Source organism: Pseudoalteromonas sp. C8 (assembly GCF_011378685.1).
Taxonomy (GTDB): Bacteria; Pseudomonadota; Gammaproteobacteria; order Enterobacterales; family Alteromonadaceae; genus Pseudoalteromonas; species Pseudoalteromonas arctica.
Genome location: NZ_WTKT01000002.1, coordinates 288,358 through 383,520, shown reverse-complemented (window position 1 = coordinate 383,520; position 95,163 = coordinate 288,358). Strand labels below are relative to the sequence as shown.

At 39.3% G+C, this 95,163-nt stretch carries 87 protein-coding genes, 22 tRNA genes and 1 pseudogene (1 of these 110 only partly in view); 54 read left to right on the top strand and 56 right to left on the bottom strand.

Translation table 11 applies throughout. The features are described from left to right. Positions 1-55 precede the first annotated feature (55 nt). A tRNA-Ala gene (locus tag GQR39_RS03760) sits at positions 56-131 on the bottom strand. 1,258 nt (positions 132-1,389) lie between these two features. On the opposite strand from GQR39_RS03760, the gene GQR39_RS03755 reads away from it, so the two are divergent. From GQR39_RS03755 to GQR39_RS03715, 9 genes are all read left to right on the top strand, one after another. Beyond that, positions 1,390-1,465: transfer RNA gene (locus GQR39_RS03755), tRNA-Val, on the top strand. 153 nt (positions 1,466-1,618) lie between these two features. Further along, positions 1,619-1,694: transfer RNA gene (locus GQR39_RS03750), tRNA-Val, on the top strand. A 49-nt stretch (positions 1,695-1,743) separates the two neighbouring features. Continuing rightward, positions 1,744-1,819: transfer RNA gene (locus tag GQR39_RS03745), tRNA-Val, on the top strand. Positions 1,820-1,972: 153 nt separating this feature from the next. Next, a tRNA-Val gene (locus GQR39_RS03740) sits at positions 1,973-2,048 on the top strand. Positions 2,049-2,201: 153 nt separating this feature from the next. After that, a tRNA-Val gene (locus GQR39_RS03735) sits at positions 2,202-2,277 on the top strand. 48 nt (positions 2,278-2,325) lie between these two features. Further along, positions 2,326-2,401 (top strand) — tRNA-Val (locus tag GQR39_RS03730). Positions 2,402-2,434: 33 nt separating this feature from the next. Further along, a tRNA-Val gene (locus tag GQR39_RS03725) sits at positions 2,435-2,510 on the top strand. Positions 2,511-2,571: 61 nt separating this feature from the next. Continuing rightward, positions 2,572-2,647, top strand: a tRNA-Val gene (locus GQR39_RS03720). A 521-nt stretch (positions 2,648-3,168) separates the two neighbouring features. Further along, a complete protein-coding gene (locus GQR39_RS03715) occupies positions 3,169-4,815 on the top strand; it encodes a tetratricopeptide repeat-containing response regulator (protein WP_165734828.1) in 1,647 nt (548 codons plus the stop codon). A 4-nt stretch (positions 4,816-4,819) separates the two neighbouring features. Here the strand turns inward: GQR39_RS03715 and msrB are convergent, their stop codons facing one another. The 10 genes from msrB to GQR39_RS03665 all read right to left on the bottom strand — a co-directional run bounded on the left by msrB (position 4,820) and on the right by GQR39_RS03665 (position 16,713). Further along, positions 4,820-5,260, bottom strand: coding sequence for a peptide-methionine (R)-S-oxide reductase MsrB (gene msrB / locus GQR39_RS03710; RefSeq protein WP_007584021.1), 441 nt, complete (start codon positions 5,258-5,260; stop codon positions 4,820-4,822). Between the two features lie 147 nt (positions 5,261-5,407). Beyond that, positions 5,408-5,848, bottom strand: coding sequence for a hypothetical protein (locus tag GQR39_RS03705; protein WP_007584019.1), 441 nt, complete (start codon positions 5,846-5,848; stop codon positions 5,408-5,410). Positions 5,849-5,850: 2 nt separating this feature from the next. Next, complete coding sequence (locus tag GQR39_RS03700) at positions 5,851-6,369, bottom strand: DUF2919 domain-containing protein (protein ID WP_024607692.1); 519 nt, start codon at positions 6,367-6,369, stop codon at positions 5,851-5,853. A 10-nt stretch (positions 6,370-6,379) separates the two neighbouring features. After that, positions 6,380-8,398, bottom strand: coding sequence for an NAD-dependent DNA ligase LigA (gene ligA, locus GQR39_RS03695; RefSeq protein WP_165734827.1), 2,019 nt, complete (start codon positions 8,396-8,398; stop codon positions 6,380-6,382). An 80-nt stretch (positions 8,399-8,478) separates the two neighbouring features. Beyond that, positions 8,479-9,246 carry a cell division protein ZipA gene (zipA, locus tag GQR39_RS03690; RefSeq protein WP_007584012.1) on the bottom strand — a complete coding sequence of 256 codons (768 nt, stop codon included), beginning with the start codon at positions 9,244-9,246 and terminating at the stop codon, positions 8,479-8,481. A 73-nt stretch (positions 9,247-9,319) separates the two neighbouring features. Then, positions 9,320-12,721, bottom strand: a complete 3,402-nt coding sequence (locus tag GQR39_RS03685) for an AAA family ATPase (protein ID WP_165734826.1) — start codon at positions 12,719-12,721, stop codon at positions 9,320-9,322. Between the two features lie 68 nt (positions 12,722-12,789). Next, positions 12,790-13,521: an RNA methyltransferase gene (locus tag GQR39_RS03680; RefSeq protein ID WP_024591598.1), complete on the bottom strand. Its 732-nt coding sequence runs from the start codon at positions 13,519-13,521 to the stop codon at positions 12,790-12,792. A gap of 75 nt (positions 13,522-13,596) precedes the next feature. Next, positions 13,597-15,633 carry an FUSC family protein gene (locus GQR39_RS03675; RefSeq protein WP_165734825.1) on the bottom strand — a complete coding sequence of 679 codons (2,037 nt, stop codon included), beginning with the start codon at positions 15,631-15,633 and terminating at the stop codon, positions 13,597-13,599. Between the two features lie 10 nt (positions 15,634-15,643). Beyond that, on the bottom strand, positions 15,644-16,504 hold the full coding sequence (locus tag GQR39_RS03670) for an HlyD family secretion protein (RefSeq protein WP_165721408.1): 861 nt from the start codon (positions 16,502-16,504) through the stop codon (positions 15,644-15,646). A gap of 5 nt (positions 16,505-16,509) precedes the next feature. Then, positions 16,510-16,713 (bottom strand): DUF1656 domain-containing protein, encoded by a 204-nt coding sequence (locus GQR39_RS03665; RefSeq protein WP_008171772.1) that lies wholly within the window; start codon positions 16,711-16,713, stop codon positions 16,510-16,512. Between the two features lie 394 nt (positions 16,714-17,107). Here GQR39_RS03665 and GQR39_RS03660 point away from each other — a divergent pair, with 394 nt between their 5' ends. From GQR39_RS03660 to GQR39_RS03650, 3 genes are read left to right on the top strand one after another with little or no spacing between them, the layout of a single operon-like run. After that, positions 17,108-18,217: a YjgN family protein gene (locus GQR39_RS03660; RefSeq protein ID WP_165734824.1), complete on the top strand. Its 1,110-nt coding sequence runs from the start codon at positions 17,108-17,110 to the stop codon at positions 18,215-18,217. Between the two features lie 9 nt (positions 18,218-18,226). Further along, the gene (locus GQR39_RS03655) at positions 18,227-19,249 is read left to right on the top strand and encodes a M48 family metallopeptidase (RefSeq protein WP_010555376.1); all 1,023 of its coding nucleotides are present in this window, start codon (positions 18,227-18,229) and stop codon (positions 19,247-19,249) included. Beyond that, positions 19,236-19,634 carry a DoxX-like family protein gene (locus tag GQR39_RS03650; protein ID WP_165734823.1) on the top strand — a complete coding sequence of 133 codons (399 nt, stop codon included), beginning with the start codon at positions 19,236-19,238 and terminating at the stop codon, positions 19,632-19,634. Before GQR39_RS03655 ends, GQR39_RS03650 begins: the two co-directional genes overlap by 14 nt. A gap of 54 nt (positions 19,635-19,688) precedes the next feature. On the opposite strand, the gene speB is transcribed toward GQR39_RS03650, so the two are convergent. The 6 genes from speB to GQR39_RS03620 all read right to left on the bottom strand — a co-directional run bounded on the left by speB (position 19,689) and on the right by GQR39_RS03620 (position 27,779). Next, positions 19,689-20,612 carry an agmatinase gene (speB, locus tag GQR39_RS03645; protein ID WP_007583987.1) on the bottom strand — a complete coding sequence of 308 codons (924 nt, stop codon included), beginning with the start codon at positions 20,610-20,612 and terminating at the stop codon, positions 19,689-19,691. Positions 20,613-20,615: 3 nt separating this feature from the next. Beyond that, complete coding sequence (gene speA / locus GQR39_RS03640; RefSeq protein WP_165734822.1) at positions 20,616-22,529, bottom strand: biosynthetic arginine decarboxylase; 1,914 nt, start codon at positions 22,527-22,529, stop codon at positions 20,616-20,618. Positions 22,530-23,205: 676 nt separating this feature from the next. After that, complete coding sequence (locus GQR39_RS03635) at positions 23,206-23,538, bottom strand: YnfA family protein (RefSeq protein WP_007378102.1); 333 nt, start codon at positions 23,536-23,538, stop codon at positions 23,206-23,208. A 77-nt stretch (positions 23,539-23,615) separates the two neighbouring features. Continuing rightward, positions 23,616-24,485, bottom strand: a complete 870-nt coding sequence (locus GQR39_RS03630; RefSeq protein ID WP_024591604.1) for an MYG1 family protein — start codon at positions 24,483-24,485, stop codon at positions 23,616-23,618. A 233-nt stretch (positions 24,486-24,718) separates the two neighbouring features. Next, positions 24,719-25,180 carry a GNAT family N-acetyltransferase gene (locus tag GQR39_RS03625; RefSeq protein WP_024591605.1) on the bottom strand — a complete coding sequence of 154 codons (462 nt, stop codon included), beginning with the start codon at positions 25,178-25,180 and terminating at the stop codon, positions 24,719-24,721. Between the two features lie 346 nt (positions 25,181-25,526). Then, a complete protein-coding gene (locus GQR39_RS03620) occupies positions 25,527-27,779 on the bottom strand; it encodes an EAL domain-containing protein (RefSeq protein WP_165734835.1) in 2,253 nt (750 codons plus the stop codon). Between the two features lie 294 nt (positions 27,780-28,073). Here GQR39_RS03620 and cysZ point away from each other — a divergent pair, with 294 nt between their 5' ends. Beyond that, positions 28,074-28,802: a sulfate transporter CysZ gene (cysZ, locus tag GQR39_RS03615; protein ID WP_101164106.1), complete on the top strand. Its 729-nt coding sequence runs from the start codon at positions 28,074-28,076 to the stop codon at positions 28,800-28,802. Between the two features lie 73 nt (positions 28,803-28,875). Here cysZ and GQR39_RS03610 read toward each other — a convergent pair whose 3' ends face one another. The 14 genes from GQR39_RS03610 to hemA form a co-directional block, all read right to left on the bottom strand. Beyond that, positions 28,876-29,397 carry a hypothetical protein gene (locus GQR39_RS03610; protein ID WP_165734821.1) on the bottom strand — a complete coding sequence of 174 codons (522 nt, stop codon included), beginning with the start codon at positions 29,395-29,397 and terminating at the stop codon, positions 28,876-28,878. Position 29,398: 1 nt separating this feature from the next. Continuing rightward, complete coding sequence (locus GQR39_RS03605; RefSeq protein ID WP_165734820.1) at positions 29,399-32,707, bottom strand: hypothetical protein; 3,309 nt, start codon at positions 32,705-32,707, stop codon at positions 29,399-29,401. A 16-nt stretch (positions 32,708-32,723) separates the two neighbouring features. Beyond that, a complete protein-coding gene (gene rlmM / locus GQR39_RS03600) occupies positions 32,724-33,809 on the bottom strand; it encodes a 23S rRNA (cytidine(2498)-2'-O)-methyltransferase RlmM (protein WP_007583974.1) in 1,086 nt (361 codons plus the stop codon). A gap of 17 nt (positions 33,810-33,826) precedes the next feature. Beyond that, positions 33,827-34,195: a DUF423 domain-containing protein gene (locus GQR39_RS03595; protein WP_007583972.1), complete on the bottom strand. Its 369-nt coding sequence runs from the start codon at positions 34,193-34,195 to the stop codon at positions 33,827-33,829. A gap of 19 nt (positions 34,196-34,214) precedes the next feature. Beyond that, a complete protein-coding gene (locus GQR39_RS03590; RefSeq protein ID WP_024593861.1) occupies positions 34,215-34,850 on the bottom strand; it encodes an alpha/beta family hydrolase in 636 nt (211 codons plus the stop codon). A 2-nt stretch (positions 34,851-34,852) separates the two neighbouring features. Further along, a complete protein-coding gene (locus tag GQR39_RS03585; RefSeq protein ID WP_002958561.1) occupies positions 34,853-35,755 on the bottom strand; it encodes a transcriptional regulator GcvA in 903 nt (300 codons plus the stop codon). A gap of 121 nt (positions 35,756-35,876) precedes the next feature. Next, complete coding sequence (gene kdsA, locus GQR39_RS03580; protein ID WP_007583968.1) at positions 35,877-36,731, bottom strand: 3-deoxy-8-phosphooctulonate synthase; 855 nt, start codon at positions 36,729-36,731, stop codon at positions 35,877-35,879. A gap of 9 nt (positions 36,732-36,740) precedes the next feature. Further along, positions 36,741-37,994 carry a DUF819 family protein gene (locus GQR39_RS03575; RefSeq protein WP_165734819.1) on the bottom strand — a complete coding sequence of 418 codons (1,254 nt, stop codon included), beginning with the start codon at positions 37,992-37,994 and terminating at the stop codon, positions 36,741-36,743. A gap of 14 nt (positions 37,995-38,008) precedes the next feature. Then, on the bottom strand, positions 38,009-38,836 hold the full coding sequence (locus GQR39_RS03570; RefSeq protein ID WP_165734818.1) for a tetratricopeptide repeat protein: 828 nt from the start codon (positions 38,834-38,836) through the stop codon (positions 38,009-38,011). 149 nt (positions 38,837-38,985) lie between these two features. After that, complete coding sequence (locus tag GQR39_RS03565; RefSeq protein ID WP_007583965.1) at positions 38,986-39,360, bottom strand: SirB2 family protein; 375 nt, start codon at positions 39,358-39,360, stop codon at positions 38,986-38,988. Between the two features lie 29 nt (positions 39,361-39,389). Beyond that, entirely contained in the window at positions 39,390-40,934 is a 1,545-nt protein-coding gene (locus GQR39_RS03560; protein ID WP_007583964.1) for a response regulator, read from the bottom strand. A gap of 54 nt (positions 40,935-40,988) precedes the next feature. After that, positions 40,989-41,828 carry a peptide chain release factor N(5)-glutamine methyltransferase gene (gene prmC / locus GQR39_RS03555; protein ID WP_010554719.1) on the bottom strand — a complete coding sequence of 280 codons (840 nt, stop codon included), beginning with the start codon at positions 41,826-41,828 and terminating at the stop codon, positions 40,989-40,991. Positions 41,829-41,830: 2 nt separating this feature from the next. Beyond that, positions 41,831-42,916, bottom strand: coding sequence for a peptide chain release factor 1 (gene prfA, locus GQR39_RS03550; protein WP_007583962.1), 1,086 nt, complete (start codon positions 42,914-42,916; stop codon positions 41,831-41,833). Positions 42,917-42,923: 7 nt separating this feature from the next. Continuing rightward, entirely contained in the window at positions 42,924-44,180 is a 1,257-nt protein-coding gene (gene hemA, locus GQR39_RS03545; RefSeq protein ID WP_010554718.1) for a glutamyl-tRNA reductase, read from the bottom strand. Between the two features lie 83 nt (positions 44,181-44,263). Between hemA and lolB the strand changes: the two genes are divergently transcribed. The 19 genes from lolB (at position 44,264) to GQR39_RS03450 (ending at position 51,247) form a co-directional block, all read left to right on the top strand. Further along, positions 44,264-44,851 carry a lipoprotein insertase outer membrane protein LolB gene (lolB, locus tag GQR39_RS03540; protein WP_165734817.1) on the top strand — a complete coding sequence of 196 codons (588 nt, stop codon included), beginning with the start codon at positions 44,264-44,266 and terminating at the stop codon, positions 44,849-44,851. Positions 44,852-44,853: 2 nt separating this feature from the next. Continuing rightward, on the top strand, positions 44,854-45,711 hold the full coding sequence (gene ispE / locus GQR39_RS03535; RefSeq protein ID WP_010554716.1) for a 4-(cytidine 5'-diphospho)-2-C-methyl-D-erythritol kinase: 858 nt from the start codon (positions 44,854-44,856) through the stop codon (positions 45,709-45,711). A gap of 88 nt (positions 45,712-45,799) precedes the next feature. Beyond that, entirely contained in the window at positions 45,800-46,747 is a 948-nt protein-coding gene (locus GQR39_RS03530) for a ribose-phosphate pyrophosphokinase (protein ID WP_007583957.1), read from the top strand. Between the two features lie 149 nt (positions 46,748-46,896). Next, positions 46,897-47,508: a 50S ribosomal protein L25/general stress protein Ctc gene (locus tag GQR39_RS03525; protein ID WP_008171830.1), complete on the top strand. Its 612-nt coding sequence runs from the start codon at positions 46,897-46,899 to the stop codon at positions 47,506-47,508. 19 nt (positions 47,509-47,527) lie between these two features. Next, a complete protein-coding gene (pth, locus tag GQR39_RS03520) occupies positions 47,528-48,112 on the top strand; it encodes an aminoacyl-tRNA hydrolase (protein WP_007583954.1) in 585 nt (194 codons plus the stop codon). A gap of 53 nt (positions 48,113-48,165) precedes the next feature. Then, a complete protein-coding gene (gene ychF, locus GQR39_RS03515) occupies positions 48,166-49,257 on the top strand; it encodes a redox-regulated ATPase YchF (RefSeq protein WP_007583951.1) in 1,092 nt (363 codons plus the stop codon). Between the two features lie 332 nt (positions 49,258-49,589). Then, positions 49,590-49,666: transfer RNA gene (locus GQR39_RS03510), tRNA-Met, on the top strand. A gap of 47 nt (positions 49,667-49,713) precedes the next feature. Further along, positions 49,714-49,798, top strand: a tRNA-Leu gene (locus tag GQR39_RS03505). 39 nt (positions 49,799-49,837) lie between these two features. Next, positions 49,838-49,912: transfer RNA gene (locus GQR39_RS03500), tRNA-Gln, on the top strand. A gap of 5 nt (positions 49,913-49,917) precedes the next feature. Continuing rightward, positions 49,918-49,994: transfer RNA gene (locus GQR39_RS03495), tRNA-Met, on the top strand. 90 nt (positions 49,995-50,084) lie between these two features. Next, positions 50,085-50,169 (top strand) — tRNA-Leu (locus GQR39_RS03490). A gap of 38 nt (positions 50,170-50,207) precedes the next feature. Continuing rightward, positions 50,208-50,282: transfer RNA gene (locus GQR39_RS03485), tRNA-Gln, on the top strand. Positions 50,283-50,287: 5 nt separating this feature from the next. Further along, positions 50,288-50,364: transfer RNA gene (locus tag GQR39_RS03480), tRNA-Met, on the top strand. Between the two features lie 90 nt (positions 50,365-50,454). Next, positions 50,455-50,539, top strand: a tRNA-Leu gene (locus tag GQR39_RS03475). A 38-nt stretch (positions 50,540-50,577) separates the two neighbouring features. Then, positions 50,578-50,652 (top strand) — tRNA-Gln (locus GQR39_RS03470). Between the two features lie 71 nt (positions 50,653-50,723). Beyond that, positions 50,724-50,808: transfer RNA gene (locus GQR39_RS03465), tRNA-Leu, on the top strand. Positions 50,809-50,902: 94 nt separating this feature from the next. After that, a tRNA-Gln gene (locus tag GQR39_RS03460) sits at positions 50,903-50,977 on the top strand. Positions 50,978-51,048: 71 nt separating this feature from the next. After that, positions 51,049-51,133 (top strand) — tRNA-Leu (locus GQR39_RS03455). 39 nt (positions 51,134-51,172) lie between these two features. Beyond that, positions 51,173-51,247 (top strand) — tRNA-Gln (locus GQR39_RS03450). A gap of 41 nt (positions 51,248-51,288) precedes the next feature. Here GQR39_RS03450 and GQR39_RS03445 read toward each other — a convergent pair. Both GQR39_RS03445 and GQR39_RS03440 read right to left on the bottom strand, forming a co-directional pair. Next, the gene (locus GQR39_RS03445) at positions 51,289-52,872 is read right to left on the bottom strand and encodes a bifunctional diguanylate cyclase/phosphodiesterase (protein ID WP_165734816.1); all 1,584 of its coding nucleotides are present in this window, start codon (positions 52,870-52,872) and stop codon (positions 51,289-51,291) included. 154 nt (positions 52,873-53,026) lie between these two features. Beyond that, complete coding sequence (locus GQR39_RS03440; RefSeq protein WP_101216149.1) at positions 53,027-54,283, bottom strand: FAD-dependent monooxygenase; 1,257 nt, start codon at positions 54,281-54,283, stop codon at positions 53,027-53,029. A gap of 169 nt (positions 54,284-54,452) precedes the next feature. Between GQR39_RS03440 and miaB the strand changes: the two genes are divergently transcribed. The 5 genes from miaB to lnt are packed head-to-tail and all read left to right on the top strand — an operon-like array spanning position 54,453 to position 59,911. Further along, positions 54,453-55,901 (top strand): tRNA (N6-isopentenyl adenosine(37)-C2)-methylthiotransferase MiaB, encoded by a 1,449-nt coding sequence (miaB, locus tag GQR39_RS03435; RefSeq protein ID WP_010554713.1) that lies wholly within the window; start codon positions 54,453-54,455, stop codon positions 55,899-55,901. A gap of 50 nt (positions 55,902-55,951) precedes the next feature. Further along, positions 55,952-57,010: a PhoH family protein gene (locus GQR39_RS03430; protein WP_165734815.1), complete on the top strand. Its 1,059-nt coding sequence runs from the start codon at positions 55,952-55,954 to the stop codon at positions 57,008-57,010. A 4-nt stretch (positions 57,011-57,014) separates the two neighbouring features. Then, positions 57,015-57,473, top strand: coding sequence for an rRNA maturation RNase YbeY (gene ybeY, locus GQR39_RS03425; protein ID WP_002958542.1), 459 nt, complete (start codon positions 57,015-57,017; stop codon positions 57,471-57,473). Positions 57,474-57,495: 22 nt separating this feature from the next. Beyond that, positions 57,496-58,380: a CNNM family magnesium/cobalt transport protein CorC gene (corC, locus tag GQR39_RS03420; RefSeq protein ID WP_007585597.1), complete on the top strand. Its 885-nt coding sequence runs from the start codon at positions 57,496-57,498 to the stop codon at positions 58,378-58,380. Beyond that, positions 58,361-59,911, top strand: coding sequence for an apolipoprotein N-acyltransferase (gene lnt / locus GQR39_RS03415; protein ID WP_346774485.1), 1,551 nt, complete (start codon positions 58,361-58,363; stop codon positions 59,909-59,911). Before corC ends, lnt begins: the two co-directional genes overlap by 20 nt. Positions 59,912-59,999: 88 nt before the next feature. Here the strand turns inward: lnt and GQR39_RS03410 are convergent, their stop codons facing one another. From GQR39_RS03410 to GQR39_RS03395, 4 genes are all read right to left on the bottom strand, one after another. After that, a complete protein-coding gene (locus GQR39_RS03410; RefSeq protein WP_165734813.1) occupies positions 60,000-60,767 on the bottom strand; it encodes a hypothetical protein in 768 nt (255 codons plus the stop codon). Between the two features lie 22 nt (positions 60,768-60,789). Beyond that, positions 60,790-61,662 (bottom strand): alpha/beta hydrolase-fold protein, encoded by an 873-nt coding sequence (locus GQR39_RS03405; RefSeq protein WP_165734812.1) that lies wholly within the window; start codon positions 61,660-61,662, stop codon positions 60,790-60,792. Between the two features lie 29 nt (positions 61,663-61,691). After that, the gene (locus tag GQR39_RS03400) at positions 61,692-62,702 is read right to left on the bottom strand and encodes an RDD family protein (RefSeq protein ID WP_165734811.1); all 1,011 of its coding nucleotides are present in this window, start codon (positions 62,700-62,702) and stop codon (positions 61,692-61,694) included. Between the two features lie 152 nt (positions 62,703-62,854). After that, the gene (locus GQR39_RS03395) at positions 62,855-63,940 is read right to left on the bottom strand and encodes an alkene reductase (protein WP_165734810.1); all 1,086 of its coding nucleotides are present in this window, start codon (positions 63,938-63,940) and stop codon (positions 62,855-62,857) included. A 180-nt stretch (positions 63,941-64,120) separates the two neighbouring features. Here GQR39_RS03395 and GQR39_RS03390 point away from each other — a divergent pair, with 180 nt between their 5' ends. Further along, positions 64,121-64,888: a hypothetical protein gene (locus GQR39_RS03390; RefSeq protein ID WP_165734809.1), complete on the top strand. Its 768-nt coding sequence runs from the start codon at positions 64,121-64,123 to the stop codon at positions 64,886-64,888. A gap of 82 nt (positions 64,889-64,970) precedes the next feature. Then, positions 64,971-65,495, top strand: a complete 525-nt coding sequence (locus tag GQR39_RS03385; protein WP_165734808.1) for a CIA30 family protein — start codon at positions 64,971-64,973, stop codon at positions 65,493-65,495. A 21-nt stretch (positions 65,496-65,516) separates the two neighbouring features. Here the strand turns inward: GQR39_RS03385 and GQR39_RS03380 are convergent, their stop codons facing one another. From GQR39_RS03380 to GQR39_RS03360, 5 genes are all read right to left on the bottom strand, one after another. After that, positions 65,517-66,053 carry a hypothetical protein gene (locus GQR39_RS03380; RefSeq protein ID WP_165734807.1) on the bottom strand — a complete coding sequence of 179 codons (537 nt, stop codon included), beginning with the start codon at positions 66,051-66,053 and terminating at the stop codon, positions 65,517-65,519. Between the two features lie 146 nt (positions 66,054-66,199). Next, a complete protein-coding gene (locus GQR39_RS03375; protein WP_002958531.1) occupies positions 66,200-66,454 on the bottom strand; it encodes a hypothetical protein in 255 nt (84 codons plus the stop codon). A gap of 25 nt (positions 66,455-66,479) precedes the next feature. Next, a complete protein-coding gene (locus tag GQR39_RS03370) occupies positions 66,480-66,956 on the bottom strand; it encodes an FKBP-type peptidyl-prolyl cis-trans isomerase (RefSeq protein ID WP_033012432.1) in 477 nt (158 codons plus the stop codon). Continuing rightward, positions 66,956-69,379, bottom strand: coding sequence for an AAA family ATPase (locus GQR39_RS03365; RefSeq protein WP_231614036.1), 2,424 nt, complete (start codon positions 69,377-69,379; stop codon positions 66,956-66,958). The genes GQR39_RS03370 and GQR39_RS03365 overlap by 1 nt, the downstream gene beginning before the upstream one ends. A 77-nt stretch (positions 69,380-69,456) precedes the next feature. Continuing rightward, a complete protein-coding gene (locus GQR39_RS03360; RefSeq protein ID WP_007585575.1) occupies positions 69,457-69,915 on the bottom strand; it encodes a zinc ribbon-containing protein in 459 nt (152 codons plus the stop codon). Positions 69,916-70,111: 196 nt separating this feature from the next. Between GQR39_RS03360 and leuS the strand changes: the two genes are divergently transcribed. The 13 genes from leuS (at position 70,112) to lipA (ending at position 82,865) form a co-directional block, all read left to right on the top strand. Further along, positions 70,112-72,700 carry a leucine--tRNA ligase gene (leuS, locus tag GQR39_RS03355; protein ID WP_007585573.1) on the top strand — a complete coding sequence of 863 codons (2,589 nt, stop codon included), beginning with the start codon at positions 70,112-70,114 and terminating at the stop codon, positions 72,698-72,700. Position 72,701: 1 nt separating this feature from the next. Next, entirely contained in the window at positions 72,702-73,193 is a 492-nt protein-coding gene (lptE, locus tag GQR39_RS03350; RefSeq protein ID WP_010554703.1) for an LPS assembly lipoprotein LptE, read from the top strand. Next, positions 73,193-74,230: a DNA polymerase III subunit delta gene (gene holA / locus GQR39_RS03345; RefSeq protein ID WP_010554702.1), complete on the top strand. Its 1,038-nt coding sequence runs from the start codon at positions 73,193-73,195 to the stop codon at positions 74,228-74,230. The genes lptE and holA overlap by 1 nt, the downstream gene beginning before the upstream one ends. 21 nt (positions 74,231-74,251) lie before the next feature. Continuing rightward, complete coding sequence (gene nadD / locus GQR39_RS03340; protein ID WP_165734805.1) at positions 74,252-74,887, top strand: nicotinate-nucleotide adenylyltransferase; 636 nt, start codon at positions 74,252-74,254, stop codon at positions 74,885-74,887. A gap of 55 nt (positions 74,888-74,942) precedes the next feature. After that, a complete protein-coding gene (rsfS, locus tag GQR39_RS03335) occupies positions 74,943-75,260 on the top strand; it encodes a ribosome silencing factor (RefSeq protein ID WP_007585564.1) in 318 nt (105 codons plus the stop codon). 37 nt (positions 75,261-75,297) lie between these two features. Next, a complete protein-coding gene (gene rlmH, locus GQR39_RS03330) occupies positions 75,298-75,768 on the top strand; it encodes a 23S rRNA (pseudouridine(1915)-N(3))-methyltransferase RlmH (protein WP_007585562.1) in 471 nt (156 codons plus the stop codon). Positions 75,769-75,777: 9 nt separating this feature from the next. Beyond that, positions 75,778-77,646, top strand: a complete 1,869-nt coding sequence (gene mrdA / locus GQR39_RS03325; RefSeq protein WP_033012431.1) for a penicillin-binding protein 2 — start codon at positions 75,778-75,780, stop codon at positions 77,644-77,646. Next, the gene (gene rodA, locus GQR39_RS03320; protein ID WP_007585558.1) at positions 77,643-78,749 is read left to right on the top strand and encodes a rod shape-determining protein RodA; all 1,107 of its coding nucleotides are present in this window, start codon (positions 77,643-77,645) and stop codon (positions 78,747-78,749) included. Before mrdA ends, rodA begins: the two co-directional genes overlap by 4 nt. Next, entirely contained in the window at positions 78,749-79,513 is a 765-nt protein-coding gene (locus tag GQR39_RS03315) for a septal ring lytic transglycosylase RlpA family protein (RefSeq protein ID WP_010554698.1), read from the top strand. The genes rodA and GQR39_RS03315 overlap by 1 nt, the downstream gene beginning before the upstream one ends. A gap of 99 nt (positions 79,514-79,612) precedes the next feature. Then, the gene (locus tag GQR39_RS03310) at positions 79,613-80,776 is read left to right on the top strand and encodes a serine hydrolase (protein WP_010554697.1); all 1,164 of its coding nucleotides are present in this window, start codon (positions 79,613-79,615) and stop codon (positions 80,774-80,776) included. 175 nt (positions 80,777-80,951) lie between these two features. Next, entirely contained in the window at positions 80,952-81,230 is a 279-nt protein-coding gene (gene ybeD, locus GQR39_RS03305; RefSeq protein WP_002958517.1) for a DUF493 family protein YbeD, read from the top strand. Between the two features lie 19 nt (positions 81,231-81,249). Next, positions 81,250-81,903 carry a lipoyl(octanoyl) transferase LipB gene (gene lipB / locus GQR39_RS03300; RefSeq protein ID WP_010554695.1) on the top strand — a complete coding sequence of 218 codons (654 nt, stop codon included), beginning with the start codon at positions 81,250-81,252 and terminating at the stop codon, positions 81,901-81,903. Then, a complete protein-coding gene (gene lipA, locus GQR39_RS03295) occupies positions 81,900-82,865 on the top strand; it encodes a lipoyl synthase (RefSeq protein WP_002958515.1) in 966 nt (321 codons plus the stop codon). Before lipB ends, lipA begins: the two co-directional genes overlap by 4 nt. Before the next feature lie 80 nt (positions 82,866-82,945). Here lipA and GQR39_RS03290 read toward each other — a convergent pair whose 3' ends face one another. Next, complete coding sequence (locus GQR39_RS03290) at positions 82,946-84,232, bottom strand: VCBS domain-containing protein (RefSeq protein WP_165734804.1); 1,287 nt, start codon at positions 84,230-84,232, stop codon at positions 82,946-82,948. Positions 84,233-84,488: 256 nt separating this feature from the next. Here GQR39_RS03290 and GQR39_RS03285 point away from each other — a divergent pair, with 256 nt between their 5' ends. Next, on the top strand, positions 84,489-84,728 hold the full coding sequence (locus tag GQR39_RS03285) for an RNA-binding protein (RefSeq protein ID WP_007585551.1): 240 nt from the start codon (positions 84,489-84,491) through the stop codon (positions 84,726-84,728). A 106-nt stretch (positions 84,729-84,834) separates the two neighbouring features. On the opposite strand, the gene GQR39_RS03280 is transcribed toward GQR39_RS03285, so the two are convergent. Beyond that, positions 84,835-84,984, bottom strand: coding sequence for a hypothetical protein (locus GQR39_RS03280; RefSeq protein ID WP_007585545.1), 150 nt, complete (start codon positions 84,982-84,984; stop codon positions 84,835-84,837). 142 nt (positions 84,985-85,126) lie between these two features. Between GQR39_RS03280 and GQR39_RS03275 the strand changes: the two genes are divergently transcribed. Then, positions 85,127-86,746, top strand: coding sequence for a M28 family metallopeptidase (locus GQR39_RS03275; RefSeq protein WP_165734803.1), 1,620 nt, complete (start codon positions 85,127-85,129; stop codon positions 86,744-86,746). 35 nt (positions 86,747-86,781) lie between these two features. Here the strand turns inward: GQR39_RS03275 and GQR39_RS03270 are convergent, their stop codons facing one another. The 12 genes and pseudogenes from GQR39_RS03270 to GQR39_RS03215 all read right to left on the bottom strand — a co-directional run. Further along, entirely contained in the window at positions 86,782-87,729 is a 948-nt protein-coding gene (locus GQR39_RS03270; RefSeq protein WP_024591129.1) for a PDC sensor domain-containing protein, read from the bottom strand. Between the two features lie 233 nt (positions 87,730-87,962). Beyond that, positions 87,963-88,151 (bottom strand): annotated as a pseudogene (locus GQR39_RS03265) (EF-hand domain-containing protein); the annotation flags it as partial. 388 nt (positions 88,152-88,539) lie between these two features. Next, positions 88,540-88,746, bottom strand: coding sequence for a hypothetical protein (locus GQR39_RS03260; protein ID WP_024593886.1), 207 nt, complete (start codon positions 88,744-88,746; stop codon positions 88,540-88,542). Positions 88,747-88,915: 169 nt separating this feature from the next. Then, the gene (locus GQR39_RS03255) at positions 88,916-89,128 is read right to left on the bottom strand and encodes a calmodulin (RefSeq protein ID WP_007585535.1); all 213 of its coding nucleotides are present in this window, start codon (positions 89,126-89,128) and stop codon (positions 88,916-88,918) included. Positions 89,129-89,743: 615 nt separating this feature from the next. Further along, positions 89,744-89,959, bottom strand: a complete 216-nt coding sequence (locus GQR39_RS03250; protein ID WP_007585532.1) for a TIGR02450 family Trp-rich protein — start codon at positions 89,957-89,959, stop codon at positions 89,744-89,746. A 70-nt stretch (positions 89,960-90,029) separates the two neighbouring features. After that, a complete protein-coding gene (locus tag GQR39_RS03245) occupies positions 90,030-90,383 on the bottom strand; it encodes a cupredoxin domain-containing protein (RefSeq protein WP_007378488.1) in 354 nt (117 codons plus the stop codon). A gap of 20 nt (positions 90,384-90,403) precedes the next feature. Continuing rightward, positions 90,404-92,650 (bottom strand): heavy metal translocating P-type ATPase, encoded by a 2,247-nt coding sequence (locus tag GQR39_RS03240; RefSeq protein ID WP_165734802.1) that lies wholly within the window; start codon positions 92,648-92,650, stop codon positions 90,404-90,406. Further along, entirely contained in the window at positions 92,640-93,083 is a 444-nt protein-coding gene (locus GQR39_RS03235; RefSeq protein ID WP_010554688.1) for a MerR family transcriptional regulator, read from the bottom strand. The genes GQR39_RS03240 and GQR39_RS03235 overlap by 11 nt, the downstream gene beginning before the upstream one ends. A gap of 509 nt (positions 93,084-93,592) precedes the next feature. After that, positions 93,593-94,090: a DUF2059 domain-containing protein gene (locus GQR39_RS03230; RefSeq protein ID WP_010554687.1), complete on the bottom strand. Its 498-nt coding sequence runs from the start codon at positions 94,088-94,090 to the stop codon at positions 93,593-93,595. A 130-nt stretch (positions 94,091-94,220) separates the two neighbouring features. Further along, positions 94,221-94,553: a Na+/H+ antiporter subunit G gene (locus GQR39_RS03225; protein WP_007585525.1), complete on the bottom strand. Its 333-nt coding sequence runs from the start codon at positions 94,551-94,553 to the stop codon at positions 94,221-94,223. Positions 94,554-94,562: 9 nt separating this feature from the next. Beyond that, positions 94,563-94,832 (bottom strand): K+/H+ antiporter subunit F, encoded by a 270-nt coding sequence (locus tag GQR39_RS03220; RefSeq protein WP_007378493.1) that lies wholly within the window; start codon positions 94,830-94,832, stop codon positions 94,563-94,565. Beyond that, on the bottom strand, positions 94,826-95,163 hold the 3' portion of the coding sequence (locus tag GQR39_RS03215; protein WP_007585523.1) for a Na+/H+ antiporter subunit E. 199 nt of this gene lie beyond the right edge of the window; 338 of the gene's 537 nt are visible here — the last part of the coding sequence; its start codon lies beyond the right edge, outside the window; its stop codon occupies positions 94,826-94,828. The genes GQR39_RS03220 and GQR39_RS03215 overlap by 7 nt, the downstream gene beginning before the upstream one ends.

Genomic DNA, 95,163 nt, shown 5'->3' with positions numbered 1-95,163 from the left:
CCTCTAGACGATGGGGACACAGAAAACTGCTACCCTAGGACGAAACACTAATTTTTGGTGGAGCCATGCGGGATCGAACCGCAGACCTCTTCACTGCCAGCGAAGCGCTCTCCCAGCTGAGCTATGGCCCCAACTTAATCAATACCCGTCGTGATAAACACATCGTGTATCGCTTAGTGCGGGGCGCATTCTATGCACCACCCAAAATAAAGTCAACAGTTTTTTACCTAGCTTTATTTAAATGGTTTAATTTTCAACAAACTGGCTATCAAGCGTGCTAAAAAATACAATTTGAATAATATTCTAGCCCTACTGCTTATAATAACATCACTATATCGCAGCGAATACTCAACAACACCCTACTCCCCCTAATTAATGCAACAAAACTACATCAAAGCAAAGGTATACATTTATATGCAAATTGAATTTATCTAAAAACTACCAATTAAGGCCTCGCCAATAGCCTTAACCTTTTAAAAGTTATAATTACTTATAATAACCAAAGTTTAAATGTGGGTTTGAGAGTACCCACAGCCTTCACTCGCTTAATAACCAGCGTAGCTCGTACTGAGAAAAGTCGATTATTGTGTGAAGAACATTTTTTAAAGAGCATTGTAGCTTCGTAATTCTATGTACAAAACTTTAGCTATGTGTGATTTATTTAGGGCATGTTGACCTTTGTGGATTGAAATTTGTTCAATCTAGGGGCGATTAAATCGCGGCGCGAGGTTTGTAACCTAGTGGGCTAACTAAAAACCGAGCAACAAAGAGTAATTCCCCCTGGGCAGAACCCTTCGGGCAGCCATGTCTGGTCTTTATTCTGCGTCATCGCCTATTTATCGGGAATAACCACACGAATAGGCTCTGCCTTGCCTAAACACCTAACATACTGCTGCAAATTTAACCTCGATAGATCAACACGCCCTAGTCTTAACCCGAAAAGCTGTTAGTGAGGAGTGCGTCTTTCGAATTGGCTAGGTTGGCTTATAAAAAATAAAACAAGTACAAAAATAAAGTTTAGAGTATTGTAAGTATCATTCGTTTGGGGAAGTTTAAATTAAATTCATTTTTAAAGGCCAACTCTATTAGCTAAATAACTCGCCCTAATATTAATCCATCTGGATTATAATCATAAAAACGACTCCAATAAAAAAACAATGAGTATCGTAAAACTAAATTTAAGATTAATAGAGTTATAATTCCTGCTCACTTTTAGGTGCTTAATTGAACTGCCACCTTGAATTTGATGATAAAATAGACTTCCAAAGTATCCTATTGTTTATAAAAGCTTCACTCAGTACATTTTTATCATTCAAGTGTTGACACATTTCCAACTCTATCTATAATAGCGCCCCACAACAACGCAGCAATGTGATGTTGTTTAGATGTGGGTGATTAGCTCAGTTGGGAGAGCATCGCCCTTACAAGGCGAGGGTCACTGGTTCAAGTCCAGTATCACCCACCACTTTTTAATTAAAGTGTTCACATCTAAATTCTATATGGGTCGTTAGCTCAGTTAGAAAAAAGAGAGCATCACCGCTACTTACAAGCAACGGCGAAGTTCACTGGTTAAAATCCAGTACTATTTATTTTAATAGTAGCGTTTTAATTTATATGTGGGTGATTAGCTCAGTTGGGAGAGCATCGCCCTTACAAGGCGAGGGTCACTGGTTCAAGTCCAGTATCACCCACCACATATAAAACCTATTATTATTTAATAGTCGCGTTATAAAATTGTAATATGGGTCGTTAGCTCAGTTGGGAGAGCATCGCCCTTACAAGGCGAGGGTCACTGGTTCAAGTCCAGTACGACCCACCATTTTTTTAAAATGGTGTATATTACAAAAATCTAAATGGGTGATTAGCTCAGTTAGAAAAAAGAGAGCATCACCGCTATTTACAAGTAACGGCGAGGTTCACTGGTTAAAGTCCAGTACTATTTATTTTAATAGTAGCGTTTTAATTTATATGTGGGTGATTAGCTCAGTTGGGAGAGCATCGCCCTTACAAGGCGAGGGTCACTGGTTCAAGTCCAGTATCACCCACCACTTTTTAATTAAAGTGTTCACATCTAAATTCTATATGGGTCGTTAGCTCAGTTAGAAAAAAGAGAGCATCACCGCTACTTACAAGCAACGGCGAGGTTCACTGGTTAAAATCCAGTACTATTTATTTTAATAGTAGCGTTTTAATTTATATGTGGGTGATTAGCTCAGTTGGGAGAGCATCGCCCTTACAAGGCGAGGGTCACTGGTTCAAGTCCAGTATCACCCACCACATATAAACCTATTATTATATCAATAGTCGCGTTTTAAAATTTAATATGGGTCGTTAGCTCAGTTGGGAGAGCATCGCCCTTACAAGGCGAGGGTCACTGGTTCAAGTCCAGTACGACCCACCACTATTTACAGTGGTGCATATTAAAATGTAATTTGGGTGATTAGCTCAGTTGGGAGAGCATCGCCCTTACAAGGCGAGGGTCACTGGTTCAAGTCCAGTATCACCCACCAAATTACATTAAGCGGTTAATTGATAACAAAGAATTAAATAACAGGCATACCTATTATATGTGGGTGATTAGCTCAGTTGGGAGAGCATCGCCCTTACAAGGCGAGGGTCACTGGTTCAAGTCCAGTATCACCCACCACATATAAATACCATCAGACAACTCTTTATATGATAACTTCTCTAGTAATAAATCCTCTTTCCTATGTTAAAAGTATTTAATAACTTTATAAAAACTCAATATATAAATCGTATGTAATTAACTTAGCCTTAAGAAAAAGAGCATCGCCACCCTTTACAAGTAATGGCGAGGGTCACTGGTTCAAGTCCAGCATCACCCACCACATATAAGCACCATCAGATAATTTCTCTAATAACTCCTTTAATGATAACTTCTCTAGTAATAACTCTTTCTACCCATATTAAATACATTTCATATTTTTATTAAAATCTAAATTTCTATATCAAAGCACTCATCAAATTAGAGTTATCCATTTTGCTTATGTAGTTTTTAATTATGTTCTTCGGCTCAGTACTTTCGTAGTTAGATAAACGTATTAGGCAAAGTTAAGTACCTAATAAATACAGCTATCATTTAAATTCCCTTGTAAGCAGTTAAACTGTTGATTATAGTCTGTGTTAAATACAATTACGCTTAAGCCAATGCCAACTAAGATTTATTCAAAAGCCAAAATACTTATAGTCGAGGAGCAACCACTTGCCCAAAGCTATATGAAACAATCGTTAGAAAGGCTTGGCTTTCGGCAGTTGCGCTTTGCCGATCATGCAAACTCTGCAAAAGATCAGTGTTTAAGTGAAGAATTTGATCTAATCGTTTGTTCATTTAATTTAAATAAACACCAAGATGGCTACCAACTTTATGAAGAGCTACGTGTAAAACATCTTATAAAAAGCTCGACTGGCTTTATCTTCATCTCAGCAGAAACAAGTGGTTCACTAGTTCATAGTGTTCTTGAACTCCAACCTGATGACTTTTTAGTTAAACCTTTTACAGTGCAAGAGCTCAAAACACGCATTGAACGAATTTTAAAGCGTAAGCACGACTTACAAACAGTGTATTCATTAATTGATGATGGTAACGATTCAAAAGCTATTAAATTTATTGATACCGCTCTAGATAAAAAAAACAATAATTACAGCCCTATATTACTTCGCCTAAAAGGTGATGCCTTACTTCGTTTAAAACGAGCTCAGGATGCAAAAGACTTTTTTAAGTCTGTTCTCGACATTCAAAAATTTGCTTGGGCAAAAGTAGGCTTAGTAGAGGCACTTATAGCGAACAACGAACATATTTTGGCGCAGCGAATGCTCAAAACAATGTTAGAGCGCCAAGAAACTCGTTTAGTAGCCTTGGATTTGTTGGGCCGATTAGAAATAAAGCTAAATCAGTTTGAGCTAGCACAAGAGTTTTTGAGCCAAGCCGCGGAAATTGCACCGCGAAATATCACACGTCAAAAATCGCTAAGTAATGTCTCGCTAATTAATCACGACTATGAAAAAAGCTATTTAACTCAAAAAGATATTGCCACCTTCGCAAAGCACTCCATACACGACCACCCCGATGTATATTTAAATGCAGCACGTGCAGGTATCGACTTTGCGCTAACGACTGATCAAACCGATCAAATTCAACGAATTTCTAGGCAAACTAATCAATACATTAATGATTTAAAAAAACAGTTTCCTAATAATACAAACCAAGCTCAAATTGATGTACTTAATGCACGGCTTCATTATTTAAAAGATGAGCACCAAAAAGCGAAAAAGCTAATTGAACAGCTTGATGATGACGATACTCATATCCGATCGGTTGATGGCGCACTTGATAAGGCAAAAGCATTTCATGAACTGGGGTTTCATCAAAAGGCGCAAACCTTATTCACACAAATAATTAGCCACTGTGAAAGACATCCCGCAGTTAGCGACACAACTTACTTGCGTTATATTCAGCAGCAACAAAGTGAGCGACGCGATATTAAAATGGGTCCAAAAGAGCTTAATAACCATGCCGTTAGTCAATTTAATAAAGGCCAATTAAATACTGCGTTGGAAGCTTTTACACAAGCGTTTAGAGTCATGCCTCGTAATCAAAGTATCGCACTTAATTTATTACAGTGCCTATTTGATTCAACTAAGCAATCTGGCAGCTCATTTAATATGGATCTTGCTAGAAGGTGCTACGCCCTTCTTGATAAAACTAAATTACAAGCAGATCAGACGCAGCGTTTAGATAAGATTTTGCACATAGCAAAAGAAATGAATTTAGATATTCAAAGCGCTAGTAAATAAAATATTAGAGCTTTTTCATTGATGCGGCATTAACGCAATAACGTAAACCCGTTGGTAATGGGCCATCTGGAAAAATATGACCTAAGTGCGAATCGCACACGTTACAAACCACCTCTATGCGCTCCATACCATGACTTGTATCGCTTACATAGCCAATCGCTTCAATTGTCGCAGGTTGCGTAAATGACGGCCAACCAGTACCACTATCAAACTTCTCATCAGCATCAAACAATAGATTATCACAACAAATACACACATACTTGCCAGGTTCGAGTAATGTACAACTACCCGAGCTACCTGGGCGCTCTGTTCCCTTTTTACGTGTTACGTAATATTCATCTTCTGATAGTTGCATCCGCCACTGCTCGTCAGTTTTGACTACTTTTTTACTTGGGGTAGGATTGCCATTGGTGGCAAAGTTAATAACATCATTCCACTTCAACATAATAGCCTCATTGAATAGTTGATTAGCTATACTTTATAAAGTCATAAAAAGTACGGCTAATTATTACGTTATTTAATACACTAAAGATCAGCTAAGGAGTGTTGACCGTTTAAGACTAAAACTCGTTCAATCTTAAAGGTAATTTTCTTAGCTAAAGGTAATATTTTGTTTTTCTGAGTCGGTAAGTATTCGTTTAATAAAACTATCTAGCTCTGCTTTTTTTACAGGTAAACTAACACTCATTTGGCGCTCGTTATTACTGTAAATTATTAGCTCATCATCCTTTGTCGTTATACGTTCAATACTCTCAATAACTAACCAATCTGGACCGTGCTTTTTATCAAAAAATCCCATCAAACTAAAAAGTAATAAGTGTTGGGCATCTCGCTGAATAAAATCCTCTAACCTGTTTCTTGATTTAAATAAAGGCGTTAACCTATAAACGCTTGAGCAAAAAACAAATACCCATAACCCAAATAACGCTTTAAACCACATAAACTCTAAAAGCTCAGTGCTAATCATTAAAATAATAAGCACAAAGCCTATTATCGATATAGCTATCGCTATTTTTTTATTTACGGCGTCCACAACTAATCCCTTTTAAGTCGCTTTTTTTCTTCTGGTGCCTTTTCTGTCGGCTCAGGCCAATCATTAAAGAAAACAGTTAAATAGCGGCTTTTCACCAAATACCATAATACCCATAAAACAATCATCATTTGTACTGCTAAAAATGATGAAAATCGATAATGGCTATGCGCTGCTTGAACACTTAACCATGTTAAATCAACAACTGCACATAAAATAAGAGGCCAGCGCATATGTCGCCATATTCTTGCTAACCTGTTGCTTGCACTGTGTGAATCTCGTGGTCTGCGTAAACAAAATAAAATAGTCGGTATTATTGCAATACTTCCAATCGTTATTGCGATAAAAAAATCATTTTTATTTTTAAAAAATAACGACATTAAATCTAGTTCAGGCCTGCGGCTTAAAGCCGCAATAACCCAAATAAAATAACTGCGTAATAGCACAAGCACACTTAAATGAAATGCAATAGGCGTACGGTAACTTCCGTACTTATCCCAGTATTCTGGCCCATATCGGCTCATTGTCATTTTCCTAACCGTTATGCTTTATAAGCAACTCAATTAATTCATCTTCAGTTAGTATGTCTATGCCTAGGTCTTGTGCTTTTGTTAGTTTTGAACCTGCTTTTTCACCCGCCACTAACGCATCTGTTTTAGCCGATACGCTACCAGACACCTTGGCACCAAGTTGTTGTAATCGTGCTTTTGCATCATTGCGATTAAGTGTATTAAGCGTACCTGTAAGTACATATGTAAGCCCAGCGAGCGGCTGTTCTTCCTCAGAAGGTGCGCTCAACGCTGGCCAGTTTACACCTTGATCTATCAGCGCGTTAACAACTGCTAAATTATGCTCTTCATCAAAAAAGCCACGAACATGAGCAGCTACTATTTCGCCTACATCACTTACTTGCGTTAAACTATCAATGCTGGCATTTATTACATTTTCAAGGGTTAGAAAGTGATTAGCTAAATTTTGTGCTGTCGCCTCCCCTGCTTCTCGAATACCTAATGAATATAAAAACTTAGCAAGCGTAGTGCCTTTAGCCTCTTCAAGTGCTGTTACTAAGTTTTTAGCTGACTTAGGTCCCATACGTTCAAGTGACTCAAAATGCCCCTGTTTTAAAATAAACAAATCAGCAGGCGTTTTTATAAGTTCTCTATCGACTAACTGATCAACAATCTTATCGCCAAGACCATCTATATCCAGCGCTTTGCGCGAAGCAAAGTGCTTAATAGCTTGCTTACGCTGTGCAGGACATACAAGTCCACCCGTACAACGGGCTACAGCTTCGCCTTCAACCTTTTCAACATGAGAATCACAGATTGGGCAAGTCGTCGGGAATTCGATATCTCTGGCATCATCAGGTCTGCGTTCAAGTACAACTTGTGTTATTTGTGGGATTACGTCTCCAGCACGGCGAATAATAACTGTATCGCCTACTTTTACGCCTAAACGTGCAACTTCATCACTGTTATGAAGCGTTGCATTTGATACGGTAACGCCACCCACAAAAACAGGCTTCAAACGTGCAACCGGTGTAATGGCGCCAGTACGACCGACTTGAAAATCAACATCAAGTAGTTGGGTTATTTCCTCTTGCGCCGGAAACTTATACGCAATAGCCCAACGAGGAGCACGTGCCACAAAGCCTAAACGCTCTTGTAAGGTCTTTTTATTTATTTTTATTACCACGCCATCAATTTCATATTTAAGCTCACCACGGCGCGTTAAAATATCGCTGTAGTACTCGAGCGCGGCTTTTGGACCTTCAACTAATTTTGTTTCTGGGCACAAAGGTAGCCCCCAATCAGTCAGCTTTTCTAATTGCTGATAGTGATCCTCAGGAATGCTGCCATCAGCAACAAGCCCGGTGCTGTACGCATAAAACATGAGTGGGCGTTTAGCGGTAATTTTAGAGTCGAGTTGACGCAAACTCCCCGCTGCTGCATTACGCGGGTTAACAAATACTTTTTCACCGCGTTTTTGCGCTTCAGTATTCAATTTATCAAAGCCAGCGCTGTCCATAAATACTTCGCCGCGAACTTCAAGCTCTTTTGGGTAATCACCACGTAGCTTGAGCGGTACATTACGAATGGTTTTAACATTTTGAGTAATGTTTTCACCGGTAAAACCATCACCTCGAGTAGCCGCTTGTACAAGCACACCATCGCGATAAATAATTGATACAGCTAAACCATCAAGTTTTGGCTCACAACAAAAAGTAAGCTCATCAGTACTCATTAAACGCTCTTTTATACGGCGATTAAACGCAGTGAATTCTTCTTCACTAAAGGCGTTATCAAGTGAGAGCATGGGTACTTGGTGCGCTACTTGTTCAAATTTACTAAGTGCTGCACCGCCTACTTTTTGTGTAGGTGAGTCGGCGGTTAAAAATTCAGGATGCTCGGTTTCAAGTGCGCTTAGTTCGCGTAATAACCTATCGTATTCAGAATCAGGAATACTGGGGGTGTCGAGCACATAATAATTATAGTTGTGTTGCTCTAATGTAGTACGAAGATGATTAACTTGCTCACTAATGCTGCTAGACATTTAAACCTCAATAAACATAAAAAAAGCCACTTTGACGATTCACCGTCCAGTGGCTTATAAAAATATAATGTATGCGTTATTTACGCTGAAAAAGAACGAACCTGCTCAACATATTGTCTTACGCGATCTACTGTCATTTCATTTCGCTCAGCATCTAAAATTTGTGCACCAAATTCATCCGCTAACTTTTTAGCTGCGCTGTGCAACATATTAAATGCAGCTAGACCATCGCCGTCGCACGGTAACGTCATAAATAAGCTTACCCCAGCGGTACTAAACTGTTCCATATTATCAATATCAAACGTACCTGGGTTGTACATATTTACTAATCTAAATAAAACAGGGCCTTGACCAGCCGGATCTAAATGGCGATTAAAAAAGCCTTCCTCAGAATATTTAAAACCTAAAGTGTTAACTGCTGGCAATAATTTACTGCCCTGCATACTAAGCTCTTCCGGCATTTGAATATGTACAATAACAAAGTCAGACATTTGGGCAGGTGCTTCTTCAGCGCTTTGCTCTTTTGCTTCTAGGTCATCAACTATTTCTAGGTCATCTTCAATCGGCACTTCTGGCACGCTTGTATCTATTTGCGGCTCATTTGCATCAAAGTTAAGCTCACCAAACTGTGGCTCATCACGTTCGTTTTGCATTGGCTCTTTTGGTTCAGCCTCAGTTCGAAACGGTTTAGATGAAGCTGATGCGCTTTCTTGTAATGGTTCAACCCGCTCGTTATCAGATACTTCTGGGCGGTCTTTTTTTCTCACAGACCACAATCCATGTATTAATAAACCACCAATGACAACTACACTGATAATGATTAAAACCCATCTTAATTGTTCGGCCATCCCCTCACCTTTTATTATTTGATATGCCTAAAACCTGTATATTAATTAAAAATAATACACTTGTTATAAAAATTTATGCATGTGCAAGTTGCACAGCCTGCTCTATATCTACAGCAACCATACGCGATACGCCAGGTTCTGCCATAGTAACACCTGTTAATCTACCAGCCATTTCCATCGCAATTTTATTATGACTAATATAAATAAACTGCACTGATTGTGACATTTCTTCAACCAAACGGCAAAAACGCACAACGTTGGCATCATCCAATGGTGCATCTACTTCGTCCAGCATACAGAAAGGAGCTGGATTGAGCCTGAATATAGAAAACACTAATGATAATGCGGTCAGCGCTTTTTCTCCACCACTTAACAAATGAATTGTTGAATTTTTCTTACCCGGTGGCCGTGCCATTATACTAACACCACTTTCGAGTAAATCGTCACTGGTTAATTCTAAATACGCACTACCACCACCAAAAACTTTAGGAAATAGCTCTGCAAAGTCTTCGTTAACTTGATCGAACGTCGCTTTAAAGCGTGTTTTGGTCTCACTATCAATTTTACGAATTGCACCTTCAAGGGTACTTAACGCTTTTGTTAAATCATCTAATTGATTATCAAGATAGTCACTACGAGCTTTAGCTAAATCAAACTCTTCTATTGCCGCTAAGTTTACTGCACCTAATTTATCTAACTGATTAGTAAATCCGGTTAACTGATTTTGCGCTACACTTAAATTCAATGAATCAGGTAATTCATCAAGTATTGCTTTTAAGCTTTGCTTTAGCTCTTCTAATGGTTCGAGCGCAACTTGCGCTTTTATTAGTAAGCTTTGCTCTTCAATTGTTAGCTTTTGATGCTGCTCTTGCAAGCCCACCAGCTCACCTTGTGAGTTTTTAAGACTTGCTTGCTTGGTGTTTAAACTTTCTTTAGCGTGAGATAATTCTTTTTGTAGCACTACCAGTGCCTGCTCGCCTTTTTGATGCTGCGCTAAAAACTGCGTTATTTTATCGCTAAGCTCTTGCTCTGGGATCAGCAGCTCTTCTATTTCATTGAGTAGTTCTTGCGCACCTTCAGATGCACTAACGTGCTCCTGCTCTGCATGGCTCAATTTGGTTTGGCTTAACTGCCATTCACTGCGTGCCTTTTGCTCTGAGAGCGTTGCCTTATGCGCTTGCGTTTTATATTGCTCAAGCATGCTTAATGCTTCGCTATAACTTTTATCACTTTGTGAGCGCAGGCTATTTGCAGCGTCTACCTCATCCGCTAAGTTAAGTTGCTGCTCATTTAACACTTCAAATTGCTCTGTTTGCTCATCAAGCACGTTATTTAATTGCAAAAGCGCAGTGGTTAATTGCTGTTTTTGTTGCTGTAGCTTTTCTAGTTGAAGCTTAAAGTGCGCTACTTGCTGTTTGAGCATATCGCTGCGTGTACCGGCTACTGCTATATTTTGCGCAAGCTCATGTATGGCTTCTTTTAGCTCGCTTTGCTCGTTAATTAACTTTACTTGCTCGGCTGTATGTTCATCACGAGTGTGTGTTACTTGTTTTAGCTCATCCTCGGCATCAATTAACTGCTGAGCTTTATCCTGCAATTGCTTATGTTTTAAAAGTAATGAGTTTTCGGCATTTCGATCGGCACTTACATGCCAGTTACGACCATATAAAGCACCGTTTTTATCCATAACGGCTGTATAATAAGCATCTTTTAACAGCGTTAGATCACCGCTCTCGCTATAAGCAATGCGCGTTAAATGATCTGGGTACACGCCGCTTGTTATGAATGCCGCTAAGCTATTTTCAGCAATGTGCTTACCACTAATTGGCCACACACTATTATCAGCTTGTTGCTCACTTACATTTAAGTGCTCTAGCGATTTAAGTGCTTGCTCTATTAAGGGCTCAAAGCCTTCTTTAACACTTAGCTGATTAAACAAACCATTAGTACTTTCACTTTCTTCATCAAACCCTAATGTACTTTTAAGCCCCGTTATACTGGCTTTTAACTCATTTATTGTTTGAGTAAGCGTCGAATATTGCTTTTGTGAGTTATTAACACGCTCATTTTGCACTTCAAGCTGAGCACTGCACTGCGTGTGCGCTGTTTGTTTAGCAGCAAGTTCTTGGGTTAATGTTTGTGTTTGCTGTGTTTGCTGCGTTAATTGTTGTTCTACATCGCTACTTTGTAAGTCAGTAAGCTGCGTATTTAACTGATCAATTTGCTCGTTAACGTGGCTTATTTGCTGCTGAGTTTGTTTAATGTGACTGCTATGCAGTTGCGCACTATTATTAAGTTGTTGCTGTTGCTCACACAAAGTTTGCCAGTGTGTATTGTGGCGCTGCTTCAGTGCTAATAATTCCTCAAGCTCATGCGTTAACTTCCTAACTTGCTCTTCGCACATTAACGCGTTTTCACTTGCCTCTTGCAGGGCTTCATTTAGTTGCTCGCACACAATTTGCTGCTGCGTTTTAACTTCAGTGCTATGGGTTTGGCGTTGCTGTAATTTAATTAAATTTTGTTTAAGCGTTTGAGTTTGTTGCTTTACATTTATTTGCTGTTGCTCAGCGCGGGTAAGCTCGGTGTGTATTACATGTTGCTGATGTTGTGCATCGCTTAGTTTATCTTGCTGAGCTTGTACTTGCCCTTCTAAGCTTGCAAGTACATCGTCATGCCCTGAGTTAGCAGTTTTAAAAAACGAAATTTGATCGTTCAGCTTTTTAATTAGAGTACTTTTTTCAAGTTGCTGCTGATGTAACTTTTGCCATTTTAAAACCGCAATTTGCCCTTTTAATGTGCGTTCTTGCGCTTTTAATTCTCGGTATTTTTTTGCATCAACCGACTGCACAGCCAATTTATCTAACTGGCTTTGCAGCTCTTTACGCACATCTAACAAACGTTCAAGGTTTTCGCGGGTGCTTTTTATACGAGTTTGTGTTTCGCGGCGGCGCTCTTTGTACTTAGAAACGCCAGCGGCTTCTTCTAAAAATACGCGTAATTCTTGTGGTTTACTTTCTATTAAGCGCGAGATCATCCCTTGCTCAATAATTGCGTAACTACGCGGACCAAGACCTGTACCTAAAAATATATCGGTAATATCACGCTTACGGCATTTACTGCCATTTAAAAAGTACAGCGATAGCCCGTCGCGCGTTACTAAGCGTTTAATTGCAATTTGGTTTCGATCGGCAAATGTGTTTGAAGGACTACCTTTATCGTTATCAAAAACAAGCTCTACAGAAGCTTGTGATATGGCTTTACGATTAGTTGAGCCATTAAAAATAACGTCGGTCATGGCATCGCCACGCAGGTTTTTAGCAGAGCTTTCACCTAGCACCCATCGTACTGCATCAATAACGTTAGATTTGCCACAGCCATTAGGGCCTACAACACATGTCATTTGATCAGGAAATGGAATTTTAGTGGGCTCTACAAACGATTTAAAGCCCGCTAATTTAATAGTGCTTAAGCGCATCTTATTGTTATTACCAATTTATTATTGTTATTTGTCATAAACAATTTAACCCATAATTTACTAATAGATTAAGCTTGTCGTTTAAAGTTATCTAAAATGATACCGGTCGCCATTGCAACATTAAGTGACTCTGCTCCACCAAAAGCGGGAATGGTTATTTTATTGGTCACTAACTTTGCACATGTCTCGCGTATACCATGCGACTCACTGCCCATTAGTAAAACGCCTGAGCCCGTAAATTGGGTTTTATGTACACTTTGTCCATCTAAAAAAGCACCGTAAACAGGTAAATTTAAAGACTGTAAGTAATCAGGTAAATCTACTTGGCTTACCGATACCCTTACAAACGAGCCCATTGTGGCGCTAATTGTTTTAGGGTTGTAAGCGTCTGCGCTGTCGGTGCTAGTTACTATATGTTTAATACCGTACCAATCGGCTACTCTAATTATAGTGCCTAAATTACCAGGGTCTGATACGCCATCAAGCGCGAGTATTAAGCCATTTGCTTGTGGTAAAGCCGCCTTTGGCATATCAACAATAGCAATGGCTGCATTATTGCTAACTAATGTGCTCGCTTTAGTGAGGGTTTCTTCATCCGCTTCAATAAAATTAGCGTGCTGATACTCACTTTGGTACGCATTTATAAATTCGTTTGTAGCAAAAATATTAACCGCATTTAATGGGCTGTTTAATAACTCAAGTACGTTTTTTTCACCTTGTACAAGGTATTGATTATATTGCTTTCGGTACTTTTTTTGGCCAAGTTGGCGAATAAGTTTGAGTTGGTTTTTTGAAATCATAACAGCCCCATAAAATTATCCATCAAGTATAACAGATTTCGTTATAACATCTGAACTCGAAAGCAGCGAATGGGGTTAATTTATCTTGCTGGCACTTCTTTCAAAGGTCAGATTAATGCGAATAAACATCCCTTTTATCGCTTCTAATTGATTTGAATCACCAACAGATGCGGCTAATTCGTTATAAAGATTATCAGACGCTTGCTTAAAGTTTTCATCAAACTTACCTTTGGTAGCCAGCATAAATGCATCAGCCAACGTGCGTTGCCACTCATTTAAGTATTTTAGCTTTGTGTCACCAGCAAGGTTTTCGCAAATTGAGTTTAATCGCACTGAAGCATGCCCTAAGTTTAGACCGGTAAGAGCCATATCGGTAACAGCGCGTGAGTGTGAACCCTGATCGTAATTAGTTAAACGGATTAACCTATCTGCCATGCGGCGGTTGTACCAAATACTCGGAGTTTGATGGGTATTTATTTCGAGTAAATCTTTATAGGTAGCCTTAAAAACACGATGAACAAGTAACTGAACACTTGGTCCTGTAAATAACTGAAAAATCCAAAATAAAATACTCACGCCAGCAAAAATAGCGATTGCAGAACTAAGTGTATAATCAATTGAAAACGCTAGGCTCATATCTGTGCTGGGTCTAACCAAAATAGTAAATGGAATACAAAACCCTAAGCCGTATGGCAGCGTTTGTTGATCAGCGAGTAACAGCAAACCCAAAAAGTACGGACCAGCTAATACAAGCAATAATATTTCTAATTGCCCTCCACTTTGCGACAGTAAATTTAACGCATAAAAAATAGTTACAAAAGTAGCAACAATTATACCTGCCAATAAACGTTTAATTACAACCTGCAAAATAGCCAAGGGTATTCGCGCCAGCATTATCGAAAATATGACCGGTAAAATCATAATTAATAATGCAGCTGAAGAACCTGTATTAATCCAAATAAATGCGCCGATAGAAAACACCAAAGCAGTTCTAAATCCAACAATAATGCCAGCTAATGGGTCGCGATATGTAAGCATACTGGGTGCATTTAATAATGTTTTATCGCGTTGTTCTAAAGCTCTGTATGCCCGTAGTAAAATTGTTAAGTCGGCTGCTACTTCTAAGCTTACATTGAGCATGTGAGATTCAAATGGCGAATCACACACCGTATTTGCTCTATAGTCGGTTAGCTCTTTACGCAGTGTTTTAACTTGTTCGGCGCAGTAATCAAAATCGTCAGATTCTTTAATTTGCGCGAATACGTGTTTAAGTTTACTTATTAATTTGTCTAATGTGGGAGTAATAAGGTCTGAGTGGTTTCGTTGCAGGCGACCAATTATTTGAATTGAAGCCAGTAAAGAAAGTACTTTTTGCGACAATTGATTTGCAGCACGTGAGCGCCCTGGACCTTTTGGCCCTTCGTACCTTACTGCGCTGGAGTCTTCGTTTATTGATCCTAATGTTGCCATAATGCCATCTATTTGCTGATGGCGATTTTCGTGCGAGCCTTTAGAATCAAGCTCAGTTACTAAATAATCTAACGTTTGGTTTATAACCGACCGCGCTTGTACTTGCAGTAAGTGTTTAACTTTTACAGGCCAAAACAAATGGCTCACAAGGCCTGCACATATCGAGCCTATTACTATTTCACTCACGCGCGCTTGTGCAATATCAAATATGCTTTGGCTGCTCACCATTGCCGGAGTAACCATGACTAAAAGTACAATAATAGCGGCTGTTACACCTGCCATAGCAAACGCATAAACAAAGTTTGCTTGGCGTACCATTGCCGATAACGCAGAGTTTACCCCCAACCATAATGCCAATGCACCGAGCGCTAAATAAGGGTAGAGAATTAACTGAGTTAAAAGCAATATGCCAAATAAACCACCCACTATAGTGCCTATTATTTGGCAAATTGCTTTTTCAATAACCAATCCGCTTTGCGGGCGTAATTGCAAAAATATAGCCGAGACTAACGCCCAATAAGGTCTTTCAAGATTAAGCCACATAGCAATAGTAAGCGCCATTACCATGGCTATAACGCCCTTAGTCGCAAAAATAATTGCCTGTTTTTTAGGAAAAAACAAATTTTGTAATACAACGCCCACTGTCTTCCCCTTAACGTGTAGCGAGATGTATTGTGGCGGTCATTCCTGCGCTTAACTGTGTATCTTCGGGCAATGAATCTAACTTAATATCAACAGGAATACGTTGCGATAAACGTACCCAATTAAATGTTTGTTGTACTTGTGGTAAAAGCTGCCCGTTACTTTGTGTATTCGTATTTGCAATTGCTTTACCTACACTCACTACATGCCCCGTTAATTGCTTACCACCGCTTAAAAGCGCTATTTTAGCTTTTTGATCAGGATAAATAAGCGGTATTTTACTCTCTTCAAAGTAACCCGTTACGTAAAATGAATCTGACTGCACGATAGCAAACACAGGTGTGCCTTGAGCTACATAGTTACCTTGGCGTAAATTCAGATTAATTATTTGCCCCGATGCAGGCGCAACAATTTTAGTTCTATCAACATTTAATTGCGCAATTGTTTGCTCTGTTTTAGCTAGGTTATAATTTGCCTCAGCAATTTTAGTATTGATACGTGTTGATTCTAGCGTTTCTTCACTTATTGCCTGTTGAGTGTTTAGCTCAACACGTCTTTCGTATTTATGTTTAGCAAGCTCCCATGTATATAGCGTATTTTCTGTATTGGCTTTACTTTTATCAAGCGCTGCTTGGTAACGCTTTTGATCAACATTAAAAAGTACTTCGCCTTTTTGTACGTTTTGACCATCTTTAATGTTTAAAGCAGTCACCCAACCCGACACGTCTGGAGCAATTGTAACTATGTCTGCTCGAATGCGACCGTCGCGCGTCCAAGGAGTATGCATGTAGTCAGTCCATACCCAACGCCCAGCAAAAACCGCAGCTATAACAACCAATATAGTAAAAGTAATACGCAGATATTTAATCATTCAATTTATCTTCCACTTAGTAAATAGACGGCCAGTGCCAAGTAACAAACAAATAGTGACACTTCAAACCAAGCCACTTTCCAAATACGGTCATGCCAATCTAGTCGATGCAAAGCAAAACGAGTCAGCGCTGTTAAAATAAACGCAATTGGGAAGTAAACAATCAGCGGGCTAAACTCTAATCCCCCTAACACGACTGCTTGAAACATAATAAATATCCTAATGTTATTTAAAGCGGTGATAAAAGCTGTAAAACCTAAATAAATTTACATCCCCACTACTCTTACAATCTATTATTTTGGCATATAAATCAATTAGCTTAATTGTACGTAGGTGTGCTTAATACATAATTAATGCCATTACATTTAAGCAGCATTAACTATGTATAGTAGCTAAATCGCATATTAAAAAGCTAAAGATCCCAGTTACCAGCCAAATAAATAAAACCAGCGAGGTTTATTTATAAAAAAGTATTAGAGTATTTAACTCAATACTTAAAACGCCTATTTATAGCTGTTTACAGAAGGGTGAGATAATTATAAACATTGAATTTTGCACTAAAAATGGGTAAATTAACAAAAAAACAACATGGATATAATTTTAATGGAATCAATACACCCTACCCCATCTGAAACAACCCCACCAATAAATGAGCCTGCTGAACCAATTTTTAGCGGAAAAGTGCAGTTTAGTGGTAAAGGCGGTGAGTTTTTTGGAATTTGGATTGTAAATATATTACTTAGCGTTATTACGCTTGGCATATACTCAGCGTGGGCTAAAGTACGTACGCATCGCTATTTTTACGGCCACACCCGTATAGATGGTCATAGCTTTGACTACCTAGCAACGCCAATACAAATTTTAAAAGGTCGGATTTTAGCGGTTATTGTATTTTTTATTTATACATTTTCTATTAGCTTTATGCCTATTTTAGGCCTGTTTATTGCTCTTGGTTTTATTTTTTTAATGCCATGGATTATTAACCAAGGTTTACGTTTTAATCTGCGTATGACCCGCCATCGTAATGTTCACTTTGCTTTTAAAGGCAATTATGGCGAAGCCTTTGTTAACTTTATACTATTACCTATTGCCAGCATATTTACGCTTTATTTATTAATGCCTTACGTTATAAAACGTATTGATAGCTATATCCATAGCAATATTAGTTATGGCGACAAACCGCTTACTGTAAATCTAAAAGGCGAAACCTATTACTTAACAGCGCTTATTTGCTTTGTAGTGAGCTCTATCACCATGGTGGTATTTATGGGGATTTTAGGGTTATTTGGCCTCAACTTAGTAGATATTGAAAACCAACAAAATTTAGAAAACTCTGCAGCTATGGTTATGCTTCCTATCTTTATGATGATTGCCTATGTGCTAATGATTGCCATTGTTTCTGCTGTATGGCACGCCGCTATTAGAAATCACATTTTTGATAACAGCTATTTTGAAGGCGTTGCTACATTTAAATCAGAGCTAAAACCAATTCCTTTCGCTGTTTTACTATTAACTAATATGTTGGCTATTGTATTTTCTTTAGGCCTTGCATACCCATGGACAAAAGTACGTACATCAAAAATGCTCGCTGATGTAACTAACGTCACTATTTATCCTGGTGCATTAAACCTAATTGATACCGCGCAAGAACAGCAATCATCATTTGCTGAAGAAGCTGCAAACGTATTTGATATTGACCTTTCTCTAACTTAAGAGCTCACTATGCATGTAAAGGGACATTTTTTCCCCATCGCATCGAGTAACTATCAAGTGTGTGTTGCAACTATTAGCGACACACACATTGAAGTTATCAACGATGAACACGTTATAGCTCGCCACGCAATCTCAAGTCTAAAATTAAGTTCGGGGATGGCAGGACTTGCCGACGAACTAAACTTTGAAGATGGCAGTCGTTTTATTCCTCAAGATGTAAGTTACAGATGGCCATTTAAAGAAAATAACCATCACATAATGGAGCGCCTTGAAAAAAGTAAATGGGCAATTTTAGCCGCAGTCATATTTACGCCACTTTTTATGTGGTTAGTACTTTATAAAGCGGTACCGGCTATTGCTGTTTACAGTGTTGATACCCTGCCACGTAATGTTGTGGAACAAATGGGGGAGCAAAGCTTTACACTTATTAAAAAGATTGCGCTTGACCCAAGTGAGCTGCCCGCAGAGCAGCAAACTAAAGTACAAGCACATTTTACAAATATGCTTAATGCGTTATCGCTTGATCAATCGGTTTATAGATTATCGTTTTATAAATCAGACAGCTTTGGTGCTAACGCGTTTGCACTACCCCATGGCCGTATCGTGGTCACAGATGATTTAGCAAATTTACTTGCCGATAAACCCAATGCACTAAAAGCGGTATTGCTACACGAAATGGGCCATGTAGTCCACCAGCATAGCGTACGTATTACAGCACAATCTGCCGCAAGTACGATTGTGCTAGCGGTTGTATTTGGTGATTTAGAAGGGGTTGCAGAGGTTGCATTAGGTACGGGTGCATCGTTTGCTCAGCAAGGGTTTTCACGAGATATGGAACGCGAGGCAGATACCTTTGCACTCACTCAATTAGAGTCGCTTGGGTATTCGAGTAATGACTTTGCTGATGCAATAGAAGCCCTACAAGAAAGCCATACCAGCGAAAACGAGCACCTCGAAAAAGTAAATGACTTTTTAGAGTACTTATCTAGCCACCCAAGTGCACAAGAGCGTATTGACAATGCTAGGAAATAATCGCGGTTATATTCAACTTGCTCGCTACATAGTGAGTTTAAGTTGGATATATCATGGCTTTTTTCCAAAGCTTTATCATATTGCACCACTTGAAAAATTAATGACTGGCAGTGCTGGTTTTTCAGCAGAAGTGTCTGACTTAATTACAAGTTCGGCGGGTGTTGGCGAAATTATATTTGGATTGTGTTTATTTGTGTTTTATAAAAATAAACACCTAGTAATTTTAAATATTTTAGCATTAATTGGCCTTTTACTCGCTGTAGTTGCAATGCAGCCACAATTACTTATTGAAGCATTTAACCCTGTTACTACTAACCTGCCTCTTATTGGGCTAAGCGTTATTTGGTTAAAGGAAATTAAGCTGCAGAATAATCGATACCTCTAACTAAAAAAGGGTATGCAAGCGCATACCCTTTTTTGTAGTACAAAATTTGTAAAGTTAGTACTTATTTTTATGCGTCCACAAATGCAATAATTCGCTCGCAATGGTTGCTGCGGCAATAGCGGTAAGCTCACTTTGGTCGTACGAAGGTGATACTTCTACCACATCCATACCTACCATGTTTATGCCTTTTAGCGCACGCAGTACTTTAAGTACTTTATCTGACGTTAAACCACCGCACACAGGAGTGCCTGTACCAGGCGCAAACGCAGGGTCTAAACAATCTATATCAAACGTTAAGTAAACAGGTAGGTCACCTACTCGTTCAAGTATTTGCGCTGCAATATCATTTGCATGTAAATCGTTGGCTTGCATTGCATCAATCACAGCAAACTCATGTTTGCTTTGATCAAAGTCGGTACGAATACCTATTTGTATACTGTGCTCAACATCAATTAGCCCTTCCATTGGCGCATGATAAAACATAGTGCCGTGATCAAATCGCGAGCCGTTGCTATAGGTATCTGTGTGCGCATCAAAGTGCACTAACGCCATTTTGCCATGTATTTTTGCATGAGCACGTAATAGCGGAAGCGTCACAAAGTGATCGCCCCCTAAACCTAATAGCGTTTTACCTTGGCGAAGTATTTGCTCAGCAGCCATTTCTAGTTGCGCAGTAAAATACTCAGGATCGCCAACGGGGTAAGTAAAGTCCCCTGCGTCTGCCACTTTTAAGCGCTCAAACAACGGGAACGTCCACGGGTACTTAGTGTCTTCCCATGCTAAATGAACCGACGCACGACGAATCGCATCAGGACCTAAACGTGCACCAGGGCGACCCGATGTCGCTAAATCAAACGGTAAGCCTAAAACGACTACGTCTGCATCAATTGCATTAATATTTTGCACCATAGGACGACGTAAAAACGTCATCCCATTTGAGTACAATGAGTGATCTGCGTGACCAAACAAAGTCGACATTGCTTATAACTCTTCTAAATAAGTGTAGCCATCAAGGCCGCTTTGCAACTCGTCTAAAACGCTTTGCTGTTCGTGTTTTTCAATTTTAGTGCTTACTAACTGCTCGTATGATTGCTGAAAACTTTCAACATCTAAATGTACATAGCGCATCATATCGGCAACAGTGTCACCTTGGTTTATCTCGGTAATACTTGCAACGCCTTGCTCATCCATATTAACAATTGCGCTGTGCGTATCGCCAAACAAGTTATGCATGTCACCTAAAATTTCTTGATAAGCACCCACCAAGAAAAAGCCCATTAAATAAGGTTTATCGGCACTAAATTCTGGCACTGGTAATGTGCTTTCAATACCTTGTCCATCTACGTAATGCTCAAGTGCGCCATCTGAATCACAGGTTATATCAAGTAATACAGCACGTTTTTTGGGTGCTTCAGTTAAGCCACTTAATGGCAATACCGGAAACACTTGATCAATGCCCCATGCATCTGGAAGCGATTGAAATAACGAAAAGTTTACAAAAAACTTATCGGCTAAACGAACGTTTAACTCGTCAATAATAGGACGATGAAAACGGTTTTTATTATCCATGTGTTTGTTAAGTTCATAACAAATACGAATATTAATTTGTTCAGCCCACGCACGCTGCGATAAGTCTAATAAACCGAGTGCAAATTGGTTATGCGCTTCAGCTAAATCACCTTGACTGTCGTGATAAATTTCAATTAATGCACGGTCATCCGTTAAATCAGTTAACTGTACAAACGATGCCCACATATTTTTTAATAACAGGGGTGCATCTACTGCTGGCGCTACTAACTCTTCTGGCGTGTAACTTTCAGTACCAATAACATTAGAAATAAGCACAGCATGATGCGCCGTAAGCGCACGACCCGACTCAGAAATAATAGTCGGCATTGGTTGCTCATATTGCTTACATATATCACCAATGGTGTACACAATGTTATTTGCATATTCAGCTAAGCTGTAATTCATAGAGTTATGCGACTGGCTACGTGTGCCGTCGTAATCAACAGCCAAACCGCCACCTACATCAAGGCAATCAATTTCTGCGCCTAATTTACGTAGCTCACAGTAAAAACGCGCAGCTTCGCTTACACCTAAACGTACGTCACGAATGTTCGCCATTTGTGAGCCTAAGTGAAAATGTACTAGCTGAAGTAAATCAAGCTGGTTTGCGTCTTTTAAACGATTAACTACATGCAAAACTTGCGATGCAGATAAACCAAATTTTGATTTTTCGCCGCCACTCGCTTGCCATTTACCTTTACCTTGCGACGCTAAACGTACACGAATACCAATGCGTGGTTTTACGTTAAGCTCTTTTGCTTGGCTAAGCACCATGTCTAGCTCAGAAAGCTTTTCAAGTACGATATACACTTTATGACCTAGCTTTTCGCCAATAAGTGCTAAACGTACGTATTCTTTATCTTTGTAGCCATTACATACAATAACGGCGCTGGTTTTTTCAGCCAATGCTAATACTGTAAGTAGTTCAGGCTTGCTGCCTGCTTCTAAACCAAGTTGCTTTTTTTCTACTTGTGCTTGGCTTGCTACTATTTCCTCAACCACTTCACGCTGTTGGTTTACTTTTATTGGGTAAACTAATAGGTAGTCTTTAGGGTAACCATAGTTTTCAATCGCAGTATTAAATGCGCCGCATAAGCTGTGTACACGATGGTGTAAAATTTGCGGAAAACGAACTAAAGCAGGTAAGCTTAAACCTTTATCTTGTAGTTGCTTTGCGATATCTGTTAATGCAATGGTTTGCTCTGGGGCATGAGCCTTGGGCGCAACATACACATCACCTTGATCATTAATACCAAAAAAACCTTGGCTCCAATGACGAACATTGTAGCTCGTACGAGCTTGTTCTAGTGATGTTGTTTCTTTCATTTATCTTTCTCTTTTATTTAATTAATTAGTGCCAACTCGGCTAGTGCCGCGCATTAAAAGAAAAATAGAGATCTAAGTCCAACAAGTATTTTTACTCGTAACGAGTGATTTCTAATATTAACAAAACAACCAATCACGCATTGCCCTCCAGCGTATATAAAATAGGACTTTGATGATTATTAAAGATAAGAAAAGCTGTAAAAAATGGCTGTTTTTAAATGACTCTTTATAAATTTTATTAGCAAAAATGAGTTACCCTATTCAATAAAACTAATCTGGAATTACTTTGGTAATAGAATCTGCTTTTGAAGAATTAGAACCGAGTGTTCTACACGCTTCATATTACTCATAGTTTAGCCAACGTGTTGTGTTTAAGTAATACCTATGCATTTTTAAAATTGAATATAATCTGCACTTCTAAAACGCTCAGCATAACATCCACCAGCTTCAATAGTTGCTTAGCGCATATGTAGCGTTAGGTATTGCCTGTCGTATTGAAGTTGTTATATTTTATTGGCAGTTTGAAAATAATCGAGATAGGACTTTAAATAGCACTAGGGTGTGTTTATCTTTGGAGGTAGAAATTGCAGCTGTGCATTTGGTTTTTAGCCAAGACAGGGCCTATATGTGTTTTCCCCTATAAATAGGCGCTTTTTATTTATTGAGTATGAGCCAGCTATGCACTTTTTGGTGCGAACATAATTATAGCCATACCTAGCAGTGCAACTAAACCACCAATAATATCCCACATAGTAAGCTTTACGCCATCAACAACCCATAACCATAATAGCGCAACACAAATATATACGCCGCCATAAGCTGCATACACGCGCCCTGCTGCAGTAGGATGTAAAGATAGCAACCATGCAAATAGTGCCAAACTTAAAGCCGCAGGAATTAAAAGTAAAATGCTTTTATCTTGCTTAAGCCAAAGGTAAGGCAAATAACAACCCACTATTTCTGCTAAGGCTGTAATAGTAAAAAGTGCGATTGTTTTTAGTTCAAACATAATGCTCCACGCTAATATAACAAGCATAACAATCTATATAAATTGTTATGCTTAGTATTCGTTATGAATCTGCGTTGTTATTCGCTAAGCGCCATGGTGGCAAGTTTCATTGTGCTTTCAAACGACTTAGTGCCCGCTATAAATAAGCCATTGTGACAGAACACAGCGTCGTCAATACCGGTTTCATCTATAAACGCTTGATCAGATAAACCTGACCATGCTTTAGGAAGCGGTTTTCTATCTTCAAACGAGCCAGGCTCAACGGGTACTGTTTGTAATATCCATTGCCCAGAATGCGATGGGTAAACCATGTATAGCGCATCGCTTGATAAAATATGCACTGTTTTTTTCCACGGTGTGTATTTTTCAAGCACTATAACTCTGGCATCTTCTGCATTTTCAATTGCTTTAGCAACAATCGCTTTTGCATTTACACTACCGTGAGCTGAGGCGATAAAACGAATGAGCATGCGAGCTGCAAATTCAACAGCTTCATCAAAACAGGTATCAAAGTTACTCTCTTCTTCCCACGTAGGGTTAAACATTGAGATTGTTTGGCTCAAGCTTATTCCTTTTGATACACCTTCAACATGACCACAATCAATGGCATCAATGGTTGAAACTAAGCCTGAATCCACTCTATCAGCCACGGCTTGGTTATCATCACACAGCGCTAAGCCGTATTTTTTCCACACTAAACCAAATGATGAAAAAGGAATGCCATTTTCTCGCTCGCCTGCACCACCGCGTTGATGATGATCAAAGCGATTAGTTTCAGGATCGTATTCGCCACCTACATCAATTACAAAGTCGGCACTTTCTATAAGCGCTTTATCGCGAGTACGTACCAGTTTAAACGTTGGCAAAACATGTTTAAGTACCGCAATACTAAAAACGTCATCTGCATGAAAATTACCATTGTGGGTTACTACTGTTATTTCGCTCATTTGTTTATTGCTACTTTTAGAAAAGATAAAAATTCTCGCTTTGTAAGTTAGTCACTAATTATCGAGGCAGATTTTATACGAAGACAGGTGTTAAAAACAGTGAAGTATTTTTTGCATCACTATAAAAGCTGCTTTTATAGTTAATAGTTTGAGTATGACTTTTATTACAAGGTAATAATGAGGCCAGATATTTACGACACATTAAGCTTTAACATGTCGTAGCGTTAATAAGCTTATTGGCTAAGCCCTAACTCCATAAATACACTTTGTGGATTATCTACATATGAGCCAAAACTGCTACAGCGTTTAAAGCCTAAATTTTCATATAAATTGATTGATTTTATTTGCTTTGGACCTGTTTCTAAACGTATTAACGGGATTTTCTTTTCGCCAGCTTGATGTAATAAAATCTGCATAATACGTCTTGATAGCCCTTTACCACGATGACTTGGTTTTACATATAAACGTCTTATTTCGCCATAAGGCTGAGTATCAAATTTCTCTACAATCGCACCACAAGCGATAATACCTTCTTCAGTTTTTAAACCAATAGCATACACATTAGGTAAGGTTAATTCGTTTAACTCCAAAGACTGCGCTGTAGCAACAGGGTATAAAGAATTTATAAGTCGGTCTATATCGTCAAATACATTTACTACATCGGGATCATTAGGGTTCAAATCGACTAACTGCATAAAGCTTCCATTCATTGTTATAAGTTTATTAAGCTTTAAATAATATATTCAAGCGGGCATAGCTTAGCATTGTTTAACCAAAAAATCTTTAGTCCTTATTTAGCATATAGTTTGGGGAATTTTAGGAGCTAGAAAAAGTAAAAGTGACCTAGCATATGGGAAGTCTCTGTTAGGTTATTCCCAATTATTAAACATTGGCCTTTAAGTAATTAAGCTCTGAGAGCATTTCCGTACCAAATTTGCTTAATTAAGTGATCTATTTTGAGATAAGAAAACCGTGTCGATAACAAGGCAGAATTTTTTAACACAGTTACCGCCAGATTTAATCCCTCTAATTGATTAAGTATTATTGCGGATTGCTATTAGCACTATGCCATTTTAAATAACGTTCTTTATCCATCGGCTTTGCAACTAAGTAGCCTTGCATAGTGTCAATATTCATTTTTTTAAGTAAGTCATACTGCTCTGTTGTTTCTACGCCTTCTGCAACGACCACTAAGTTTAAGCTTTTTCCTAAACTGATAATTGTTTGCGCGATATTAAAGCCAATCTCATTATCTAAAATTTTATCAATAAAGCTTTTATCTATTTTTAATTCTTTAACAGGAAACGCACTTAAGTAAGCTAAGCAAGAGTATCCAGTTCCAAAATCATCAATCGAAAATAAAAAGCCAGCCGCAATGAGCTCTTTCATTTGCCTAATTGTATAATCTATATCACTAGAGAGCATTGACTCGGTTATTTCTAACTTAATTTGTGATGCTCGAATATCAAATTCATTGATAGTGTTGAACAGCTCACCTTTTAAATTTGATGAATTGAACTGACTTTGACTAATATTAATTGAAACACTAAACGAGTCGTCAATGATAGCGCTTGCTTTAAGCTCGTTAATTAAAATACATATATCATGCAAAACAATATTTTGTAGTTTTTGAATAAGTCCGTATTGCTCTGCAATAGGTATAAATTCGTTTGCTGTTATCAGCCCTCTTTGAGGATGGTTCCATCTAATAAGTGCTTCAGCACCAACAACATCACCCTGCGTATTAACTTGTGGCTGAAAGTAAGCACAAAACTCATTAGATGCAATTGCTCTCACTATGTCGGTTTCTAGCTCTGTTTGCTTTTCAAGTAGTGTTTGCAAGGCTGGATCGTAAAAGCTGCTGCTATTACCCCCTTTATTTTTAGAACGATACATAGCAGTATCTGCAAATTTTAATATATTGTCAGCCTGTGCATTTACGCTATCAATTAGGCAAATACCTATGCTACAACTTACTTGAAATGCAAGGTTGCCCACTTCAAACTTATCATGAAAAGCTCTTTGAATTTCTTTAGCAACGGCTTTACATTCTAGGATTGCTTGCTTTGTATCTTGCCCTATGTGTTTGAGTAAAATAATAAATTCATCACCACCCGCTCTGGCCAGTGTATCTGAGCCTTTTATTATTGCGCTTAACCTTTTTGATAACTCTACAAGTACTTCATCACCCGCACTGTGCCCTAACGAGTCATTAATACGCTTAAAGTTATCTAGGTCTAAAAATAATAATGCCCCTATATTTTTATTACGCTTAACACTCTCTACACACGCGCTTAATCTGTCGCTAAGCATTCTTCTATTTGGAAGATTAGTTAATGGATCGTAAAAGGCGAGTTTATGAACTTCTTGCTCAGCCTTTTTCTTTATTGAAATATCTCTGGCCATCCATACTACATGTCTTTTTGTAGGACTATTGGGGTTGTAATGATCTAAAGCGGCAGCTCGTCCCTCAAAAACTATACTTCCTTTTGGCACATCTAATTCATATTCAAAAATTTGCATCTCGTTAGTCGAGAGTGTTGTTTCAATGACGTCCATTATCATCTTCGCATCTTTTTGAGGAAGTAGGTCTTTAACATTTTCGCCAATAAGATCCGTGGTCGAATCAAGCAGTAACTCATTAGAGGTACCATAAACATCGGTATATGTGCCATCTTCACTTAAAATGAGGATGAGATCGGGCATTACTTTGGTGAAGGCTTTAAATTTTTCATTACTATGCTGTAAATTAACGACAAGCTGTTTTGCCTTCTCAAATTCGTTACTTTTCTCAAGAGCGATACTTGAAAAGTGCACAAAAAAATCTATTAATTCTAAATCTTGCTCTGATGGGGTTTTAGGTGTGCTGTGATAGATAGCAAACGTGCCTAACAAATCAGCTTGAGTTGAAAAAATAGGTGTTGACCAACACGACCTAAGATCAAACTTTAGCGCTAAATCTTTAAAGTCCTCCCATAGCGGTGAGATTTCAATATTTTCTACAATTATGCGCGATTTCGAAAATGCAGCAGTACCACAAGAGCCCACTTTTGGCCCTATGTGAACCCCATTAAGCAAACTACAGTACTCTGGGTGAATATTAGGGGCTGCGCAATGAAAAAGCTGCTGGCCTTTAACTGATAAAATGGAACACCTAGCAGATTCATTATCAATAATCTGCTCTATTGATAAACAAATTTCAGTAAGCACCTCATTTAAAGGTACCCCTAATGCAATTTTAGATAAAATGCCTTGCTGGTGAGATAATAACTTTTTTAACCTATCCGTACCCATTTTCACTTGCTCGCATTATTTATACATATTGATACAACAAAAAGCCTCTGGTAGATGCTTTTTTTCTACGTAGTAAAGTTCAGTATAGTCATGATTAGTAAGTTCATTCTTTTATTAATAAAAAACTAATCTGGTCTACATTGATTAATCATAATTGCATATTACTAAACACCTGTAGTTACTATATAACCAAAACCGCAACATTAAAGCTAACACTTTGTTACTTAAAATTACTGTTCAAAATTATTAAGCTATTTATACTATAACTAATGGTAAATATTTTTTGAGGTTACAGTGCAGATCACACAAGGTATGGAATATTTTTTTTCGGGATTTAAATTAATTAGCCAAAAAGGGTTAAAGCGCTTTGTACTTATCCCGCTTTTAATTAATGTTCTGCTATTTGGTAGTTCGTTGTTTTTCTTATTTGGATGGCTAAGTGATAGCTTTAGCTACATCAGTAACATGCTACCAGAATGGTTAAGCTGGCTTGAATGGCTAATGTGGCCAATTGCTGTATTAGTCGTATTATTTAGCTACAGTATGCTATTTACTATAATCACTAATTTTATTGCAGCCCCATTCAATGCTTTATTAAGCGAAAAAGTTGAGCTTTATTTAACGGGTCAAAAAATTAACGATGATGGTTTTTCCGAATTAGTTAAAGATGTACCTAGAATGCTTGCCCGTGAGTGGACAAAGCTGTGCTATTACCTTCCTCGCGCTATTGGTTTTTTCATACTACTTTGGGTTTTACCTGTCATTGGCCAAATACTATGGGTTTTGTTTACCTGTTGGATGTACGCAGTACAATACGAAGACTATGCGTTCGATAACCATAAAATTGGCTTTAAACAGATGAAAGACGATTTAAAATCTAAGCAAGGTTTATCATACGGGTTTGGTTTTGCTGTTATGTTATTAACGGCTATACCCTTTATAAACTTAATAGTTATGCCTGTAGCTGTGTGTGGTGCAACACGTTTGTGGGTCGATAATTATCGACCAAAATACCGTAGTTAATTAAGAGGTTGCTGACTTTTTAATATCCGAAGGACACCGCACCCGAGATAAAAAAGCACCTAAGGTGCTTTTTTTAATCTATTTTTAAAACAATAAACTCAAGCGATGCACGCCTTGGTAATGCGACGCTTTGTTTATCTACTTCTTCAAATTTTTTAATCAAAATACTAAAGCGCTGATTGTTAAAATTAACGGCTGTAACTTCACCAATTTTTATACTGTAGTTTTGCTGCTGATCAAACAGCTTTAGTGTTCGCCCTTTTATACGCTCTACGAATAAGTAAGGTGTTTGGTCTGGCATCTTTAAACGAATAACATTGATTTTACTTAACTCATGTACCGCCACCCAATTTTGACTCTGCATTAACGTATTATAACTACTAATGCCTTCAGGCTGATAAACAACATCTTGGCTTATAACGCATGTCTTACAGCCCTTTACTGATTCAACTCGCCAGTCAATAGCTGTATTTTTGTAATATAAATTGTCGTTTTTTAGTAACCATTCACGTGCATTGTTAGTATCGCTACACGCTATTAGTAAGCTTAAAAAACTACTACAAACAATAAACTTAATACTTAACCCTAGTTTCATATTAATGCTCTTTAATTGCTTTTAACTCAGCAATAATTGCACTACTTGGCTGCGCTTCTTTTATATAACTGGGCAGCGTTTCAATATTAGTAGGTGAGCTTTGTAAATTATACACCTTACTATTATTAGTATTTGGCACGCCAAATCGATTACCTGCACTTTGCATATAAAACTGCAAATTAAGCATGCTCCACTCATCTACATCACTAAGTATTGATATTGTATTATCTTGGTTAGTATCAAAGCTGGTTAGGCTTTCGGTGTTAATTGCATTACAGTTAAAATCAACAGGTAGTGAGCCATTTCGATTTAGCCCCTGTGCTTCAAGTATTGTGCTCTCATTTAAATCTGCTGAACTACCACTTGAATAATCAATAATAAAATCATCTGTAGAGCCTAAATGACTATTAGTATTTGGTGTAATATCGCAGCTAGCATTGCCGGGATAAAAACGCTCATAATAACGATCGCCTTCGTTATTACCTATTGTTGATAAACCCGCTAATTGATATAAATAATTCATAGAGCTTAAATGATTAGGCTTAAAGTTAACCTCTTCATCGCCACCATGGTATAAGCCTAAGTTATGGCCTAGCTCATGAAAGATAGTTGATGCTTGATAATTATAAGTTACATTGGTTGCTATTTGCGTATCGAGCGTTAAGCCCCAGCCGCCCATAGTTACCATTAAATCATTACCGCTGATCTCAGCAATACCCGACCCACTAATACTGCCATCTTCATTTCCACTACTTGCCATTAATAAGTAATGAAAGATGGGTCTGCGGGTTATATCGGTATATTCCATTTTATAAGCAAACAAATTAGGGCTACTTAAATCGTACTCAAACGGAGTATAACTATTAAAAGGGACAACATTTCCGCCACCTAAATCAAAGTTTTGCGGCGCAATATCGCTATTTTGATCAAATAAGTCACCTACATCAAAATGAACGGTATAGCCTTTACTTACAAATACACTAACAATTTTTTCAAGTGCAGTTCGATGAGGCGTTATTCCAACATCACTACTATCCATATAATCTATTTCAATAAATATATCTTTTTGTGAAGTACGCGCCCCCCATTCATACAAAGGCAGCCCACCAAATGTTGCTCCCTCTACCTCTGCGCAATCTGGAATACCGTCTTCATCATCATCTATTGAGCAAGTTATATCGTTAGGCCCTGCCGGAGTATTGAATACTGAGTAGTTCCAGTCTATATTTTGGTTGGTATCGGTTGCGCCGAGCGTACGCTTTAAGCTGGCGCCCTGCTCTGGCAGTATTTGTGCAGCATTTTCGCCTTGCCACTGCGAGGCTGTTACAGGCTCTTGGGTTGAATTTCCAAACTTAACAAAGTCGATAGTTTGTGTACCCGCACTATTAAGTAATTCTGCAAAACCATTTATGTACCAATAAGGCCTAATTTGATCATTCGCGCTACCAACAAGTACAAGCTTAGTGTTATTTAATGACGCACTTGCTAAAAAATCATCGCCAAAGCGGCTTTGTAAAATAATATAGGCGCCATTTAAAAGCTCTTTATTAGGCAGCGCAAATACTTGCTCATCACTCAACGTACTATCAGACATATTAATACTGCGAGCTTTAAGAGAGTAGTCTTGTAAATTTACTGTCGCACCGGTGCCGTTATAAAGTTCAATCCAAGGTAAGTCATTACTAAATTGCACAGATGAAAGCTCTGTTATTTTTATATCTTGGCTAGAAGTTGTAAACGAGGTGGCAGTTTGCGCCAAAATAGTTGTGCTATCAAAATTAGCTAAATCAGCTGTAACACGAACAATATATTGAGTGTCTTCATCAAAGCTTGCGCTTAAATTTACAGTATGAAAATAAGTACTTGTGTCGCTGGTAGTACCCGACAAACTTTCAATAGTTAAGGCCAAGCAAGTAGTAAAATTATCTGCTGATACTTGTACGCTTCCAGTACAAGTACCACTACTAGAGTTAACGGCTAAAGTACTCACGAGCATAATATCTGAAAATGTAATGCTAACAGGGCTATCTACAAATACTGGTTCATTACTATTTTGGGGCGTTACATTACTAATTGTAGCGGGCGTTGAATCAACAACGGTAACATTCAATACAAATTCAGTTGTGTCTTTTGTATCAGTCGCCGTTAACGTATAGCTTTGTGGAGTGATACTGTTTGCAGGAGGTGTGTAACTAAAACGTAAGGCTTGGTCATCAATAACACTGATTTGCGCTCCATTTAAATCATCACCAAAGTCAATCTGTACGCTATCGTTATCTGCGTCGCTAACCACTAAGCTAAATTCTGTGGCTTGGTTATATTGCACATTTATATTTACATCATCGGCAGTCGGTGGGTTATTTGGGGCTAATATTAAAACTATTTTCTGGGCGTTATTTGTAGCGTTATCGTCATCGGTAACAGTTACTACAAACGTTACATTGGTATTTTGCGCAACAGTGGGCGCATTAAAGCTAATACTTGTTTCTGTTTGGGTAAGTTCAACTACAGGGCCACTTGTTTGCTGCCAGGTTATGCTATTAATACTGCCATCGCTGTCCTGTGCATCTGCAACTAGGGTTACACTGTCATCTTTTTCAGCTTCATCTGGGCCTGTAACAATGACTGTTGGTGCGCTATTTACTTGATTAATTAAAACCGTTTTACTCGCTTGAGCGCTTTTACCGGCATTATCTGTTACGGTTACGCTAAAGCCTAGCGTTGTATTTTCAGATACATTAGGGGCAGTAAAACTAAGTACACCATCTGATTGGCTAAAATCAACATTATCTCCCGCAGACTGAATCCAACTAATAGTGCTTATGGTTCCATCTGTATCTTGAGCGTTAGCAACTAAGCTTACTTGTGTGTTAGCAAGTGCACTACTTGGGCCTGTAATATTAGCTGTAGGTGCATTATTTTGAGAAGTGATAGTGCCTGAAAATACTTGTTGTGCAGTAGCACCTGAATTATCAGTAACAGTAACTGAAAAACTAAAGGTCGTGTCAGTGGTTACACTCGGTGCAGTAGCTGTAAGCGTATTGCCATTAACAATAAATGTAAATTCAGGACCACTAAGTTGTTGCCATTGATAATTGGCTATTTGCCCGTCACTATCACTTGCAAGCGCAGTAATAGTAAACGATTGGTTAGAGACAATAACGTTACTACTAACAGAGAGCGTAACACTGGGCGCAGCGTTACCATAGGGCGTAGTTGAATCACTACCTTCTCCGCCGCCGCCACAACCTGTGATTAAAAGTGATAAAAAAAGTAAACTTAGCCATTTATTAATATTGTTTTTTACCACTTTTAGCCTCTACATATTAACTATACAAATTTTGTGGCACCTTAGTAACGTTTAAATGAACGGTTATTTCCTCACGATCATGATAGAGATGTTTAGCTTGTAACTCGTAATTAATGCTATGTTTCTCAAGCTCTTTTCTTATCATCGAAAGACATTCATAAACACTATCAAAGCGTTTTTTCATAGGTAGTTTTAAGTTAAATATAAACTCTTTTGCGTATGCATTTACTGCCCAGTCAATCATTAGCGTAGTCACTTTGGTTGGTTTTTCCACCATATCGCACACTAACCAAGTAATATTTCTTTTTTCTGGGCGATATTTAAAACCATCTGCTCTAAAATGTTTAACTTGACCCGTTTGCATTAAATCGTCATTCATTGGGCCGTTATCAATAGCACTTACAAACATACCTCGGCGTACAAGCTGATAAGTCCAACCACCCGGGCATGCACCTAAATCAACACTGCGCATACCTGCTGCCACGCGTGATTCACGTTGTTGCTCAGGAATAAATACATTAAACGCTTCGTCGAGTTTTAACGTTGAACGACTCGGTGCATCGCTTGGCATACGAAGGCGTAAAATACCCATGAAAAATGGAGAATTATTAAAGCTATACGAGTAACCAACATAAGCCGTATTGTTTGTTAAAAACATGACATGCATTACTGGGCGGTTTGCTTTTGGCTCACGCAGTACTGTATTTTGTTTTTCGAGGGCTTTTTTAAGCGGCGTTGATATTTTTTTACAGAACGTTAAAAGCTCTTTGCCTTCATTTGTATCTGGCGTTTCTACGCGCAGTTCTGAGCACAATGTAAAATCTTTAGCAGCTTCAACTACTGCACTTACACGGTCCTCTACTGGCATGTTTTCAAGTAATGTACCGGCAAACCATTGGCGTGCAAACACCATATTTTTAAAATCGACTTTTTTGATTATTTCGTCGCTGTGATGCGCTTCAAAACATTCGTAAACAACATAACCTGTATTTGGCTTTGCTTTTACATACCCTGCAAAACCCTGCTCTGCAGCATGAAACGTTATTTCAGCAGCGGCATCGCTTTCAAAACCACTACGACAATAAATCACAACACTAGACATATTAACCCTTAAACTCTTTAAAACTTAAATCGTGCGACTTGCACTAAAATAACAATCCAACCAATAATAAAGCACAATCCACCAAGCGGTGTTATCGGCCCTAGCCACTTCATATCTGTTAGAGCGAGTAAATATAAACTGCCACTAAAAAGTAGTGTGCCCGTTATAAAAAAGCCACCAGCCCAACTCAGGTTTATGCCCCATTTAATTAAAATAGCCACCGCAATAAGTGCAAGGCCATGCACCATTTGATACTCAGCAGCTGTTTTAAAAACCCCTAATGAATACTCCGATAAACGGCTTTTTAAACCATGGGCAGCAAATGCACCTAACATAACCGAGAGCATACAAAAAATACTGCCGGCCATTAAAAATAATTTAATCATCTAATCCCCTAATCGAGTCTTAACACATCTCTACTTGTTGCTTAATAAATTCAACGGCACTTAACGCTGCTGTTTCTCTATTTTGCAGTTCAGTTACGCCACTTTTTTTACGTGGTTTTAATGAATGATCGCCATCAGTCAGCCATGTGAGTAAAGGCTGTTTTGGCATTTCCATAGTAAGCAGTTCTTCACGTGTACCAAATGTATCTCGCTCGCCCTGTAATACTAAAAAAGGGCAAACAATATCAGCAAAATGATCGGTGCGTAACTTTTCTGGCTTACCCGGCGGATGAAATGGATAACCAAATACAATAACACCCGAAAGTCTTTGCTCTGTGCTGCACGCAAGCATTGATGCCATGCGTCCGCCCATCGATTTACCGCCTATAAATAACGGTAAATCTGGCTGCGCCTGACCAAGCACTTGCTCATAATAAATAAGTAGCTTTGGCGCTCGCTCAGGAGGCCTACGTTTATTAGTTTGTTTAGCAATTTGCATATATTCAAAATCAAATAAACCAACATCAACACCTTGCTCGCTTATTAATTTTGCCATATGTTGCATAAAGTCAGAATCGCTACCGGCACCTGCACCATGCGCAAATATAAACTGTGCAATTGCAGGTTGTGCGGTGCTTTTAAACCATTCAATCATTATTAATACTCATGTTCTTGCTCATGCTCTACTAAGCTCAGCATCCACTCTTTAAACGAAACTATTTTACCAAGCTCGGTTTGCGATTCGCGAAGCACTAAGTAATATGCATTTTTACTTTCTAGACTGTGATTAAACGGAATAACCAAACGCCCTGCATCTATGTCGGGTTTAGCTAATACACTATTACCGATTGCCACACCTTGCCCATGTACTGCAGCTTGTAACACCATTGATGAGTGACTAAATATAGGTCCTTGATTTACCTGAATGTTACGCACACCTGCAGTTTTCATCCACGTTTTCCAGTTTTTACGTGTGGTGTCATGCAATAAGGTGTGATGCGCTAAATCACTAGGTTGATCAAGCGGCTTTAATCCGCTTAATAACATAGGACTACAAAGTGGTACTAAATACTCGGTATGAAGTTTGTACGCTTGTACGCCATTCCAATGACCTCTTCCATAGTAAATAGCAATATCTACGTCATCAGTCAGTGAGTTTTCATCTTGATCTTGTGCTTTTATTCGCACGTCTATCTCTGGGTGTAACTCATTAAACAAACTCAAACGAGGCACTAACCACTGAATAGCAAAACTTGGTGTTAGACTAACTGTTAATGAGCCCTTAGCACCACGGGCTAATAGCTTTTCAGTTGCATCAATAAGCTGAGTAAAAATCTCTTTTATATCTAAAAAATAGCCTTGGCCTTCTTCAGTTAATAATAATGAGCGGTTTTTACGTAAAAACAACTTTAAACCTAAATGCTCTTCAAGTGTTTTTATTTGATGACTTACTGCCGCCTGCGTTACATAGAGCTCTTCTGCAGCCTTAGTAAAACTTAAATGACGCGCAGCCGCTTCAAAGGCTTTTAATGCGTTTAATGGAGGTACCCGTCTTGACATAATAACCAAGCTTAGAATTAGTTTTTCTTATGCGTGAGATTATATACATCATATAAGTTTGTGTATATTAAAGGCATAAAAAAAGCGACCTGAGTCGCTTTTTAATAAACATCATGCTTAATTATAAATCGCTTGCACTTGTATCAAGTGGGGCAAAGCTTTTAATTAAATCATCAACCGCTTTCATTTGCGTTAAGTATCCTTCTAACTTACTAAGCGCTAGCGCACATGGGCCATCACATTTAGCTTCATTAGGGTTTGGATGCGCCTCAATAAATAAACCTGCAATACCTAGCGCCATACCGCTGCGTGCAAGCTCTGCTGCTTGTGCACGACGACCATCAGCAGAATCAGCTCGGCCACCAGGGCGCTGAAGTGCATGTGTTGCATCAAAAATAACAGGCGCCATTGCTTTCATGTCATCCATACCCAGCATATCAACCACTAGGTTGTTGTAACCAAAGCTAGAACCACGCTCACAAAGTGCGATGTTATTATTACCCGCTTCATTAAATTTAGTAATGATGTGGCGCATTTCATGTGGCGCTAAAAACTGTGGTTTTTTCACGTTAATAATTGCACCTGTTTTAGCCATCGCCACAACTAAATCTGTTTGACGTGCTAAAAAGGCTGGTAACTGAATTACATCAACAACTTCAGCAACAGGTGCTGCTTGATGCGGTTCATGTACATCAGTAATAAGCGGTATGTTGAAAGTCTTTTTAATCTCTTCAAATATTTTTAAACCTTCTTCCATACCAGGACCACGGTACGAATTGATTGAAGAACGGTTAGCCTTATCAAATGACGCTTTAAATACATAAGGAATATTGAGTTTCGTCGTAACTTCTACGTAATGCTCTGCAACACGCATAGCTAAATCGCGAGATTCTAATACGTTAATACCACCAAACAATACAAACGGTTTGTTGTTTGCTAGTTCAATTTCATTAATTTTAATAATTTGGTCTTTCATTTAAATTCCTTACGGTGCAACTGCTTGCATCATTAATCCACAAATATAAGCCATATAAGTACCCACACCATAGCCCAGTACAGCTAACAGGACACCAACAGGCGCAAGCGAAGGGTGAAATGCTGATGCTACAACAGGTGCAGACGCTGCACCGCCCACATTAGCCTGCGAGCCCACTGCCATATAAAATAACGGTGCTTTAATTAGTTTAGCTACTACTAACATTATGCTTGCATGCACTAGCATCCAAATTGCGCCAACTAAAAATAACCCAGGGTTATTAAAAATAGCGGTTACATTCATGTGCAAACCAATTGATGCGACTAAAATATATAAAAAGCTAGAGGCTACCTTTGAAGCGCCAAACGCTTCTATTTGTCTAACTTTAGTAAACGATAAGCCTATGCCAATCGTTGTTGATATAACAATTAGCCAAAAGAATTTACTGTTTAAGCTGTATTCTTTTGCCCACTCATAAGTCGTGCCAAAGTACGGACCTAAAAAGTCAGAACAAAAATGCGCTAAACCGGTTATACCAAATGCAATTGCAAGCAGTGTCATGTAATCGTTAAGAGTAGGAATACGGGCATGTTCAGCGTGATAGGCTTCAACACGTTTTTTTAAATCTTCAATTGCGCTTGTATCAGCACCCGTAGCTGCATCAATCTTTTTATGGTTTGCTGCCATTAACAATAAAACAGCCATCCAAATATTCGCGACTATTACATCTACTGTAATCATTACAGAAAATATATCACCACCAACTTCAAACATCTCTTTCATTGATGCTTGGTTAGCACCACCGCCAATCCAGCTACCCGCAACGGTTGTCATACCGCGCCATACTGCATCGGGCCCATGACCACCAACAATACTTGGGTCAAATGCACTCACGACTAAAATAGCTAATGGCCCACCAATAACAATACCTAATGTACCCACTAAAAACATAATGAGCGCTTTAGGGCCTAAGTTAATAATAGCTTTTAAATCAATACTAATGGTAAGCAGTATTAAACAAGCAGGCAGTAAGTAGCGCGAAGCCACATAATAAACATTGGATTTATTACCATCTACAATACCAAAGGTATTTAATAACGAAGGTAAAAAGTAACACAGTAGTAAAGCAGGTACGTATTTATAAAATCGTTTTAAAGCTGGACGCTCACTGTTTGAGGTTTTAAAAATAAACCCCAAAATAATAGCAAGCAAACCAAGCACAACGGCATCATTTGTAATTAATGCGCTTTGAGTTTCAACCATAATTATTCCTATTCTTAATGGTGCGTTTTATTATTATCTTCTAGTTCTTCTATTTGGTGTTGAATAATCTCTATTGCAGGATCGTCCGGACACTCATCGACAAAAAACTGTAAATCATCACGTGCCATTTTAGGGCAACCGAGCTGATTTAATAAGTAACCTCTGTCGCGTCTCTCATACGGGTCATCGCCTATTAGCTCCATTAGCATCTCTACACAGGTCAAAGCATGACCAAATTTGTTTTCGCTAATGAAAGACCATTTTTGCTGAGCTAAAAATAGCTTATATACTTCGTCATCAAAAATTAACTCTAAAGGTTCTTGTTCTTGCCCATCATCTTCATCTGCGTTTTCAGGGATGATATACCAGCTTTGTTGCCCGCTGCTTGGCTCAATTATGTAGCCCTCTTCATCACTTATCGCCACATGAACACCAACATCACCCAGCGTAAGACTAAGATTTGCATCAAAGTTAGCTTGTTGTAAAAAGTGACAAAGTATAATTGCAAGCGTTGTTGGTGAGCCACTACGCATAGAAAGCGTATAGCTTAATGTATTTAATTTGTATTCTGGCACTTTTAAGCCTGAGGCACTAAATAGCCAATCGCTGTAAAACATATCTAATAATTTTTCGAAGCAATCGTGCTCATCACTCACTTTTAAACACAGCGCTGAAATTTGCTGTTCAAAGTCAGTTAAAGTTTCATAACATGGTGTTAAATCTATCTGAGGGTCCCATTTTGACTCTGCTTTAATACAGCGGTAAATCGCTGGAGGTGTAAATTCATCGTAAGCATCATCAAGATAAGATTCATCGTGTTCGTCAAACCCGAGGGTAGTCATTAATACTGCAACATTTTAGAAAACGAAGGCGTAGTTTACCTAACTTTAAAGCTATATACCAATATAGAGATTTTTTTGAATATTTTCTGAGAGGGAGTCGTATTTGAGCTTTATAAAACAACTATAAAGCTCAAATAGTCAGGTATTACTTAAAGCAAAAAAGCTGATTTAGACGTCGCTAAATAACCTATCGCTAAAATAACAGCAGTGTTAACTAAAACGTAAGCAACTTTAGCCGTCATTTTAGTTTGTCTGGCGCTTTTAGCCCCAATACCAATATATATAACCACTAAAACTATTTTTTCTAATAGCCAATATTGTTCAAACGGGTTAATTTTAGCCATAAATATAAGCGTAAGTGCAGACACTAATAACAAAGTATCTATACTATGACTACCAATCATTACCGCTTTATTTTTTGCTAATTTACCACTGCCCATTCGCGAAAATGCGCGAACATAAAATAAAATCACACTCAACATCGCAATTGCCATGTGTGAATGCTTTACTGCTAAATAATCCATATGCCCCTGTACTTCTGTTTTATAAAAATTTAATCAGGAAAACGGTTAAGAACCGCTTCTAACTCATCAAGCTTCTCGTTAAATACTTCAACCAATTTTGGTTCAAAGTGTGTGCCTTTTTGAGCGTTAATTTCATCAACTACGTTTTGCAGTGTCCAAGGTTCTTTATAGCATCGTTTATGGCGAAGTGCATCGTATACATCAGCAAGTGCAACTATACGACCAAATACATTAATTGCGTTTCCGCTTAAACCTTGTGGGTAACCAGAGCCATCCCATTTTTCATGATGCTCTTTTGCAATAATTGCGCCTGCACTAACAATCTCATGCGGCGAGTCTTTTAAAATAGTATAGCCTTTATCAGTATGGGTTTTCATCACTTCCCATTCTTGGGCGTCTAACTTTGCTGGTTTATTTAATACCGCATCAGGAATGCCCACTTTGCCTACATCATGAAGAGGCGACGCCAACCTTACTAAATCAGCATCATGCTTAGATAAGCCATACCCTTGTGCCAATATATGACAAATATGTGCTACACGCTTAACATGATTACCCGTTTCTGTTGAGCGTTGCTCTACCGCTTCACTTAACCTGTAAACAAGCTCTTGTTGCGTTGCTTCTATTTCAGACTGAAGTTGTACATTTTCAAACGCAAGTTGCACGTTTTGAGAGAAAATCTTAATTAAATGGCGCTGAGTATCCGTTAAATCCTTTGGAATACCTGATATAAATAGCATCGAATTATGATTGTACTCACTGCTACAATACGCAAATAAGTAGTTATCTTTATAAATAATGCTTTTTTCATTAAGCGCCTGATGACATGCACTTAACTGTTCAGCTTGTAATACCTCATCGAGCTCTTTACCTTCACTTTTTTCAAAGTCACCGGTACCCGAGCAAACAATTAATTTTTTATTATTTTGTGCTTCAGGATTTTGCGCAACTAAAGTAGTTGCATACATAGCTTGATCAGCAATACCGAGTAAAGAAGTTAACTGCTGCATAACGCCTTCAATAAAGTGCTCTATTGAATGCGCAGAAAAAATATCACGGGACGCTATAATTATTTTCTCAAGCCCTTCGCGTGACTGCTCAATCGAAATAATATCCCGATACGAGCGCAGGCTCGACATAATAACAGTAAATAACTTTTGAGCCGTTAGCTCCGTTTTAGATTTGTAATCGTTAATATCATAATTAATAATTACTTGTCGTTCAGGTGCTTGACCAGGTTGACCCGTTCTTAAAATAATTCGAATATGATTATTTTTAGCTTCTTCACGAATAAACTTAGCAACTTGCAAACCGGCATCATCGGTCTCCATTACTACATCAAGTAGTACAATGGCTGCATCTGGATGCTCTTTCACAAGCTCTTTTGCTTCAGCACCTGAGTACGCACTAATAAATTCTAAGCGTTTATTTTGAAACTCAAAATCACTCAACGCTAGTTTTGTAACAGCATGAACTTCAGGTTCATCATCAACGATTAATACTTTCCAGGTACCGAGTTCAATCTCATTGATTGCTTCTTCTGGCTCATCTGAAAATAAAAAATCACCCATCATAGTCGAAATTCCTTCATGGCATTATTTAACGCACTAGCAAGCAATTATTATTCTTTAGGGCCACTGTGCAAACGTTACACGGTCATTATCACCAAAGTCTTTTACTGTTTTAATATTCACAAATGCCATTTTTTTGAAAAAATGACGAACAGCTTCACCTTGCTCAAAACCGTGTTCTATTAAAAGATAGCCACTAGATAACAAATAGTCACGTGATTGTGTAATTATTTGTTTAATATCAGACATTCCACAATCATCAGCCACTAATGCCGACAAAGGCTCAAAGCGCACATCGCCCTGATTTAAATGTATATCACTGCTTTCAATATAAGGCGGGTTGGTAACAATTAGGTTGAATTTCTCACCATGTAACTCGCTAAACCAGTTGCTTTGCTTAACGTGTACATTATTAATTGCCAATCGCTGCTGGTTACGTGTAGCCAGTGCAACTGCATCGCTTACTCTATCTACTGCAATAATTTGCCAATTAGGCATTTCGCTACCCAATGCCAGCGCTATTGCACCAGTACCCGTGCCTAAATCAAGCACTTTAGCTGTAGCAGGTACAGCCACTTCAAGCGCTTGTTCTACTAACGTTTCGGTATCTGGTCGAGGTATTAAAGTTGTTGCGTTAACTTCAAGCGATAAGCTCCAAAATTCACGTTGCCCCGTAATATGTGCAACAGGTTCACCGTTTAAACGTCTTTGGCAAAAGGTATTAAATTGCTGTTGTTGTTCGGCATTAAGCGCATGCTCTGGCCAAGTAAAAAGGTAACTGTGAGGTTTTTGAAGAATATGTAGAAGTAAAACTTGTGCGTCTAATTTAGCACTTTCGCTGCTAGGTGCTAATAAATTAGCGCCTGCAGCAATAGCTTGTTCAAGAGTTTGGCTCACGATTACTCGTCGCCCATAGCCGCTAATAAGTCAGCTTGATGTTCTTGCATTAATGGGTCAATAACGCAGCTTAAATCACCCGCTACCACTTCATTCAAACGATAAAGTGTTAAGTTAATACGGTGATCGGTAATACGACCTTGTGGGTAGTTATAAGTACGGATACGTTCAGAACGATCGCCACTACCTACTAAGTCACGACGTTCAGATGCTTCTGCCGCATGGCGCTTTTCATCTTCAGCCTGTTGCAAACGTGCTGCAAGTACTGACATCGCTTTAGCACGGTTTTTATGCTGTGAACGTTGATCCTGACACTCAACCACAACACCGGTAGGTATATGTGTAAGTCGAATAGCAGAATCTGTTTTATTAACGTGCTGACCACCTGCGCCTGATGCACGAAATGTATCAACTTTTAAATCTGCGGTATTAATTTGTATCGCTTCTGCCTCTGGTACTTCCGCCATTACCGCAACAGTACACGCAGAGGTATGAACTCGCCCTTGTGACTCAGTTTCTGGCACACGTTGTACGCGGTGTACACCTGATTCAAACTTTAATTGACCGTAAACGCCTTCGCCACTAATATTTGCAATAACTTCTTTGTAACCACCGTGCTCACCTTCATTGGTGCTCACAACTTCTACTTTCCATTTTTTAGTTTCTGCATAGCGGCTGTACATACGGAATAAGTCGCCAGCAAAAATAGCCGCTTCATCACCGCCTGTTCCAGCGCGTACTTCAACAAACACGTTGTTATTATCTCGCGGATCTTTTGGCAACATTAATACTTGAATTTGATCTTCAATTACCAAAATTTGTGCTTTAGCTTCTTTATATTCTTCTTGCGCCATTTCACGCATTTCAGGGTCAGAATCTTTAAGCATTTCTTCTGCACTGGCTAAATCATCTTGCGTTTCTTTGTAAGTTAAAAACGTTTTTACAATCTCTTCAAGCTCAGAGTATTCTTTTGAAAGCCCACGAAAACGATTTTGATCACTAATGACCGACGGGTCGCTTAGTAGCGCTTGTACTTCTTCGTAACGCTCTACTAAGGTTTCTAATTTATTATAAACAGACTCTTTCATTTAACGGTTATTCCTGATCAATACCTAACATTTTTTTCAACTGGTTTAGCTGCGCCACTTCACCTTTTTTCGCTGCGTCTTGTATTGCACGGGTAGGCGCGTGCATTAAGCGATTGGTTAATTTATTGGCGAGCTCTAATATAATTTTTTCTGCATCTTTACCTGTATTTAGCTGACTAACAGCACGCTCTACAAGTTCTGACTTAATTGTTTGTACATCATTTCGATAATGGCGGATTAAATCTACCGAATCGAGTGAGCGCATCCACATTGCAAATTCTTTGGTGCGTTCAGTAATAATTATTTGCGCTTGCTGTGCAGCTTGCTCACGCGCTGCCATATTCTCGCTTACAATGGTTTGTAAGTCATCAACGGAATATAAATAGGCAGCATCTAGCTCACCTACTTGGCTTTCTATATCGCGCGGAACCGCAATATCTATAAATAGCATAGGCTTGTGACGGCGCTGCTTAAGCGCTTGCTCAACCACCCCTTTACCAATAATAGGTAAAGTACTGGCGGTAGAACTAATGACTATATCGGCTTCATGTAAACGTTCTGGTAACTGTGCAAGTGCGATAACATCTGCCGACACTTCATCAGCAAGGCTGCGAGCACGTTCAATTGTTCTATTAGCTACCGTTATTTTTTTAGGCTCATTTTGATATAAATGTTTAGCAACCAGTTCAATGGTTTCACCAGCACCAATCAATAACACATTGGTTTGATCAAGCTTGCCATAAATATGTTTTGCTAAATTAACAGCCGCAAATGCAACCGACACGGCACTTGCGCCTATATTTGTTTCAGTGCGAACTTGTTTTGCTACCGAAAAGGTTTTTTGAAACAACCTATCAAAAGTAACCCCTATTGCATCGTGGGTTTTAGCACTAAAAAACGATTGCTTTATTTGCCCTAAAATTTGCGGCTCGCCTAACACAAGAGAATCCAACCCACACGCTACGCGCATTAAGTGGTTAATGGCGTCATTACCTTCATGGCAGTATATATTGCTGCTCAGTTCATGTTCATCCAAACCATGGAAACTGGCAAGCCACGTTAACAGTGTTTGGGAATTTTGCTGAGCGAGGCTACAATAGATCTCGGTTCGATTACAGGTAGACACAATAACCGCTTCATTAAAGTCGGCATGGCCACTTAATTGTTGCAACGCCTCTGAAATTTGCTCAGGCGAAAAAGCCACTTTTTCACGTAATTCTACGGATGCGGTTTTGTGATTTATACCTAGTGCTATTATGGTCATATTTGCCAAATATTGCTGAGCCCTACTTCAAAGGCGGTAATTTTACCAAAAATCAGCGGAATATGGAAAGTAAGGAACAACATTTGATTCGACAATATTTGATTTTATTCATGTTTTTTTTATTATTAGGTGGCTGTGCCCATCAAATTGATACAAAAACAACACTTTATGATGATTGGAAACCACGTTTAGCTGCTCAAAAAACTTGGCAGGTCGAGGGTAAACTCGCGTTTATAAGCCCAGAAGAGCGTCAATCTGCAAACTTAAATTGGCAGCAAACAACAAATTCCAATAATTTAATACTGACTACTTTTATTGGTACTCGTATTTTGTCGCTTAAACAAACAGCAAATGGTGCTGAATTAGAGTTTGACGGCGATGAGTACTTTGATACTAATGCTGCAGAGCTTTTAAAGCGTTTAACGGGTTTTACACTCCCTGTTGATAACGCCGATAACTGGCTTAAGGGCACCATTGACGATCAAAGTTTAGTCGTTGATGAACTAGGCCGTACAAAGCAAGTATTATGGTTTGATAATACAGGCAAGAAATGGCAAATAGATTACGGCACTTACGTACAAAACGCAGGTTACTGGTTACCAACTAAACTGACGTTAAAGCATCAACAAATAAAAATAAAAATTCAACTCTACGATTGGCAGTTTAAATAAGTATGAATAACAAAACCTCTTTTTCACTTATTGCCCCGGCAAAACTCAATTTATTTTTACATATTAATGCTCGCCGAGAAGATGGCTATCATGAACTAGAAACCTTATTTACTTTTTTAAATTTTGGTGATGAGTTGCATTTTGAGCTAACAACAGACGGTGGTATTTCTGTCGGTGGTGATACTAAAGACATACCCCTAAATGATAATCTCATCTATAAAGCGGCTTTATTATTACAAACACACTGTAAAACCTCTTTGGGTGTAAAAATAAATTTAATTAAACGCTTACCGATGGGCGGAGGTGTTGGAGGTGGTTCATCCGACGCTGCAAGTACTTTATTAGCCCTAAATAAATTATGGAAATTAGAACTAAATTTAGAAATTCTAGCCCAATTAGGACTTAAATTAGGGGCTGATGTTCCGGTGTTCATACAAGGGCAAAGCGCCATAGCGCATGGTATTGGTGAGAAATTACACCAGGTAAAACTTGAACAAAAATGGTACTGCGTTGTACACCCAAACCAACATGTAAGTACCGCAAAAATATTTACACATCCAGATTTAAAACGCGACACACCAAAAATAATAGGCGATTGGAAACACCATACTTTAACCAACGATTGTGAGCCTTTAGTTAAAAAGCTTTGCCCCGAGGTTGAAAAAACCCTCCAGTGGTTGCTAAAATACGCACCGTCGAAGATGACCGGAACAGGTTCATGTTGTTTTGTCGAATTTGCTAGTCAAGTTCAAGCACAAGATGTACTTGAAAATCTCCCCCATACTTGGCAGGGTTTTGTGGCTTCAAGCGCAAATGTCTCACCTGCTCATACGGAGTTAACCGCCATATTCGATCAATGAAGTAACGTACAAGTAATCATAAGTTAACTCGCAGTGGTATTTATCATTGCCCGTTAGTCCAAATATTCAGTGCCTGAGGAACCCTACCGTGCCTGACATGAAGCTCTTCGCTGGTAACGCAACACCTGAGTTAGCTCAAAAAGTTGCAAAACGTTTATATATTGAATTAGGCGATGCTGTTGTTGGCCGTTTTAGCGACGGTGAGATCAGTGTTCAAATAAATGAAAATGTTCGTGGCTCGGACGTTTTTATCTTGCAATCAACCTGTGCCCCTACAAACGATAACCTAATGGAACTTATCGTTATGGTTGATGCTCTACGTCGTGCATCTGCAGGTCGTATTACTGCCGTCATTCCTTATTTTGGTTATGCGCGCCAAGACCGTCGTGTACGTTCTGCTCGTGTTCCAATTACCGCTAAAGTTGTTGCCGATTTCTTATCAAGTGTGGGTGTTGACCGTGTTCTTACGGTTGATTTACACGCTGAACAAATCCAAGGCTTCTTTGATGTACCAGTAGACAACGTATTTGGCAGCCCTGTATTACTTGAAGATATGAAAGAACGCGACTTTGAAGACGTCGTTGTTGTATCTCCAGATATTGGTGGTGTTGTACGCGCACGTGCAATTGCAAAACTACTAAACGATACCGATTTAGCAATCATTGATAAACGCCGCCCTCAAGCAAACGTTTCTCAAGTAATGCACATTATTGGTGACGTTGAAGGTCGTGATTGTATTATCGTAGATGATATGATTGATACCGGTGGTACGTTATGTAAAGCCGCAGAAGCACTTAAAGAACATGGCGCTAAGCGCGTATTTGCATACGCAACGCACCCTATTCTTTCAGGTAAAGCAGCAGAAAACTTACGTGACTCGATGATTGACGAAGTAATTGTAACTGACTCAATTCCGCTATCTGACGAGCTTAAAGCCCTTGATAAAATTAAGGTACTTACGCTTGCTGACATGTTAGCTGAGACTATTCGTCGTATTAGTAACGAAGAATCTATCTCAGCGATGTTTGAACACTAAAATTAAACATTCCTGAGTATAAAAGCGCCTTTTGGCGCTTTTTTTGTAAGCGATGTTTATTTTGTCTGGGCGTGGTGGTATGATAGCGCGCCTTTTGGCTAGGGACCTTGGTCGCAAAGGCCCTACACATTTTAATAACTGGAGACATTATGTCTAACAAAACTTATACATATAACGCTGAACTTCGCGTAGAAACTGGTACTGGTGCGAGCCGCCGCCTACGTCGCGAAGACAAAGTTCCTGCAATCCTTTACGGAGCTGACAAAGAAGCTTTATCTCTTACTTTTGCTCATAAAGATATGATCAAAGCACAAGAAGACGAAGGTTTTTACACGCATATCCTTACGCTTAACGTAGATGGCGAAGCTGTTGAAGTAATCTTAAAAGATATCCAACGTCACCCATTCAAGCCTAAGCTTACTCACCTTGATTTCCAACGTGTAGATGCTACTCATAAATTTCAAACTAAAGTTCCTCTTCACTTCATCGGTGAAGATATTGTAACTAAAGCTGGCGCAACTGTTGTTCACCAGTTAACTGAAGTTGAAATTACGTGTCTTCCAAAAGCACTTCCAGAATTCATTGAAGTAGATGTTTCTAAGTTTGTTGTTGGCGATTCTGTTCATATTTCTGACCTTACTTTCCCTAAAGGCGTTAGCTCTGTAGATTTAGGTAAAGGCGAAGGCCATGATCAGTCTATCCTGACTATCAAAGCAAACAAAGCAGCTCCAGTTGAAGACGACGCTGCAGCAGCAGAATAATTTTTAAGGTCTCGCAACCTTGAATTCTATTCAAATGCTTGTGGGCCTGGCTAATCCAGGCCCCGAATACGCAAACACACGCCACAATGCAGGTGCTTGGTTCATCGAGCAAATCGCTGCACGCTACAACTGCACCCTAAAATACGATCCTAAATATCACGGCCTTACAGGCAAAGTGATCATTCAAGGCCAAGAATTCAAATTATTGATCCCCACTACTTACATGAATTTAAGTGGTAAAGCGGTCGGTAGTTTAGCTAATTTTTTCAAAATTCCTGTCGAGGACATTTTAGTTGCCCATGACGAATTGGATTTAGACCCAGGCGTTGCCAAGTTAAAAAAAGGCGGCGGGCATGGCGGTCATAATGGTTTAAAAGACATTATTGCAAAAATGGCAAATCAAAAAGACTTTATGCGCTTGCGCATTGGTGTAGGTCATCCGGGGCATCGTGAAATGGTTACTGGTTGGGTGCTTGGAAAAGCGGCCAAAGCAGACCAAGAAAAAATGGATGCTGCTGTTGATGAAGCAGTTCGTTGCATGGAAATACTTGCAAAAGATGGTGTGTTAAAAGCACAAAACAGACTACATTCGTTTAAACCCTAGTAACTTGGGTCCAAGTACACCGTTTAAACGAATTCTAAACAAGGTATCTTACTATGGGTTTTAAATGTGGCATCGTTGGCTTGCCTAACGTTGGTAAATCAACGCTTTTCAATGCACTAACTAAAGCGGGTATTGAAGCCGCTAACTTTCCTTTTTGTACCATTGAGCCTAATACAGGTGTGGTACCTGTGCCAGATCCTCGTCTAGACGAACTTGCTAAAATTGTTAATCCTCAACGAGTTCTTACCACCAGTATGGAATTTGTAGACATTGCTGGCTTAGTAAAAGGCGCATCTAAAGGTGAAGGCCTTGGTAACCAGTTTTTAGCTAACATTCGTGAAACCGATGCAATTGGCCACGTAGTTCGCTGTTTTGAAGATGAAAACATCATCCACGTAGCAGGCACTATTGACCCTGCTGACGATATTGACGTAATCAACACTGAGTTAGTACTTGCTGATATGGATAGCGCCGAAAAAGCCCTTTTCCGTAATTCAAAAAAAGCAAAAGGTGGCGATAAAGACGCTAAAGAGCAAAATGCTGTACTTGAAAAAGTAAAAGTGCATCTTGACGAAGGCTTAACTTTACGTGGTCTAGCACTAACTAAAGAAGAAAAAGCAGCAATCAGCTCTATTAACTTCTTAACGATTAAACCAACAATGTATATTGCAAACGTTGCTGAAGATGGTTTTGAAAATAACCCATACCTTGACCGCGTACGCGCTATTGCCGCAGCTGAAGATGCGATTGTTGTTCCTGTATGTGCCGCTATCGAGTCTGAGCTTTCAGAACTAGATGACGAAGACAAGCTAGAGTTTATGGCTGATCTTGGTCTAGAAGAGCCAGGTCTTAACCTTGTTATTCGCGGTGGTTATGAATTACTACAATTACAAACTTATTTCACAGCTGGCGTAAAAGAAGTACGCGCATGGACAATCCCTGTAGGTGCAACAGCACCACAAGCAGCGGGTAAAATCCATACCGACTTCGAGCGTGGCTTTATCCGTGCGCAAACTATTGCTTTTGACGACTTTGTTGCCTTTAAAGGTGAGAGTGGCGCAAAAGAAGCAGGTAAGATGCGTCAAGAAGGTAAAGAGTACATTGTTAAAGATGGCGATGTAATGAACTTCTTGTTCAACGTATAAGTACAAATTAAACCAATTTCACTTGGTAATAATTTTTAAAGGCTCGTTTTTACGAGCCTTTTTTGTATTTAAGCATTATAAAAATAATAATTAGCCTCAACTAGTCTATCTTTGTAATATCGCTTAATTAAAGAAGTACAGGGTTAATTAAGATTCCGCGCCTTAAAGGCAGCTAAAAAAACAGCATTTTTATTAAATTTTAGCCTGTTAGCTTAATTTTCCTGCAAACAAACACAGTTAAGTGTTTTTTTGCAAAAAAGGTGTTGACGAATTTGGGTCATATCAGCATAATACGCCCCGCACTCAGCGATGAAGTGCTAACAAAAAAAGATGGCTAAGTAGCTCAGCTGGTTAGAGCACATCACTCATAATGATGGGGTCACAGGTTCAAATCCCGTCTTAGCCACCATTATTTTTTTGTTGCTCAATGAAGAGTTTAAAATAACTACCTTGTGTGCGGGAGTGGCGGAATTGGTAGACGCGCTGGATTTAGGTTCCAGTATCTTAGGATGTGAGAGTTCAAGTCTCTCCTTCCGCACCATAATTCTTGATAAGAATTAAAACTATCAATTGTTATTGTTGGGATATCGCCAAGCGGTAAGGCACCAGGTTTTGATCCTGGCATTCCCAGGTTCAAATCCTGGTATCCCAGCCAACAATGGCTAAGTAGCTCAGCTGGTTAGAGCACATCACTCATAATGATGGGGTCACAGGTTCAAATCCCGTCTTAGCCACCATTTCTTCTTTTAGAAATGGCTCTGCAAGAGTTAAATTGCAGCTCAATGAAGAGTTTAAAATAACTACCTGTACTTTATTGTACAAACGATGCGGGAGTGGCGGAATTGGTAGACGCGCTGGATTTAGGTTCCAGTAACTTCGGTTGTGAGAGTTCAAGTCTCTCTTTCCGCACCATTTCTTGATAAGAAATAAAATTATCATTAATTCTTTGTTGGGATATCGCCAAGCGGTAAGGCACCAGGTTTTGATCCTGGCATTCCCAGGTTCAAATCCTGGTATCCCAGCCAACAATGGCTAAGTAGCTCAGCTGGTTAGAGCACATCACTCATAATGATGGGGTCACAGGTTCAAATCCCGTCTTAGCCACCATTTCTTCTTTTAGAAATGGCTCTGCAAGAGTTAAATTGCAGCTCAATGAAGAGTTTAAAATAACTACCTGTACTTTATTGTACAAATGATGCGGGAGTGGCGGAATTGGTAGACGCGCTGGATTTAGGTTCCAGTAACTTCGGTTGTGAGAGTTCAAGTCTCTCTTTCCGCACCATTTCTTGATAAGAAATAAAATTATAATTAATTCTTTGTTGGGATATCGCCAAGCGGTAAGGCACCAGGTTTTGATCCTGGCATTCCCAGGTTCAAATCCTGGTATCCCAGCCAACTTCTTCTACCAAGGAAAGTTGGATAAAAGAATTGCTCTAGCTTAGAGTTTAAATTGGCAAATTGTTGATGCGGGAGTGGCGGAATTGGTAGACGCGCTGGATTTAGGTTCCAGTAACTTCGGTTGTGAGAGTTCAAGTCTCTCTTTCCGCACCATGTTCTTATAAGAACTAAAATTATAAAGNAGAGTTCAAGTCTCTCTTTCCGCACCATTTCTTGATAAGAAATAAAATTATCATTAATTCTTTGTTGGGATATCGCCAAGCGGTAAGGCACCAGGTTTTGATCCTGGCATTCCCAGGTTCAAATCCTGGTATCCCAGCCAACTTCTTCTACCAAGGAAAGTTGGATAAAAGAATTGCTCTAGCTTAGAGTTTAAATTAGCAACTTAGTGATGCGGGAGTGGCGGAATTGGTAGACGCGCTGGATTTAGGTTCCAGTAACTTAGGTTGTGAGAGTTCAAGTCTCTCCTTCCGCACCATGTTCTTATTAAGAACTAAAACTAATTCAAATTTATAGTTGGGATATCGCCAAGCGGTAAGGCACCAGGTTTTGATCCTGGCATTCCCAGGTTCAAATCCTGGTATCCCAGCCAATTTGACTCCCCTGTCTAAAACTTCTCAATACTCATTAAATTCAACTTACTTTTTCTGCACTTAAATAAACATTTATAAATTCATCTATATTTATTGGTTTGCTATATAAATACCCTTGTAAATAATCACAGTTAAGACTCAACAACGCCTGTTCTACCTCTTTAGTTTCTATTCCTTCAGCAACTACATCGCAATTTAATCGACTCGCTAAAAACAATGTAGATTCTACAATGGCGTAATCAGGCGAGTTAGTAAGCATATCTTTGACAAACGACTGATCAATTTTTATTTGATTAATTGGCAGCTCTCTTAATAATGACAGTGACGAAAAGCCAGTACCAAAGTCATCAACACTAAATTTAAACCCGCGCATACTCAACTGTTGCATCATTTTTCTAGCAGCCGGTATATTTGTCATCATTGCACCTTCTGTAATTTCAAAAATTAACAAGTCGCTTAATGTAGGGTCGGTTGCGAGTAAACTAATTATAAAATCGTAAAACTCGCTGCTTTCAATATCTTTAGTCGATAAGTTGACATGTATAGTACCGGTGAAACCAAATAGCTTGAGCTTTCTAATATGATTAACGGCTTCTTGTACAACCCATTTCGATAAAGGAAAAATAAGCCCTGTACGCTCAGCTACGGTTATAAACTTTTCTGGACTAATAAAGCTACCATCATCTTGCGGCCATCGGATAAGCGCTTCTAGGCCATGTAATTGCAGATCTTTAGAGTCCATTATGGGTTGTAAATAAAGCTCAAACTCATCTTTATGTAATGCCACTTTAATTTTGGCTGATAGATCAAAAAAGTCCTCAGCTCGTTTACCTATTGCAGATGAGTAATTTACCAAAGGTTGAAATGTTTTTTTAGCTTCATGCAGTGCCAAGTCAGCTTTTTTTAATAGCTGATCGGGCAATCGGCTATCATCAGGAAAACGGCTTATGCCTATACTTAATTGTATTTTAACCATTTGCTCATTCGTACAAAACGGACTTTTGACGGCTGAGTTTATAATGTTTACACAATAATTCATGCTTTCATCTGTATCGGTATGCAATAAAAAAGCAAACTCATCGCCACCTATTCGATATAACTTAGCAATGCCGCATAATTCTTTATTTAGTTTATTGGCAAATGCAGCCAAGAGTTGGTCACCACACTGATGCCCAAACGCATCATTAATTTGTTTAAAGTTATTTAAGTCGATATAAAATAGTGAAAATGGGGAAGGATATTCAACTTGTTTACTTAAAGATTTAAAAAATTTATCGCGGTTAGGTAGAGTTGTTAAGTTATCGTGCTCAGTTTGATATTTTTGATACTGCGTTGCTTGCTCTATTTTAAGAATACTTTTTAAGCTCAGTTTAATAACTAAAAAAACAAACCCACCACCGCCAAGTAACAACATAGCCACCATATTCATAACGACGGGTGCAATGTCGTGGTTTGAAAAATAATAAAGTATCCACCAATACCCTATAATAAAAAAAATAATAGCGCATAGCAGTACACTCCATGCTCTTTGCGATGTTTTTTTGCAAACTTTAACGGTTGTTTTTAAGCTAGCAACAAGCAGTAGCGCACCTAAAATAATTATTACTGTAAAAAAATTATCCACACACAGGCTCTTTAAAGTTATTAAATTGCGATTTAGTGATGTAACACCAGTTAAATTAAAACCGTGTTCAATATAGCAGAGTCACTATTTGCTGACTTAAAAACAGACATAAAAAAAGGCTCATAAATGAGCCTTTCTAATATCTACTTTAAATTTAGCCTAAATCACCACTAATTGCGTATTTTAAAACCCAGTTTTTTATTGGCCCCGTATTATTAGCCATTTTTAAAAACTGGCTGCGTGCCCATTTAAGTGGCGTAATTTGATTAGAAAACCCAAAGTAACACGCGTCCATCATGCTCATCATTAATAAATTAGCCCTGCGGCGAGCTCGCTCGTATTCTTTAAGTTTTAGTGGGCAACCTATATCTCCTGCTTCGTTTAAAACCTCAGCAAGTGCCACTACGTCCTGAAAACCTAAATTAACGCCCTGCCCTGCAAGTGGGTTAATTGTATGTGCAGCGTCGCCCACTAAAACCAAGCGCCCTTGCGAATAATTATTAGCGTGTTGGCGAGTAAGCGGAAATACTGCATGGGTTTGTACTTCAAAGTCTCCAGCAAGTTCTGGGAATTTATTCAGTATGTGCGTTTTTAACTGAGTTGGGCTTAGCCCTTTAAATGCTTGCAATGTATTTGCATCGTCGTACCAAATTAAATTAGCGTACGGTGCCTGCATTGGTAAAAATGCTAACGGCCCACTTGGTGTAAACTGTTGCCATGTTTTAATTTGTTGCGGTGCATCGAGTTTAATTAATACCCCCATGCAATGCTGTTGGTACTGCCAACCCGTAATACCAATATTAGCTTTAGCACGCAGCTGCGATTGCCCACCATCGGCGGCAATTACTAAATCAGCTGTATAGGTTTGATCACCATACACAAGCGTAATTAAATCATCCGTTTGCTCTATTTTAGTTACCGGCAATGATTGCTCAATAACCTCAATCTTATAATGCCCAAATTGCTGCCACAAACTTGCTTGAATTAAACTATTTTCAATCAAGTGGCCTAAATGTGTCGTGTTTATGTCGGCGCAATCAAATAATAAATTGTCACCACCGCGCTCAAAAGCCTCTAATTGTTGATAAGGTGCTATGCGGTTTTGCCTTAAAAGAGGCATTGCCCCTAATTCATCAAGTAAATTTTCTGAAAAACGATTAATAGCAGACACTCTAATATCCACCTTATCGCTACTAAGAATGTGCGATGGGTCTATTAGGTGTTTTTCAATTATGCGCACGCCAAAGCCTTGCTGAGCCAGCTTTATCGCCATAGCCGCGCCAACCATGCCCCCGCCAACCACTATCACATTATTTTTGGTCATGTTTTTCATCATTTTATTATTACTTGAGTCTGTTTTGATTGTATCAAAATTAATTTGTTTTATACCAGAGGATATCCCTAACAGCACATTAAACTCGCCCTGTATTGATTTGAGATCACAAACATGAAAACTATACTTGGATCTGGGCGGGTATCCAGCTAAAATACGCCTCCTTTAAGTGAGCATGCTTGCTCCTTAATCCTGTTTCTAGCACATTTTTGTGCCACTATCGAATTGAACACGAGGCAATATTTCAATGAGCAAAAAGCTGCATATTAAAACCTGGGGTTGTCAGATGAACGAATACGACTCTCAGAAAATGGCTGAACTTTTAGATGCCACCAACGGCTACCAGCTAACTGATGATGCAACAGATGCCGACGTAATCTTACTTAACACCTGTTCAATTCGTGAAAAAGCACAAGAAAAAGTATTTCACCAGTTAGGTCGTTGGAAGTTGTTAAAAGACGACAAGCCAGACTTAATAATTGGTGTAGGTGGTTGTGTTGCCTCACAAGAAGGTGACTCTATTCGCCAACGCGCACCATTTGTAGATGTTATTTTTGGCCCGCAAACATTGCACCGTTTACCAGAAATGATTAAACAAGTGCAAGGCAACAAAGGCTCATCGGTTGTTGATATTTCATTCCCAGAGATTGAAAAGTTTGACCGCCTGCCAGAGCCAAAAGCAGATGGCCCATCTGCGTTTGTATCAATTATGGAAGGCTGTTCTAAATACTGTACTTTTTGTGTTGTACCGTATACTCGCGGCGAAGAAGTTAGCCGCCCAGTAGATGACGTACTACTTGAAATTGCACAACTTGCTGAGCAAAACGTACGTGAAGTAAACCTACTAGGCCAAAACGTAAACGCATACCGCGGGGACACGCACGATGGCGAAATATGTTACTTCTCAGATTTAATTCGTCTTATTGCTGCTATTGATGGTATTGATCGTATTCGTTACACCACATCGCACCCGGTAGAATTTACGCCAGACATCATTGACGTTTACGCTGATGTACCAGAGCTTGTAGATCACTTACACCTACCAGTACAAAGTGGTTCAGACCGTATATTAAACTTAATGAAACGTGGCCATACGGCAATTGAATACAAATCGACAATTCGTAAGTTACGCAAAATTCGTCCTAACTTAAGCATGTCGTCAGATTTCATTATTGGTTTCCCAGGCGAAAGTAAAGAAGACTTTGAAGCAACCATGAAGCTTATTAGCGACATTGGTTTTGATATGAGCTTTAGCTTTATTTACAGTGCACGCCCAGGTACGCCAGCGGCAGATTTGCCAGATGACGTAACAGAGCAAGAGAAAAAAGAACGCTTATACTTACTACAAAACCGTATTACACAAATGGCGCAGCAAATTAGCCGTCAAATGTTCGATACAGAGCAACGTATACTTGTTGAAGGTCCTTCTAAAAAGAACCCAATGGAATTGCGTGGCCGTACCGAAAATAACCGTGTAGTAAATTTTGTTGGCCCGCACACAGTGATCGGACAGTTTGTTGACGTACGTATTACCGAAGCACTACCTAACTCTTTACGTGGTGACTTAATTCGTACAGAATCAGAAATGAACTTACGACGTGAAATCGCTCCTTCAGCTATTTTAACTAAAGCTGCAGCTGCAGAGCCAAAACCAGACACTGTTAACGAAATTGGCGTAGCTACTTTCGTTCCTTAGTCACACTATTAGCGCCAGTTAACGCTGGCGCAGTACTATAGGAAGCAATTTTGAGTAATCAGTTAAAAACATTAGAGATTTATTTAGAACCTGCCGATAACAAACGCCTTTCTTCTTTATGTGGCCCGTTTGACGAAAACATCAAACAAATTGAACGCCACCTGGCTGTTGAAATAATTCACCGCGACAACTTTTTTAAAGTAACCGGTAAACTACACAATTGCGCCGGCGCTGTAGAAATCTTAAAAAACCTATATGTTGATACTCAGCCAGTTCGTGGTATTTTAGGCGAAATAGAACCCGAAGCCGTTCATTTAGCTATTACCGAATCAAAAGCCCTAGAGCAAGACGCATCAAGCAGCGCTTACGGCAAAGAAATGGTGATTAAAACGCGCCGTGGTGTGATTAAACCACGTAACGATAACCAAGGTGTTTATGTGGCTAATATTTTAAACCACGACATTACCTTTGGTATTGGCCCTGCTGGTACTGGTAAAACCTACCTTGCAGTTGCTGCCGCCGTTGACGCCCTTGAGCGCCAAGAAATACGCCGTATATTATTAACGCGTCCTGCTGTAGAAGCGGGCGAAAAGCTTGGTTTTTTACCCGGTGATTTAAGTCAAAAAATAGACCCATACCTGCGCCCTCTTTACGATGCTCTTTTTGAAATGCTAGGTTTTGAAAAAGTAGAAAAACTCATCGAAAAAAATATCATTGAAGTCGCTCCGCTTGCTTACATGCGCGGACGCACTTTAAACGATGCCTTTATTATTTTAGATGAAAGCCAAAATACCACCGCTGAGCAAATGAAAATGTTTTTAACCCGTATAGGGTTTAACTCAAAAACGGTTATTACAGGCGATATAACACAGGTCGATTTACCTCGTGGAACACGTTCAGGCCTTCGCCATGCAATGGAAGTACTTGATGGCGTAAACGAAATTAGCTTTAACTACTTTAAAGCCCAAGACGTAGTACGCCACCCTGTTGTAGCACGCATAGTTGAAGCCTACGAGCAAAACGACGAAAGCGAGCGACTAAAGCGCATTGAAAAGCAAAATGCAAAAGACGCACTCGCTGCTCTTCAACAGCCTACTACTAAAGAGTAATACTTTGACAACCGAACTTGATTTACAAATAGCCTGTGAGTTTGACAACCTCCCAAGCGAAGAGCAATTTGCACTGTGGGCTGACAAAGCCCTTAGCCAATACCGTGACGAGTCAGAACTCAGTATCGTTATTAGCGACGAAGCGCAATCGCAACAACTTAATAACGACTATCGCGGTAAAAATAAACCGACCAACGTACTGTCGTTCGAATTTGAAGCACCACCAGGAATAGATATTCCCTTGGTTGGTGATTTAATTATTTGCCCAGCCATTGTATTAGCTGAAGCAATTGAGCAAGAGAAGTCATTTCATGACCACTTTGCTCACATGGTTATTCACGGATGCTTGCATTTGCTTGGATTTGACCATATAAAGAGTGACGATGCTTTAGAGATGGAAAGCATCGAAAAGCAATTACTTGCAGAGCTAAACATAGCAGACCCATACCGGGACGATATTTAAATTAACGGAGCAATTAGACGCAATGAGCGACGGTAACTCGCAATCTAGCCAGGGTTCTTCTGGCAAAACGTGGTTGGGCAGAATAGCCCAAATGTTGCAAGGGGAACCCCAGAATAGAGAAGAGCTGGTCGAAGTTATTGCCGATGCGCAAGAACGAGACGTAATCGATCCTGAAACAAAAGAGATGATAGAAGGTGTGCTTGGCGTGTCTGAGCTTAAAGTGCGAGACATAATGGTTCCGCGCTCACAAATGATCACTCTTGAGATCGACAGCCCGCTTGAAGAGCTAATTCCAATGATGGTTGACTCAACTCACTCACGTTTTCCAGTGGTGATTGAAGACAAAGACCATGTAGAAGGTTTTTTACTCGCTAAAGATTTATTGCCACTGATCTTAAATAAAGACGAGCATTTACCATCAATACGCGATTATTTACGCCCAGCAATGGTAGTACCTGAGAGCAAACGTGTTGATACATTGCTAAACGAATTCCGTCAGCAACGCTACCATATGGCTGTTGTTATTGACGAATACGGCGGCGTATCGGGCTTGGTAACGATTGAAGATATTCTTGAAATAATTGTTGGCGAAATCGAAGATGAGCACGACGAAGAAGAAGAACATCAAGATATTCGTCGACTTGCTAAACATGTTCACGTAGTGCAAGCACTCACACCTGTAGATGACTTTAACGAGCATTTTAAAACAGGCTACAGCACAGACGAAGCCGATACTATTGGCGGAACTGTACTGCACGCATTTGGCCATATGCCAAGCCGTGGTGAAACGATTGACATAGAAGGTTACCAATTTAAAGTAACCAACGCCGACAATCGTCGTATTTTGCAACTGCAAGTCACCGTTCCTAAGGCTGATGATAACGACAGTGAAGAAACTGCTAACTAGACTTACCCTATTAGCAAAAGATAAAAAAGCATGGCTCGCACTCGTTGCGGGCCTTGTTTTAACTTTTGGCTATGCCCCCTTTGAAATTTGGCCCATCGTATTTATTAGCCTTGGTACCATTATTTTTTGCGTTAATCCCAAGAATACCGGTAAAGCACACGCAAAAACCGGTGCTAAATATGGCTTTATATTTGGCCTAGGCTGGTTTGGTGCTGGTATAAGCTGGGTACATGTTTCTATTGCCACCTTTGGCGGTATGCCGCTTATAGCATCGCTCTCGTTAATGGCATTTTTGTGTACCTACTTAGCATTATTTCCCGCACTGGCCTTTTGGGCAACTACACGCTTTGCCAGTGGCCCTAAAAGCTTTGGCGCATTACTCATTGCATGCTTTGCAATTAGTGAGTATTTACGTGGCACCGTACTTACCGGTTTCCCGTGGTTAAGTTTTGGCTACACACAAACCGACGGACCTTTAAGGCTGCTTGCCCCTTATATTGGCGAGTTTGGCTTAACACTGACCTGTGTCGCTATTGGCTTTGCACTGTATAGACTTACCCAAAAAGATTTTAAAACCCCGGCGGTTACTGCTACAGCTGTTGCGCTTATTTTTACAGGCGCAAGCACCACCGGCAGCATTCATTACTCAGATAAAAACATGTCAGTATTGCTCGTACAAGGGAACATACAGCAACACCTGCGCTTTGAGCCCAGTGAGTTTTGGACCACAATGAGCAAATACCAAGACCTGACACGCCCACATTGGAATGCCGACTTAATAGTATGGCCAGAAGCCGCCGTGCCTGAAATAGAGATGCTTGCTGATTCCTACCTAGCCAATTTAGACAGTGCAGCCTCGTTTAATAAAACCGCCCTTGTAACCGGTATTGTTGACTATCAGCGAGACACCAAAAATATATTCAACACGCTTATTGTGGTCGGTAATAAAGAACGCGGCGACGAGCACGGGCATTATCATTACCTTGATAAAAACCGCTATCAAAAACACCAGCTATTACCCATTGGCGAATTTGTACCGTTTCAAGACTTTTTGCGCCCTATTGCCCCATTATTCGATTTACCTATGTCATCGTTTACCCGTGGCGACAAAGTGCAAAACAACTTACGCGCCAATGGCTATAACTTACTCCCTGCTATTTGCTACGAAATTGTTTTTTCCGACTTAGTGCGCGGTAATTACAAAAGCGATTCCGACCTACTCTTTACGGTAAGTAACGATGCCTGGTTTGGCGACTCCATTGGGCCTTTGCAACATATGCAAATAGCCCGTATGCGCGCGCTCGAACTACAACGCCCTCTAGTGCGTGTTACTAACAATGGTGTAAGCGCCGTATACGACCCTATAAGCCACGCACAACAAACCATGCCACAGTTTGAAGCTACAACATTGAAAGCTAACATTAAGCTCATAAAAGGCGACAGCGTGTACAGCCAATACGGCAATGTGTTTGTATGGGGATTTGTGTTGTTGATGGGGGTTGTTGGATTTGGGGTTAGGTTGAGGGAGTAAGGACTGATAGCTTTCAGTAGGTAGCTATCAGTTTTTAAAACGAAATATACCTGACGCTAGTATTTCACCTTCATGAATATACAAAAGCTTATAACTTTAGTGTAGCTATAGCTTTATCTAATAGCCCTTGAAGTTCAGATTTCGATTGCTCATATTCATCAATATTAAGCTCACCCAATGTATTAAATTTATTCTGGATATATTTTTGGAAATATAAATTTTTGGTTAGCCTAATTTCGAGTAACTTTGATTCACGACTACTATAGTTATAATGCTTTAAGCTCTTTGCAATAAAGAAAAGTACATCATCTAATGATTCAATTAATACTTTTATTTGCTCATGAATATCTAGATAACTAGAGGTTAAATCAGCCCCTGCTTCCAATATTTTTATATGTTGAACCTTATATTCTCTCCAAATACTACCCAACTCTTCTATAAGCATTTGGTTTTCTATATCTATATCTTCTCGCTCAAACTCTTCAAGGTAATCAGAGTCAATACCGGTTTTGTTACATTTAAAACCACATGTTACCGTATGATAATTTGAAGCAATCATTACAAAATTACCACTCAAAAAACCCTTAAGTCTAGGTAAAGTATTTGTAATCATACCTATCCTTTCATTTAAACCTCTTAGCCTCAAGTATTCATGCCTAGTATAGAGAAGCGCAATTAGAGCTATAATCCCACCTAGAAAGCTACCAAAATTTGCAAATTTTTGCCCTAATCCCTGATCACCAAAAAATATTGTTATAGTCCCTGCCATCAAAAAGGTAATGGCTATTAGATAGATATAAATCTCCCAGTAAGGAGATTTCAAATCATCCATATATTTATCTAATTTCTTAAACATTAATGAACTCCCTTTGCTTTTTTTAATTACGTACCAAGGCTAACTCTACTTCGTATAGAAGATCCCTAAGCCCATAGTACCAACTAAGCGCTGCCACCGTGCCATGAGTTTCTTCTTCAAAGTAACGTTGATTTATATATAAACTGTTACTCGGGTGCGCTTTTAGTTTTTTAGCAAGCTCTAAGCCCCATTTATAATTAGCCTCTCCAATTTCACCAAAAGCTGCATTATTAGCAAAAGTAAAATATACATTGCCTTTAAGCTGCTTATTTATAAGCTGTTGCTCGTCAAAATAACGATTGAGATAATTATTATCCCAAAGGTAGGTTGCATCAATAATTAAGTAATCAGTAAATAAAGAGTGATTTGTAAGTAAAACATAGCTTGCGAACAAGCCACCGAAAGATTCCCCAATTAATACCCGCTTATTTGATGTACGGTAATTTTTATTAATGAAGGGAATAAGTTCTTTTTCAAAAAAAGCGGTGTAGTTTGCGGCATTGCCAATATTTTCAAATTTTTCTAGTAGCTTGCCGTTAAAAGTCCAATCGACATTGGTAGGGGTAAAGTCGCGCTCTCTTATCGCATTTTTACTGTTTGGAACAGCGACAATAATTGCTTGTTGAATTTGTTTTTCTAGCCGCTCAGTACTGAGTGCTTCAACAAGCCCCGCTAAGGCTTTTAAATGGGTTGGGTCGCCATCAAGCAAGTAAATAACAGGATATACTCGTTCGAGGTTTTGCTTGTAGCTTGGCGGTAAATAAACACTATAACTGCGCTGCTCACCTAAAATAATAGACTTAAGCTGATGTTTTTTTGCTAACACAATATTTTCTGACGCATACGAAGCTGTAATAAAATACAGATAACTAAACGCCATTAATAAAGCTTTCATAACCATCCTTGTAATTAATAAGAGCAAACTTAACTTTTTACAGTCTCTTCTACCGTTTCCACATTTACAACTTGATTCAAGTTACCTTTAATAACCACCGTCGCTGATATTTTATCTTGAATTGCTTGCCTGTTTGGGTCCCAGTATATCTGTAAAAACCCTAACAAGCCTGTGGCAAAGCCTGCACCGTAGCCGCCGTAGCGACCAAAACAATCTAATAAACCTAATGGCTTACCGCTTAGGGCGACAACACGGATATTACAAACCTTTTTACCCGGTGTTTGGCCGCGCCAAAGTAGCGAGAACAACGTAAAGTAAACAGCAGCCCAGCCAAAACCTAAGCCTAGGTCTTGAATAATGCCTTTGCTCCACTGCAAAATACTATTTGTGGTTGTTTGTGCAGGTTTTTCTTCTATTAACTGTGCAGGCTTTATTTCGTTATTTTCACTGAGCACCAATAGCTGTAAAAGTACGGTAGCAAGTTGTGGGTTTTGTAGGTCGTCCATTTCTGCTAATTTAGGTACTTGCCCAATTAAATTATCAAGCGCGTTTTGTTGGCAAGGTTGCTCACAGCTGTCATCGGCTGTTTGCGCTAAATAAGTATTTACCTGTTGTTTTTCTGTGGCGGTAAGCTGAATTTCATCTTGTATTTTTACGCCCTGAACAGCTAAACCTTGATCAGCGTTATCGTCTTCTAGGTAATCAATGCCAATTGAAAGCATAGTAAGTGCGCTTACAAATAAAATACTTGCTGCCGTTATTTTTAAGATTCTTCGCCACACATTCGACATTTTTGGAAGGTATTGCTGTGCCGTACCTTTATAAAAAGCCATTGCAGCAACAAATGCTATTAAAGCCGCGCTGAGTTTGGCTGCTAAAAATATCAGTGCTACATCAATAATAATAGCTAGTGCACGCCGAATTGGCGTAGCTAAAGGCAAGCCCAGTAAAGCACTGTCAATTTTAAAGGCGTAGGGGGTAACAACTTCTCGGGTTTCAGAATTTGATAATTCTAATTGTTCTATCTCTTTGGCTTTCATTTATTTTCTTGTTATTAAAATAGGTAACCCGGTTAACTTACGCGTTTTTTATTTTTTGCTCAAGATAAAGCTAATAGAATCAGTGCACAAAAAAGGGCTGCATAAAATGCAGCCCTTCATGTTTTTACTCAATGTTTATTACTTACTAGCAATTATACCGTTGGATAATCGGTGTAGCCTTGTTCTGCGCCACCAAACAAAGTGTCGGGGTTATGGCTGTTAAGAGGCTTGCCTTGCTTTAAGCGTGCTGGTAAGTCTGGGTTTGATACAAATGGGCGACCAAAACCAATCATGTCGACCCAGCCTTCGCTAAGTGCTTTGTCTGCGCGCTCTTTTGTGTACTTGCCTGCGTAAATTAATACACCGCTGTAGGCTTTGCGAATAGCGTATTTAAACTCAACACTCATCAAAGGTGCGTCATCCCAATCGGCTTCGGCTATATGCATGTAACCTACACCGGCTTTATTTAATGCCTCAGAAACCGCTAAATAAGTTTCCTCAGGGTTTTCGTCTACTGTGCCATTAAGAGTTGTTAACGGGGCTAGTCTTACGCCTACTTTGCTGCTACCAATTTCGTCGCTAACAGCATTTACCACTTCAATTAAGAAACGTATTCGGTTTTGCACGCTGCCACCATATTCATCGGTGCGAGCATTTGATTCTGAGTCTAAAAATTGGTTAATAAGGTAACCATTAGCAGCATGAAGCTCTATGCCATCAAATCCTGCATTAACTGCATTTTTAGCAGCTTGGCGAAATTCGCCTATGACATGCGTAATATCTTGTTTGCTCATTTCGCGTGGGAGTTGGGTGTCTACAAACCCCGGTGCGCCGTTTGTATCTACAAATACTTTTACGTCTTTTGCAGCAATCGCCGAGGCTGAAATAGGCTGCACGCCACCGGTGTTGTCACTATGAGTTACACGGCCAACATGCCAAAGCTGAGCAAACATAACGCCACCAGCGCTATGCACTGCGTTGGTTACTTTACTCCAACCTACAACTTGCTCATTTGAATAAATACCCGGAGTCCAAGCGTAGCCTTTGCCAAGTTCACTAATTTGTGTGCCTTCGCTTACAATTAGCCCGGCACTTGCGCGCTGTGCGTAATATGTTGCCATTAAGTCGTTAGCTATATCGCCAGGCTGTGTTGAACGCGAGCGAGTCATTGGGGGCATAACAATACGGTTTTTTAATGTTTTACCTGCAAGTTCTATTGGTTCAAAAAGTAATGTCATAATGCCTCCTAAGTTTGATTGCGCTCATAATAACGTAACCAAGCACATGCAAAAACCACAAAAACTGCAAAATAGTTTTGTTGTATCTGCAATAAAGCTACAAAGTAAAACACATTAACTTTAGGTGAACTAAATGTATTTTATTGACTCTTAACAGCACTATTAAGTTGAGGGTTTGATGTGAATAAAGGGAATGCGTGGCCGTGGGTTATCTCGTTATGTATACATGGCGTGTTGCTATACTTATTACTTTCACATAAATTACTTTCGCAAAAAATAAAAGTTGAAGTACCTCAAACAAAAAAAGACACCGTAATAAACGCTTATGTAATGGTTAACTTATCAACGCAACCTAAGTTAAGCACCGTTAACACCACCACTAACGCACCGATTGCTGAGCCTGCAAAGTTAGAGGTAAAAAAAGTACCTGAATCTATAAGCACTAATAAAACACCTACAACTCAAACACAAGTTACTAAAGCACCCAAACAACGTGACGAAAAACCAAAAACAACAACAGTAACAAAGCTCACTATTACAAATAAACCTCAACCCCCTGCCCACACCATTAATACCAACACGCAAACGTTTAAAAAACTTAACCCGTATGCGCCTATTTATGGCGCACCTATAAATAACTTAACGCATAAAAAAATGGTCACGTTTGGCGAAGCAGATAACTCAGATAGTACTGATGATGCAATAGCTGCCACCCCCACAATTAAATCATCGGTTAAATCACAAAAATCAGAAGTTATTAGCCAAAATACAATAGGCACACGACGATTAGAAAAATTTAACGGTAAATGCTATTTAATTGATACTTCAACCGTATTTGGTAGTAATGGCATGCCTCAAGGTAGCGCGCAGACCTGCCCTGGTGAGCAAACTGATGATGAAATATTATTTAATAAAATAATGGATAAGTGGGCTCGTAAAAATAATTAGTTTTAAATTAGTGAACAAATACATTATTAAAGCGTATTAGTTATAAGTACTCCACTTACTTAATGCCAATTAGGAAACACGTATGACAACAAAGCAACTATCATCACTTTTTGTATTTAATTTATTAGTTGTAAGTGCACAAGCGAATGCAAACCAGCGCTGGTACGTTGTTAACGACTCAGTAATGGGCGGTGTATCTAATAGCCAAGTAACACAAACTCAAGAAAGTTTGCTTTTTACAGGCAATGTTTCGCTTGATAATAACGGCGGTTTTGCATCAATACGTACAGAGCTAAATACACAAAGCCAAAATACTAAAGCTATAGCACTGCGCGTTAAAGGCGATGGACAAACCTATCAACTTAGGCTCAGAACTACCAATTACCTTGATGGCGCAGCGTACACCCACTCATTTAAAACAGTAAAAAATGAATGGGTAGATATAAACTTTGCTCCGAGTGATTTTACTTTAACGTATCGCGGCCGCGTGCTTGAGCAGCAGGTTATTATTGATTTTGACGATATAAAACAGCTAGGCTTTATGATTGCAGGCAAGCAAGAAGGTAAGTTTAAACTTGAAGTGGGTAAAATTGAGTTTAAAAGCTAGCCCACCAGCATGTTGGTGGCGCTAAATAGTATAGTCGTCGCCCCGCCTCTTCATTTCACTAATAACCAGCTCAACCATTTGTTGTTTTATTGCTGCTTGCTCTGACTTTAACTCCCCTAATTGCAGCTCTAACATATCTATTTGTTCTTGCTGTTGCGTGTTTTTGTATTTTTTTGCACCTAGGTGGTCAGCATCTAAAGTTAAACTCGCATCACTTTTATTTAGCTCACTTGCAGAAGTGTTTATAGTTAAACTACGTTGTACGGGGCTTTGTTTAAGTTTATTAATTTGCTCTTGCAGCGCAATAACTCGCCCAGCGAAGTGCTTGTATACTTTTTCTAGGTTTTTATATTGGTTGCCAAACGTTGCGTTATCTTCACTATATTCTTGTGCTTTGGTATCTAAAAACTTTGATAACACATATTTTGGCTCTTCCTCACTCTCTTCCTCGCTCTTTTCTTCACTCGCTTTTTCAACAGGTAGTTTATCTGATTGCGCTAAAGTTTGAGTATTTGAGCTGTATACTTGGTATGGAATGGGAGTCGGTGAAATCTTCATTATTTTATCCCTAAAATAGCTTTGTAACTATTATAGGTATCGACCTCGTATTAAAATCCTTGAGTAAATTTTAATGTTAGCTAAAAGCAAAAAGCCCCACTTTATTAAAGTAGGGCTTATACCAATTTATTAAACTAACTCGTTGCTTACTTAGTACTTTGGTTATCTTGTGAGAGCGCAATAAGTGCAAGCGCCGCATTTAGGCGAGTATTTAAATTATTATAAATAGTCATTCCAAACACACCGATAATACAAACTATTAAACCCATTTGTAGGTTAACGCTCATCTCTAGTAAAAAAACAGCTGCAACGAGTAAGCACAGCGCTAATGCATAAATGATAGATTGAAAGGTAAAGTTAATATCACCCTTGGCTATTTTAAGTAATTCGTCTTTATTCATAATTTACTTCCTTGTTATTTGATCACTAAGACTCAATTGCCAGTAACTCTACTTCAAATATAAGTACTGAGGCAGGAGGAATACTCCCTACACGTTTTTCGCCGTACGCTAATTGGTGCGGTACATATAGCGTGTATTTATCGCCGGGGCTCATAAGTTGTAAACCCTCAGTCCAGCCTTTAATAACTTGGTGTAAACCAAAGCTAATAGGTGTTTTACGCTCTACTGAACTGTCAAACACAGTGCCGTCGATTAGTGTGCCGTGGTAATGCACGTTAACCATACTTTTTGGGGTTGGTGTGTTTTCGTTTTCGCTTTTATGGATTACTTTATACTGCAAGCCAGAAGTCGTTTCTACTACGCCTTCTACCTTTGAGTTAGCGGCTAAATAATCTGCACCTATTTGTGCATTTATGCCTGCTTGTTGTTTTGCTTTTTTACTATTTTGAAATATTAAAAAACAAAAAATGGCGATAACTACCGCCAAAATTATATTAATCATCATTCACCTTTTTCGTTGTCTAGCTCTTCGTCTTTTTCGTCATCATCGCCGTTTACTATGTCGGCAATCTCTTTGAGGCGAGCAAGTGCAATACCGTTTACTGAGTTTTCTGGATACTGGTCATCAATAATATCGCCAGCTTCTATATCCATTAACAAGTTAAGCGCTTGGTCTACGGTTTCAACTGCGTAAATATTAAATTTACCCGCTTCAACCGCATTAAGTATTTCGTCATCAAGCACTAAGTTAACTTGGTTTGATTTAGGAATGATAACGCCTTGCGAACCTGTTAAACCACGCATTTTACACAGTTTAAAAAAGCCTTCTATTTTTTCGTTTACGCCACCAATGGCTTGTACATCGCCGTGTTGGTTTATAGAGCCTGTAAGCGCAATTGATTGGCTAATAGGTAGGCTTGTAATAGACGAAATAAGCGCACACAGCTCTGCTAAAGATGCGCTATCGCCATCTATGTAACCATAACTTTGCTCAATGGCAATATTAGCGCTAAGCGTTAAGCTAAAGTGCTGCGCATATTTATTACCTAAATAACCGGTAAGCAACATAACACCTTTTGAGTGAATTGCTTTACCAAGCTCAGCTTCGCGTTCAACATCTATTACGCCATCGGCGCCAGCATAAACCGTTGCCGTAATACGCGCAGGGGTACCAAATGAGGTATCGCCAATGTGTAATACGGTTAAGCCATTTACTTTACCAATGGCTTGGCCGTCGGTTGCAATAAGTGTGTGACCTTCTTTTATATCACTGAGCATATTTTCGCTAATTTGGCCGGTACGGTATTGCTTGCCTCCAATGGCTTCGTCAATATGGTGCGCGTCAATAACGGCTAATTTGTCTTGTTTAGCGTAGTAACTGGCTTCTGCAATAAGTTCAAGTACATCAGCAAAACGCGCTGATAATTTATTTTGATGCTCAGCTTGGCGGTAACTAAATTTAAGTAAACGCACCATAGCAGCCTGCGTTGCAGTGCACTTTAATGTTTGCTCGCAATACTCGGTTACTTTAGTAATAAACTGGTATTGCAATTTATCGCTACTTGGCAAGTAGTAATCAAAGTCGGCTAATACTCTAAATAGCTCTGCAAATTCTTCATCGTATTCACCTATGGTGTAGTACAACTCGCGCGAACCTAATAAAATAATTTTAACATCAAGCGGTATAAGCTGCGGGCGAAGTGTAAAGCTAGTCCCTACTGTGCTGTCTTGATACGGTAAGTCGTTTTTAATTTGATGTGTTTTTAACGCGAGTTTTAAACCATCCCACACCTGTGGGTTTGCCATGATTTTTTCAGCGTCCATAATTAAATAGCCGCCATTAGCACGATGCAATGCACCAGCCTGAATTGAGCGATAACAGGTAATTAAAGAGCCTTGAGATGTTGAATACTCAATTTTGCCAAATATATTGCCAAACGTTGGGTTGGGCTCGTACACAACCGGTGCTGCGTCGTCTTCTTTAAACTCAACTAAAATGTTAGGTGCAAAAAAGTCGGTAAGCATGCCTTTGCGATCAAAGTCTTCTTTGCTTTCTTCACTTTCATCTTCGTCATCTAGCCATTCAAGTACCGCGTCTATAATTTCAACGCGTATATCTTTTAAATAGCGCAGTACACCAATATGCGTGGCATATTTATGTTCTAAGTCTTTTAAAAGTGGTTTAGTGGCTTGCTCAGCAGTCGACTTTTTAAGATTGCGTTGTTTTTCTTTTGATTCGCGTTTCCAACGTGGCAGCTCTATTAACGCTTCTATTAATGCATCTTCTAGCTTTTCAATTTTTTCAAAAAACTCTTCACGTAACGTTTCTTCAAGTTCGCCAAATTCGCTGTCGCTCAATTGTTTACCATCTACAAGTGGTGCAAACCCTACTGAATTTTTTTCTTCAACTAATGCAACGCTTTGCTCAAACGCCGCAATTTCTACTGCGGTAATAGCACTGTCGTAGGCATCGTTAAATTCACGATCGATTGATTTTTTCTTACGCTGATACGCTGGGTTATCAAATGCCGCAGGAAAGGTGTCGAGTACTTCATCTAAAAATGAATCTATATCGTCACTAAGTTGCTTGCTTTGACCTGGTTGCATAAACAGCGCAATAGGTTCTCTGTGGTCATCGTAATTGTTTACGTATAACCATTCGTTTGGCGTTGAGCGGTCTTTTGCGTGTTGTTTAAGTTTATCTTTAACAAGCGTAAAGCGCCCGTGAGCGGCCTCGCCCATTACATAAACGTTGTAACCCGGCAGTTCCATCCCTAATGAAAAATCTAAAGCACTTTGGGCGCGTTGTTGGCCTATAAACGTAAGTTGCTCTGGGTATGGATTGTTCATACACGTGTTTACGTGATTAGTAGAAATACTCGGTGCGAGCTTTGAAACAGATAGTGGCAGCAATTTTTTCGTCATTCTAACTTCTTTTTTTACCAGCATATTCGCTGGCCTTTGGGCGTATTAAGTGGCCCGCAGCCACTTAATACTTATATTTAAGGGTGCAGTGCCTTACGACTAAAATAGATTCCATCACATTCAATACACGGTGTAATTTGTGTAGCGTGATAAACATCGTAACTATGGGTGCAATTCTTACATACTAATGTGCCCATGGCTATCCATTCGCCTGCGTGATACACACCATTGTGCTTAAAATCTTGGCTAAGAGATTGCCACTCAAGTTGAGTTTTATCTTCTATGTGCGAAAGTTCAAACCAAAGAGACTCTTTAAGCTCTTGCCATGCAAGCGAATTATAGTGTGATTCGTTCTCTACTATATGTTCAATATCATTCTTTAAATAACTTTTGTAGAGCTCATATCTTTCTTGACTTAAATCTTTAAGCGCCTGCTCAGATTCAACAAACCCAGAAACCACATCTTTTAAACCATGCTCTTTCACATCTTTTATCCAATGGGTAAAACTGCTAAGCCATGTTTTGTAATCAGTCATTTTTTACTCCTTCAAAATTGCTGTTAAATCAGTCTGTAACTTATGTCTTTAGCTAACCACACTATAAAAAGGCAGGTTAACCTGCACTGAAAGTTACAATTTAATAAAAGCATGTTTTTGACGCTGTGAATAGTGTTTTATTTGGGGTATCCTAACGGCAATTTTTTATTAGTTTGCAAGAAGTCTGGAACCATAGATGCAAGAGCAATATAACCCGCAAGATATAGAGTCAAAAGTACAAAGCTACTGGGAAGAAAACCAGGTATTTAAAGTCACTGAAGATGAGAGCAAAGAAAAGTATTACTGCCTTTCTATGTTCCCTTATCCGAGTGGTCGACTGCATATGGGTCATGTGCGTAACTACACCATTGGTGATGTTGTTTCTCGTTTCCAGCGCCTGCAAGGCAAAAACGTAATGCAACCTATGGGTTGGGATGCGTTTGGTTTACCTGCAGAAAACGCTGCTATTAAAAACAAAACAGCACCAGCTAAGTGGACATACGAAAATATTGATTACATGCGTACCCAACTTAAGCAATTAGGTTTTGGTTATGACTGGGATCGCGAAATTGCGACATGTCATCCAGAATACTACAAGTGGGAGCAGTGGTTTTTCACTAAGCTTTACGAAAAAGGCCTAGTGTATAAAAAAATGTCGACAGTTAACTGGGATCCAGTAGATCAAACTGTACTTGCTAACGAGCAAGTTATTGACGGTCGTGGTTGGCGTTCAGGCGCTGTGGTTGAGCAAAAAGAAATTCCACAGTGGTTTATTAAAATTACCGACTACGCACAAGAGCTACTTGACGATTTAGACAAGTTAGAAGATTGGCCAGAGCAAGTTAAAACAATGCAGCGCAACTGGATTGGCCGCTCTGAAGGGTGTGATATTGAATTTAAACGCACCGATAACGACGAAACATTTAGCGTATACACAACACGTCCAGATACCTTTATGGGTGTTACGTATGTTGCTGTTGCTGGTGGTCACCCTATTGCGCAAGAAGCCGCTAAAAATAGCGATGCTATTGCAATGTTTGTTGAAGAATGCAAAAACACCAAAGTCGCCGAAGCAGATATGGCAACAATGGAGAAAAAAGGCATCGCAACAGGCTTTTACGCCACTCACCCATTAACGGGCGAGCAAGTACCAATTTGGGTTGCTAACTTTGTATTAATGCATTATGGATCAGGCGCTGTAATGGCAGTACCTGCACACGATCAACGCGACTTTGAGTTTGCAACAGCGTACGGTCTAGATATAAAACAAGTCATTGCGCCTGCTGAAGGTTCAGATCTTGAAGTAAACCTAAAAGAATCAGCATTTACCGATAAAGGCGTACTTGTAAATTCGGGTGAATTTAACGGCCTTGATTTTGAAGCTGGTTTTAAAGCGATTGCCGATAAATTAGAAGCACTCGGTGTTGGTGAGCGTAAAGTAAACTTCCGCCTGCGTGACTGGGGTGTGAGCCGTCAGCGCTATTGGGGTTCTCCTATTCCAATGCTTAGCGATGAAGATGGTAAAGAACTTGCCGCAACAGAAGATATGCTACCAGTTCGCTTACCAGAAGATGTGGTAATGAACGGTGTAACTTCACCACTTAAAGCAGACCCAGAGTGGGCTAAAACAACAGTAAATGGCGCACCGGCGTTTCACGAAACTGATACGTTTGACACCTTTATGGAGTCGTCTTGGTATTACGCTCGTTACTGTAGCCCACGCTACGATGAAGGCATGCTAGACCCTGCTGCTGCTAACTACTGGTTACCAGTAAATCAATACATTGGTGGTATTGAGCACGCTATTTTACATTTATTGTACTCGCGCTTTTTCCATAAATTATTACGTGACTTTGGTTTAGTTAATTCTGATGAGCCGTTTGACCGCTTACTTTGTCAAGGTATGGTACTTGCTGAAACATTTTATCGTAAAGATGAAAAAGGCGGCGACATTTGGATTTCGCCAACTGATGTAAACACCGAAACCGACGAAAAAGGCCGCGTTACTAAAGCATGGCACAAGGAAGACGGCGAGCCGGTATTCTCATCAGGCATGAGCAAAATGTCTAAGTCTAAAAACAATGGTATAGACCCACAACATGTAATTGCCCAGTATGGTGCAGATACAGTGCGTTTATTCATGATGTTTACAGCACCACCAGAGCAAACGCTTGAATGGTCAGACTCAGGCGTTGAAGGCGCGCATCGTTTCTTGAAACGTGTATGGAAGTACGCGGTAGACGTTAAAACAGTAGGTTACCAAGCACTTGATAAATCAGCGCTAACTAATCCGCAAAAAGTACTACGTCGAGACTTACACAAAGCAATTGCTAAAGTGACTGATGATGTTGAACGTCGTCAAACCTTTAACACCGCTATTGCAGCTATTATGGAGCTTTCTAATAAGTTATTAAAAGCACCACTGAGCGACAAACAAGATGTAGCGATTGCTAACGAAGCACTTGAAGCATTAGTTATTATGCTTGCACCTATTACTCCGCATTTATCGCATGAGCTTTGGAAAGAGCTTGGTAAAAAAGGCGAAATTTTAGATGCTGCATGGCCAAAAGTTGACGAGTCTGCACTTGTTGAAGATGAAAAACTAATCATCGTACAAGTAAACGGCAAGCTTCGCGCTAAGTTAACAGTGGCAGCTGGTGCAACTCAAGAGCAAGTAGAAGCCCTTGCGTTTGCAGAATCTAACGTAACTAAATTTACTGATGGCTCAACCATTCGTAAAATCATTTACGTACCAGGCAAGCTACTTAACGTGGTAGCTAACTAATATGGCTGCATTTAACGCCATTAAAAATGGACTAGCCTTAGTGCTAGTCTGTTTTTTGTTATCAAGCTGTGGCTTTCATTTAAAAAAAGCCTCTAGCCTGCCTGATAACTTAAAACAGCTAACACTTGTAGGCGATGACGAAAAATCGACTTTATTCACTGAGCTTAAAAAAGAGCTTAAAGCGAGTAACGTAGAGTTAGTATCGTCAGCTAAAGATAAAGCCCAATTGTATTTACGCAAAGAAAGCATTGAACGCCAAACACTTTCGCTGTTTCAAAACGGCCAAGTTGCTGAATATGAGCTCGCTTATGGCGTATCGTATGTAGTTAAACGCCCAGGTGAAAAAGCGATAGAAAAACGTTTTGAGCTTTATCGTAATTACCAAGATGATCCGGATCATGCATTAGCAAAAGCAAAAGAGCTTGAGCTACTTATTAGCGAAATTCGTGAGCAAGCCAGTCGTCGTATTGTTAGAGAGCTGTCGCAACTATAATGCGCTGCTACGCTAATCAACTACCGAGTGAATTAAATAAAGGGCTAAAGCCCTTTTATTTAGTATTTGGAGAAGAGCCTTTTCAAGAAGCGCAGTGCGTACAACAAATTCGCGACAGTGCTAAGCAACAAGGTTTTGATGAAGTAATTAAGTTTACTTTAATGCAAGGATTCGATTGGCAAGAAATTATAGCCCAGTACCAAAGTATGTCGCTGTTTAGCGCCCGCACTATTATTGAGCTTGATTTAAACCAACAAAAGCCAGGCGTTATTGGCAGCAACACCTTTAAAAAAGTAGTTGAGCTGGTTAATCCCGATACTATTTTAATTGTTAAAGGCGCTAAAGCCAGCCAAGAAGTACAACGTGGAGCATGGTTTAAAGCTCTTGATAAGCAAGGTGTATTTGTACCTTGCTACCCGCTTACGGGCTCTCATGTAAAACGATGGCTTGATGAGCAATGCCAACGTTTATCACTTAATATGCAAAGCGACGCCAAAGTAAGCTTAATAAATGCCACCGAAGGCAACTTGTTAGCCTGTTTTCAGGAGCTTGAAAAGCTCTCGCTACTGCACGGCAATGCATTAATTACTCAGCAATTAGTAATGCAAGGTCTGTTAAACCAAGCCAAGTTTGATATTTTTGATTTAAGCGATGCGCTATTAAATGGTCACGCCAAACAAGCTATAAAAGTATTAAACAAACTTGCCAGCGATAACACCGAAGTGGTGAGTATTTTGTGGGCTATAACCAAAGAGCTTAATACACTTATAAGTGTGCAACTTGGTTTACTGAATGGCGAACCTATCGCTAATTTATTTAAACAAAAAGCAATTTGGAAAAACCAACAAGGTCCAGTTCAAAATGCTATTAACCGTTTAAACATGCATACACTAGAACAAATAAACAGTGATGTTGCGTTGTTTGATGCCAGTTACAAGCAAGGTAATTTAATTGCACCTTACCAAGCGCTTGCTCATATTTGTATTAAATTTTGCCAGCCGCTCAACATTCCTATGCCGTGCCACGCGGTTAATTAATAAATAGCTAATGGGTGTTAAATGATCGCAATTTTTGGTGGCACTTTCGACCCAGTCCATTTAGGCCATCTAAATATGGCGCAGCAATGCGTAAATGCGTTTAATTTAAATACGCTTTATTTTATGCCCTGTGCACTCCCTGCACATAAAGCAGCGCCGGGAATTAGTACTCAGCACCGTATTAATATGCTAAACGCAGCCATTGCACCTTATCCTCATTTTGAACTCGATTTAAGAGAACTTAATCGAGCTGGTCCATCGTATTCGCTACTTAGTTTGCAAGAACTTCGTAAAGAGCACCCCACTACACCTATTTTATTTTTAATTGGTATGGACTCGTTTAACAATCTCGATAAGTGGTTTGAGTGGAAGGCAATAACGCAGCTTTGCCATATTGTGGTGTACCAGCGCCCTGCTCAACATTGCACTGTAACAGGTGAGCTCAAAAGCTATATGCAACGCGCAAATGCCGGCGAAGTAGCGGCACTTAAACACTCACTTGCAGGTAAACTTTATTTTTTACCGGGCGAAATGCTCGATGCGGCCTCAAGCACCATTCGCGAACAACTGAAAAAAAGTAATAAAAAGAATGAACTATTGCCCGATGCAGTGAGTCATTACATAGAAGTGCATCAGCTCTATCAAATTGATGCTTAAAAACTCCTAGCGTGTTAAAATGCGCGCCATTAAATTTTTAAATTGAGACAAAACCTTGGATTCAAAACAACTACTCGCCTTTGCTATGGACAAAATTGACGATATGAAAGCGCGTGACATCGTTCATATTGACGTTACTGGAACATCAGATATCACAGATTACATGGTAATTTGTTCTGGTACTTCTAAACGCCACGTACAGTCAATTGCCGATCACTTAGCAAAAGAAGCGCGTCATGCAGATTCAGAGCCATTAGGTTATGAAGGTGAAGGCGACGGCGAATGGGCACTGGTTGATTTAGGTGATGTGGTTGTACACGTGATGCAAAACGAAGCACGTAGCTATTACGATCTAGAAAAACTGTGGGGCTAAACGCTCACTCATTTTAGACAATGCTTGGAAGTAATACGTGAAAATACAAATGATTGCTGTTGGTACTAAAATGCCAGCATGGGTAGAAACGGGATTTGCAGAATATCAGCGCCGCTTCCCTAAAGATATGGCCCTAGAGTTAATTGAAATTCAAGCCGGAAAACGTGGTAAAAATGCAGATATAAAACGTATTTTACACATTGAAGGTGAAAAAACATTAGCGGCTATTCCAAAAGGCAATCGTATTGTAACGTTAGAGGTAACAGGGAAAGCGCTGGATACTCACCAACTTGCTAAAAATATGGAAAAATGGCAACTCGATGGCCGCGATGTAAGTTTACTTATTGGCGGACCTGAAGGACTTGCTCCAGAGTGCATTGCAGCTTCTGAGCAAAAATGGTCGTTATCTAATTTAACATTGCCGCACCCTTTGGTGCGTATAATTGTTGCAGAGAGCCTTTACCGAGGCTGGAGCTTAAATAACAACCATCCTTATCATCGCGAGTAACCCCTTGCCATGCTAAAACATAGACCCACTATTCGTGACCACTCCGCAGAAGCAAACTTATTTGCTAGGCGAGCATTCGTGGGTTTTGTTTTTGTATTAGGATTAGTCGCTGTATTACTTTCTAATCTTTATACTATTCAGGTAGAAGATCACCAAGACTACCAAACCCGCTCCAACGATAACCGCATTAAAGTTATTCCTATTGCACCCAACCGTGGTTTAATTTACGACCGTAACGGTGTGCTACTTGCTGAAAACAAACCTGTTTACAACCTTGAAGTCATCCCCGAAGAGGTAGATGACCTTGACGAATCGCTTGATCAAATAAGTAAAATAATTGCGATTACAGAGCAAGATAAACAAGACTTTTTAAAAGATATAAAACACACCCGTCGTTTTAAATCACAAGTATTAAAAGCCCGCTTAGACGAAACAGAAGTGGCGAAATTTTCGGTTAATCAGCATAAATTTCCTGGTTTTAGTATTGAGGCACGTCTGGCTCGCTACTACCCATTTGGTGACACGCTAACGCATGCGCTTGGATATGTTGCCAAGCTTAATAGAAAAGAGCTAAACCAATTAGAACAAGAAGATCGTGCAACCAATTACCGTGCTACATATGATATTGGCAAGCTCGGATTAGAAAAATACTATGAAGAAACATTGCACGGTAAAGTGGGCTCACAACGGGTAGAAGTTAATAACCGTGGCCGTGTAATTCGCACTCTAAGCATGACCCAGCCACAACCTGGTAGCGATTTAGTACTTACCTTAGACATTGGCTTGCAACAAATTGCACAGCATGGGCTTAAAGATATGCGTGGCGCTGTTGTAGTTATGGATGCAAAAGATGGTGGCGTGCTGGCACTTTATTCAAACCCAAGTTACGACCCAAATTTATTTGTACACGGCATTAGCAGCAAAAATTATAAAGCGTTACTTAACCAAGACCGTCCGTTAATAAACCGTACTACGCAGGGTCGTTATGCGCCTGCCTCTACGGTAAAACCCTTAATGGCTGTATTAGCACTTGAAGAAAATATAGTAAATGAATCAACATCAATGTGGGATCCTGGTTTTTTTCAAATTCCAAATGTTGAACACAAATGGCGAGATTGGAAACGTTGGGGCCATGGTCATGTGGATGTATACAAGGCGATTGAAGAGTCGTGCGATACCTATTTTTACGATGCGGCTTATCGGTTAGGCATTACTAAAATCAGTGATTTTATGGCCCGTTTTGGCTACGGCGATTTGTCAGGTATTGATATTCATGAAGAAACTACTGCTATTCTACCTTCAAAAGAATGGAAAGAAGGACGCTTTAAAGAGTCTTGGTGGCGTGGTGATACTATTTCAGTAGGTATTGGTCAAGGTTACTGGACTGCTACACCAATTCAAATTGCAAATGCGACTAACATATTAGTTAATCGTGGTATTAATCATCCACCTCATTTGGTGCAAGTAATAAAAAAAGATAGCGATATAACGCAAATTAACAACGAAGAAAAACCCCCTGTTATTTTAAAAGATCCACGCCATTGGCAAGTATCGTTAGATGCAATGCATAATACAGTTCAAAAAATATCAGGCACAGCGCACAAAGCATTTAAAGGCACTAACTACGACTCGGCTGGTAAAACGGGTACTGCACAGGTAGTTAGTATTGCCCAAGGTGAACGCTACGATGCAGAATCGCTTAAAGAGCGCCAGCGTGACAACACAATTTACGTAGGGTTTGCACCTTACAACGATCCTAAAATTGTGGTTTCTGTTGTATTAGAAAACAACCACGGTGGTATTCAAATTGCTCGCCAACTTATGGATTACTACTTTGCAGCCAATCCAGTTAATCTTGCAAGGAACGATACACCATGACCGCTTTGCACGATAAACGCTCTATTTGGATGCGTATGCATCTAGACCTACCACTGCTTATTGCATTACTCATAATGATGGCTGGTAGCATAATGGTTGTTTACAGCGCAAGCGGCCAAGACTCTTCAATGATGATTAGGCACATGACTCGTATGGGCGGTGCGGTTGTTGCTATGGTTGTTTTGGCCCAATTTTCGCCTGCCACATTAAAGCGTTTAGTGATCCCACTTTATTGCGTTGGTTTATTAATGCTAGTGGGTGTACTTTTATTTGGCGTAAGCTCAAAAGGCGCACAGCGATGGCTCGATTTAGGGGTGACACGGTTTCAACCTGCAGAATTAATGAAGTTGGCAGTCCCGATGATGGTAGCTTGGTATATAGGGCGTAACCACTTACCTCCTCGGCCAATGCACTTAATTATTGGCTTTATGATTGTAATGCTCCCTACATTATTAATTAAAGAACAACCCGATTTAGGTACCGCTATACTTATTGCAAGTTCAGGTATATTTGTTTTGTTTTTGTCTGGATTAAGTTGGCGTTTAATCGGCTTTTTAAGCTCTATTGTAGCGCTTGCCGCATGGCCATTTTGGCACTACGGTATGCACGATTATCAAAAGCAGCGTGTACTCACCTTTTTAGACCCTGAGAGCGATCCGCTCGGTTCGGGTTATCATATTATTCAATCTAAAATTGCTATTGGCTCAGGCGGTATAGAAGGTAAAGGCTGGCTGCTTGGTACGCAATCGCAACTAGAATTTTTGCCAGAGCGCCACACCGACTTTATATTTTCGGTTTTAAGCGAAGAATTTGGTTTATTTGGCGTATGTGTTTTACTTAGTCTCTATTTATTTATTATTGGCCGTGGTTTATACATTGCTGTTAATGCACAAGATGCATTTGGTAAATTGCTCGCAGGCGCACTCACCCTCACCTTTTTTGTATACGTATTTGTAAACATAGGCATGGTATCGGGTTTATTACCTGTTGTAGGCGTACCTTTACCACTGATTAGTTATGGTGGTACATCGATGGTGACGTTAATGGCAGGATTTGGCATTATTATGTCAATCGCAACAGATAAAAGGATGCTTTTAAAATAATGCGACACACTAACCAGCTTATATTTACCACGTTATTAATTTTGCTTTTAAGTGCATGTAGTAGCGGCTCAAGTAGCCGTTATAGCATGCGCCATGATGCAGCACCACTTAGAGCCCCGACTACACTTGAGATGCAAGACGCTATAGTTACCGAAGTAACTAAAAGCGCCAGCGCTAGTCGCCCATATACAGTGCTTGGTAAAAGTTATTCACCCATGCTTGATGAAACAGGCTTTAGTGAAGAAGGCATTGCCTCTTGGTATGGTCGTAAATTTCATGGTTATCACACTTCAAATGGTGAAACGTATGATATGTTTGCCATGACCGCAGCGCATAAAACGCTGCCACTACCTAGCTTTGTTAAAGTAACCAATACAGCAAATGGTAAATCGGTAATCGTACGCGTGAACGATCGGGGCCCGTTTCATGACGATAGAATAATTGACCTTTCGTACGCAGCCGCTTACAAGCTTGGCTATTACACCCATGGTACAGCAAAGGTTAAGCTAGAAGCCGTTACGCTTGCGGGCGCAACTGCGCGTCAAACCTATATTCAGGTAGCTGCAGGTAGTACACTTGCTAATATTGAAGCGCTTGCCAGCACATTGCGAGAGCAATACAAATTACCAACAAATATCGTTCAAAAAGACGACATTTACAGACTGCATTTAGGGCCAATAAAAGATACTCCTCATGCAGACGAAGTATTAAAAAAATTAAAACAAAATCAATTTCAAAACGCGTTCTTGCTTTACACTCAGTAAGACTAATACCCAAACTACCCCAGGATGCTCGCATCTTGGGGTGGTTTGGGTATAAAATGGCGTAACGCGAATCTTTAACTTTAACCATTAATGAGTATGATGAAATCTATTAAACATAAAATCCTCAAAGGTGTATGCGGCCTAGTTTGTACAGCCGCCGTATTTTCAGCCAGCGCCCAAATTATTCCGGCACCACCTCAAGTTAATGCAAAAGGTTATTTTTTGGTCGACTTTACAACAGGTAAAGTTATTGCTGAAGGTGAAGCCGATACACAGCTAGCACCTGCAAGTTTAACTAAAATGATGACCAGTTATGTAATTGGTACTGAAATTAAAGCAGGTAATATTGCCACTACCGATATGGTAACGGTAAGCGAAAAAGCATGGGCTAAAAACTTCCCAGAATCTTCAAAGATGTTTATTGAAGTAGGTAAGCAAATTAGTGTTGATCAGCTTAACCACGGTATTATTATCCAATCAGGTAATGATGCATGTGTTGCAATGGCTGAGCATATTGCTGGAAGCGAAAGCGCATTTGCTGATTTAATGAATGCCCACGCTGCTAAATTAGGTATGAGCAACAGCCACTTTATCAACAGCCACGGCCTTGATACTGACGAGCACTTCACAACGCCTCGCGATATGGCGACACTTGGTGCTGCACTTATTCGTGATGTGCCAGATGAATATGCACTTTATAAGCAAAAATCGTTTACTTATAACGGCATTAAGCAATATAACCGTAACTCATTATTGTGGGACGAAAGCTTAGATGTTGACGGTATTAAAACTGGTCATACATCAGAAGCTGGCTACAGCCTAGTTACCTCAGCAACTAAAAACGATATGCGTTTAATTGCTGTTGTTATGGGTACTACCAGCGAACGAGCTCGTAAAGTAGAAAGTAAAAAACTACTTAACTATGGTTTTCGTTTTTATGAAACAATTACTCCGTACAAAGCAGGCGATAGCTTTGCAGAACAACGCATTTGGATGGGTAACAAAGAAAATGTATCTTTAGGTATTTTAGAAGATACACCGATTACTATCCCACGTGGTCAGCATAAAAACCTTAAAGCTAACTTTGAGCTAGATAACACACTTGAAGCACCACTTGCTAAAGGTACTAAAGTAGGCACGTTATTCTTACAACTAGAGGGCGAAGATATTGCTCAATACCCACTAGTAACACTTGAAGAAGTGGAAGAAGGCAGCTTCTTTAGCAAAATTTATGATTACTTACGTTTACAGATCATGCAGTAATTTATAGCTCCCCTATTAACTAGGGTAACTAATTTAAACGTCTCCACTGTGAGGCGTTTTTTTTTGCTTGAAAAATGTTAGAATGCGCCCCATATAAGCAAGACTGCTAATTGCCTATCTGTATTAAGCTTCGAGCTTGCATAGAGTCCACACTTTTGTATGAGGAGTCACCGTCGTGGTTCAACCTGTTAAAGATACTAAATTTGATGAGTACCTAGAGTACCCTTGCCCATTTACATTCAGAATAATGGGTTTAGCTAATGTAAACTTAACTGATCAAATTTTAGCTAAGTTACAACCAATAGCACCTGGCGATTACGCCCCTAAAGTAAAACCAAGCAGCAAAGGTAATTACGAGTCAGTAAGCCTTGTAGCAACGGTTACTAGTGGCAAACATATTGAAGAAATTTACAACGTGATCAGCAATATTGATGACGTACGCCACATGCTTTAAGCCATAGTTGAGATTTGTTGTGAACGAAAACACTTTGATCGTACGCCAACTGGGTCGTCAGCGTTATATGCCAATTTGGCAAAAAATGCAGGACTTTACCGACACCCGTGATGAAAATACGCCAGATGAAATTTGGCTTGTAGAGCACGAGAGTGTATTCACCCAAGGTCAGGCTGGTAAGGACGAACACTTACTAGCTCCTGGCGACATTGAGGTGATTAAAGTTGACCGTGGCGGACAAGTAACTTATCACGGCCCTGGCCAGCAAATGATGTATGTATTATTTAATCTACGTCGTTTAAAGATTGGTGTACGTGAACTGGTTACATGGCTTGAAGAGTGCATTATTGAATCACTCGCCGAGTATGGTATTGAAGCTTATGCTAAAGCTGATGCACCCGGTGTTTACGTTAACGACAGCAAAATTGCATCCCTTGGGTTAAGGGTTCGTCGTGGTTGCTCGTTTCATGGCTTAGCATTAAATGTTAACATGGACCTAAGTCCATTTTTACGCATTAACCCATGTGGTTATGCGGGCATGAATATGGTGCAAACTAAAGAATTAGATGGTCCTCAAAACCTAGAAAGTGCAGGTGAAGGATTGGTGAAACACATGATCAAGAAGCTTAATGCAACACAGGTTAAGCATACTGAAGGGTTTGAAAACGAATGAATAAACCAGTCAAAATGGAACCAGGTGTAAAACTACGCGACGCAGAAAAAATGGCGTTGATCCCAGTAAAAGTTTTACCTACAGAAAAAACTGAAATGTTGCGTAAGCCAGAATGGTTAAAAATTCGCTTACCTAAATCAACCGATCGCATTGACGGCATTAAAAAAGCGCTACGTAAGCATGGCTTACACTCGGTATGTGAAGAGGCTTCGTGCCCTAACCTATCTGAATGTTTTAACCACGGTACAGCTACCTTTATGATTTTAGGTGCTATTTGTACTCGTCGTTGCCCATTTTGTGATGTTGCCCATGGTCGCCCATTAAAACCTGATGCCACTGAACCTGAAAAGCTAGCACTTACTATTAAAGATATGAAGCTAAGCTACGTTGTAATCACTTCAGTTGATCGTGATGATTTACGTGATGGTGGTGCACAGCATTTTGCCGATTGTATTCGCGAGATTCGTAAACATAATCCAACTATCACTATCGAAATTTTAGTACCTGATTTTCGTGGTCGTATGGACCGCGCATTAGAGATATTAATCGAGACACCACCAGATGTGTTTAACCACAATCTTGAAACTGCGCCACGTTTATACAAACTAGCTCGCCCAGGTGCTGACTACAAATGGTCATTAGAATTACTTCGCCGCTTTAAAGAAGCTCACCCAGAAGTTAAAACTAAATCAGGCTTAATGGTAGGTTTAGGTGAAGAAATTAGCGAAATTGAAGAAGTGCTTCGCGATTTACGTGCACACAACGTTGACATGCTAACTGTAGGCCAATATCTACAACCATCTAAGCATCACTTACCGGTTAAACGCTACGTGCCACCAGTAGAGTTTGACGGCTTAAAAGCGTATGCAGACGAAATTGGCTTTACTCACGCGGCTTCAGGTCCGTTTGTACGCTCAAGCTACCATGCTGATCAACAAGCAGCGGGCAAAGAAGTAAAATAACTATTTTTATCAAAGAATAAAAAAAGCCGTTAATAATGCATAATTATTAACGGCTTTTTCATGCTAATTGATAAAATAGCTTACTGCGCTAACTTACCTCTTGTGATAGAAAAATCAGCAAACCTAACACGTTCTTCATCAACTCGAAGGCTGTCGGTTTCAACAATTGAGCGGTATATTCCCCACTTAGGACGAGCAAAATCATCATCATTAAAGCCGCGCCACATATCTATGTTTTGCTCGCTTATATTAAATATCTCTGCGTTGTCGCTTAAGCGCGTTAATGTCATATCAAGCTTACCACTTTCACTAAATGTAGCTTGTACAAATACCTCGACCCATTCATCTGTAATTAAAGACCAGTCGGTTTCAATTAAGTTTTTATCAAGACCCGTGCTGTTACCGTTTTCGTCAAAGCCTGCGCTATACCGCACTTGCAGTTGATTGCCTGTACTGTTTTTTTGTGCACCTGAGAGAGTGATAATAGGCTGATCGTCATTACCATTGGTGTTGTCGTTACTTTCGTTACGGGCTTTTATTTGAAAAAAATGGCTAAACTTACTCGTAAGCTCAAGCTCGCTACTTACTTTAAATTTCCAGCTATATTGAAATGTCTCCCCCTCAAACGCCAGTGTTTCTTGCGGTGATTTATCGTAGGTTTTTATTTCGTTGCGTTGCCTGTCACTTGCACCTTTGTCTTTATCTTGGTCATCATCTCGGTGGGCTAAAAATACAAAATGGTTACCAATTATCGTATCGGTACCTTCGATAATATGGACAACACTTTCATGATTGCCAGCGTATAAGTCTGGAGATTCAATTGACCCTTCGCCGAATATATTTTCAATAAGTGTGTATGCGTCAAGTCCCGAATCTACGCCATCTGATTGCAATAACACGTGCGAGATGTTCTCAAAGCCATCAGCTTGAGTTATTGGTGCACCAACAATTGTTATGATAATTTGTGCGCCAGTACCATCTAAAGAGTTTACTGTTATTGTGTCTTGCAGTGTTTCATCTTCCCTTAAAGATGTTATTGAAGCATTTAAATCATCAAGTGTGTATGACCAATATCCACCAGCATTTAAGCTAAAAAAACCATAGCTTGTAGCGCTATTTTCTTGTGCTATAAAAGCAGCCTCACCGGATTGTTGATCAGTAATGGTTAATGAGCCTGTTATTGCATCATTACTATCACTAATAACTTCGCCTCGGCTATTACCACCAATTATTGCTGGAGTTTTTAAAGTAATCGCTTCATTATTTTGCACCGTAGAATCAGAGCCAGAGCTGCCACAACCAACAACTAAACAAGATAGAAGTGCGGTTGTAATTACATTACGCAGTTTAAGATTATATTTAGGCATTGTTAGCTTTATAGTTAATAGTAAGTTAATAAAACATAAACTTACCAATTAACTATGCAAATAACCACAACTCAATTACCAATTAACATGACCAATTTAATGGCAATCCATTTAAAATTATAAAAGCTATGTTTTTTCAGTGTGATACAAACAATTATTCCTATAGAACGTTTATTTATATATGTTTTAAAATAAAATTAGGTTAAAGCTGAGTTACTTGAGATAATTAGTACTGACATAATTATTTAGGTTCATTATGAAACTATTAGTTCGTAACTTGTCTCGTGCTACCACTGAGCATGAGCTTCGTACTTTATTTGCAGAGCACGGTAAAGTGACTACCTGCAACTTGGTACTTGATAAAGAAACTGGCCAATCTAAAGGCTTTGCCTTTTTAGAAATGCCAAACGACATAGAAAGTAAAAGCGCCATTAAAGCACTTAACCAATCTACTGTTGATAAAAGTAAGATCCGCGTAAAGCTTGCAGACGCATAAAGCTAACTGCAACTTATACTAAAAAACCAGCTAATGCTGGTTTTTTGCTTTTAGTGCCAAGTATTGTATTTAAGCTTTATATTTAGCTAAAAAAACTAAGCGGTTATTAAGCCGCTTTTTTTATACTTATAGTGCCCAATATTATAAAAGAAGCAGACAGCACAAAAAATGTCTCCTGCTCAGCTAATATTGCAGCAGCAAAAAATGCAATGCCACTAGCTATAAATAAATACCCACTTTTTTTACATTGGCTCATTATGTGCTCCTTTAGGTTGTTCGTTATTTATACACCTTATAAAATCAATCTGCAATTGAATGAAAAGTTCTCTATAAAAATTCGACATCGCTGCGGTGCTTCCTTTATATTGAAAGCCTAATTAAATAACAATATGAAGACTATGGCATCTACTCTTTTAAAAAGCGCTAGCCTAAGCCTGCTAGTTGCACTCTTTGGCTGCTCAGAGCCTGCAAGCGAACAAACCCCATTAGAAAATACAGCCGGTGTAAGCCTTAGCAATATTAAACAGCATATTAAAACGCTAGCCTCTGATGACTTTCAAGGCCGAGGCCCGCTTACTCATGGCGAAGTGAAAACAGTAGGCTACTTAAGCGAGCAATATAAAGCGCTGGGTTTAACCGGTGCTTATAAAGGTAAATACTTACAGCCTGTAAAAATGGCAATGGTGACAGCTAATCAGGACATGCAGTTAAAGGTAGGTGATTTGAGCTTTGAATCAGGCAAAGACTTTACCGCACGTACCGAGCAACTTCAGCCATTAATTGATGTAAGAAGCTCTGACGTTGTATTTGCGGGCTACGGTATTAATGCGCCAGAATATAGCTGGAATGACTATAAAAATATTGATGTAACGGGTAAAACAGTGGTTGTGCTAGTTAACGATCCAGGCTTTGCTACTCAAAACAATGCCCTTTTTACTGGTAATGCAATGACCTACTACGGTCGCTGGACTTATAAATATGAAGAAGCCGCTCGCCAAGGTGCAAAGGCTGTATTTATTGTTCATGAAACAGCACCTGCGGCATACCCTTGGGGCGTAGTTGAAAGTTCAAACACCGGCACTAAATACACGTTAATGGATAACAATTTAAACGCGTCTAAATTACCGGTTATGGGCTGGCTAACACTTGATGCGACTGAGAAAATGTTTAACGCCGCAAAGCTTAACTATCAAGATTTAAAACAAGCAGCATTAAATGATGACTTTAAAGCGACGCCACTCAACTTAAAAGCAAACCTTGCCTTTAAAAACGAAGTATCTCATGCAAAATCGCATAACGTAGTTGCACAAATTACAGGTAGCGAATCACCTGACGAATACGTTGTTATTAGCGCTCACTGGGACCACTTTGGTACTAAACAAACGGATACTGGCCCTAAGATTTATAACGGCGCAGTAGATAACGCTTCAGGCACTGCAGCCACGCTTGAAATAGCACGCATCATGAGCAAAATGAACAAGCAAAAACCATTTAAACGCTCAATTATTTTTACTAACTTTACAGCAGAAGAAACGGGGTTAATTGGTTCTGAAGAATTTGCATCGGGTGCGGTTGTACCTACAAAAAAAATGGTCGGTCTATTAAATATTGATGGCATGAACGTGCTTGATGGCACTGACTACATTTTACAATACGGTAAAGATTTATCGACAATGGAAAACTATTTAGCAAAGGCTGCAAAATCACAAGGCCGTGTTGTTAAAATGGATCCTCGCCCGCAAAATGGCTTGTTTTTTAGATCTGATCATTTCTCACTTTCTAAGCAAGGCGTGCCTAGTTTATTATTTATGAGCCTGGGCGATACCGATCCTGAGTACATTGCGCATAAGTACCATAAAGAAGCAGACGACTACTCTGCTGATTGGTCGTTAGGTGGTGTTAAGCAAGATATAGATCTTATTGTTGATATAGCCACTCAACTTGCAAACAATGGCGATTGGCCAAAGTGGACGAGCGAGTCTGACTTTAAAGCCAAACGCGCGCAAGATAAACAATAAATAACTATTAATAGTTATGTAATATAAAAATCCTCCTACTTGGAGGATTTTTGTTTTAAACGAGCCCGCATTAATAGCGTTTCGGCCTTTGCTCCTAAATAAACATAAATAGCTAGTGCAATTAAAAGCCCCACTACTGCAAGCATCATCGCTATTGCAGGCATTAAATACTCCGATTGCCCCAACGCCGCTTTAAACATAGTTAACAACGCCTCAATTGATATAGCAATTAACACGGTAGATATAAACCGTGTAATAGTGCGCCGCGTAGATGAGTGCCTAAAAATATCCTTATGCATAAGGATTTCTTCTTCGAGTATTGTTTTACCTAAATCGAATACTGCTAATGCTAGGGTGATGTAAATAATGATACTAAAGGGTTCAAGTGGGTCTGATGAGGTATCTACATGGGTTAATAGCGCGTATATATCATTAAAAACGATATTCAGTAAAAATAATACTAAGCAAAATAAGCACGCAACAATAATACCGTAACCCGCTTTAAAGTAAGGCGACATATTAGCGCGCGCAGTATCACCCATTACAAACTCAATAAGCTGCGTTAAGCTCACATCAACGACCAAGTAATGTTGATTATTAATTGGTTTTTTTAGTTCTTTAATCGCCGATATACATAAATGGTTAGTCGCTATAGAAATGTAGGGATCAGTAAAGCACACCCTATCACTTGTTTTAGCGTTCAAAAAATAGGGTCGCTCGCTTAAATCTTGTTGATTACCACTTTCACCTAGTTTTTTGCTATATGCCCGTTTAAAGCAGACATTATTACCCTGCTGCAAACCTTCTGCATTTAAACAATATTGTAATTCTAAAAATGGGTACTGCTTAATCAGGTAGCGGGTATCACGCTCCTTAGTTAACCCATCCTCAATACTCATCAAAATAGATTCAAGTAAGCTGTGTATTACATGCTCATATTCGTGGTAGCGCTCAACACTACTGATATAACTCATTCGCGCCATTTTAAATACTCATTAACCTAAGTTATAAATAGATTTGCAAGTTTAAAACCAATAATAAAATAACTTAATAATCAGCAACTTAATGATATTCAAACTCGAGTTTTGCACTACTTTGGTGACTAAAATGCAATATATTAAATTAAATGCACAAAAAAGCAGCTAAGTATTAATTACTTAGCTGCTTTGTGAGTATGACTGGTAAGGCTTTACGACTAACTTAAATATAGAGCCTGTTACTGAACCTTCGAAAACTCTTCTTTAGATAATTCGCCATTTCCATCTGCATCTAATTGATCAAAAAGCTGTACTAGTTGCGAGTTTACTTGGGCTTCTGTTTTACTAATTACGCCGTCGCCATCAGTATCAAAAGAATCAAAATCTACCGCAGCAAACGCCGCTGAAGAAGAAGCAAGAGCTACAAGTGGTAGGGCGTGTTGATCTTTGGTGGGTGAATTTGCAGCAGCATGTTTGGTTTTTAGGCAAGGCAGAGCCTATGTAGTGTGGTTATTCCCCATAAATAGGCGATAACGCAGCATAAATACCAAACATGCGCTGCCCTTTGGGTTCTTTCTAGGGACGATTAACTCTTTGTTGCTCGGTTTTTACTTAGCCCACTAGGTTACAAACCTCGCGCCGCGATTTAATCGCCCCTAGATTGAACAAATTTCAATCCACAAAGATCAATACGCCCTAAAGTTTTGTGTAATGTTTTCATAATCGTTTCCTTAGGCTTTGAGCCTGATTAGGGGTGACCTGATTAGAGGTAAGAAGTCCTTTTCAAAGATCCTTTAGGAGTGAAGTGTCTATAAATTAATATTCAAAAAAATCATTTTCTGTCGGACCACCGCTACTTTGAACATTTAGCTCGTCAAATTGCTCTATTACTTGCACCGATTCTTCAGCTTGACTAATTGAAGCGTTGTCGTCTGCATCGAGTGTTTCAAAGTCTGTGTTTGCAAATACTACTGACGAAGAAACAATAGCCATAAGTACAAATGTTGATTGTAGCTTTTTCATAATTTAATCCTTCAAAAGTATGCGGTGTCCTAAATAAATTTGCTCTATAGTGCTCTCTAGTCACTTCCTGGTTATTCTTTTTAGTAGGCTCCCTTGCCTACTTAGGTTGTCTTTGGCAACTCAGAATTTAGATAACATTACAGAGCATTAACTGCTTAAGGCTTTAATTTTAGGCCTTAGAAAACTCATCTTCAGATAGCTCACCATCTTGGTTTGTATCGAGTTCTTCAAATTTGCTTAAAAGCTCAGCATCTACTGATGCTTCGGCTTGGCTGATTGCGCCATTACCATCTACGTCTAGCGTATCAAAATCTGTTGCTGCAAAAGCCGCTGATGAAGAAGCTAGCGCCATTAGTACTAGTGTTGATTGAAATGTTTTCATAATAGTATTCCTTCATTGGGTTGTTGCGATTAAGGCCTTTGGCTTTCATCACGTTTTGCTTAATACACTCTAGGTATTACAACTTCGGTGCCACTTTTTATTTATTATTTAAAAACAATGAGTTAAACGATATAAAACGAGAGAAGCTTAATTTGGGGAGGTGTTATTGTTGCTATTTAGCAACAGTCATTTAACTAAAAACAATAAATCGATATAAATCAATTGGTTAAGTTTAATTAAAAAGACACACTTTAGCTAAAAAGCCAATAACGGGGGCGTTCGGGTTAGTCTTCAAAATAAACTGAATATGAACATGGAAGTAACATAGGATTTATTCGCGGCTATTAAAAAATTAATTTACTTATAATCAGTAAGTTACATTGTTTTTGAGATTTGTTATAAAAATTTTGGAAGGATACTTTGAAATTAACTGTTTTGTTGCCAAATGGCGAATTACTCAGAAAGAATGTGATATATGAGCTAAGTTATAGCATTGAGTTCATAACTTAATGCGCCGTAAAATATAGGTTCGCTTGAGTTAAGCAAACCTATATCGTGTTCCAGCTATCTGCAAATGTGCCGCTATTGGAGTGAGATAAATTATGTAGATTTAAACTACTTCCACCCTTGTAGCCACTTTTGGTTATCTTTTAAATCTCGCCAACTAATTGGGTATTGATTTTTTGACATAACAGCCTCGGTAATACACTCAATTACATTACCATCTTCATCAAATTCCACCTCAACAATAATGAAGTGTTTTTCTTTATTTATAGAAGGTGTTGCGGTCCATTTACTATTCAATAATTTTTTAGGGTTTAATTTATTCATTTAATGTAACCACTCCTACTCATAACTTATATGAGGCAACTATACGACCCCAACACCTACTTAGTTCAGGTTACTGAGCAACTAGCTTGCCCTTATACATTTGCATTTGGCAATGAAAATCATACTCACCGGCTTCAAGCGCGGGTAGTTTAACTGTGTTGCCATCACCCATTGCCAGCGTTTTACTTATATCAAGCTGTGGAAATACCACGGTTTCGGCGCACGGCGCGCTGTCTTTTCTATCAAAGGTAAGTACAACCTCTTTGTTGGCTGCCACTTTAATGTGTCCTGGCTTATAAACACCGTTATCAACGACTATCGTTACTTTGTTGTCATCACTTTGTGTTTGCTCTGGTTTGTATAGCCAAAACCAATAAATAATTGCGGCTATTAACAGTGCACCACCTATATTAATCATCAACATAATGTACTCCTTAGCTTAAATTACGATTTATTTGGTTTGAAAAAACGTAAGCGATTAGCGTTACTTACCACTGTAAGCGATGAAAGTGCCATAGCTGCACCTGCAACAACAGGGTTAAGTAGTATTCCAAAAAATGGATACAACACGCCGGCTGCAATCGGAATACCCGCCACGTTATAAATAAAGGCACCAAATAGGTTTTGTTTAATATTTGAAATAGTTGCATTACTCACTGCAATTGCATCAGCAAGGCCATGTAACGAACCACGCATTAAGGTAATGTCTGCACTTTCTATTGCAACATCGGTACCTGTGCCAATTGCAAACCCTACATCGGCTTGCGCAAGTGCGGGGGCATCGTTAATACCGTCACCTGTCATACCCACTATTTCACCGTTTGCTTGGCGCTTTGTTACTTCGTTTACTTTATCATCGGGCATTACTTCTGCAATAAAGTCATCAATACCAACTTGCTTAGCAACGGCTTGTGCAGTGGCTTTGTTATCACCTGTTAGCATAACTAGGTGGATACCTTTATCTTGCAGGCGTTTAATAGCTTCAACTGAATCCTCTTTAATAGGATCTGCTACTGCAATAATAGCTTGGAGCTTATTATTACTTGCAAAATACATGGGCGTTTTAGCATCACTGGCAAGTGTTTGAGCTTGCTCGGTTGCATCATCAACGGCTACATCATATTTATCCATTAGCGCTTTATTACCAAACAACAATGTTTGCCCGTCAACACTGCCAGTCACACCTTTACCTGTAATTGCGTTAAAGTCGGCTACTTTACTTAAAGCTAAGCCCTGCTTTTTAGCGTGTGCCGTAATTGCTTCTGCCAGTGGATGCTCTGAGCTACTTTCAAGGCTTGCAACACGTTGCATTACTGTATTTTCATCACTGTTGTTAAACGTAACTACATCGGTAACTTGCGGTGTGCCTTGAGTAATAGTGCCTGTTTTATCTAAAATCATGGTGGTGATTTTAGATGTTGTTTGCAGCGACTCACCATTTCGAATTAATATTCCTGACTCTGCAGCTTTACCAATACCCACCATAACCGACATAGGGGTTGCGAGTCCTAGCGCACAAGGACACGCAATAATAAGTACAGTGGTTATTGCAACAACGGCATAAGCAATTGATGGCTCAGGTCCAAAGTTTAACCATGCAAGGCCAGCAAGTACTGCAATAATCATGACTGTTGGTACAAATATTCCTGATATAACATCAGCTAAGCGCCCTATTGATGGCTTAGAGTTTTGTGCACGCTTTACCATATTGATAATATTGGCAAGTGTGGTTTCGCTACCAATGTGCGTGGCTTTAAATAATAAAGTGCCACTTTTATTAATACTTCCGGCAACGACTTTGTCGCCCGTTTTTTTGCTTACAGCCATTGGCTCACCAGTAAGCATTGACTCATCAACCGTACTGCTGCCTTCAATAACATCGCCATCCACAGGGATTTTTTCACCCGGGCGTACGCGTACTTCATCATTTTTTACAACATCACTAATGTCGATGTCTTGCTCTTGGTCATCGCGAATTACGCGTGCAGTTTTTGGTTGCAGGCCAATTAAGCGTTTAATTGCTTGTGAGGTGCGCCCACGTGCTTTTACTTCAAAAGCGAGCCCTAAACTAATTAAACCGATGATCATCGATGATGCTTCAAAATATACGTGTCTTGCAACTTCCGGTAATAAGTTTGGTGCTATTACCACAAACATTGAATACAACCACGCAGTACCTGTACCAAGCGCTATTAATGTATCCATATTGGCAGCATGGTTTTTGAATGCCTGCCATGCACCGTTGTAAAATTGTTTACCTGATATAGCCATAACCACAAGCGTGACTATACCCACTAAAAACCATGCTATTCGTTGTGTGTCGGTGGTCACACTCATGTCAAAAATAAGCCCGTATATCATTAACGGCGTACCGACCCCTAACGCTAATATCATATTACGCATTAGCTTTTTATAATGTGCCTCATCCGACTTTGCTTTTTCATCAAGTGCATCTTGATCAGACTCGTTACTCATTGGCTTAGCTGAATAACCAATGTTTTCGACTGCTTTAATGAGCGTGCTTTCGCAAGCTTTACCTTCTACACGGACAGTACGCTGTGCAAAGTTCATTTCCACGTTTTGCGCGCCTTGCACGCTATTAAGGGCTTTTTCAATTTTAGCCACACAACTGCCGCAATTAGCGCCTTCAATAATAAAGTTTTGCGCGGTGTCTTTTGTATTAGTCGTCATTACGCTGCTCCTTATTTGCAGAATCATTTATTGGATCAACAAAAGATTCTATTAAACTACACACGTCACTGGCATTTGCACCATCGGCTGATGTATCCCATTGCGCCAGAGCTGCATGCATTCTGTTTCGTAATTTTAATGTTTCTTGAAATAGTGCTTCGGTTTCTTCTAGGCGTTTAGTAATGAGTTTACGCGTTAACGGACAAGGACAATTCCCCTGCTCTGACTCGCCTATAATGTGTTGAATATCTTTAAGTGAAAAACCTAGTTGACGAGAGCTAATAATAAACTTTAAACGCTGCTGGTCTTGCTTTGTATACTCTTGATAGCCATTTTCTTCACTGCGTATTGGGTTAAGTAACCCAACACGTGTGTAATGACGAACAGTATCGGCAGTCACGCCCATTAACTTGGCGAGTTGTTTAACATACATAATTTAGCTCCGTCGTGTTTCAGTAGCTTCATAATAAACCTAGGTGCAACACATAGGTCAATGACTATTTTAAAACTAATAAAATAATACCAATTCGCTTAATTAAGTAACCTATTTAAGACAAGAAAATCGTGTTGATAACAAGGCAAAGGTTTCGTTATTTAGTTGTTATCACTAATTGCCTCTGCATCCATGCAGTCGTATATCAAAAATGTTTAACGCAGTTAACGCCGAATTTAATCCCTCAAATTGATTAAGTATTGTTGCTCATTAGTATAGTGACACAAACATAATTAACTTAAGCTGATATCGGGCGTGTATTATCTGGAGGGGGGTAATTTAGGAGAGAAGCGCCTAAGTAAGGCGCGTATTAATCTAAGGGCGTGTTGATCATTGGTGGTTTAATTTACAGCAGACTGTTTGGTCTTTAGGCAAGGCAGAGCCTATGTAGTGTGGTTATTCCCCATAAATAGGCGATAACGCAGCATAAATACCAAACATGCGCTGCCCTAGTTTGATTCGCTACGGCTTTGCTCTAATTCGTCGCTTAGTTGCTGCGCTAAAGTTTGTATTTTAGGCATAGCATCTTTCATTAAGCTTTGTGACATTTGCATAGACTCTTGCATCACAACAGGCATTTTTTCAAGTATTTTTTGCCCTGTATCTGTTTTATAAAACGCTAACATATCGGCAATTTCTTGCTCACTAAAATGTTTGTCGTACACGCTAATCATCATCGGCTGCATTTTGGCCCAGCTCATTTCGGTTTTTAATACCGTCGTCATGTCGCTGTAGTATTTATCAAAAATTGCCTGTTCAGAAGGCTTAACGCCCATTTGATCTGACATGCCTTTCATCATACCTTCAACCTGGCCGTACATAGAGTCAACCATTGAATCTAAATTCATTACACTAATAAGTTCATCTATTTTTTGCTGCTTAGTATTTTGTTCAGCATACAAACTACTAGAAAAAATCAGTAATGATAAAAGTAGTACCTTACCCATAATAATATCCTTTCATATAAATAATCGTTTTATAGTTACATTATTAATTAGTCTTGTAAAGGGTACAAGCAGTCACTAAAAAGGCCGAATAAAATGAATTTATTCGGCCTTTTATAAATATATTTTTATGTTAATCGTCTTCTACATTATCTAGGCCTTTAGTGCCTTCTTTGGCTTTTAGCTTATGATGAATAGCTGACTTTATTAGCATGTAACCACTAATCGGTGCCGTAATTAGTAAAAATATAGTAATGAGTATTTCTTTAACACTTAGGCCATGTCCTGAATTTGCAAAATAAACCATAGCTGCAATTAGCATACTTGCCATGCCCAACGTTGTTGCTTTAGTTGGCCCATGCAAACGCATAAAAAAGTCAGGTAGTTTAACTAAGCCTATTGAGCCAATTAAAATAAACGTACCACCAAATAACAATAATATTGATACAACCCATTCGCTGATCATGTTTTCACCTTATTCAATTATATCGCCACGTAATAAATACTTACACACTGCAACTGTACTTATGAAACCTAGCATGGCAATAAGCAGTGCAGCTTCAAAATAAAGCCCTGTATCCATACTAATGCTATATAAAATAATCAGTGCAATGACGTTAATGTACATTGTATCGAGCGCTAAAACACGATCAGGCACTGATGGACCAATGATCAATCGCCATAAATTAAGCAATAATGATAAGCCAATCATCGAAAAAACAATGAGTAATACGGTGTCTAACATTGAAATATCTCCTTTAGTGGAGCTTCGTAGCGTTGTTTTATTTGTTTGATAAGTGCTTCTTCATCTTTAAGGTCAAGCACATGTATTAATAAGTAGCGTTGTGTTGGCTCTTCACCCTCAGGTAACGATTCAGCAATTGGGTAAACCTCTGCACTCACTGTACCGGGTGTAAGCGATACACTACTGGCCAATATGGTAATTGGCATATCATGAGTTAAATCTATCGGTACTTTTATAAATGCCGGACGCAAATTTTTAGATGGCCCAAGTATAAGTAAAGCCACTTGTAAATTTGCTACGACAATATCGTACAGCACAATAAGCAACTGCT

Excerpts from the sequence above, each read along its gene's own strand:
- GQR39_RS03380 (WP_165734807.1), bottom strand. The coding sequence starts at position 66,053 with ATGAAGATTTCACCGACTCCCATTCCATACCAAGTATACAGCTCAAAT.
- GQR39_RS03660 (WP_165734824.1), top strand. The coding sequence starts at position 17,108 with ATGGAATCAATACACCCTACCCCATCTGAAACAACCCCACCAATAAAT.
- GQR39_RS03650 (WP_165734823.1), top strand. The coding sequence starts at position 19,236 with ATGCTAGGAAATAATCGCGGTTATATTCAACTTGCTCGCTACATAGTG.
- GQR39_RS03225 (WP_007585525.1), bottom strand. The coding sequence starts at position 94,553 with ATGATCAGCGAATGGGTTGTATCAATATTATTGTTATTTGGTGGTACG.
- GQR39_RS03220 (WP_007378493.1), bottom strand. The coding sequence starts at position 94,832 with ATGTTAGACACCGTATTACTCATTGTTTTTTCGATGATTGGCTTATCA.
- corC (WP_007585597.1), top strand. The coding sequence starts at position 57,496 with ATGAGCGACGGTAACTCGCAATCTAGCCAGGGTTCTTCTGGCAAAACG.
- lipA (WP_002958515.1), top strand. The coding sequence starts at position 81,900 with ATGAATAAACCAGTCAAAATGGAACCAGGTGTAAAACTACGCGACGCA.
- GQR39_RS03585 (WP_002958561.1), bottom strand. The coding sequence starts at position 35,755 with ATGTCAAGACGGGTACCTCCATTAAACGCATTAAAAGCCTTTGAAGCG.
- GQR39_RS03250 (WP_007585532.1), bottom strand. The coding sequence starts at position 89,959 with ATGAATAAATTAAACCCTAAAAAATTATTGAATAGTAAATGGACCGCA.
- ispE (WP_010554716.1), top strand. The coding sequence starts at position 44,854 with ATGAATAACAAAACCTCTTTTTCACTTATTGCCCCGGCAAAACTCAAT.
- GQR39_RS03410 (WP_165734813.1), bottom strand. The coding sequence starts at position 60,767 with ATGTTTAAGAAATTAGATAAATATATGGATGATTTGAAATCTCCTTAC.
- GQR39_RS03360 (WP_007585575.1), bottom strand. The coding sequence starts at position 69,915 with ATGACTGATTACAAAACATGGCTTAGCAGTTTTACCCATTGGATAAAA.
- prfA (WP_007583962.1), bottom strand. The coding sequence starts at position 42,916 with ATGAAAGAGTCTGTTTATAATAAATTAGAAACCTTAGTAGAGCGTTAC.
- GQR39_RS03310 (WP_010554697.1), top strand. The coding sequence starts at position 79,613 with ATGAAATCTATTAAACATAAAATCCTCAAAGGTGTATGCGGCCTAGTT.
- GQR39_RS03685 (WP_165734826.1), bottom strand. The coding sequence starts at position 12,721 with ATGCGCTTAAGCACTATTAAATTAGCGGGCTTTAAATCGTTTGTAGAG.
- leuS (WP_007585573.1), top strand. The coding sequence starts at position 70,112 with ATGCAAGAGCAATATAACCCGCAAGATATAGAGTCAAAAGTACAAAGC.
- msrB (WP_007584021.1), bottom strand. The coding sequence starts at position 5,260 with ATGTTGAAGTGGAATGATGTTATTAACTTTGCCACCAATGGCAATCCT.
- GQR39_RS03290 (WP_165734804.1), bottom strand. The coding sequence starts at position 84,232 with ATGCCTAAATATAATCTTAAACTGCGTAATGTAATTACAACCGCACTT.
- GQR39_RS03315 (WP_010554698.1), top strand. The coding sequence starts at position 78,749 with ATGCGACACACTAACCAGCTTATATTTACCACGTTATTAATTTTGCTT.
- GQR39_RS03595 (WP_007583972.1), bottom strand. The coding sequence starts at position 34,195 with ATGATTAAATTATTTTTAATGGCCGGCAGTATTTTTTGTATGCTCTCG.
- GQR39_RS03385 (WP_165734808.1), top strand. The coding sequence starts at position 64,971 with ATGACAACAAAGCAACTATCATCACTTTTTGTATTTAATTTATTAGTT.
- GQR39_RS03375 (WP_002958531.1), bottom strand. The coding sequence starts at position 66,454 with ATGAATAAAGACGAATTACTTAAAATAGCCAAGGGTGATATTAACTTT.
- lptE (WP_010554703.1), top strand. The coding sequence starts at position 72,702 with ATGGCTGCATTTAACGCCATTAAAAATGGACTAGCCTTAGTGCTAGTC.
- GQR39_RS03370 (WP_033012432.1), bottom strand. The coding sequence starts at position 66,956 with ATGATTAATATAATTTTGGCGGTAGTTATCGCCATTTTTTGTTTTTTA.
- GQR39_RS03570 (WP_165734818.1), bottom strand. The coding sequence starts at position 38,836 with ATGACTACCCTCGGGTTTGACGAACACGATGAATCTTATCTTGATGAT.
- GQR39_RS03365 (WP_231614036.1), bottom strand. The coding sequence starts at position 69,379 with ATGACGAAAAAATTGCTGCCACTATCTGTTTCAAAGCTCGCACCGAGT.
- kdsA (WP_007583968.1), bottom strand. The coding sequence starts at position 36,731 with ATGAAAGACCAAATTATTAAAATTAATGAAATTGAACTAGCAAACAAC.
- GQR39_RS03715 (WP_165734828.1), top strand. The coding sequence starts at position 3,169 with ATGCCAACTAAGATTTATTCAAAAGCCAAAATACTTATAGTCGAGGAG.
- GQR39_RS03260 (WP_024593886.1), bottom strand. The coding sequence starts at position 88,746 with ATGAAAAAGCTACAATCAACATTTGTACTTATGGCTATTGTTTCTTCG.
- speA (WP_165734822.1), bottom strand. The coding sequence starts at position 22,529 with ATGAAAGAAACAACATCACTAGAACAAGCTCGTACGAGCTACAATGTT.
- GQR39_RS03635 (WP_007378102.1), bottom strand. The coding sequence starts at position 23,538 with ATGTTTGAACTAAAAACAATCGCACTTTTTACTATTACAGCCTTAGCA.
- rlmM (WP_007583974.1), bottom strand. The coding sequence starts at position 33,809 with ATGTCTAGTGTTGTGATTTATTGTCGTAGTGGTTTTGAAAGCGATGCC.
- nadD (WP_165734805.1), top strand. The coding sequence starts at position 74,252 with ATGATCGCAATTTTTGGTGGCACTTTCGACCCAGTCCATTTAGGCCAT.
- GQR39_RS03405 (WP_165734812.1), bottom strand. The coding sequence starts at position 61,662 with ATGAAAGCTTTATTAATGGCGTTTAGTTATCTGTATTTTATTACAGCT.
- GQR39_RS03575 (WP_165734819.1), bottom strand. The coding sequence starts at position 37,994 with ATGGTTGAAACTCAAAGCGCATTAATTACAAATGATGCCGTTGTGCTT.
- hemA (WP_010554718.1), bottom strand. The coding sequence starts at position 44,180 with ATGACCATAATAGCACTAGGTATAAATCACAAAACCGCATCCGTAGAA.
- GQR39_RS03400 (WP_165734811.1), bottom strand. The coding sequence starts at position 62,702 with ATGAAAGCCAAAGAGATAGAACAATTAGAATTATCAAATTCTGAAACC.
- zipA (WP_007584012.1), bottom strand. The coding sequence starts at position 9,246 with ATGGCCGAACAATTAAGATGGGTTTTAATCATTATCAGTGTAGTTGTC.
- GQR39_RS03590 (WP_024593861.1), bottom strand. The coding sequence starts at position 34,850 with ATGATTGAATGGTTTAAAAGCACCGCACAACCTGCAATTGCACAGTTT.
- miaB (WP_010554713.1), top strand. The coding sequence starts at position 54,453 with ATGAGCAAAAAGCTGCATATTAAAACCTGGGGTTGTCAGATGAACGAA.
- GQR39_RS03275 (WP_165734803.1), top strand. The coding sequence starts at position 85,127 with ATGGCATCTACTCTTTTAAAAAGCGCTAGCCTAAGCCTGCTAGTTGCA.
- GQR39_RS03525 (WP_008171830.1), top strand. The coding sequence starts at position 46,897 with ATGTCTAACAAAACTTATACATATAACGCTGAACTTCGCGTAGAAACT.
- GQR39_RS03630 (WP_024591604.1), bottom strand. The coding sequence starts at position 24,485 with ATGAGCGAAATAACAGTAGTAACCCACAATGGTAATTTTCATGCAGAT.
- mrdA (WP_033012431.1), top strand. The coding sequence starts at position 75,778 with ATGCTAAAACATAGACCCACTATTCGTGACCACTCCGCAGAAGCAAAC.
- ychF (WP_007583951.1), top strand. The coding sequence starts at position 48,166 with ATGGGTTTTAAATGTGGCATCGTTGGCTTGCCTAACGTTGGTAAATCA.
- GQR39_RS03655 (WP_010555376.1), top strand. The coding sequence starts at position 18,227 with ATGCATGTAAAGGGACATTTTTTCCCCATCGCATCGAGTAACTATCAA.
- GQR39_RS03245 (WP_007378488.1), bottom strand. The coding sequence starts at position 90,383 with ATGTTGATGATTAATATAGGTGGTGCACTGTTAATAGCCGCAATTATT.
- GQR39_RS03680 (WP_024591598.1), bottom strand. The coding sequence starts at position 13,521 with ATGATTTCAAAAAACCAACTCAAACTTATTCGCCAACTTGGCCAAAAA.
- GQR39_RS03620 (WP_165734835.1), bottom strand. The coding sequence starts at position 27,779 with ATGGGTACGGATAGGTTAAAAAAGTTATTATCTCACCAGCAAGGCATT.
- GQR39_RS03230 (WP_010554687.1), bottom strand. The coding sequence starts at position 94,090 with ATGGGTAAGGTACTACTTTTATCATTACTGATTTTTTCTAGTAGTTTG.
- ligA (WP_165734827.1), bottom strand. The coding sequence starts at position 8,398 with ATGTCTAGCAGCATTAGTGAGCAAGTTAATCATCTTCGTACTACATTA.
- GQR39_RS03560 (WP_007583964.1), bottom strand. The coding sequence starts at position 40,934 with ATGATGGGTGATTTTTTATTTTCAGATGAGCCAGAAGAAGCAATCAAT.
- GQR39_RS03700 (WP_024607692.1), bottom strand. The coding sequence starts at position 6,369 with ATGAGCCGATATGGGCCAGAATACTGGGATAAGTACGGAAGTTACCGT.
- GQR39_RS03240 (WP_165734802.1), bottom strand. The coding sequence starts at position 92,650 with ATGACGACTAATACAAAAGACACCGCGCAAAACTTTATTATTGAAGGC.
- GQR39_RS03270 (WP_024591129.1), bottom strand. The coding sequence starts at position 87,729 with ATGGCGCGAATGAGTTATATCAGTAGTGTTGAGCGCTACCACGAATAT.
- GQR39_RS03565 (WP_007583965.1), bottom strand. The coding sequence starts at position 39,360 with ATGGATTATTTAGCAGTAAAGCATTCACACATGGCAATTGCGATGTTG.
- GQR39_RS03665 (WP_008171772.1), bottom strand. The coding sequence starts at position 16,713 with ATGTTTCAAGCAGTCGTGTTAGGGGGATTAGAGTTTAGCCCGCTGATT.
- GQR39_RS03255 (WP_007585535.1), bottom strand. The coding sequence starts at position 89,128 with ATGAAAACATTTCAATCAACACTAGTACTAATGGCGCTAGCTTCTTCA.
- holA (WP_010554702.1), top strand. The coding sequence starts at position 73,193 with ATGCGCTGCTACGCTAATCAACTACCGAGTGAATTAAATAAAGGGCTA.
- rodA (WP_007585558.1), top strand. The coding sequence starts at position 77,643 with ATGACCGCTTTGCACGATAAACGCTCTATTTGGATGCGTATGCATCTA.
- GQR39_RS03280 (WP_007585545.1), bottom strand. The coding sequence starts at position 84,984 with ATGAGCCAATGTAAAAAAAGTGGGTATTTATTTATAGCTAGTGGCATT.
- speB (WP_007583987.1), bottom strand. The coding sequence starts at position 20,612 with ATGTCGACTTTGTTTGGTCACGCAGATCACTCATTGTACTCAAATGGG.
- GQR39_RS03235 (WP_010554688.1), bottom strand. The coding sequence starts at position 93,083 with ATGTATGTTAAACAACTCGCCAAGTTAATGGGCGTGACTGCCGATACT.
- GQR39_RS03610 (WP_165734821.1), bottom strand. The coding sequence starts at position 29,397 with ATGAAACTAGGGTTAAGTATTAAGTTTATTGTTTGTAGTAGTTTTTTA.
- GQR39_RS03670 (WP_165721408.1), bottom strand. The coding sequence starts at position 16,504 with ATGATTAAATATCTGCGTATTACTTTTACTATATTGGTTGTTATAGCT.
- GQR39_RS03285 (WP_007585551.1), top strand. The coding sequence starts at position 84,489 with ATGAAACTATTAGTTCGTAACTTGTCTCGTGCTACCACTGAGCATGAG.
- GQR39_RS03625 (WP_024591605.1), bottom strand. The coding sequence starts at position 25,180 with ATGCAGTTAGTCGATTTGAACCCTAATGATCCCGATGTAGTAAATGTA.
- GQR39_RS03395 (WP_165734810.1), bottom strand. The coding sequence starts at position 63,940 with ATGACATTACTTTTTGAACCAATAGAACTTGCAGGTAAAACATTAAAA.